Source organism: Parabacteroides provencensis (genome assembly GCF_900232875.1).
GTDB classification, from domain to species: domain Bacteria; phylum Bacteroidota; class Bacteroidia; order Bacteroidales; family Tannerellaceae; genus Parabacteroides; species Parabacteroides chinchillae.
In genome coordinates this window covers 1-115,343 of sequence record NZ_LT960492.1, presented here as the reverse complement: position 1 = coordinate 115,343, position 115,343 = coordinate 1, and the positions used below count along the sequence as shown (strand labels likewise).

Annotated in this window: 123 protein-coding genes, 1 tRNA gene, 2 pseudogenes and 1 riboswitch (1 of these 127 running past the window's edge); of the genes and pseudogenes, 60 read left to right on the top strand and 66 right to left on the bottom strand. The window is 37.4% G+C overall.

The features are described 5' to 3' along the window. Window positions 1-193, bottom strand: the beginning of a protein-coding gene (rlmB, locus tag CTY47_RS15235) for a 23S rRNA (guanosine(2251)-2'-O)-methyltransferase RlmB (RefSeq protein ID WP_099465644.1). The gene continues 548 nt to the left of window position 1, outside the view; 193 of the gene's 741 nt are visible here — the first part of the coding sequence; the start codon lies at window positions 191-193; the stop codon falls past the left edge of the window. A gap of 144 nt (window positions 194-337) precedes the next feature. On the opposite strand from rlmB, the gene CTY47_RS15230 reads away from it, so the two are divergent. From CTY47_RS15230 to thiC, 8 genes are all read left to right on the top strand, one after another. Continuing rightward, window positions 338-736 carry a hypothetical protein gene (locus CTY47_RS15230; protein WP_233202212.1) on the top strand — a complete coding sequence of 133 codons (399 nt, stop codon included), beginning with the start codon at window positions 338-340 and terminating at the stop codon, window positions 734-736. Window positions 737-951: 215 nt separating this feature from the next. After that, complete coding sequence (locus CTY47_RS15225) at window positions 952-1,389, top strand: hypothetical protein (RefSeq protein ID WP_099465643.1); 438 nt, start codon at window positions 952-954, stop codon at window positions 1,387-1,389. Between the two features lie 14 nt (window positions 1,390-1,403). After that, a complete protein-coding gene (locus CTY47_RS15220; RefSeq protein WP_099465642.1) occupies window positions 1,404-2,618 on the top strand; it encodes a sodium ion-translocating decarboxylase subunit beta in 1,215 nt (404 codons plus the stop codon). Window positions 2,619-2,743: 125 nt separating this feature from the next. After that, entirely contained in the window at window positions 2,744-4,036 is a 1,293-nt protein-coding gene (locus tag CTY47_RS15215) for a BamA/TamA family outer membrane protein (protein ID WP_099465641.1), read from the top strand. Window positions 4,037-4,099: 63 nt separating this feature from the next. Next, window positions 4,100-4,194: riboswitch (TPP riboswitch) on the top strand. Window positions 4,195-4,214: 20 nt separating this feature from the next. Next, window positions 4,215-5,060, top strand: coding sequence for a bifunctional hydroxymethylpyrimidine kinase/phosphomethylpyrimidine kinase (gene thiD / locus CTY47_RS15210; protein ID WP_099465640.1), 846 nt, complete (start codon window positions 4,215-4,217; stop codon window positions 5,058-5,060). Continuing rightward, complete coding sequence (locus CTY47_RS15205; RefSeq protein ID WP_099465639.1) at window positions 5,057-5,674, top strand: thiamine phosphate synthase; 618 nt, start codon at window positions 5,057-5,059, stop codon at window positions 5,672-5,674. The genes thiD and CTY47_RS15205 overlap by 4 nt, the downstream gene beginning before the upstream one ends. Next, window positions 5,656-6,333, top strand: a complete 678-nt coding sequence (locus CTY47_RS15200) for a thiamine phosphate synthase (protein WP_099465638.1) — start codon at window positions 5,656-5,658, stop codon at window positions 6,331-6,333. The genes CTY47_RS15205 and CTY47_RS15200 overlap by 19 nt, the downstream gene beginning before the upstream one ends. A 10-nt stretch (window positions 6,334-6,343) precedes the next feature. Continuing rightward, window positions 6,344-8,047: a phosphomethylpyrimidine synthase ThiC gene (thiC, locus tag CTY47_RS15195; RefSeq protein ID WP_099465637.1), complete on the top strand. Its 1,704-nt coding sequence runs from the start codon at window positions 6,344-6,346 to the stop codon at window positions 8,045-8,047. A gap of 63 nt (window positions 8,048-8,110) precedes the next feature. Here the strand turns inward: thiC and CTY47_RS15190 are convergent, their stop codons facing one another. The 12 genes and pseudogenes from CTY47_RS15190 to CTY47_RS15135 all read right to left on the bottom strand — a co-directional run bounded on the left by CTY47_RS15190 (window position 8,111) and on the right by CTY47_RS15135 (window position 20,673). Beyond that, window positions 8,111-8,953 carry a patatin-like phospholipase family protein gene (locus CTY47_RS15190; protein WP_099465792.1) on the bottom strand — a complete coding sequence of 281 codons (843 nt, stop codon included), beginning with the start codon at window positions 8,951-8,953 and terminating at the stop codon, window positions 8,111-8,113. A 100-nt stretch (window positions 8,954-9,053) separates the two neighbouring features. Next, window positions 9,054-10,052, bottom strand: a complete 999-nt coding sequence (locus tag CTY47_RS15185) for a 2-hydroxyacid dehydrogenase (protein ID WP_099465636.1) — start codon at window positions 10,050-10,052, stop codon at window positions 9,054-9,056. Window positions 10,053-10,320: 268 nt separating this feature from the next. Continuing rightward, window positions 10,321-10,844: pseudogene (locus tag CTY47_RS15180) on the bottom strand (TolC family protein); the annotation flags it as partial. A 99-nt stretch (window positions 10,845-10,943) separates the two neighbouring features. Continuing rightward, window positions 10,944-11,405 (bottom strand): septal ring lytic transglycosylase RlpA family protein, encoded by a 462-nt coding sequence (locus CTY47_RS15175; RefSeq protein ID WP_099465635.1) that lies wholly within the window; start codon window positions 11,403-11,405, stop codon window positions 10,944-10,946. A 21-nt stretch (window positions 11,406-11,426) separates the two neighbouring features. Continuing rightward, on the bottom strand, window positions 11,427-12,806 hold the full coding sequence (locus tag CTY47_RS15170) for a cytochrome c peroxidase (RefSeq protein WP_099465634.1): 1,380 nt from the start codon (window positions 12,804-12,806) through the stop codon (window positions 11,427-11,429). 122 nt (window positions 12,807-12,928) lie between these two features. Then, window positions 12,929-13,417, bottom strand: a complete 489-nt coding sequence (locus tag CTY47_RS15165) for an NADH-quinone oxidoreductase subunit NuoE family protein (RefSeq protein WP_099465633.1) — start codon at window positions 13,415-13,417, stop codon at window positions 12,929-12,931. Window positions 13,418-13,420: 3 nt separating this feature from the next. Then, a complete protein-coding gene (locus CTY47_RS15160; protein WP_099465632.1) occupies window positions 13,421-15,211 on the bottom strand; it encodes an NADH-dependent [FeFe] hydrogenase, group A6 in 1,791 nt (596 codons plus the stop codon). 12 nt (window positions 15,212-15,223) lie between these two features. Continuing rightward, window positions 15,224-17,017, bottom strand: coding sequence for an NADH-ubiquinone oxidoreductase-F iron-sulfur binding region domain-containing protein (locus CTY47_RS15155; protein ID WP_099465631.1), 1,794 nt, complete (start codon window positions 17,015-17,017; stop codon window positions 15,224-15,226). Between the two features lie 26 nt (window positions 17,018-17,043). After that, window positions 17,044-17,442 carry a (2Fe-2S) ferredoxin domain-containing protein gene (locus CTY47_RS15150; RefSeq protein ID WP_099465630.1) on the bottom strand — a complete coding sequence of 133 codons (399 nt, stop codon included), beginning with the start codon at window positions 17,440-17,442 and terminating at the stop codon, window positions 17,044-17,046. A 103-nt stretch (window positions 17,443-17,545) separates the two neighbouring features. Next, a complete protein-coding gene (locus tag CTY47_RS15145; protein WP_099465629.1) occupies window positions 17,546-18,838 on the bottom strand; it encodes an L-cysteine desulfidase family protein in 1,293 nt (430 codons plus the stop codon). A gap of 60 nt (window positions 18,839-18,898) precedes the next feature. After that, window positions 18,899-19,786, bottom strand: a complete 888-nt coding sequence (locus CTY47_RS15140; RefSeq protein ID WP_099465628.1) for an aldose 1-epimerase family protein — start codon at window positions 19,784-19,786, stop codon at window positions 18,899-18,901. Window positions 19,787-19,884: 98 nt separating this feature from the next. Next, a complete protein-coding gene (locus CTY47_RS15135) occupies window positions 19,885-20,673 on the bottom strand; it encodes a hypothetical protein (RefSeq protein WP_099465627.1) in 789 nt (262 codons plus the stop codon). 83 nt (window positions 20,674-20,756) lie between these two features. Between CTY47_RS15135 and CTY47_RS15130 the strand changes: the two genes are divergently transcribed. From CTY47_RS15130 to arsM, 6 genes are all read left to right on the top strand, one after another. After that, window positions 20,757-21,689: a DUF362 domain-containing protein gene (locus CTY47_RS15130; RefSeq protein ID WP_099465626.1), complete on the top strand. Its 933-nt coding sequence runs from the start codon at window positions 20,757-20,759 to the stop codon at window positions 21,687-21,689. 3 nt (window positions 21,690-21,692) lie between these two features. Further along, window positions 21,693-23,291: a 4Fe-4S dicluster domain-containing protein gene (locus CTY47_RS15125; protein WP_099465625.1), complete on the top strand. Its 1,599-nt coding sequence runs from the start codon at window positions 21,693-21,695 to the stop codon at window positions 23,289-23,291. 36 nt (window positions 23,292-23,327) lie between these two features. Next, window positions 23,328-24,458 (top strand): tRNA guanosine(34) transglycosylase Tgt, encoded by a 1,131-nt coding sequence (tgt, locus tag CTY47_RS15120; protein WP_099465624.1) that lies wholly within the window; start codon window positions 23,328-23,330, stop codon window positions 24,456-24,458. 3 nt (window positions 24,459-24,461) lie between these two features. Then, window positions 24,462-25,547, top strand: coding sequence for an LptF/LptG family permease (locus CTY47_RS15115; protein WP_099465623.1), 1,086 nt, complete (start codon window positions 24,462-24,464; stop codon window positions 25,545-25,547). 153 nt (window positions 25,548-25,700) lie between these two features. Next, window positions 25,701-26,027, top strand: coding sequence for an ArsR/SmtB family transcription factor (locus tag CTY47_RS15110; RefSeq protein WP_099465622.1), 327 nt, complete (start codon window positions 25,701-25,703; stop codon window positions 26,025-26,027). 51 nt (window positions 26,028-26,078) lie between these two features. After that, entirely contained in the window at window positions 26,079-26,891 is an 813-nt protein-coding gene (gene arsM / locus CTY47_RS15105) for an arsenite methyltransferase (protein WP_099465621.1), read from the top strand. A 206-nt stretch (window positions 26,892-27,097) separates the two neighbouring features. Here arsM and CTY47_RS15100 read toward each other — a convergent pair whose 3' ends face one another. The 11 genes from CTY47_RS15100 to CTY47_RS15050 form a co-directional block, all read right to left on the bottom strand. Then, entirely contained in the window at window positions 27,098-30,214 is a 3,117-nt protein-coding gene (locus CTY47_RS15100) for a glycoside hydrolase family 2 TIM barrel-domain containing protein (protein WP_099465620.1), read from the bottom strand. 45 nt (window positions 30,215-30,259) lie between these two features. Further along, window positions 30,260-31,147 carry a serine O-acetyltransferase gene (locus tag CTY47_RS15095; protein WP_099465619.1) on the bottom strand — a complete coding sequence of 296 codons (888 nt, stop codon included), beginning with the start codon at window positions 31,145-31,147 and terminating at the stop codon, window positions 30,260-30,262. A gap of 3 nt (window positions 31,148-31,150) precedes the next feature. After that, window positions 31,151-33,298, bottom strand: coding sequence for a Kelch repeat-containing protein (locus CTY47_RS15090; RefSeq protein WP_143813409.1), 2,148 nt, complete (start codon window positions 33,296-33,298; stop codon window positions 31,151-31,153). A gap of 10 nt (window positions 33,299-33,308) precedes the next feature. Beyond that, the gene (locus CTY47_RS15085; protein WP_099465617.1) at window positions 33,309-34,250 is read right to left on the bottom strand and encodes a hypothetical protein; all 942 of its coding nucleotides are present in this window, start codon (window positions 34,248-34,250) and stop codon (window positions 33,309-33,311) included. 13 nt (window positions 34,251-34,263) lie between these two features. Further along, on the bottom strand, window positions 34,264-36,093 hold the full coding sequence (locus tag CTY47_RS15080) for a serine/threonine-protein kinase (RefSeq protein ID WP_099465616.1): 1,830 nt from the start codon (window positions 36,091-36,093) through the stop codon (window positions 34,264-34,266). 43 nt (window positions 36,094-36,136) lie between these two features. Continuing rightward, window positions 36,137-36,940 (bottom strand): PP2C family protein-serine/threonine phosphatase, encoded by an 804-nt coding sequence (locus tag CTY47_RS15075; protein ID WP_099465615.1) that lies wholly within the window; start codon window positions 36,938-36,940, stop codon window positions 36,137-36,139. 14 nt (window positions 36,941-36,954) lie between these two features. Further along, the gene (locus tag CTY47_RS15070) at window positions 36,955-37,473 is read right to left on the bottom strand and encodes an FHA domain-containing protein (RefSeq protein WP_099465614.1); all 519 of its coding nucleotides are present in this window, start codon (window positions 37,471-37,473) and stop codon (window positions 36,955-36,957) included. Further along, window positions 37,470-37,712, bottom strand: coding sequence for a hypothetical protein (locus CTY47_RS15065; protein ID WP_099465791.1), 243 nt, complete (start codon window positions 37,710-37,712; stop codon window positions 37,470-37,472). The genes CTY47_RS15070 and CTY47_RS15065 overlap by 4 nt, the downstream gene beginning before the upstream one ends. A 133-nt stretch (window positions 37,713-37,845) precedes the next feature. Then, window positions 37,846-38,499: an FHA domain-containing protein gene (locus CTY47_RS15060; protein ID WP_099465613.1), complete on the bottom strand. Its 654-nt coding sequence runs from the start codon at window positions 38,497-38,499 to the stop codon at window positions 37,846-37,848. Window positions 38,500-38,502: 3 nt separating this feature from the next. Further along, window positions 38,503-38,886 (bottom strand): LytTR family DNA-binding domain-containing protein, encoded by a 384-nt coding sequence (locus CTY47_RS15055; protein ID WP_099465612.1) that lies wholly within the window; start codon window positions 38,884-38,886, stop codon window positions 38,503-38,505. A 116-nt stretch (window positions 38,887-39,002) separates the two neighbouring features. After that, the gene (locus CTY47_RS15050) at window positions 39,003-39,947 is read right to left on the bottom strand and encodes a fimbrillin family protein (RefSeq protein ID WP_099465611.1); all 945 of its coding nucleotides are present in this window, start codon (window positions 39,945-39,947) and stop codon (window positions 39,003-39,005) included. Between the two features lie 200 nt (window positions 39,948-40,147). On the opposite strand from CTY47_RS15050, the gene CTY47_RS17490 reads away from it, so the two are divergent. Continuing rightward, on the top strand, window positions 40,148-40,573 hold the full coding sequence (locus tag CTY47_RS17490; protein WP_233202211.1) for a transposase: 426 nt from the start codon (window positions 40,148-40,150) through the stop codon (window positions 40,571-40,573). Then, window positions 40,504-41,445 carry an IS3 family transposase gene (locus CTY47_RS17485; protein WP_317044083.1) on the top strand — a complete coding sequence of 314 codons (942 nt, stop codon included), beginning with the start codon at window positions 40,504-40,506 and terminating at the stop codon, window positions 41,443-41,445. The genes CTY47_RS17490 and CTY47_RS17485 overlap by 70 nt, the downstream gene beginning before the upstream one ends. Window positions 41,446-41,719: 274 nt before the next feature. Here the strand turns inward: CTY47_RS17485 and CTY47_RS15040 are convergent, their stop codons facing one another. From CTY47_RS15040 to CTY47_RS15000, 9 genes are all read right to left on the bottom strand, one after another. Further along, a complete protein-coding gene (locus CTY47_RS15040; RefSeq protein WP_099465610.1) occupies window positions 41,720-42,907 on the bottom strand; it encodes a PIN-like domain-containing protein in 1,188 nt (395 codons plus the stop codon). 314 nt (window positions 42,908-43,221) lie between these two features. Continuing rightward, window positions 43,222-43,635, bottom strand: coding sequence for a hypothetical protein (locus CTY47_RS15035; RefSeq protein ID WP_099465609.1), 414 nt, complete (start codon window positions 43,633-43,635; stop codon window positions 43,222-43,224). A gap of 7 nt (window positions 43,636-43,642) precedes the next feature. After that, window positions 43,643-44,296: a hypothetical protein gene (locus CTY47_RS15030; RefSeq protein ID WP_233202210.1), complete on the bottom strand. Its 654-nt coding sequence runs from the start codon at window positions 44,294-44,296 to the stop codon at window positions 43,643-43,645. A gap of 310 nt (window positions 44,297-44,606) precedes the next feature. Further along, the gene (locus tag CTY47_RS15025; RefSeq protein ID WP_099465607.1) at window positions 44,607-44,894 is read right to left on the bottom strand and encodes a hypothetical protein; all 288 of its coding nucleotides are present in this window, start codon (window positions 44,892-44,894) and stop codon (window positions 44,607-44,609) included. Window positions 44,895-44,968: 74 nt separating this feature from the next. Further along, complete coding sequence (locus CTY47_RS15020) at window positions 44,969-45,259, bottom strand: hypothetical protein (protein WP_099465606.1); 291 nt, start codon at window positions 45,257-45,259, stop codon at window positions 44,969-44,971. 94 nt (window positions 45,260-45,353) lie between these two features. After that, complete coding sequence (locus tag CTY47_RS15015) at window positions 45,354-45,680, bottom strand: hypothetical protein (RefSeq protein WP_143813408.1); 327 nt, start codon at window positions 45,678-45,680, stop codon at window positions 45,354-45,356. A gap of 22 nt (window positions 45,681-45,702) precedes the next feature. Further along, window positions 45,703-46,143: a hypothetical protein gene (locus CTY47_RS15010; protein WP_099465604.1), complete on the bottom strand. Its 441-nt coding sequence runs from the start codon at window positions 46,141-46,143 to the stop codon at window positions 45,703-45,705. Window positions 46,144-46,229: 86 nt separating this feature from the next. Continuing rightward, window positions 46,230-46,733: a hypothetical protein gene (locus CTY47_RS15005; RefSeq protein WP_099465603.1), complete on the bottom strand. Its 504-nt coding sequence runs from the start codon at window positions 46,731-46,733 to the stop codon at window positions 46,230-46,232. A 199-nt stretch (window positions 46,734-46,932) separates the two neighbouring features. Further along, entirely contained in the window at window positions 46,933-47,301 is a 369-nt protein-coding gene (locus tag CTY47_RS15000) for a hypothetical protein (RefSeq protein ID WP_099465602.1), read from the bottom strand. A 146-nt stretch (window positions 47,302-47,447) separates the two neighbouring features. Here CTY47_RS15000 and CTY47_RS14995 point away from each other — a divergent pair, with 146 nt between their 5' ends. From CTY47_RS14995 to CTY47_RS14850, 30 genes and pseudogenes are all read left to right on the top strand, one after another. Continuing rightward, window positions 47,448-47,681, top strand: a complete 234-nt coding sequence (locus CTY47_RS14995; RefSeq protein ID WP_099465601.1) for a hypothetical protein — start codon at window positions 47,448-47,450, stop codon at window positions 47,679-47,681. Between the two features lie 7 nt (window positions 47,682-47,688). Then, window positions 47,689-47,991, top strand: a complete 303-nt coding sequence (locus tag CTY47_RS14990; protein WP_099465600.1) for a hypothetical protein — start codon at window positions 47,689-47,691, stop codon at window positions 47,989-47,991. Window positions 47,992-47,996: 5 nt separating this feature from the next. Then, window positions 47,997-48,068: transfer RNA gene (locus tag CTY47_RS14985), tRNA-OTHER, on the top strand. Window positions 48,069-48,821: 753 nt separating this feature from the next. Then, on the top strand, window positions 48,822-49,649 hold the full coding sequence (locus CTY47_RS14980; protein WP_099465599.1) for a hypothetical protein: 828 nt from the start codon (window positions 48,822-48,824) through the stop codon (window positions 49,647-49,649). Further along, on the top strand, window positions 49,646-51,721 hold the full coding sequence (locus CTY47_RS14975) for a DNA translocase FtsK (RefSeq protein WP_099465598.1): 2,076 nt from the start codon (window positions 49,646-49,648) through the stop codon (window positions 51,719-51,721). Before CTY47_RS14980 ends, CTY47_RS14975 begins: the two co-directional genes overlap by 4 nt. Before the next feature lie 153 nt (window positions 51,722-51,874). Further along, window positions 51,875-52,309: pseudogene (locus tag CTY47_RS14970) on the top strand (DUF4494 domain-containing protein); the annotation flags it as partial. Between the two features lie 322 nt (window positions 52,310-52,631). Further along, on the top strand, window positions 52,632-53,051 hold the full coding sequence (locus tag CTY47_RS14965; RefSeq protein ID WP_099465597.1) for a YopX family protein: 420 nt from the start codon (window positions 52,632-52,634) through the stop codon (window positions 53,049-53,051). A 43-nt stretch (window positions 53,052-53,094) separates the two neighbouring features. Beyond that, window positions 53,095-53,475, top strand: coding sequence for a crAss001_48 related protein (locus tag CTY47_RS14960; protein WP_099465596.1), 381 nt, complete (start codon window positions 53,095-53,097; stop codon window positions 53,473-53,475). A 72-nt stretch (window positions 53,476-53,547) separates the two neighbouring features. After that, window positions 53,548-54,051 carry a DNA N-6-adenine-methyltransferase gene (locus CTY47_RS14955; RefSeq protein ID WP_099465595.1) on the top strand — a complete coding sequence of 168 codons (504 nt, stop codon included), beginning with the start codon at window positions 53,548-53,550 and terminating at the stop codon, window positions 54,049-54,051. Window positions 54,052-54,303: 252 nt separating this feature from the next. Further along, window positions 54,304-54,738, top strand: coding sequence for a DUF1064 domain-containing protein (locus CTY47_RS14950; protein WP_233202209.1), 435 nt, complete (start codon window positions 54,304-54,306; stop codon window positions 54,736-54,738). Further along, on the top strand, window positions 54,735-55,157 hold the full coding sequence (locus CTY47_RS14945) for a recombination protein NinG (protein WP_099465593.1): 423 nt from the start codon (window positions 54,735-54,737) through the stop codon (window positions 55,155-55,157). The genes CTY47_RS14950 and CTY47_RS14945 overlap by 4 nt, the downstream gene beginning before the upstream one ends. A 148-nt stretch (window positions 55,158-55,305) precedes the next feature. Beyond that, the gene (locus CTY47_RS14940) at window positions 55,306-56,052 is read left to right on the top strand and encodes a Lin1244/Lin1753 domain-containing protein (RefSeq protein WP_099465592.1); all 747 of its coding nucleotides are present in this window, start codon (window positions 55,306-55,308) and stop codon (window positions 56,050-56,052) included. Between the two features lie 237 nt (window positions 56,053-56,289). Then, window positions 56,290-56,517 (top strand): hypothetical protein, encoded by a 228-nt coding sequence (locus CTY47_RS14935; RefSeq protein WP_143813407.1) that lies wholly within the window; start codon window positions 56,290-56,292, stop codon window positions 56,515-56,517. 120 nt (window positions 56,518-56,637) lie between these two features. Next, window positions 56,638-56,781 (top strand): hypothetical protein, encoded by a 144-nt coding sequence (locus CTY47_RS16965; RefSeq protein ID WP_158228546.1) that lies wholly within the window; start codon window positions 56,638-56,640, stop codon window positions 56,779-56,781. 151 nt (window positions 56,782-56,932) lie between these two features. Next, a complete protein-coding gene (locus CTY47_RS14925) occupies window positions 56,933-57,343 on the top strand; it encodes a YopX family protein (protein ID WP_099465589.1) in 411 nt (136 codons plus the stop codon). A gap of 340 nt (window positions 57,344-57,683) precedes the next feature. Next, a complete protein-coding gene (locus CTY47_RS14920) occupies window positions 57,684-58,097 on the top strand; it encodes a hypothetical protein (RefSeq protein WP_099465588.1) in 414 nt (137 codons plus the stop codon). A gap of 18 nt (window positions 58,098-58,115) precedes the next feature. Beyond that, window positions 58,116-58,400, top strand: coding sequence for a hypothetical protein (locus tag CTY47_RS14915; RefSeq protein WP_099465587.1), 285 nt, complete (start codon window positions 58,116-58,118; stop codon window positions 58,398-58,400). Between the two features lie 20 nt (window positions 58,401-58,420). Beyond that, window positions 58,421-58,651: a DUF3310 domain-containing protein gene (locus CTY47_RS14910; protein ID WP_099465586.1), complete on the top strand. Its 231-nt coding sequence runs from the start codon at window positions 58,421-58,423 to the stop codon at window positions 58,649-58,651. Then, complete coding sequence (locus CTY47_RS17650; protein WP_099465585.1) at window positions 58,648-58,959, top strand: FAD-dependent thymidylate synthase; 312 nt, start codon at window positions 58,648-58,650, stop codon at window positions 58,957-58,959. Before CTY47_RS14910 ends, CTY47_RS17650 begins: the two co-directional genes overlap by 4 nt. Next, entirely contained in the window at window positions 58,937-59,179 is a 243-nt protein-coding gene (locus CTY47_RS14900; protein WP_233202208.1) for a hypothetical protein, read from the top strand. Before CTY47_RS17650 ends, CTY47_RS14900 begins: the two co-directional genes overlap by 23 nt. A 13-nt stretch (window positions 59,180-59,192) precedes the next feature. Further along, on the top strand, window positions 59,193-59,378 hold the full coding sequence (locus CTY47_RS14895) for a hypothetical protein (protein WP_099465583.1): 186 nt from the start codon (window positions 59,193-59,195) through the stop codon (window positions 59,376-59,378). Between the two features lie 17 nt (window positions 59,379-59,395). Continuing rightward, the gene (locus tag CTY47_RS14890; protein ID WP_099465582.1) at window positions 59,396-59,644 is read left to right on the top strand and encodes a hypothetical protein; all 249 of its coding nucleotides are present in this window, start codon (window positions 59,396-59,398) and stop codon (window positions 59,642-59,644) included. Between the two features lie 119 nt (window positions 59,645-59,763). Then, window positions 59,764-60,348: a nucleoside triphosphate pyrophosphohydrolase family protein gene (locus tag CTY47_RS14885; RefSeq protein WP_099465581.1), complete on the top strand. Its 585-nt coding sequence runs from the start codon at window positions 59,764-59,766 to the stop codon at window positions 60,346-60,348. Between the two features lie 20 nt (window positions 60,349-60,368). Further along, window positions 60,369-60,590, top strand: coding sequence for a hypothetical protein (locus CTY47_RS14880; RefSeq protein WP_099465580.1), 222 nt, complete (start codon window positions 60,369-60,371; stop codon window positions 60,588-60,590). A 5-nt stretch (window positions 60,591-60,595) separates the two neighbouring features. Next, the gene (locus CTY47_RS14875) at window positions 60,596-60,778 is read left to right on the top strand and encodes a hypothetical protein (protein ID WP_099465579.1); all 183 of its coding nucleotides are present in this window, start codon (window positions 60,596-60,598) and stop codon (window positions 60,776-60,778) included. 13 nt (window positions 60,779-60,791) lie between these two features. Beyond that, window positions 60,792-61,019 (top strand): hypothetical protein, encoded by a 228-nt coding sequence (locus CTY47_RS14870; RefSeq protein ID WP_099463372.1) that lies wholly within the window; start codon window positions 60,792-60,794, stop codon window positions 61,017-61,019. 19 nt (window positions 61,020-61,038) lie between these two features. Next, the gene (locus CTY47_RS14865; RefSeq protein ID WP_099465578.1) at window positions 61,039-61,452 is read left to right on the top strand and encodes a hypothetical protein; all 414 of its coding nucleotides are present in this window, start codon (window positions 61,039-61,041) and stop codon (window positions 61,450-61,452) included. Window positions 61,453-61,477: 25 nt separating this feature from the next. Beyond that, the gene (locus CTY47_RS14860; RefSeq protein ID WP_099465577.1) at window positions 61,478-61,717 is read left to right on the top strand and encodes a hypothetical protein; all 240 of its coding nucleotides are present in this window, start codon (window positions 61,478-61,480) and stop codon (window positions 61,715-61,717) included. After that, window positions 61,714-62,082: a xylulose kinase gene (locus CTY47_RS14855; protein WP_099465576.1), complete on the top strand. Its 369-nt coding sequence runs from the start codon at window positions 61,714-61,716 to the stop codon at window positions 62,080-62,082. Before CTY47_RS14860 ends, CTY47_RS14855 begins: the two co-directional genes overlap by 4 nt. A gap of 105 nt (window positions 62,083-62,187) precedes the next feature. After that, the gene (locus CTY47_RS14850; protein WP_199163440.1) at window positions 62,188-62,451 is read left to right on the top strand and encodes a DNA methyltransferase; all 264 of its coding nucleotides are present in this window, start codon (window positions 62,188-62,190) and stop codon (window positions 62,449-62,451) included. 108 nt (window positions 62,452-62,559) lie between these two features. Here CTY47_RS14850 and CTY47_RS14845 read toward each other — a convergent pair whose 3' ends face one another. Then, complete coding sequence (locus CTY47_RS14845) at window positions 62,560-63,366, bottom strand: AbiH family protein (RefSeq protein ID WP_099465575.1); 807 nt, start codon at window positions 63,364-63,366, stop codon at window positions 62,560-62,562. A gap of 110 nt (window positions 63,367-63,476) precedes the next feature. Here CTY47_RS14845 and CTY47_RS14840 point away from each other — a divergent pair, with 110 nt between their 5' ends. From CTY47_RS14840 to CTY47_RS14820, 5 genes are all read left to right on the top strand, one after another. Further along, a complete protein-coding gene (locus CTY47_RS14840; protein WP_099465574.1) occupies window positions 63,477-63,971 on the top strand; it encodes a hypothetical protein in 495 nt (164 codons plus the stop codon). Window positions 63,972-64,126: 155 nt separating this feature from the next. Next, window positions 64,127-65,089, top strand: a complete 963-nt coding sequence (locus CTY47_RS14835; RefSeq protein ID WP_099465573.1) for a tyrosine-type recombinase/integrase — start codon at window positions 64,127-64,129, stop codon at window positions 65,087-65,089. A 67-nt stretch (window positions 65,090-65,156) separates the two neighbouring features. Next, complete coding sequence (locus CTY47_RS14830; RefSeq protein WP_099465572.1) at window positions 65,157-65,366, top strand: hypothetical protein; 210 nt, start codon at window positions 65,157-65,159, stop codon at window positions 65,364-65,366. Between the two features lie 56 nt (window positions 65,367-65,422). Continuing rightward, window positions 65,423-67,423: a portal protein gene (locus CTY47_RS14825; protein ID WP_099465571.1), complete on the top strand. Its 2,001-nt coding sequence runs from the start codon at window positions 65,423-65,425 to the stop codon at window positions 67,421-67,423. Next, a complete protein-coding gene (locus CTY47_RS14820; protein ID WP_099465570.1) occupies window positions 67,420-70,035 on the top strand; it encodes a hypothetical protein in 2,616 nt (871 codons plus the stop codon). The genes CTY47_RS14825 and CTY47_RS14820 overlap by 4 nt, the downstream gene beginning before the upstream one ends. Here CTY47_RS14820 and CTY47_RS14815 read toward each other — a convergent pair whose 3' ends face one another. The 19 genes from CTY47_RS14815 to CTY47_RS14725 form a co-directional block, all read right to left on the bottom strand. Further along, window positions 70,036-70,476: a hypothetical protein gene (locus tag CTY47_RS14815; protein WP_099465569.1), complete on the bottom strand. Its 441-nt coding sequence runs from the start codon at window positions 70,474-70,476 to the stop codon at window positions 70,036-70,038. A 154-nt stretch (window positions 70,477-70,630) separates the two neighbouring features. Beyond that, window positions 70,631-71,296, bottom strand: a complete 666-nt coding sequence (locus CTY47_RS14810; protein WP_233202207.1) for a hypothetical protein — start codon at window positions 71,294-71,296, stop codon at window positions 70,631-70,633. A gap of 144 nt (window positions 71,297-71,440) precedes the next feature. Further along, window positions 71,441-71,794: a hypothetical protein gene (locus tag CTY47_RS14805; protein WP_233202206.1), complete on the bottom strand. Its 354-nt coding sequence runs from the start codon at window positions 71,792-71,794 to the stop codon at window positions 71,441-71,443. Window positions 71,795-71,930: 136 nt separating this feature from the next. Further along, on the bottom strand, window positions 71,931-72,332 hold the full coding sequence (locus CTY47_RS14800; RefSeq protein WP_099465566.1) for a D-Ala-D-Ala carboxypeptidase family metallohydrolase: 402 nt from the start codon (window positions 72,330-72,332) through the stop codon (window positions 71,931-71,933). Between the two features lie 18 nt (window positions 72,333-72,350). Beyond that, on the bottom strand, window positions 72,351-72,698 hold the full coding sequence (locus CTY47_RS14795; protein ID WP_099465565.1) for a hypothetical protein: 348 nt from the start codon (window positions 72,696-72,698) through the stop codon (window positions 72,351-72,353). Then, window positions 72,695-73,225 carry a hypothetical protein gene (locus CTY47_RS14790; RefSeq protein ID WP_099465564.1) on the bottom strand — a complete coding sequence of 177 codons (531 nt, stop codon included), beginning with the start codon at window positions 73,223-73,225 and terminating at the stop codon, window positions 72,695-72,697. Before CTY47_RS14790 ends, CTY47_RS14795 begins: the two co-directional genes overlap by 4 nt. Window positions 73,226-73,361: 136 nt before the next feature. Beyond that, complete coding sequence (locus CTY47_RS14785) at window positions 73,362-74,243, bottom strand: hypothetical protein (protein WP_099465563.1); 882 nt, start codon at window positions 74,241-74,243, stop codon at window positions 73,362-73,364. Window positions 74,244-74,253: 10 nt separating this feature from the next. Further along, complete coding sequence (locus CTY47_RS14780; RefSeq protein WP_099465562.1) at window positions 74,254-74,445, bottom strand: hypothetical protein; 192 nt, start codon at window positions 74,443-74,445, stop codon at window positions 74,254-74,256. Next, complete coding sequence (locus CTY47_RS14775; RefSeq protein ID WP_099465561.1) at window positions 74,414-75,094, bottom strand: hypothetical protein; 681 nt, start codon at window positions 75,092-75,094, stop codon at window positions 74,414-74,416. Before CTY47_RS14775 ends, CTY47_RS14780 begins: the two co-directional genes overlap by 32 nt. 12 nt (window positions 75,095-75,106) lie before the next feature. After that, window positions 75,107-75,781, bottom strand: coding sequence for a hypothetical protein (locus CTY47_RS14770; protein ID WP_143813405.1), 675 nt, complete (start codon window positions 75,779-75,781; stop codon window positions 75,107-75,109). A gap of 42 nt (window positions 75,782-75,823) precedes the next feature. Next, entirely contained in the window at window positions 75,824-76,648 is an 825-nt protein-coding gene (locus CTY47_RS14765; protein WP_099465559.1) for a hypothetical protein, read from the bottom strand. A gap of 3 nt (window positions 76,649-76,651) precedes the next feature. Continuing rightward, window positions 76,652-77,836, bottom strand: a complete 1,185-nt coding sequence (locus tag CTY47_RS14760; protein ID WP_099465558.1) for a hypothetical protein — start codon at window positions 77,834-77,836, stop codon at window positions 76,652-76,654. A gap of 1 nt (window position 77,837) precedes the next feature. Continuing rightward, window positions 77,838-78,119: a hypothetical protein gene (locus CTY47_RS14755; protein WP_099465557.1), complete on the bottom strand. Its 282-nt coding sequence runs from the start codon at window positions 78,117-78,119 to the stop codon at window positions 77,838-77,840. Window position 78,120: 1 nt separating this feature from the next. Further along, window positions 78,121-78,468 (bottom strand): alkylhydroperoxidase, encoded by a 348-nt coding sequence (locus tag CTY47_RS14750; RefSeq protein ID WP_099465556.1) that lies wholly within the window; start codon window positions 78,466-78,468, stop codon window positions 78,121-78,123. An 18-nt stretch (window positions 78,469-78,486) separates the two neighbouring features. Next, a complete protein-coding gene (locus tag CTY47_RS14745; protein WP_099465555.1) occupies window positions 78,487-81,171 on the bottom strand; it encodes a hypothetical protein in 2,685 nt (894 codons plus the stop codon). Between the two features lie 4 nt (window positions 81,172-81,175). After that, window positions 81,176-81,790, bottom strand: a complete 615-nt coding sequence (locus CTY47_RS14740) for a hypothetical protein (RefSeq protein ID WP_099465554.1) — start codon at window positions 81,788-81,790, stop codon at window positions 81,176-81,178. Continuing rightward, on the bottom strand, window positions 81,787-82,173 hold the full coding sequence (locus CTY47_RS14735) for a hypothetical protein (RefSeq protein ID WP_099465553.1): 387 nt from the start codon (window positions 82,171-82,173) through the stop codon (window positions 81,787-81,789). The genes CTY47_RS14740 and CTY47_RS14735 overlap by 4 nt, the downstream gene beginning before the upstream one ends. 11 nt (window positions 82,174-82,184) lie before the next feature. Continuing rightward, window positions 82,185-83,540, bottom strand: a complete 1,356-nt coding sequence (locus CTY47_RS14730; RefSeq protein WP_143813403.1) for an SU10 major capsid protein — start codon at window positions 83,538-83,540, stop codon at window positions 82,185-82,187. Between the two features lie 25 nt (window positions 83,541-83,565). Continuing rightward, on the bottom strand, window positions 83,566-84,300 hold the full coding sequence (locus CTY47_RS14725; protein WP_099465551.1) for a hypothetical protein: 735 nt from the start codon (window positions 84,298-84,300) through the stop codon (window positions 83,566-83,568). Window positions 84,301-84,825: 525 nt separating this feature from the next. Here CTY47_RS14725 and CTY47_RS14715 point away from each other — a divergent pair. The 3 genes from CTY47_RS14715 to CTY47_RS16840 are packed head-to-tail and all read left to right on the top strand — an operon-like array spanning window position 84,826 to window position 87,717. Continuing rightward, a complete protein-coding gene (locus CTY47_RS14715) occupies window positions 84,826-85,341 on the top strand; it encodes a rhomboid family intramembrane serine protease (RefSeq protein ID WP_099465549.1) in 516 nt (171 codons plus the stop codon). After that, window positions 85,316-87,343: a hypothetical protein gene (locus CTY47_RS14710; protein ID WP_099465548.1), complete on the top strand. Its 2,028-nt coding sequence runs from the start codon at window positions 85,316-85,318 to the stop codon at window positions 87,341-87,343. The genes CTY47_RS14715 and CTY47_RS14710 overlap by 26 nt, the downstream gene beginning before the upstream one ends. A gap of 11 nt (window positions 87,344-87,354) precedes the next feature. After that, window positions 87,355-87,717, top strand: coding sequence for a hypothetical protein (locus CTY47_RS16840; protein ID WP_143813402.1), 363 nt, complete (start codon window positions 87,355-87,357; stop codon window positions 87,715-87,717). Between the two features lie 12 nt (window positions 87,718-87,729). Here the strand turns inward: CTY47_RS16840 and CTY47_RS16960 are convergent, their stop codons facing one another. The 3 genes from CTY47_RS16960 to CTY47_RS14695 are packed head-to-tail and all read right to left on the bottom strand — an operon-like array spanning window position 87,730 to window position 97,990. Further along, entirely contained in the window at window positions 87,730-96,321 is an 8,592-nt protein-coding gene (locus CTY47_RS16960; protein ID WP_099465547.1) for an ADP-ribosyltransferase-containing protein, read from the bottom strand. Continuing rightward, window positions 96,321-97,379, bottom strand: coding sequence for a hypothetical protein (locus CTY47_RS14700; RefSeq protein WP_099465546.1), 1,059 nt, complete (start codon window positions 97,377-97,379; stop codon window positions 96,321-96,323). The genes CTY47_RS16960 and CTY47_RS14700 overlap by 1 nt, the downstream gene beginning before the upstream one ends. Further along, window positions 97,379-97,990, bottom strand: coding sequence for a virion core protein, T7 gp14 family (locus CTY47_RS14695; RefSeq protein WP_099465545.1), 612 nt, complete (start codon window positions 97,988-97,990; stop codon window positions 97,379-97,381). The genes CTY47_RS14700 and CTY47_RS14695 overlap by 1 nt, the downstream gene beginning before the upstream one ends. A 99-nt stretch (window positions 97,991-98,089) precedes the next feature. Here CTY47_RS14695 and CTY47_RS14690 point away from each other — a divergent pair, with 99 nt between their 5' ends. Then, complete coding sequence (locus tag CTY47_RS14690) at window positions 98,090-98,371, top strand: hypothetical protein (protein WP_099465544.1); 282 nt, start codon at window positions 98,090-98,092, stop codon at window positions 98,369-98,371. Between the two features lie 123 nt (window positions 98,372-98,494). Here the strand turns inward: CTY47_RS14690 and CTY47_RS14685 are convergent, their stop codons facing one another. The 4 genes from CTY47_RS14685 to ppdK form a co-directional block, all read right to left on the bottom strand. Continuing rightward, complete coding sequence (locus CTY47_RS14685) at window positions 98,495-99,019, bottom strand: helix-turn-helix domain-containing protein (RefSeq protein ID WP_099465543.1); 525 nt, start codon at window positions 99,017-99,019, stop codon at window positions 98,495-98,497. After that, a complete protein-coding gene (locus tag CTY47_RS14680; RefSeq protein ID WP_099465542.1) occupies window positions 99,013-99,345 on the bottom strand; it encodes a hypothetical protein in 333 nt (110 codons plus the stop codon). The genes CTY47_RS14685 and CTY47_RS14680 overlap by 7 nt, the downstream gene beginning before the upstream one ends. Window positions 99,346-99,531: 186 nt before the next feature. Next, window positions 99,532-101,013 carry a tyrosine-type recombinase/integrase gene (locus CTY47_RS14675; protein ID WP_099465541.1) on the bottom strand — a complete coding sequence of 494 codons (1,482 nt, stop codon included), beginning with the start codon at window positions 101,011-101,013 and terminating at the stop codon, window positions 99,532-99,534. A 193-nt stretch (window positions 101,014-101,206) separates the two neighbouring features. Continuing rightward, a complete protein-coding gene (gene ppdK / locus CTY47_RS14670) occupies window positions 101,207-103,927 on the bottom strand; it encodes a pyruvate, phosphate dikinase (protein ID WP_099465540.1) in 2,721 nt (906 codons plus the stop codon). A gap of 186 nt (window positions 103,928-104,113) precedes the next feature. Here ppdK and rlmD point away from each other — a divergent pair, with 186 nt between their 5' ends. Both rlmD and CTY47_RS14660 read left to right on the top strand, forming a co-directional pair. Beyond that, complete coding sequence (gene rlmD / locus CTY47_RS14665) at window positions 104,114-105,526, top strand: 23S rRNA (uracil(1939)-C(5))-methyltransferase RlmD (protein WP_099465790.1); 1,413 nt, start codon at window positions 104,114-104,116, stop codon at window positions 105,524-105,526. A gap of 11 nt (window positions 105,527-105,537) precedes the next feature. After that, window positions 105,538-106,932 carry an MltF family protein gene (locus CTY47_RS14660; protein WP_099465539.1) on the top strand — a complete coding sequence of 465 codons (1,395 nt, stop codon included), beginning with the start codon at window positions 105,538-105,540 and terminating at the stop codon, window positions 106,930-106,932. On the opposite strand, the gene CTY47_RS14655 is transcribed toward CTY47_RS14660, so the two are convergent. From CTY47_RS14655 to CTY47_RS14630, 6 genes are read right to left on the bottom strand one after another with little or no spacing between them, the layout of a single operon-like run. After that, complete coding sequence (locus CTY47_RS14655) at window positions 106,929-107,459, bottom strand: hybrid sensor histidine kinase/response regulator (RefSeq protein WP_099465538.1); 531 nt, start codon at window positions 107,457-107,459, stop codon at window positions 106,929-106,931. The two genes, CTY47_RS14660 and CTY47_RS14655, sit on opposite strands and share 4 nt — an antisense overlap. Before the next feature lie 56 nt (window positions 107,460-107,515). Next, window positions 107,516-108,277 (bottom strand): PHP domain-containing protein, encoded by a 762-nt coding sequence (locus tag CTY47_RS14650; protein ID WP_099465537.1) that lies wholly within the window; start codon window positions 108,275-108,277, stop codon window positions 107,516-107,518. Then, on the bottom strand, window positions 108,274-108,612 hold the full coding sequence (locus tag CTY47_RS14645; RefSeq protein WP_099465536.1) for a DRTGG domain-containing protein: 339 nt from the start codon (window positions 108,610-108,612) through the stop codon (window positions 108,274-108,276). The genes CTY47_RS14650 and CTY47_RS14645 overlap by 4 nt, the downstream gene beginning before the upstream one ends. After that, on the bottom strand, window positions 108,599-109,978 hold the full coding sequence (locus tag CTY47_RS14640; protein ID WP_099465535.1) for a [Fe-Fe] hydrogenase large subunit C-terminal domain-containing protein: 1,380 nt from the start codon (window positions 109,976-109,978) through the stop codon (window positions 108,599-108,601). Before CTY47_RS14640 ends, CTY47_RS14645 begins: the two co-directional genes overlap by 14 nt. 19 nt (window positions 109,979-109,997) lie before the next feature. Beyond that, entirely contained in the window at window positions 109,998-110,411 is a 414-nt protein-coding gene (locus CTY47_RS14635) for an ATP-binding protein (RefSeq protein ID WP_099465789.1), read from the bottom strand. Between the two features lie 16 nt (window positions 110,412-110,427). Beyond that, window positions 110,428-110,772, bottom strand: a complete 345-nt coding sequence (locus CTY47_RS14630) for a hypothetical protein (RefSeq protein ID WP_099465534.1) — start codon at window positions 110,770-110,772, stop codon at window positions 110,428-110,430. Between the two features lie 614 nt (window positions 110,773-111,386). On the opposite strand from CTY47_RS14630, the gene CTY47_RS14625 reads away from it, so the two are divergent. The 3 genes from CTY47_RS14625 (at window position 111,387) to CTY47_RS14615 (ending at window position 115,207) form a co-directional block, all read left to right on the top strand. Further along, on the top strand, window positions 111,387-112,844 hold the full coding sequence (locus tag CTY47_RS14625) for an MBOAT family O-acyltransferase (RefSeq protein ID WP_099465533.1): 1,458 nt from the start codon (window positions 111,387-111,389) through the stop codon (window positions 112,842-112,844). Between the two features lie 8 nt (window positions 112,845-112,852). Beyond that, window positions 112,853-113,767 (top strand): hypothetical protein, encoded by a 915-nt coding sequence (locus tag CTY47_RS14620; RefSeq protein ID WP_158228545.1) that lies wholly within the window; start codon window positions 112,853-112,855, stop codon window positions 113,765-113,767. A gap of 66 nt (window positions 113,768-113,833) precedes the next feature. Next, window positions 113,834-115,207 (top strand): aminopeptidase P family protein, encoded by a 1,374-nt coding sequence (locus CTY47_RS14615; protein ID WP_099465531.1) that lies wholly within the window; start codon window positions 113,834-113,836, stop codon window positions 115,205-115,207. Window positions 115,208-115,343 lie beyond the last annotated feature (136 nt).

Sequence of the window (115,343 nt, the reverse complement as noted above, 5' to 3'; positions counted from 1 at the left end):
TACGGGTCAAACGATCCAAACGCTCAGCCGGAACACGTTGTACTGCAATATCACGTCCTTTTAATACTCCAAACAGTTCACGGGAAAGATCGCTTTGTAATTCTCGTTTTACTAATATTTTATCAATTTCTTTGTCTGCCTGTATAGCTTCGATTACGGCACGTATGCCAAAAACCATTTCGTTCTCTTTCATGTATTATATTCTTAATTGAATATCAAATGTTTATTGGTTCAAGTTGTATAATATTTCACAACGTTGTGCAAATATACAAAGAATACACTAACTTTTATTACTCTTTGAAAGTTATATATCCGAAACTATTTCTACCTTCGCGCCATGATAAGAAAGATACTTTACATATTACCATTGTTCTTCTTACTCCTTTTTAACGGGCAGAAAGAGACAACACAAGAGAGTATCATATCGTCTGCCCGAGAGGTTATTCTGACAGAAGCGGGCAAAGCTGACTTATTAAATGTACAGTTAAACGCTGATGAAGCATTTCAATTGCAAAGTGTAGGGCTCTGTTTTACTTCCAGGGTTCAGGTATCGCCGGAAAGAGGAGAACGTACTTCAGAGATTGCTTCACGCCAACTCGAATCGTTATTACAAAAAGAACAAAGTATCCTTAATAAAATATCAGAGACATTATTAATAACCCACTCTTTAAAATTCTCTTCTCTCCGCATCCGTTCAGGCCACTGGGTTTACGTCTTGCGGAAAATCATTATTTAAACAGATTTCCATAATTAATAATTGCTATTTGTCTTTATAAAAGATAAGTAAGCACTCTAATTATGTATCAGGACTGTCGTATTATGACTTTTGTAGCTTCATAGTTATGATTTTCTAAAATTATAATTATAAATTACAAAAAACATAACTATGAATTGGTTTGAACCTAATGCGGCACCCCTGAATTATATATTAACTAAATATAAGTAATTAATATGTTAAGTCTGTTTTTATCAACATTAGAAATGATGGGACTCACCTTTATTATCGGTTTTTTTGTTGCCGGAATAATAAAGCTGATTGCCATTTGGGCCGACTCATTAGAATATCATCATTCACAGGAAGAAGAGCTCAACCAGTTTACCAAACTATTTAAACTCCGTGCCAAATTAGGCGTATTGCTGGGATTAAAAGCAAACTCCGGTTATGAATCCTCTGAAGATGAACGGGAAGAGTTCCGGAAGGGTATCAACAGCGACTTGCTGAAAAACAAGCCTGCCGGTTACTATCATGGAGTAAGCCACGGAGCATCCAGTTTAAGTCTGATGGATTATTATTATCCCAAAGATACCCGCATTATGTTTCTCAAAAAACAAGAGAAACTGAAAAATAAGCAGAAATCGAATAATAAACCTCTTTCTCCGGAAGAATAAAACAATTACAATATATGGAAAATATTGATTTTCTAAGCTTGTTTCAAGGTTTTGGAACAATGGTTGCAGGCGGGTGGTTATTAGCCGCAGCACGTATATTTCTGATATTACTAGGCGGACTATTGGTATATTTAGGTTGGAAAGGTATATTAGAACCGATGGTAATGATTCCGATGGGATTAGGTATGATTGCCATTAATTGCGGAACATTAATTATGCCGGGCGGAGTACTTGGCAATTTGTTTCTCGATCCGATGTTGTCAAATACGGATGACTTGATGAATGTCATGCAAATCGACTTTCTGCAACCTGTATATACATTATCGTTTAGTAACGGATTAATTGCCTGTTTTGTATTTATGGGAATCGGAACATTACTGGATGTCGGTTTTTTGCTTCAGAAACCTTTTGCCAGCTTATTCCTGGCTTTATGTGCTGAACTGGGTACTTTTTTAACTATACCGGTTGCTCATGCAATAGGACTGACATTACCGGAAAGCGCTTCAATTGCCATGGTTGGAGGTGCAGACGGGCCAATGGTGTTATTCACCTCGCTAATATTGGCAAAACATTTGTTTGTTCCTATTACAGTGGTTGCCTACCTTTATTTAGGCCTTACCTACGGAGGGTATCCTTATTTGGTTAAACTATTAATCCCCCAGAAACTGAGAGCCATTAAGATGACAACGACAAAAGCTCCCAAAAACTACGACGCAAAAGTAAAACTGGCCTTTTCCGTTATTCTGTGTGCTGTATTATGTTTTCTGTTCCCGGTCGCTTCTCCCCTGTTTTTTTCTCTGTTTTTAGGAGTTGCTGTTCGTGAATCAGGAATGAAACATATTTATGATTTTGTAAGCGGGCCGCTGTTATATGGCTCTACGTTTATGTTAGGTTTGTTATTAGGGGTATTATGTGACGCCAAATTATTATTGGATCCTAAAATATTAAAACTTCTTCTTTTGGGTATTACTGCACTACTATTATCCGGTATCGGCGGTATTATCGGAGGCTACATCATGTACATTATCAAACGGGGTAACTACAATCCTGTTATAGGAATTGCAGCAGTAAGCTGTGTACCAACAACTGCAAAGGTGGCACAAAAACTGGTAAGTAAGGAAAATCCGGATTCATTTATTTTAGGAGATGCGCTAGGAGCTAATATATCCGGGGTTATAACCTCTGCTATAATTACAGGTATATATGTTACAATTATTCCATATCTGTAAATTATTATATACAGGTATGGGATAATAACGAAGTTCTGTATCCCCACTTTGTTATTAAATATTTAAACTAATAAAGATATCATTCCGATTTTGTATTTTTGCAGCTCAAAATAAAAAGACAGTAAATGTTTTACAAAGGATTTCTCATTTTTGCAGGAATAATCGGGATGATATCTTTGCAATCGTTATATGCGCAACAGGGGATAAATTCGTCTCAATCTTCCGTCAGCAATATTTCAGCAACCTCACAAGACACAATCATTGCCCCTCCGTCACCTGAACCTCTTATGATAGATGGTAAGCCAATGAATGAGAAGCAACGTAACCGTTACTATAAACAGTTGCGTAAAGATTCCATACGTGCAAAGAAAAATATCTGGTGGTCTATACTTGGCGGCCCGTCATATACACCTGAAGCGTCATTAGGTGTAGGTGGAGCTGTATTGGCAAGCTTCAGATTAAATAAGAATGATACAATTTCACAACGTTCTTTTATTCCGGCCGGATTCAATATTACATTAAACGGGACAATGGTGTTTGCCGGTGCAGGTACTCTATTTTTTAATGAGAATAAGTTCCGTATTTATATTAGTTACGGATATAGAAATGAGCCGTCCCATTACTTTGGCAAAGGTTATGAAAACATAGAACACACTGAAAAAAGCGATTCTACCACCAAGTTCCATAAAAGCTATTTCCAGCTTTATCCCCGCTTTGTATGGGAAATCAAACCCCATTTATATACAGGTGCTTTATTTGATATCAATTATACGAAATCTACAGACATTAATCCGGTTATGCAGGCGGATCCTTATTTTCAGAAATTCAAACTGAAATATGTTAACATAGGTCTTGGCGGTTTAATACAATATGATACCCGGAATGATGTTGCAACCCCTAGTTCCGGCATGTTACTTAGTGGTATAGCCAGGGTATACAGCAAATATTTCGGAGGTGCATACAATTACGGAATGTTTGATTTGGAATATCGTCAATTCCAGCAGGTTTTTCGTCCCCGAAGTACTTTAGCATGGGTTGCACGCTCATTGATAAGTGTGGGTGATGTTCCGTTTACCGAGTTGCCGTCATTCGGTTCTCCTTTTGATTTACGTGGTTATTACTGGGGGAAATACCGTGATAAGACAATGGCTTATGCCATACTTGAATATCGTCACATGTTCGGTAGTATAGAAAAATACAAAAGCGGAAACTTTTGGGCAAAATGCGGTTTCGTGGGATGGATAGGAACAGGTACTATAGGAAATGCTCCTGTTGTAGATTGGAGTAAATGGAAATTTAATTACGGAGTTGGTCTTCGTATACAGATGCAACCGGGGAAGAATTTCCGGCTGGATGTAGGTAAAGATCCGAACCAAAAAGGCATGGCCGTTTATATGAATATGACAGAAGCGTTCTAAAAAGGACACTTTCTTAAATTTAACACTTCTTTTTTGTAATATTCTTTAATCTTTATACCTTTGTATTACATAAAGGGGTGCCAAACTGTATGGGCTGAGATCATACCCTCGAACCTGATACGGGTAATGCCGTCGTAGGAAAGCACAGAGGCTTTTTCCCTCCTTTTTGATAAGAAAAATGGATAGAAACAATATTTTTCGTTATCCAACAGCACTAACTATCGCAGGATCCGATAGTGGTGGTGGAGCAGGAATACAAGCAGATTTGAAAACATTTTCTGCATTGGGTGTATTTGGAATATCGGTTATCACTGCAATAACAGCACAAAATACACAAACTGTTTACGGAATACAAGCCGTTACTCCCGATTTATTGAAAAAACAGATAGATGCCGTTTTTCTGGACTTCACAATAGATGCTGTCAAAATAGGTATGCTTCATAATAAAGAAGCCATCCATATTGTTGCAGAATCAATAAAAATCTTTGCTCCCGCTTATACAATATTAGATCCTGTTATGATTTCAACAAGCGGAAAGAAGCTTTTGGAAGATAATGCAATACATGTACTTATCGATGAATTATTTCCTAACGTAGCCTTGGTTACTCCCAATGTTGATGAAGCAGCATATTTATCCGGTATCAATATTAAAGATGAAAAGGATATGGAAAAAGCTGCCCGTTGTTTACAAGAGATGGGATGTCGCTCGGTTCTTATAAAAGGCGGACATCTGGCCGGTATAACGACAAAGGATATCCTTATCATGCCGGATTTGGCTCCAATACATCTTGAAGTTCAAACAGTTCATACGAATAATACACATGGTACCGGTTGTACCTTGTCATCGGCCATAGCTGCATATTTAGCTCTTGGCAATAATTTACAGGAATCTGTACGTATGGCAAAAATATACATTACGAACGCTTTATCAGAAGGAGCTGATGTCTGTGTCGGTAATGGGCATGGTGCAATGAATCACTTCTTTTCTCCGGTGCCTTTACAGAAAATAAAATTACACGGATGAAAAAATTGATTGTTATAACAACACCATATTTCTTCCGTGGCGAAGGAGAAATCCTTTCCAATCTGTTTAGGGAAGGAATGGGATGTTTGCATCTCCGGAAACCGGATTGTAGCCGATCTGCATTAGAGAAGTTGATCTTGGAAATACCTTCTCAATATTACTCACGTATTGTTTTACACGATCAATTTGGACTGGTTGCAAACGGTAATCCTTATCATTTTAAAGGAATCCATCTAAATAGAAGAAACAATACTATTCCCAACGGATTTTCGGGAAGCATAAGTTGTTCATGCCATAGTTTGCAGGAAATATCAGAGAATGCAAAATTTGATTACCGGTTTCTCAGCCCTATTTTTCAAAGTATATCCAAGCAAGGTTACGGAAAAGGCTTTCCTTTAGACATACTATGGCAAGCATCAAAAACAGGTCTGATTAATGAGAAAGTAATTGCACTGGGAGGCATTGACATTTCCACTATACCGCAGCTCAAAGATATAGTTTTCGGAGGCGTAGCAGTATTAGGAGCATTATGGGGCCAATCTCCTTCTGAAAAAGAAGTAAATAATATTATAAAACGATTCAAATCATTAGAATTATGTCTGGCTATTCATTGATAAAAAATACAAACCGTCTGATGCTCATTACAAATTGTTCCGGCAAATATACAGAATTGGATCAGGCTAAAATGTTTTATGAAGGCGGAGGAACTTGGTTGCAACTCCGTATGAAAGATAAATTTGACATAGAAATTGCCCGGGCAATTTCCCAACTTAAAATATCGGATCCCGAATATATCTTTTGTATGAATGATAATCTGGAGATGGCTATGGAAAGTCATGCCAGGGCTATTCATTTGGGTAAACAGGATATGCCTTTATCTGAAGCCCGGCAAATTTTAGATAGCCGTCATTGGAGCCTTATTTCTCATATAGGCGCTACCGCCAATACTTTGGAAGATATATTGTATGCAGATAAAGAAGGGGCTTCATATATAGGATTGGGGCCTTATCGTTATACAGAAACGAAAAAGAAATTAAGTCCTATTTTAGGTCTGGAAGGGTATCGTAAAATAATAAATGAGTGCAGAGAATCCGGATGTATGATTCCTATTGTCGCTGTAGGCGGTATCCGTTTGGAAGATGTTGCTCCTTTATTTGATGCAGGTGTTAATGGAATTGCCGTATCAGGATCTATTGTTAATGCTCCGGATCCTATAGAATCGACCCGGAAATTCTTATCTGAGATAAAAAAATATTGCGGAGATAAATATTAAACTTAAATATATGGCAACAAAGAAAAACATGCGTGTATCTTATCCTTCTTCTGAGAAAATATATATTCCGGGAGAGATTAATAAAATTAAGGTAGGTATGCGTAAAATCAAGCTGTTAGATACCGTGACGATAGACGATAACGGCGAAAAGATATGCAAGAAGAATAATCCGGTGATTGTTTATGACACGAGCGGTCCTTATTCGGATTCCAAAATATCAATTGATATTAATGCCGGTCTTCCCCGTATTCGTGAAGACTGGTATGAACGTCGCCGTGACTTAATCCAGTTAAGTGAGCTTACCTCAGAATATGGCCGTGAAAGATTGGCAAACCAAACACTCGACTCAATCCGTTTTCCCAAGCGCCATTTGCCCTATCGAGCCAAAGAAGGGAAAAATATCACTCAGATGTATTATGCCAAACGACGCATCATAACACCGGAAATGGAATATGTTGCCATTCGCGAAAACCAACAGATTGAAGCATTGGGACTGAAATCATATATAACACCGGATTTTGTTCGTAAAGAAATAGCAGCCGGACGTGCCATTATTCCGGCCAATATTAATCACCCGGAAGCAGAACCAATGATTATTGGTAAAAAATTTCTTGTCAAAATCAATACAAATATCGGCAATTCGGCTCTTTCATCCGGTATAGATGAAGAGATAGAGAAAGCTGTCTGGAGCTGCAAATGGGGTGGCGATACTTTGATGGATCTTTCCACCGGAGACAACATCCATGAAACACGTGAATGGATTATTCGAAACTGTCCGGTACCAATGGGAACCGTGCCTATTTACCAGGCATTAGAAAAAGTAAACGGATGTGTAGAAAATCTGACCTGGGAAATTTACCGCGACACTTTAATAGAACAGGCAGAACAAGGTGTAGACTATTTTACAATTCATGCAGGCTTATTAAAAAAACACATAGAATTGACGCAGACGCGTCTGACCGGAATTGTTTCACGAGGCGGTTCTATTATGGCTAAATGGATGCAAATTCATAATGAAGAGAATTTTCTTTACACTCATTTCTCTGAGATATGCGAAATATTAAAAGCTTATGACGTTGCCGTATCTATAGGAGACGGTTTACGGCCTGGCTCTATTTACGATGCCAACGACGCTGCTCAATTTGCCGAATTGCATACAATGGGAGAATTGACACAAGTAGCCTGGGATCAATTCGTGCAAGTTATTATTGAAGGACCGGGACATGTGCCGATGAATAAAATACACGAAAATATGAAAGAGCAACAATATGCCTGTCATGGTGCACCTTTTTACACACTAGGCCCTTTAACGACCGATATCGCTCCAGGTTACGATCATATAACTTCTGCCATCGGTGGTGCACAGATTGCTTGGCACGGCACAGCTATGATTTGTTATGTTACTCCTAAAGAGCATCTGGGATTGCCAAATAAAGAAGATGTGCGCAACGGTGTTATTGCATATAAAATTGCTGCACATGCAGCTGATCTGGCAAAGGGACATCCTGGCGCACAAGTGCGTGACAATGCTTTAAGTAAAGCCCGTTTCGATTTCCGTTGGAAAGACCAGTTCAATCTGGCCCTTGATCCGGAGCGTGCATTGCAGTACTATAAAGAAAGTGCTGTAACTGATGGAGAGTATTGTACGATGTGTGGTCCTAATTTCTGTGCTATGAGGATTAGCAAGGATGTACATAGCAAATGCAAGGATTAATCTTTAGATTTGTTGTCCTTTAGAAGAGGTGACTTTTGAAATATCAAGACAAAAATATTGATTTCAAAAGTCACCTCTTTTTATCATGCGCCCGCATTCGTATCCTTCATCATATAATTCAGACAGTTTCTTAACGTCCCGTTCCGTACGTCCAACAGTGATTGGGTTTTGAGGACGAATAACAATAGCCTTATCTTCCGCTTCTAATTGATCGATATAATCTAAAACATTATTATAACTACGATAACGTAACTTCAGCTGTTCCCTTATTGCCGGATATTTACGATAAATGAATCCGGGTAAATAAAAATCTTTATTAGCTTTCCTATAGCCTTTATTGCGAGTTAGAATAATGACATTTTTTTTGTAACCGTCCTCTATAGCCCGATGAACCGGAATAGCATCACAAACACCTCCGTCTACCATAGGAATCCCGTTTACGTGAGCTACAGGACACATAACCGGCAAGGAACAAGATGCTCTTAATACATCAAGCAGTTTTTTAGGATCTTTTTTTTCTTCATAATACTCAGCTTTTCCTGTTAAACAATTACTTGTAACCACAACAAAGCGTTCGGAAGAACGAAAATATGTATCATAATCAAAAGGGTAATACTTTTCGGGATATGTATAAAACAAAAAATCAAGATCTATATAACCTTTGCCTTGCAGTAAACGGCGTAAGCCTATATAATTATATATTTTAAGTAAATCTATATTACTGAAACGGGATCGTCCCCGTTGCCAGGATGCATACGAAATACCATTACTTGCTCCGGCAGAAACACCAATTGTGTAAGAGAAACGGATATTATTATCCATAAAATAGTCTAATACACCTACGGTGAATATACCACGCATCCCTCCTCCTTCCAAGACTAAACCGGTTTGTTTATCTATTTTCATAAATCGTATTTTCATTAAAAAGCCATTGCCTGGCTCACACCGGACAATGGCCACAAAAATATAATAAATCAGCGATAAATAATAATCTCCTTATAGAATATTACTTTGTAACTTCATTGATTAGAGGAAGCCCCTTGCGAAAATCATCGATATTTTTGAATGTCGTTTCAGCAATATTATGCAAAGCCTCTTTTGTAAAAAATGCCTGATGGGAAGTAACAATCACATTATTAAATGAGAGCAATCTTGCCAAAACATCATCATCAATAATTTTATCGGACTTATCTTCATAGAAATAGTCACTTTCTTCTTCATAAACATCCAAGCCTGCAGCCGACACTTTCTTCTCTTTCAAACCTTCAATCAATGCATTTGTATTGATCAGTTGTCCACGACCTGTATTAATAATCATTACTCCGTCCTTCATCTTAGAAATAGAGTCATCATTTATGATATAACGTGTTTGTTCTGTCAACGGACAATGGAGCGATATAATATCTGCACGTTTATATAATTCATCTAATGGAACATAAGTAAATCCTTCTTCAACAGCATATTTCTCGTCAGGATATAAATCGTTGGCTAAAATGTGCATGCCCAGTCCTTTTAAAATATGGATTAATATCTTTGCAATCTTTCCGGTTCCGATAATACCGGCCGTTTTACCATGCATATCGAATCCCATTAAGCCATTCAACGAGAAATTACCGTCTCTTGTACGCCAGTAAGCCCTATGTATCTTCCTATTTAGCGATAGCATTAATGCCAACGTATATTCTGCTACAGCATAAGGTGAATAAGCAGGAACGCGTACGACGGGCAATTTATCTTTTGCCGCAGACAGGTCTACATTATTAAAACCTGCACAGCGTAAAGCCAGCAACTTTACTCCATTGGCAGCCATAGCATTTATTACCTCGGCATCAGCAGTGTCATTAACAAAAATACATACCACATCCATGCCTTGAGTCAAGACCACGTTATTCCTGTTTAAATGTCCTTTAAAGTAGCGTATGTCAAAGTTATACTGTTCGTTTATTTTATCAAACGAAGCTATATCATACGGTTTAGCACCGAAAAGCGCAATTTTATATGCCATAATATCTGTTTTTTAATAATAACTGATTTACAGATATGAATGTTCTGTAATTCCGGCACGTTTAACAGATCGCAAACTTATTAGTCAGGAAGAAGCACAAGGCGTTACACCTGAATTGGCAAAAATAGCAGGACCGGCTAAAGAACTTTTAACCAGCTCCGATTCCATTATGGAAATTCAATCCGAACAGTAGTCCCTTTTTCTTCTTCCGAAATAATATCAACTTTTGCTCCATACGTGGTCAGTATCCGCATGGAAAGACTGAGACCAATATTATAGCCCGGTTATCCACTTCATTCCGCTCTTGTTGCAAAGAAAGAAGCAAAGCCTGCAATCGGGCTTTTTCCATTATAGAGACATTTCCTTTTTCACTTTGTTCTCTATAAATTTACTTCTTACATCACTACACAGAGTTCTTAAAACTTCTTCAAACTGATAAACGGCAATTTGTCGATTCAGTTTTTCCAGGCGTATTCTTTTATTCCGTTGGCCGGCAATATAAATAAGTTGTTCTATTTCTACAGTTGCTTCTCCTTCTTTTCCAATATCAAAGTATTTGCCATTTAAACGGTTATATACATTCTGTTCTAAAGAAATAACTGGATTCTCAAATAACTTGGTTTGTAATACTTGAGCTTCTGCTATGTCTATATTATAATGCTCTGCAATCAATTCCAGGTTATGATCCGTAAATTGTTTCTCCGCATCCTGTAAAGTCCAACTTGTTTTAGAATCTTGTGCAATAATACAATAAGGCCATAATAGAAATAAGAATGTGATCCGTTTATACATTTGCATCTTGTTTTTAGGGCAAAGGTATACGTCACAGTTTTAGTATCCTTACATATCAAGTTAGAATGCTCTTAGTTGAAATTAGAATTTGATTAGACGCTATTTTGTAAATTTTACTTTATAAGGAGGATTGATTCGTAAATGACTGGTTTCCAAATAAGGTATTTTCGGATAAATCAAATCAAGGTATCTCAAATCTAATGCAGCAGGAACTACCTCTAATCTTACTTTTGTGATGCCTTTTTTTATAAAATCCAATATTTCGGCAGCAGCCGGTGAAAGGTCTATAATACGTTTTTTTCGGAATGGACCGCGATCGGTCACACAAACTATAACACTTTTCATATTAGACAAATTTGTCACTCTCAAAAAAGTGCCTAGGGGATAAGTACGATGAGCAGCTACCAACTCACCACTATCATGCAAACGTCCGCTGGCAGATTTGCGGCCATGAAAACGTTCATGATAATAAGAAGCAAGCCCCTCCTCTTGTCCCCATATCTTTTCACTGCTCTGATAGGCAGCAAGTAAAAAGATGATATAGACTAAGCGAAAGGGCATACTTGTTATTTTTGTATTATATTATTGTAACATTGTTCCGTTATATTCGCCGGTCAATGTATTCAGATATGCTATAATCTTCTTAATTTCCGGATCAGTAATATTTTTGCCTATCTGGAATTGATGCATAACACGAATGGCATCTTCCACTGTTTTAATACTACCATCATGCATATACGGGTAAGTAATCATTACATTACGTAATGTGGGAGTTTTAAATTTATGACGATCGGATTCATTCTGTGTTACAGCAAAACGTCCGTTATCACCATCTGTTAAACCTGTACCGCGATAATCAAAATAGTTCTTTTTAATACCCATATATTCAAAGGACTGTCCTCCTATATTCATACCAACGTGGCAAGTAGCACATTTATTGTCTTTGAATAGTTGGTAACCTTCCAATTCATCTGCAGTAAGAGCATCTTTATCTCCCATCAAATATTTATCAAAACGGCTCGGTGTAAGCAATGTTTTTTCAAATTCTGCAATTGCATCCGTAATTGTAGACTGGTTAAACCCTTCCGGATATATGGCTAAGAATTTTTTACTAAAATCCTTATCTTCAGCCAGCTTATCACTGATTTCATCAAAAGAGATACTACCCATTTCAACCGGATTTAACGGAGGACCGGCAGCTTGCTCTTTTAAGTCAGCGGCACGACCATCCCAGAACTGCAGGCAGTTTAAAGCTGCATTATATACAGTCGGAGCATTTACGCCTCCAAGTTGTCCTTTAATCCCTTCCGAATATTGTTTACGATCTACACCTCCGGTGTTTAATCCGTGGCAGGTAGCACACGAAATTGTATTATCTCCCGATAAACGTGTATCATGATATAAAGCAAATCCCAAAGCTACTTTTGCAGAGTCTGCCGGAATAGAAGTCATTAACGGCTGCACCGGTTCATTTGCAAACTCTTCTGCAACTGTGGGTGATAGAAAACTATTTTTACGGACATTCTTTGCCCATGATATGATAACCGCTTTCTCTTCACTATCAAGATTCGTTCCCCAATGCATGGGCATTGTATAATACTTTGCAGGAGGCATAGTTCCACTAAGAGCTGTATTCTCTACCTTGGCCATATCTACTTCCGATACTGGCAGACCGTTTTCCAAGGCATTCACCATTCCAGTAAGATCCAGATAGCGTGTACCTTCCAGCATATCAGCTTTAACTACTGATCCTATAAAAGGCAATTTCCCATAAAATGGAACTGGAGCATTTTCTGCATGACACTGCAAACATCCATTTTCGCGAATAATAGATGCTACTTGCTTAGCTTCATCACCAGCATACTTTTTGTAATCGGTAGTACTACAACTGGAAATGCTAAATGCCAGTGAAAGTAATCCGATCGGTAATGCCGTAATTTTACAAAAAATAGTGTTACGCATAATTAATTGGTTGTTTTAGATTTATTTGACGCAAAGGTAGAATATTCTATTAACAGACCTTTTATAAATATTAAAAAATCTTGATAGAATAATTCTATCGAGTCATTGTTTTTATCTATTAACTATTCACCCAGCATATAGTACTCAGAAAGTACATCCCTGACCTTTTCCGGAGTCATACGTCCATAGACTTTTCCTGCAATAGTAACGACCGGAGCTAAACCGCAAGCTCCTACACAACGTAAACAGTCTAAAGAAAAAAGCCCGTCAGATGTTGTCTCTCCTACTTTTATTTCCAACTGCCGCTGAAATTCGTCCATCACTTTTTCAGCACCACGCACATAGCATGCTGTACCTAAACATACGGATATGGGATATTTTCCTTTCGGAGTCATAGTGAAAAATGAGTAAAAAGTAACAACTCCATATACGCGGGAAACGGGCAACCGTAAGTCCGCAGCTATTATCTCCTGTACCTCTCTTGGCAAATATCCAAACAGTCCCTGAGCTGCATGTAGTATATTAATCAGTTCTCCTGCGTCATTGTTATGTTCTGCACATATAGTATGTAATTCTTCAACTTTCGTTTGTGGCAAATGTATTGTATCCATAGCTTAATCTCTTTTATCAGTTTGCGTATACAGTCCTACGATCTCTCTCCTGTCAATGTAGTGTGTATGTAATAATTTATGGGCCAATGGACCGCATGGTTCTCCCAGAAATTCTTTGTACAGTTTTTGTATATATGGATTTTCATGACTTTTACGGAGAGGTTTGTTTACGTCTTCCTGATAAAGAGCTGTTGCACGTTTACGCAACACTTCCATACGTCCTCTATGGAATGGTTGCCCTCCTCCTCCTATACAGCCACCCGGACAAGCCATAACTTCTATCGCATGATAAGGTGAAGTGCCATTTTTTACCTCTTCTATTAACTTCCGGGCATTACCCAAACCATGTGCAATTCCTATTTTAACAGGTACGCCTTCAAAATCAATGGTAGCACTTCTGATGCCTTCCATACCCCGCAATTCCTCAAAATCAACCTTATGTAATACCTTTTTTGTAAATAATTCATACGCCGTACGACAGGCTGCTTCAATAACGCCTCCCGTTGTCCCGAAAATAACACCTGCTCCCGTAGACTCTCCTAAAGGATGATCAAAATCACTATCGGGTAACTCATTAAAATCAATATTGGCATAACGAATCAGCCGGGCTAATTCACGGGTGTAAATAGAAATATCGACATCCGGATTGCCATCAACCGAAAACTCAGGTCTACTGGCTTCATATTTTTTCGCCAGACACGGCATAATAGAGACAACCACCAGATTTTTACGATCTATTCCTAATATTTTAGCAAAGTAACTTTTTGCTATTGCTCCAAACATTTGTTGCGGACTTTTTGCTGTTGAAAGGTTTTCTCTTAATTCAGGGAAATGTTGTTCTACAAAACTTACCCATCCGGGACAGCAACTTGTCATCATTGGAATCTTTACATTTTCGTCCCCATTCAGATATTTGTCCAAACGTTGTAATAGCTCAGTACCTTCCTCCATAATAGTCAGATCGGCAGCAAAATCAGTATCAAACACATAATCAAAACCCAACTGGCGAAGAGCAGAAACCATCTTTCCCGTTACAAGAGTGCCCGGCTCAAAGCCGAAATCCCGGCCTAATGCAGTACGTACAGCCGGAGCCGTTTGGGCAATTACTATTTTTGCAGGATCAGCTAATGCGTCCAACACCGGCTGCTGCGTATTTCTACCACTTAATGCATTAACAGGGCAAACGGACACGCATTGGCCGCAATAGGAACAAGTACTTCCAGCAATATCGCGTTCAAACGCTGTAGACACAGCAGCATTAAACCCTCTGTTCACTGCAGTAAGTGCCCCCACTGTTTGTATTGAATTACACATCGTTTCACAACGGCGGCACATGATACATTTATTCATATTCCGGACAATAGAAGGCGAACGGTCTATCTGGAATTTAGATTGTTCGCCTGCATACCGTATTTCTCTTATACCTAAATCGTGTGCAATAACCTGCAATTCGCAATGTCCGTTACTACTACAAGTAAGACATTCTGCCGGATGATTGGATAAAATCAACTCCATTACAGTCTTACGGGCATTCATAACGCGTGGCGTATGGGTTTTTACGACCATTCCTTCGGCACATTCTGTTTTACAGGCCGGAGCCAGATTACGACGTCCTTCTATCTCAACTACACAAATACGGCAGGCTCCCGGATTATTTTCATAATGCAAATCTTCCAGTTTCATATAACAAAGTGTAGGTATTTGTATGCCTACGCTTTTAGCCGCATCCAATATTGTAGTACCTTTTGAAACTTCAACCTGTTTCTTATCTATAATTAATTTTACAGTTTCCATGATTGTCTGAATTTAATGTACATATACCGCATCGAACTTACATTTGTCCATACAAGTTCCGCACCTGATACATACTTGCAAGTCTATAACATGTGGTACCTTCCGATCTCCGGTAATTGCATGTACGGGGCAAACGCGGGCACATAATGTACAACCTTTACATTTCTCCGGATTGATATAATACTGGGTAAGCTCTCTACATTGATGAGAAGGGCAACGATGATCATGTACATGTGCCAGATATTCGTCATAAAAATTATCCATAGTGGATAAGACCGGATTAGGAGAAGTTTGTCCCAATCCGCATAAAGCCGTATCTTTTATAACCATTGCCAGATTACGCAATCTATCCAGATCATCTTCCGTTCCGTTACCTGAAGTTATTTTTTGTAGAATCTCATGCAAACGCTTGTTTCCTATACGGCACGGGGCACATTTACCACATGATTCTTCTACCGTAAAATCAAGATAAAATTTTGCCATGGCAACCATACAGTCATCTTCATCCATAACGATCATTCCTCCTGATCCCATCATAGAACCGGCAGCCAATAGATTATCATAGTCAATCGGCAGATCCAGATGTTTTTCTGTCAAACATCCTCCGGAAGGTCCTCCGGTTTGAACAGCTTTAAACTTTTTACCATCTTTAATGCCTCCGCCAATACCGAATATTACTTCCCTCAAAGTAGTTCCCATCGGAACTTCTATCAGACCGACATTATTTACTTTTCCAGCTAAAGCAAATACTTTTGTACCTTTACTCTTTTCCGTACCGATACTACTGAACCATTTTGCCCCTTTCAGTAAAATAACCGGAATATTTGCATACGTCTCTACATTATTGACATTCGTCGGATAACCTTTATATCCTTGCTCGCTTGGAAACGGAGGCTTTACGGTAGCTTCACCGCGTAGGCCTTCCATACTATGAATTAATGCTGTTTCTTCACCGCAAACAAATGCCCCTGCACCATATCGTATCTCAATATCAAATGAAAAACCGCTACCAAATATATTATCTCCTAGCAGACCGTATTCCTTTGCCTGCTTAATAGCAATCATCAACCTCTCCACGGCTAAAGGATATTCTGCACGAATATATACGAGCCCCTTGTTAGCTCCGGTACAATATCCGTTAATAGCCATAGCTTCCACAATCGAATGAGGATCACCTTCTAATATAGACCGATCCATAAATGCTCCCGGATCACCCTCGTCGGCATTACAAACAACATATTTTTGAGAAGCCTGTACTTTTCGTGTTATCTGCCATTTCAAGCCCGTAGGAAAACCGCCACCACCACGGCCACGGAGTCCACTATCCATAATTTCTTTTATTACCACTTCCGGAGTCATTTCCGTAATTGCTTTTCCTAATGCCACATAGCCGTCCCTGGCTATATATTCATCTATATTCTCAGGATTTATAAAACCGCAATTACGTAATGCAACACGAAGTTGTTTTTTATAAAAATCAATATGTTTGGAGTCTAAAATCTGCTCATTTGTTTCCGGGTTTACATAAAGTAACCGTTCTACTTTCCGCCCCTTTACAAGGTGTTCTTTAACAAGTTCGTCGGCATCACCCGGTTGCACTTGCACATAAAATGTATTATCCGGAATCATTTTTACGACGGGGCCTTTTTCACAGAAACCAAAGCATCCGGTGCGGATTACCTGTACATTTTTCTGTAATCCGTTTTTTTCTACAGCAGCTTTCAGATTTCTTATGATCTTTTCACTTTGGGATGCGCGGCAACCGGTACCACCACACACCAAAATATAATTAGTGTATTGTGCCATTCTTTCTAGTATTTGAAATGTATTTATTATTCAGGTTTAACAGCTGTATAAGAAACAGGGATGATTCCGTCTACTAATATTCCATATCGTATATATTGGGATATAATTTCATCCACCTTTGCCTTATTTACATACCCGAATACCAGAGGTTCTTTCCCCGGAACCAATATCTCGACAGTAGGTTCGGCATAACAATACCCCATACATCCGGTTTGAGTAACCAATGCGTCTATATGTTCCCTATCGAGTACTTCAATAAAATAATTCATTATATCTTTTGCTCCGGCAGCTATTCCACACGTTGCCATCGAAATTTTTATCTGAATCATTTTTTCAGGATGGTCACTTTTTTCCCGCAAATCTAAAGATGCGCGAAAAGAGTCACGCATTTTACGAAGATCATCTAATGTCTTTACTTTATTCATAGTACATACTATTTAAGGGAAACAATCACCTACAGAAGGTGTGTAGCAAACATACGGATTTCTCCTTAAATAGTATGCATGTTTTGGATAAAAAAGGATTATATCAACAAGATTTTCCTGTCATAATATCCAATACAAGTTTATCTGTAGCCTCCATTCCATGCGAACCTATAGCTGTTAAATTGGATATGGATTTATCTACATCGTCATCTATAATGCCTTCTACGGAAGTTACGACTTTATTCTCCATAGCCATCAATGCTGAAAGCATGGCAGTAGAAACACCGCTGGAAACTTTCATAGCACAACTGGGTTTGGCTCCGTCACATATCATTCCGGTAATATTACCAATCATATTTTTAATAGCGTACGATACCTGTATTTTGCTCCCACCCATCAACCATGTTATACCACAACTGGCACCAGTGGCAGCTACTACGCATCCGCAAAGAGCAGATAAGCGCCCCAAACTCTGTTTTATATAAATCACCATTAAATGGCTTAACATTAAAGAGCGGATCAACTGCTCTTCCGTACATTTTATATCTTCGGCAAATGATAAAACAGGTAATGTCGCAGCAATACCTTGATTTCCACTACCAGAGTTACTCATAACCGGTATCATTGCACCATCCATACGTGCGTCACAGGCTGCAGCCGTTACGGCTAACATGTGGGTATAAGTAGATTCTCCCAAATATTTTTTACCATATTTCCCCGAAACAGTCTTACTCACCGTATGCCCGTAATTCCCTTGAATAGATTCTTCGGCCGCTTTTTTATTTAATTCGGCAGTTTGTAAAATGAACCGTATCTCATCCAATGGCATTTCTGTTGCAAACTCATACACTGTAGAAAAAGATAAACGCAAATCATTATCATTGCACATATCTTCATTTGATGACCCTGAAACGCGGCAATCCTGCAGCACATCTCCATTTTTTTCTACATATATAATATGAGTATGTTCATGGCAAATAATCACTTTTGACGAATCATTTCCGGCAAAGCAATTTACTTCTATATAAAGCTTATCGACATTCTCTTTAAGTGAAATATGTATACATTTACGATCCACCATCATTTTACCGGCTTTCAGACCCTCTTCATCAAGATCACGTAAAACTTCCAGGCCATAAGATGATTTACCTATTAAAGCACCGAGGGCAATTGCAATAGGCAACCCAACCATACCTGTTCCAGGAATACCAACCCCCATGGCATTTTTTAAAATATTGGCGCTCAAAAGCACTTCTATTTTCTCCGGTTCTTTCCCTAATGTTTCTGCAGCTTTGGCAGCAGCGAGAGCAACTGCAATAGGTTCTGTACAGCCAATTGCAGGTATAACTTCACGATGAATTAAACCGATAATTTGTGATTTAGTATTTTGATCCATGGTAATGACATTAATTAAATAAATTGCAGCAAAGGTAGTCAAATATTCCGGAAGCGACCTTTACAATTTATCCTTTAATCCTATCTCTATCGTATAATGTGCATCAAATGTTGCTCCGGGCAACAGGTGTTGTATCCAATCTTTATCCTTATAATCACCGTTAAAATAAACCGGGTCGCAACGCCCATACCATGGCTCGATACAGACAAACGGTGCATTTTTAACCGGAGGAGACCATAATCCTACTACAGGAGCGGTAAAATGCAATGTTATGTATGGATTTCTGTCTTTATCCAACAATGCCACTTTTTTTAACTGGCTATCCTCAAATATCAAAGCATCATTATCAAATGTGTGGATATCCAACGGTAGCAGACCCTCTTGTAAAGCCAAAGAATACTTATCCGGTGAAACACAGCCTTTCTCTGATATAAGAATATATTTCAACCCTTCTTTTTTATCAAAAGAAAGGTACCCTCTCTTTTCTTTTTCCGAATTAAAATCAGGATAATAAAATGCAGGGTGTGCCCCTATCTGAAAATACATGTCCTTATGTCCGGTATTTTTCACCTTCCACAATACATCAATTTTATTTTCATGAAGCAAATAACCTATTTCCAATATAAACGGGAATGGATATAATTCCAAAGTTTCTTCATTACTTTCCAGTCCAAACCGAATTTCTGTGGCAGATTCAGAGAGTAACGTAAAATCTTTGTCTCTGGCAAATCCGTGCTGGGAAAGCTTATACGTAATACCCTGATAACGGTATTCATTATTCCATAAGCTTCCCACTATCGGAAAAAGTACAGGAGAATGACGTTTCCAAAAAACGGGATCGGCTTGCCACAGATATTCTTTTCTCGTTTTATTTGATACGATACTGGACAACTCCGCCCCATGTTCGGCAACCTGAATTGTAAGTAGTTCATTCGTTAATGTTTTCATATGTCTGTTTTTATCAATTTACAAAAAATAAATCGTCCCGATGATATTATAAAATGATCGGGATGATTTTAAAAAAACATCGGGATCATTTTATAATATCACTCTTCTATCAATCCTTCCAGGTATAATTCGGGAGCCAAACCTTTACTTTGAAGGAAACTTGCCAAAGCACTGAATGACAAAATATCTCCGTCTTTGTTTAACAAAGAAATCCTTTTTATACAATTTACAGGAACAGGAATTGATATAAAAGGCGTCAATTTTCCTTCCACAAAACCATATTCAGCTTCTGAAGGATGGCGGAATAAAGCAACATTCCATTCCTTTTCTTCCATTTTTTCCGGCCTTTTTACTTCCATGCAGGCATTACAAAGCATAGAAAAGAAACGGGAGTCTGCCGTAAATCCCGTATGTTCTTCGTCAAAAAAGAACTTATCGTATTCTCTCTCTAATTGCTTGACAAAGGTCTGTAAAGACAGTTCTTCATCATATTTACAACGTATCAGATATAAATTTTCCAATAAACAATATTCGGCTAATGATTCATAGTCTAATGAAATTTTCAGGATAGGACTATCAGCCATTTGCAAGTATAGAGGTACCAAATCATTCTCATACATGGAAATAATATACATTTCCATCTCAGGGCCAACCAGCATTCGTCTATTTTCCCGAAAAAAAGGAATTGCTTGTTTACTATTATCCGGATGGATATTCATTTTTTGTTCATATAAACCGATTGCTCTACGAAGAAGCCCCAGACCATAATCCTCAAAAGAAAATGTATGCATCAGATTAACAGCGGAAAGAACAAGTTTTATGTCAGTCTTATTTCTACTCCATCCATTTATAAACGATTTCAAAGATATATATGTGTTTAAAATCATAGATCATTATTTTTTTGCACTCAAAGATAATCTATTATCAGATAATTACTACCTTTGTTCAAGTAATTCTAAACTATTAAGAGATGAAACGTCGCGATTTCCTAAAGACCAGTGTTATAGCAGGTGCTGCATTTTCTTTAAACTTTGAAGGTTTACATGCTGCCCTTTCCACTAATACTATAACTGTAGAACAAGTCCCTGATATGGTTGCCGTAATGGGAGGTGAACCGGAAGTGATGCTTGAAAAAGCATTAGATGTTCTGGGAGGAATCGGAAAGTATATAAAAAAAGGACAAAAGGTAGTTATAAAACCTAATATCGGTTGGGACAGGACACCCGAAATGGCAGGAAATACAAATCCTAAATTAGTAAAAGCTTTGGTAAAAAAATGCTTTGCTGCCGGAGCAGAAAAAGTGACAGTGTTTGACCATACATGCGACAACTGGCAAAAATGTTATGAAACAAGCGGTATCGCTGCTGCTGTTAAAGAAGCAGGAGGAATAATAATGCCGGGAAACGATGAAAAGTATTACAAAGAAGTAGCTATACCTAACGGGGTAAATTTAAAAAATGCTCAAATACATGAAGCACTGATTGAAGCAGATGTATGGATTAATGTTCCTGTATTAAAAAATCATGGAGGTGCAAAAATGACGTGCGCCATGAAGAACTACATGGGTATTGTATGGGACCGGCGCTTTTTCCATCAAAATGATTTACAACAATGCATAGCAGACATCTGCACATGGCAAAAGAAACCGGTATTAAATATTGTAGATGCGTACCGCATTATGCATCAAAATGGCCCTCAAGGCAAAACTGCTGCCGATGTTGCCGTTTTGAAATCATTAATTGTATCTCCTAACATAGTAGCGGTTGATACTGCCGCTCTAAAATTGTTTAATCAGGTAAAACAACTCGATATGGCTGCCGTCAGTCATCTGGAAAAAGGTGAAAAACTAAAGTTAGGAACTACCAATCTGGATAAGGTAACCATTAAACGTATCAAAATATAAAGGATGAAACGAACTAATTACTTAAAAGGATTGCGGGTACTTCTCTCAATCCTCTTTTTCGTACCTATATTTCTGTTTTTTATTGATTTTGCAGGCATACTACCCGATAAAACAGGTAAATTATTACATATTCAGTTAATACCTGCCATATTAAGCGGTATGGGAGGAATTGTTATATTACAGTTAATACTGGCCCTGATTTTCGGACGTATTTATTGTTCGACAATTTGCCCTGCCGGAATTTTACAAGATATCATCAATCGGATATATTGTATAGGCAAAAAGAAAAAAAACGGGGTTCGCAGGTTCAAATATCATAGACCGGCAAACGTTTTACGTTATACGTTACTGGCATTTACAATCGTTATGGGTGCATTGGGCATTATGGAACTTTGTTTATTGTTAGACCCATACAGTAACTTCGGACGTATAGCCACAAACTTATTCCGACCTGTTATTATGTGGAGCAACAATCTTTTGGCTGATGTATTGATGAAGATGGATAACTATTCATTATACCATGTAACAATCAGCACTGTCACCACGACCAGTTTAGTATCTTCAATCATAGTACTACTCGTATTCATAATGATGGTTGCATTCCGGGGACGATTATTCTGTAACACATTATGTCCGATAGGAGCTTCTCTTAGTTTGGTATCCCGATTCTCGTTGTTCCGCATCTCTTTTGACAAAAATGCTTGTACTCATTGTGGAAATTGCGAACACACTTGTAAAGCAGAAGCTATCAGCAGTCAGGATTTAACGGTTGATGCATCCCGCTGCGTAGATTGTTTCAACTGCGTTTCATCATGTGCCAAAGGAGGATTACAATATCGCTTCAGGCCTTTATTCAAAAAAGAAATAAACCAGACAGAAACAACACAAACTCTTAATAGTACTGAAGTTCAGACTAATAGTCGACGTACTTTTATCGCTACTGCCACTACTGTTGCTGCAAGTCTTCCTATAATATCCGTTATAGCAAATGGAGTAAGAAAACGCAAGCGAAACAGAAATGGAGCATCTTGCGGAAAGGGACAAAAATGGCCGCCAGTTACTCCCCCCGGCTCACTTAGTTTGGAACGGTTTAAAGATAAATGTACAGCTTGCCATATTTGCGTCGTGAAATGTCCCAGTCAAGTACTCCGTCCGGCAGGAACAGAATACGGTTTCGATTATATGTTGAAACCTCATTTAGCTTACATAAGCAGCTACTGTAATTATGAATGCACTGTATGTGCTGACGTATGCCCCGCACATGCAATACAACCTCTTACTAAAGAAGAAAAAGCAACAACTCAAGTAGGTATTGCTACCTTTTTTATTAACCGTTGTATTGTAAAAACGGAAGGTACAGACTGTGGTGCTTGCTCGGAGCACTGTCCGACCCAAGCAGTACACATGATTCCGTATAAAGGTACGTTGACTATACCTGATGTAAACCCTGATTTATGTATCGGTTGTGGCGGTTGTGAGTCCATCTGCCCGGTACGCCCGATGAGAGCTATTATTGTAAAGTCAAATACAGTACATAAATTTGTAGAAAAACCTAAAGAGGAGGAGGTAAAAAAGGTAGAAGTAGAAGACTTCGGATTCTGATAGAAAAACACTACCTTTGCCGACAAATTTTTCAGCATGAATTTCAAATTACAATACAACGATACAAAATCAAATGCAAGGGCCGGATTAATTACTACCGATCATGGTGTAATTGAGACACCCATTTTTATGCCTGTCGGTACACAAGGAACAGTAAAAGGCGTACACATGACAGAATTAAAAGAAGACGTTAATGCACAAATCATTTTAGGAAACACATATCATCTTTATCTGCGTCCCGGCATCCATATTCTGGAGCAAGCCGGCGGATTACATAAATTCAATAGCTGGGATCGTCCTATACTGACTGATAGCGGAGGCTTTCAGGTTTTTTCATTATCAGATAACCGTAAATTGCATGAAGAAGGTGCAGAGTTTCGTTCACATATTGACGGATCCAGACACATGTTTACTCCGGAAAAGGTAATGGATATACAACGCTCGATCGGCGCAGATATTATCATGGCTTTTGATGAATGCTGTCCGGGAGATGCCAATTACGAATATGCCAGAAAGTCTCTTGAATTAACCGAGCGCTGGCTGAATCGTTGTTTTGAACGCTTCAATAGCACAGATCCTAAATATGGTTATAGTCAATGCCTTTTCCCTATTGTACAAGGTTGTGTTTATACAGATTTACGTCGGCGTGCTGCCGAGAACATCGCCCAAAAAGGAGCTGATGGAAATGCCATTGGAGGACTAGCGGTAGGTGAACCTACAGAAAAAATGTATGAAATGATCGAAGTTGTAAACGAGATTTTACCTAAAGACAAACCCCGTTACCTAATGGGAGTCGGAACTCCGGTCAACATACTGGAAGCCATTGAACGCGGAGTGGACATGTTTGACTGCATAATGCCTACCCGTAACGGGCGAAATGGACAAATCTTCACTCGCTTTGGTACACTGAATATGCGAAATAAGAAATGGGAGAACGATTTTTCTCCTATCGATCCGGATGCAAATTCATACGTCGATACGCTTTATTCAAGGGCATATTTACATCACCTGATAAAAGTAAACGAACTTTTAGGATTACAAATTGCTTCCATCCACAACCTTGCTTTTTATATTTGGCTGGTAAAAGAAGCCCGCAAACGTATAATTTTAGGCGATTTTACGACATGGAAAAGTGGTATGGTACGTCAATTATCTAACAGACTATAAGATATGAAATATAAACTCAAGCGAATAGACTGGTATATTATCAAGCAATTCCTGGGAACATACATTTTCGCTATAGCCTTGATTATTTCAATCTCGGTAGTATTCGACATAAATGAAAAAATCGATAAATTCCTTAATCCGGACGTACCATTAAAGGCTATTATATTCGATTACTACATGAATTTCGTACCCTATTTTGCCAACTTATTCAGTCCTTTATTTACTTTTATTGCTGTAATTTTTTTCACTTCAAGGCTGGCCGACAAGTCTGAAATCATAGCTATGTTGGCTAGCGGTATGAGTTTTAGGCGCCTTATGGTCCCTTACGCCATCTCTGCAACAATCATAGCATTGGTTACATTTATCCTAAATGCATTTATTATTCCACCGGCCAATATTACCCGTATCGATTTTCAGAATAAATATATCAGAAACAAAAAAGAAGAATATGTTAGCCACGTGCAATTGGAGGTAGAACCTGGTGTAATAGCCTATTTTGATCGTTATGACGGAAAATCAAATATGGGATATCGTTTCTCATTGGAAAATTTTGATGATAAAAAATTAATATCCCGCCTAACAGCAAATTCGATTAAGTATGATTCTCTATATCAGTGGACAGTTATCGACTATATGATACGCGATTTTGACGGTATGCGCGAACATATTACACAAGGCACTCGCAAGGACACGACATTAACAATTGTTCCTTCCGATTTCCTCATATCTGTAAACGATTGCGAAACAATGACCAGCCCGGAATTAAATACTTATATTGAACGTCAAAAAAAGCGCGGTATCGGAAATATACAAACTTTCCAGATAGAGTATCATAAACGTTTTGCTACCATTATGGCAGCATTCATCCTGACAACTATTGGAGCATCTCTTTCTTCGCGAAAAATAAAAGGAGGAATGGGTATGAACATCGGTATTGGCCTTGCATTAAGTTTTTCATACATTCTATTTATGACCATTACATCCACTTTTGCTATTAATGGATATGTTAGTCCGATGGTAGCAGCTTGGATTCCTAATATCCTTTATACATTCATTGCTATTTACCTCTATCTTAAAGCACCGAGATAACCAGAATAAAAGAGTTTGGTTTTAGTCCTTACGTAGGAACCTGATATTGAAAATGAAATTCTGAAGAAGGTTTAAAAAAGAATAAACTACTATTCGTAAAATTGCGAATAAAAAAGTATTTCGTATATTCACGAACATTATTCTGTTATTTATATGTCTAACAAAGAATTTACAAGCAAACAAGAAAAATTGGCTCGTTTTGCCAAAGCATTAGGAAATCCTATTCGCATAACCATATTACAACTGTTGGCAAATCAGAAATGTTGTTACCATGGTGATATGTCTGAAGTATTGCCGATTGCCAAAAGTACCCTTTCACAGCATCTGAAAGAACTTAAAGATGCCGGATTAATACAAGGAGAAATTACACTCCCTACTGTAAAATATTGTATTAATCAAGAAAACTGGGACGAAGCTAAAAGTTTGTTTGCTTCATTCTTTATCGACATCAATAATAAAGAGAGCTGTAACAATAAATAAAAAATTTATCCATCATGTTCGTATTTGCACGAACTATTTTTAATTATACGTATGAAAACGAACGAAGAGAAAAAAGCATTGGTTAAAGAACAATATAATCAACTTGCTTTAGACAGCAATTTATTAAAATCGGGATGTTGCTGTGGTACAAAACCGATGGCTCCTTCAAAAAAAGTTTTCACTATCATGAGTGAAGATTATAGTCGGCTGAAAGGTTATGAAGCTGATGCCGATTTAGGAGTGGGTTGCGGTCTTCCTACTCAGTATGCAAACATAAAAAAGGGGGATATAGTGTTGGATTTAGGATCGGGAGCCGGCAACGACTGTTTCATAGCGAGAGCTGAAACGGGTGAAAACGGAAAAGTAATCGGAATTGATTTTTCACCACGAATGATTGAGAAAGCCCGCAAAAATTCGATGAAGCGAGGTTATACCAATGTGGAATTTATCGAAGGCGATATAGAAGACATGCCATTACCCGACAATTCAGTAGACGTAGTAGTAAGTAATTGTGTGTTGAATCTTCTACCTGAAAAAAACAGGATTTTTAAAGAAATACACCGCGTCCTTAAACCGGGAGGTCATTTTTGCATATCAGATGTAGTCTTGAATGGTATATTTCCGAAAGAGTTCACTGAAAATGCCTCTATGTATGCCGGTTGTATAGCCAGTGCCATCCAAAAAGAAGACTATCTGGCAGAGATTGAAAAGGTAAATTTTGCAGATATCGAGATTAAGCGGACAAAAACAATTTTAATACCTGATGAAGTCTTAAAAGAACATTTAGATGAATCTACTATATCCAGATACAAAAACGGAAATGTCGGGATATATTCCATAACTGTTACTGGTGGAAAAAAGTAACTCTATCAGAAAATCTACGATACCACTAAAACTAGCCGTAAAGATAAATATTCCGGAAGTATCATCCTAATTCTTATAGTATTACTATACTGATAGTTGTTTCATGACATGCAAATACTATCTTTTGGTTTTATACAATAAAAAACGGGAAGTATAAAGGTTTTATGGACCTCCTACTCCCCGTTTGTTTTACAAATTCCAATTAATTATTTTCTCGCAGGACGTATAATATAGCTGTAGCTATATTTATTATCCTGTAAACGATATTTATCCATAGGTTTAGCCCCCCAGCTATCATCACCTCCTAAACCTCGTTGTTGCATATCAATATTTACAGCAACTATATCGCGACGATCTATATCGGATATATGTTGTTGTTTTTTAGTCAGACCCGGATCAAAATCTTCATCTAAATTATGACGGACCGTAAAATTAAGTGGCTGACCTACGGCTTCAAGTTCAATACCATTTCCTTTATTATCGGTAAAAGTTACTACACGCAAACCTGTACGGTTACCATTTTCTTGCGGACGGATATATTCAAAGCCCATATCCTCTACCTTGTTATTGTAGCGCCCCACAAACATGGAACGTTGACGATCCCAATAGTTTTCTAATGGACCGCGTCCGTAATATGACACATTTTCGAACGTAACCGGTAGTTGCATCTTCATCCCAAAACGAGGAAGCTCCGGCATATCTTTTGTTCCCATATCTATAGCTCCTGTTACTTTTACTGCTCCGTCGTTCATAATAAGATAAGATACTGTGTAATCTACATCTATGTATCTTAATTTATATTTAGCTACTATTTCCACACCATTGGCATTTTGTTCCTTCACGTCGATATTTACCAAATTACGGTTATCACCGGCTGTACGCCATATATTAGTAATCAACTGCAGATTCTCTCCAAAATCGTTATCTGTCGGAGCACGCCAGAAATTAGGTACTGGAGCGGAAGTAATAAGTTCGTCATCTCCATTCTTATAACTGGATAGCAAACCATTCTTTAAATTTATAGAACCTTTGATTCCTTCGCTTTCAAAAGTTAATATATTATCAACTTTGTGAATCTTTAAATTTCCCCTAGAACTTGTTTCCTTTCCAAAATAGTTACTATTAGGAAACATCAACTGTTCAGATGCAACAACGTGGCCAGAAGGAATTAATTCTGTACCTTCACGTTGCAGGGCTTTCAAGTTCAAAAAATATTCCTCGCCGGCTTTGGGTGTATAAGAAGGTAATGCGATCATTACGGGGACTGTACTACCTGGTTTTCCTGAGACTTTAAAAGTTCCTGTCGCAACAATTTTGTCATTTATTTGAAAAGACCATACATAATCATAATAACTTAAATCGGTGAACTGATAGTAATTAACCAACTTAATTTTACCTTTCTCCACTTCTATCGGTTCAAAGTAAATACCTTGATATGCTTTTTTTACTTCATATAATCCCGGATGCACAGTACGATCCGCACTAATAAGACCGTTTGCACAGAAATTTTCCTGATTTACCCAGCGATCTCCACCGAAATCACCTCCATAATAGTAATATTTACGGCCATTTGGATCTGTAGTTTCCAAACCCTGATCAACCCAGTCCCAAATAAAACCACCTTGTAGTTTAGGAGATTTCAAAATAATATCCCAATATTCCTGGAAATTTCCAGTACTATTTCCCATTGCATGGGCATATTCACAAAGAATCCACGGGCGGTTTGTATCAGTACGATCTGCATACTGTTGAAGCTTATCGGGGGAAGTATACATCCAGGCAATAATATCTGAATAAAGTTCACTTTCCGGAGCACGTTCGCATTGAACGGTACGCGTATGGTCACGCTCCTTCATCCAGTTATATGTTTCAATATAATTGGGACCAAAATCGCTCTCATTTCCGGTAGACCATCCTATTACACATGGATGATTTTTATCACGTTCAACCATACGTTGTGTCCTGTCCATATGCTGTCCTAACCAATCTTTACTGAAAGAAGGATGACGGGAAGTATCAAAACCGTCCAAACCATGTGCTTCAATATTAGCTTCATCTATAACATAAAGACCATACTTATCGCAAAGTTTAAACATATCAGGACTTTGTGGATAATGACTCATCCGGATTGCATTCAAGTTGAACTGTTTCATAAGACGAATATCTTGTATGCGCGTTTCGTTTGTAAGAGTATGCCCTGTCTCCGGATTATGTTCATGAATATCCGTACCACGAATAATAATAGGAGTGCCATTAATATATACCTGGCTATTTTTTATCTCTATTTTGCGGAATCCCGTTTTAATAGCTGTAAGCTCTACAGTTTTTCCTGAAACATCTTTTAATGTAATGGTTACATCATACAAATTAGGAAACTCAGCACTCCATTGTTTCGGATTATTAATTACCTGGGAAATAGTAACCTTATTCTCTCCTTTTGCTGCTATCTGAGGTATTGATACATTCTTAATAAAAACATTTTTACCGGCTTCATCTGAAAGGGCAACTTCTACACTATAATTATCAGCAGGTTGTTCTGTAAAATTACGAATATTTACATCCATGCTGAAAACGCCGTTTTTATATGCTTTATCCAAATCTCCGATAACAAAAAAATCTTCGATAGAAATTTTGGGACGGGCTATCAAATAGACATCTCGCTCAATGCCTGCCAAACGCCAAAAGTCCTGATCTTCCAAATAAGAGGCATCACTCCATTTAAATACTTCCACAGCCAATTGATTCTCTCCTATTTTCAAGTATTTTGTAATATCAAATTCAGCAGCCGTTTTTGAAGCTTTGGAATAGCCTACTTTTTTACCATTTATCCATATGGTTGCAGCACCGGCAATTGATTCAAAGTGAAGAATAATTTCACGGTTATCCCAACCTTCAGGTAGTTTAAATGACGTGCGATACGATCCTATAGGTAAATCATCATTATCCAAATAAGGAGGATTTGTCGGAAATATATATGGGATATTCGTATAGACCGGAATCCCAAATCCTTGCAATTCCCAGTTTGAAGGGACTTGAATATTACTCCAGTGGTTATCATTATAATCTGTCCTATAAAAATCCATAGGACGTTCAGAAGGTTTAGCACTAAATTTAAACCGCCATATTCCATTTAAAGATTGGACAAATGGAGTACAAAATTTATCACCGGTCATAGCTTCTTTTTTCCCTTCATAAGGAACAAACGTAGCCCGGGGCCTCTCCACGCCTTCATTTACTAATTTAGGATTTTCCCAAAAATTAGTTTGCGCTTGCATTGCTATAGCTAAAAGAAGCAGGCTGGAAATAATTGAAATTTTTTTCATGAAATGTTAGTATAGGTTATTAAATAGAAAGACAAATATTGTTTTTTATTCGTCTTTAATAGCTTTTGTTTGAAGAATTTTGGAGTTAGGTGGAACGTTATAGGTTAACCAAATATTACCTCCGATAATTGACCCCTGGCCTATTCTAATCCTTCCTAAAACAGAAGTATTTGAATATATTGTTACATGATCTTCTATAATCGGATGGCGGGGTACATCCATAGGCAAACCTTCGTCATCCAACGTGAAACTTTTTGCTCCCAATGTTACACCTTGATATAACCGGACATGGTTGCCAATAATAGCAGTCTGACCTACCACCACACCTGTACCATGGTCTATACTGAAATATTCACCTATCTGTGCGCCCGGATGAATATCAATCCCTGTATCGGAATGCGCCATTTCCGTAATGATTCGGGGTAAGACCGGTACTCCTAACCTTAGTAATTCATGCGCAACCCGCTGATAAAGTATTGCATGTATGGCGGGATAACAAAAAATGATCTCACTAACGCTCTTTGCAGCCGGATCCCCATCCAGAATAGCTTTAACATCAGTAGATAGAAGATACTTTATGTGAGGGATTTTATCAATAAATGCTACCGCAATTTGTGATGCACGATCCTTAGAATCACAGCAGCGTTCAACTTCAAAACAGAGTCCGTTATATATCTGTTCCTGTAATAAATCATACACTTTTTCAAGATTCACCCCCATATAGTACTGGATAGAATCAACTTGTGCTTCCTGCTCGGTACCAAAAAAGCCGGGGAAAATAATAGTCCGTAACAAAGTCATTATTTCCCTGACGGAAGCTATGGAAGGTGAAGGTTTCTGATGTAACGGAATATATTTATATTCCGGTAAATCAAAAGCCGATAGATATTTTACATTGCTTTGTATGTGCTCTAAAGCCTCTATTCTTTTCATATATTAATTGTCCCATGAGGGGTCATAACTTATGATTGACGAACCGGAAGTACCTTGTCCCAAATAAATAAGACCATCTAATGAATACATGCAATAAATATCTCTGTTACCTGACGGCAATTGAGATTTCAGGGTCCAGCTATTAGCGGTTATATCATATTTCCAAATATAGCCAGCGTCATCTACTACGTAAATATTATTATCAAAAGCTACACCACAACGAACGTTTGCATTTATTGAATTTAACTCCTTCCATGTATTAGCCCCATCCGTTGATACATATAATTTTCTACTGTATGACGGGGTAACCCAATCTTTATTTCCCAGGCCAGCATATATTTTATCTCCTATAACAACAGTTATTCCACGACATTGTTTTTCGGGAAAAGTGCTCTTCTTTACCCATTTTTCTGCATTAGCTGGCTTAATAGACCATACTTCGTCTGTTATAGAACCGGAACGTATTCCACCAACAATAAAGACACTGTCTTTATATGCAAAGCCTGCAGACAGATATCTGGCATCGGGAGCATTCGTTTCATCATATGTTATTTGCTCCCAATAATTTGTAAATAAGGAGTACAGATATAAATCTTTTGTACTTACATTATCAGAACCTACACCACCAAAAGCAATCACTGCAGAACCTATATTAATAGCAGTTTGCCATTTTCTCTTAACAGGGAATGAATTTCGTTGTAACCATTCATTTTTATATGCCCGGTACTCCCAGAATTCATTTGTTGCTTCAGATCCAATGTCACCACCCAGAATTAATCCGCTAGAACCCATTGTTGTAACGGCCACAGCTCCTCCTATTTGGTTATTACCTTCAAAAACTTTTCTGGCAGAAAATATATCAGGAGTTGTATATGATGTTTCTTCTCCATACGTTATTACTCCATCTTTATTAATAGCATATGCTCTGATATAATATGTAGATCCTCCTTTCAAACCAGAAATTTCACCCTCATAAGAATTTCTACCTGAAGAAAGCTCCACCTTCGTATTTCCTACTTTATCATCTTTTGTTAATGAATAAGATATACCCGATTCTATAACATTCATTGCTCCTTCATCCAACACTGCTGCGGAGACTTTTAATGTTCCCCCAATATCCGTACGTGCTATTTCGACCGCTGATAAACGTGGCAGATCACTTTTTGTCCAGAAAGATATTTCATTACTGTAAGCTGTACCATAAGCATTTTTTGCATATGCCCGCATGTAATACATCTTATCTGATTTAAGTTTTGTTGCTTTACCAGTAAATTTACCTTTTCCGGCACCATTTATAGTGGTATCCCCATTCTCCAACATTGTTCCCGACACAAATCCCCAGCATAGCCCACGAACTGTTACAGCCGAATCTCCTTCATTGGAAACCTCCGCTTCAAAACTACCATCAGTAAATCCTATTGCAACCTCTTTGAGAGAAGTTACAACAGGCAACCCGTTAGTTGTCTTAAATGTCTGCGGCTCTCCTGCAAATATACCGAATTCATTCTCTACATAAGCTTTAACAATATATATAGTAGATGTATCTAATTTAGTTATTTTACATACAAAAGAATCTGCATTCATTATTATCGGTATTACAGAGTCTTTAGTCGTTGGTGTAGTTAAATAAACCCCTCTATCTTTTATAATTCCTTCTCCATGATTTACGATCTTACCTCCACAAATAACGCTTTCTGCTTTTATACTATCACTTACTACAACTGTAGCAACAACACCTAAACCTTTTGTCGTATTAACAGTAATTTCTTTACCATAATTCGTCCCTTTTGCATTAATTGCATATGGACGTATATAATATAAAGTATTAGGTTTTAATTTATGGGCTATACCTTTAAACTTTCCCAATCCTTTACCACATATAGTAGTATCATTCTTCTCTATTGTAGGTTCCGATTCCAATCCCCAGCATACACCATATTTTTCGACAGGTAAACCGTTTCCACTAATAACTTCTGCATAAAAAGAAATAGTAGTTGCCAGCTTTTCAATAGTATGCTGGTCATCAATGAGTGTATTAACTGTCGGAATCTTTGCATTCTTGACACCCGTTTCCATATCCGGATCTTCAATACAGCCTGACAATATATTAGTAATCAAAAAAAATGATATAATAGAATATAGATATTTCATCGTATTTATTTTAGAAAAAGAATCCCAAACCTGCATTCAAGTCTATATATTTAAAGTTAATCGTGTTACAACCCGCACTGATAAAAACATGATTAAATTTGATCATAAAATCTAAATCTGCTGCTATCCCTTTATAGGAAGCATCTATATTTTTAGCCCAAGCTTTTTGCTCATCGGCACCGGTAAACTCATTCTTAACCTGATACTCATAAAGAACACTTCTATCACCATATCCCAAACCGACAGTAGTATATAACCAAGGCGTACACTTAACAACCATACCCGCCGTGCCTGCATAATTATTGACTTTTTTCTTGTTTGTAAAACTATAATAATCAATAATTGAACCAATTAATCCATTATTGTTGCATTCCGATGCATGATCTTTAAAAGACATATTTGTTTTAAACCGGACATACCATCCTAAACGACGGGCAACTCCGCCAACTGTCAGTCCGTATGGAGACTCTATAGAATAAGAATATCCAAAGAAAAATTTCATACGTTCACGAGAGATATTCTTTTTTTCCAGAGTTTGTTCATTAGTAGCTGAAATAACCGGTATACGCATTGTTTCTAAACGTTCATGCCAATAAGTTGCCAATTCTTCACTCTTCGGAGTACCTATTCCATTCTCATAAAAAACAATCAATTTTGATATGGCAGTCGTATCGTTCTCTGTAGCCATCACATTAAGACAATTCAAACATTTGTTCATAAGACTACGCATGGAAGGACGCATTCGTTCATTCTTCAGCCAGATTTTGGTCAATTGATTAATACTGTATGAGTCACATTGCGATACACCTTCTTCATACCATATTTTAGCATCACTATAATTCTGACGCTTCATTGCATCATCTCCTTTCCTATTATATTCTGTTTGTTGCTGCTGAGCCAACAAACCTAAGGGGAATATAATGCATATTATTAATAGTAAAAGTCTTTTCATAACATCATTCTAACTAATAATAAGTTAATCCTTCATTGACCAATACCCCGTCTGTATTATAAATATCATACAAATTATCTATACGCTCAAAAGCCCGGCCATTATCGGATTTTCCTACACTCAAATATTTACAGGGAATACGCTCTATTGCATTTGAATCAATGGCACCATATTTACCTGTTGATTTTTTACGTACTATTTTATATTTACCAAAAGTCATCATTTCCTGATACAGAGCCTTACGTTCTGCTAGTTCTTTTTCTTCTTGTTTTGTATCACAAGCAATCAGGAGTCGAACTACATCTTCTGTAAGTTTTACATCTTTAGCCTTCAAAAACTCTTTTTTAGCGCCAATATAATCAGTAGCATCCATTTTAGCCTTACCAGCCGCTATCATAGCTAAATATTTAGCATCTATTTCAGCAGCAGATGGCTGAACAACTGTCTTTGGTACATCTTCTACATTTTTTTGCACCACCAATTGTTGATTATGATCTTCTTTGACAGGCTCTGTTACAATCGGGTTAAGAGTTTCCTCTTGTTTCACAGGATTTTCTTGTATGGAAATATCATTATGTCCTTCTTGTTTATCTTCTGTTGTTATTTCTAAAGGTAAAACATTATTTGATACGACAGGCTGTCCTTCAGATTGTTGATCTGTTGATGCAGTCAAATCTTTTACCAAAGGTTTATTCCTATATACATACCATGCAACAGCACTACCTGCTAATGCAAAAATAATAAAAAATGCAGGAATTAAAAAAATCTTCTTCTTTTTCTTTCCCTGAAGCCGATTAGATGTTAATGCCTGATCATTTACAATAGTCGCATCTTCATCTTCTTCTGATATAGTATTTGTAGAAGAGTAAAGAACAGTTGTTTCATCTCCGTTTTGTGACATTACCGGCTGAGACGAATATAATTGAGCTTTTGTCTTTTCTATTACAGGTAAGTCTAAAGATTCAAGCATCTCAGAGATAGACTGAAAACGATCGGTCGGTACAATCTGCATAGCCTTTATTATAGCAGACTCTGTTTTAGGCGTTATAGCCGGATTTATTTCTGAAGGATTCTGTAAAGGACGAGTAGCACGAAGTATGGATTCCGTAGGTATTTTTCCCGTAAGCAAATTATACATCGTTGCCCCTAAAGAATAAATATCCGGACAAGGAGAAAATAATTGGGTCCCTTCATTATCGTATTGTTCAACCGAGGCAAAACCTTTGGATAAAGTCAGCATGGTCGTACTCGTTTCTTGCTCTTCTATATCATAACGCTTACTCACTCCAAAATCAATAAGCCGTGCATTATCATCTTTGTCAATAAGTATATTACTTGGTTTAATATCCAGATGCAATATATTTTTCTCATGAACAAATTGCAGAGCTTCCCCAATTTGACGAACATACTTAAGAACAATCGGTTCAGGCAATACACCCTCTTTATCCATCATATATTTCAGAGAATTACCCGAAATATATTCCATTACAATATAAGCCGTATTGTTTTCTTCAAAAACTTCAAGCACATTTACAATATACGGATGATGTACATCCGATAATATTTTTGCTTCTTTAATAAGTTTCTCCTTGAATTTATTAAAAAGAGTTTTTCCTGTTTCCGAGTGAACTTTTACTGCTTGGGAATCATTATCCCTGTAACAGTAATCTTTGAAGAAATATTCTTTCACACATATAGGCACTTCAGTTTTAATTGCTCCTAGTGCCCCTTTTAGTTCTGTAAACCATACACCTTTGTAAGTTATACCAAAACCTCCCTGACCCACAACATGAGAAAGTTTATATTTTCCGTTTTGAAGAAGATATCCGTTAGGCAGATTCATAACTACAAATGCAATTCTTTTTAATCTGCCAAAAGTACGTTATTTATATAAAAGAATAAAGGAAACTAAGAATATTTTGCTTTACACTTTGAGATTCTTGCACATTATTAACGGGTATAATATAAAAAGAAAAGTTATCCCGGGTACGTCCATAGCAAGTGTCCATAATAGCATCTTTGATTTCTTCGGGATCATGGTATTTTGCAAAAACTGCAGCTAATAACTCATCTGTATAATGTTCCAGCACACCATCCGTACACATAAAAAAGTAATCTCCTGCTTGTACATCATCCAATACAATAACATCTGCTTCAGTTGGATGATCCGCCCCCTGTATAGCACGTAAAATAACATTTCTTTGAGGATGAGTTTTTACTTCATCTTTTAAAATTTTACCTAATTTTAAAAGAGAATTCACTAAAGAATGATCTTCTGTTTGATATACTATTACCCCTTCTCTGAACTGATAAATACGACTATCGCCCACATGCGCAATAACAACGCCTTTTGTTCCTGTATAAAGCATAGTAAGAGTAGTTGCCATACCTTTTGCTGCAGGATGCAACGCTATATAATCGTCAAAACGTGCTTCTGTATATTGCAGGGCTTTTCTAACAAGATCTTCGGTAGTATCTCCATCTTGAAATGCGGAAAGATAGGTTTGGAAAGACTCACATGCCAGATAACTGGCAATTTCCCCTTTCTCGGCACCTCCGACTCCATCACATACTAAAAATAATTTTTGACCGGAAGTTATTGTTTCTGGCAATGGATAAATAGAATCTTCATTATTAAGCCTTCCACCTTTTTCACTAACAGCATATGGTTTACCGATCGTTATATTCATAGCAATAATGAGTTTTATTCATTAAACCGGAGAACTGTACGGCCTATAATAATCTCGTCATTATTATTAAGTACGACAACTTCTCCATCTCCTAGGTAATTGCTATTATATAACGTATGGTTTTTACTATTATTGTCTGAAAGATAATGTTTATAACCACCTTTCGAATCTTTTTTCACTTCTATCCTAATATGTTCGCGGCTCATTGAGCGATCGGTAGTTATTATGCCAATCGTAGCATTCGATGCATTCGATTTTCTCCCGACAATCGTTGTACCTTCATAAAGAAGAAATTCTTGTTCCGGCGTATCCGTATCGGCAACTATGGTAAGTTTACCTGTGCTATTCTTTATTGGTTGCACAAGTATCGTTTCAGAATCATTTAAATTATTCTGAACATTTTCCTTTGAAAGAAAAGAAATAGGAATGGGTTTCTTACATTTGGGACATTTAAAAGAAGTTATTCCGAGGGGAATTTTCCCCTCGTCTACTTTTAATCCTACCTGACAATGTGGACACTTGACTGAAATCATATCATAAATGAAATATCTGTGCTATCAATATCCGTTGTATTAATATCCAACATGTCAGCATCAGATAGCATTATAGTATCATCCGATAAAGTAATAAAATCAGAACTATCTATACTATCATCAATTACTACTGCATCCAGCATTCCACCATTGTCTCCGTCTACATCCACTACAATAGCATCTGCCAATAAGGCATCATTATTATCCAAAGTAACGAATGTATATTCTTCTTCCTGCATAATCTTATCCCTTTTTAATGTTTTTACCGGAAACAAAAGTAGGAAAAGTAACGGATTAATAAATATCCAATTCTTTCTTATAATCAAAGGATTGGATTTACTGTACAAAAAGCTGGATTTAGAATACAAACGGTTAATTGCTCACCCACTTAGCCTTGCAAGTTGAAACTGGACATTGTTTCCTGTTTTTTAAAGATTCCCATGGTATTTCACCTAAAAATGTTCCGCATTTAGGGCAAACATAATCTATTTTAAATTGATTGGCGATATCTTGCAATTGCTGAGGTATCTTAGATGATTGTTTTGCACCTAAATATATTCCTATCGTAGGAGCACAAATAGTCACAAACAAACTTATCATTAATAATTCCGGATTTCCTTTACCTAAAAAACCGATTATTACTCCCACAACCCCAGTTAGAGCAAATGGCAATGATTGAAAAAGTCTTGTTTTAAATTGATTGGATGATTGAATCTTAACTTTTGCTTGAATATAATCATCATATATTTTCTTTAATTTGGCGAACTCTTCACTATAATCATTATTAAATTTCAGAATATCGGAAAGAACCACCATATAGCTATCTCCCAGCCTTATCTTATCAGTAGGTGTAATTCGTTTTTTTAGAATCTGGCAATCATTAACAAAAGTTCCATTTGTCGAATTAGCATCCTCTAACAGCCAACAACCATCTTCTTCACGTATCAAGCGCGCATGGTGCCTGCTTACATGAGGATCATTAACAACAAAATCATTATCGTCCGATTTTCCTATCTTAATTACCATTCCTTATTCTTTAACCTCTTCAGACCTGCCCATCTCCTTTTCCAGTGAATCTTTCAAAACTTTCAAAGGATCTTTGGATATAACTAACTCCCGAGGCTTACCTTCTTCCGTAAGTAATAATAATTTCTGTTTAGGTAAGTTGATTTGCAATATATGATTTTTATTAATAATATGACTTTTGCCAACGCGCATCAATATTTCATTGCACCCGGCAACCTGTTTTCCTAATATTTCTTCTATCTTACCTATATTTATTGCAAAAGTAAATTGTATTCCATTCGATAATAATAATTTCGTATAATTCCTGTCGGCTTCAAAATACAGTATTTGTCCTATTTTTATACGTAACAGTTCATCTCTTGTCTTAATAATTAAATACCGCTCCATAACGTAAATATTGTTTTTCTTTTTTCATCAAGAAACAAATATACGTCATTTTCTTCTTTCGCACGCACATTTTGAAAGAAATAAATATTATTCAAATTACTTTAAAAACGAATTCATCATTTCAACGTAGGATAAAGAGGCTTCCCCGTTTCATCCACTTCTGTCCAGTTTTTAATAGAAACCTGAGAAAAATCTACCGAATTTTCGTCTATTATTGCATTAAACAAATAAGAATCTCCTGATTGTAACTCTCCGTTAGGAACCGGAACATTTACACTATAGATCCGAGAAGTACTTTCGTTATTTACCATTACTTCCAAAGTCAATGACATTGGAGATGTAGTCTTCAGCGGAAGCATAATATACTGGGCCAACAAGCCATTTATACCCATTTTATCCGCTTTATCATATATTGATGCAGGAGGAATAATTCCGGTATACAAATTCATACGAGCTCCTGTCTCCGGCGGAGTAATCATGGCCGAAACCAATTTGTTCAAATTTATTCCGCTGCCACCCGATACTTCAAAAACAACTTGTGTAGCTGCATGTAAATACAGAATCGGTATATTTACCTGGTTACTCATGATATCTTGTTCCGGACTATGCCACCACAAATAGTCAATGCCATTAAATAAAGGCTCAGACTGACCAGACGTAAACTTAGGAGGTATTGTAGAAAAGTTGTCTGACACAGCATAAAAATCATATATGCCGGATTCCAAATACATCTTATAACCATCATTACCTGTTAACACGCCGGGGGCAGATGTAATATATAACCCTTCAGCGTATGGTATTCCTTTAGCTTCACCTCCATTTGTTGAAGTAAAAGCATATAATTGGTTCTGAATCCCCTTTTTCATAGGAGCCATTGCCCTGGTCAATAAATTACGATCTTCTACTGCTGCATTAAATGTAACCAATGCTTTTCCATCGGGGTTATTACTATTTGGATTTTCCCAACCATCCTCAAAAATAATTGTATTTTTAGAACATCCTGTAAACAGCAAAACTATATAAACAAATACTACAGAGCTTACAATCTTGTACCTTTTCATAATAAACCATTTTTAGAATTCATATTATATAATACACTTCTGATCCCTGTTTGGTTCACGATGAAAATGTTAAGCATTCAACTCTATTTCACTTTAAATAAATTTCAAACACAAAAGGCTGTCTCACAATGAGACAGCCTTTCTTTTTTTTCTTTTTATGTCTAGTCCTAAAATAGCGTTACACCAAATTAAGTAACGAAATGAAAAAGTCAGAAACCAAGTACATTAGACGTACACAAAAGGATTACAGCATGTCCTTTAAATTATCAGTAGTTCAAGAGTATGAAACAAGCCGGCTAAGTATGGAGACTATTCAGCGTAAATATGGCATACAAGGAAGCCATACATTAAAACGTTGGATTGAAAAATATGGTAACTTTGACGTGTCAAACAAATCTCATTGTCCCGTGGAAAAGAGTAAGGAACAGCAACTGCTTGAATTGGAGCAGAAAATAAAGTTGTTGGAGCGCAAGAACGCCCGCCTGGAGAAGGAACTCGAATTAAAGGATATAAAAGCCGAATTCTTTGATATGATGATAGATATCGCAGAAAAGGAATATCACATCGATATCCGAAAAAACTCCTTTCCCGAACAGTCCTCCAATACAAAGAAGATAAATCCGTAAGTATCAGCGGGATCTGCCGACTGCTCGGGATAAGCAGGCAAAAATATTACCGTCAGCATTGGAGTATAGACAGGAGTCGCCAAAAAGCTACCGAAGTTGTAGAGATAGTACAGGGTCTCCGTTTGGAGATGCCCCATATAGGTACCCGTAAACTCTATCATATGCTTCAGCCGGTATTGAAAGAGAAGAAAGTTGGCCGTGACAGGCTGTTTGACATACTACGTGCCAACCACATGCTCATAAAGCCTGTCCGTTCCTATCATGTGACGACCAACTCCCACCATCGGTTCCGCAGGCACAAGAACCTTGTGGCAAATATGGAATCTATACGTCCGGAAGAAATCTGGGTTTCGGATATAACCTATATAAGAAATAGAAACAGTCACTTGTATCTCTCATTGGTTACAGACGCTTATTCAAAGAAGGTTATGGGATATGACCTTTCCTGTTCTTTGGACACTCAGGGTACCCTTAATGCCTTAAAGATGGCCAACGGCAACCGATTGTACAGGGAGGAACCCTTAATACATCACTCAGATCGTGGTATACAATACTGCTCCGATGCATATCAGAGATTATTGAAACGGTATCATATCATACCGAGCATGACTGAGTCCTATGATCCTTATGCAAATGCCATAGCAGAAAGGATAAACGGGATACTCAAACATGAGTTTCTGCTTGAAGACCTTAATCTTCCATTGGCACAGATGAAGCGTCTGGTAAAGGATGCTGTTTATAAATATAATAATCTCAGACCACATTACTCGTGCGGATACAAAACACCGGAGTATATGCACCATCAGAGGCAGATTAAAATTAAAAGTTATAAAAACAAACAGTTCAGCAAGGCTAGCCTTGCTGAACTGTGATAAATGTTTTAGTTTTGTCCAATAACTGTAACGGTTATTTAGGACTAGTCATATTTTCAATCCTCCAACGCTGCCTGCGCCGCTGCAATAACGTTTTATATATCAAAACATTACGATTATTTATACAACAATATTTCAACTCTACGTTTCATGTCATTATATATGTGTTATTCAACATATAAATATTATTTTCAGATCAATCTCTATACATTATTATATGTAAGGTACGTTTTTAAGAAACAAACAGACGACTTCGGATTATAGTCGAATTCGACTATTTGCTTTCATTGTCATCCGTCTGTATTCTCCATGAATTTTGCACTTGAATAGGCTCCCAGGGGCTTTGTGCATACAAATTAGTAGCTATAGGCTCATATCCTTTTGTATATAAAGATGTAACGCCCTTCATACTCTCCCTCATTCCTGCTAAAGGATCAATACTTGAGAGTTGCTTTAAACTTTCGCCTATTGACACATCGGGACACTTTATACTAAAACCATCATGCGGTTCAATAAAAATGCTAGATGATGGAAACCTAGAATTTGCATATATACTAAAGCCGTCATTATTCCCTTCATAAGTAATATACTGTTGTGAACTGATCTTCTCTACTTCATTTATAGTCTCTTCCTCTACTGAGTTTTCATGCTCGACTTGGACATATCTCAGAAAGCTCATTGCGTTGTATATAACAATTCTCATACCCGTTTTGTCGTGAAACTCTTTAATAAGTTCTTTCCTGGCAGAAATAGATATGCCTTTTTCCTTTGTCCACCAATCTTCTTTATTATCATCAGTCACAAAAATAAGAGCTTTCTTTTCATGTGTAGCTTTATCTATAAGCTGCATCCATAATACAAGATCGCCATAGCAATTTGAGGTATTTTCTTCCTTTTTCTTACTATCACAATAGCCAGGAGGAACTTTTTCATCATAACGCTTCTTTCCTTCTGCATATATTTTTTCTAACTGCTCTTTAGAATAAGGTTCTCCAATCTTTTTATCAAACAAATTAACAATCCGATCTAACACATCATCATTTTCTGTATAATCTGGATGTTTGTTCGCCAATTGATCTAAATGCTCTTTTATTTGGGATAAACAGTCATCCAGTATATCATTTAGTGGAGCGGATTCAATAAGTGGGTGATTCATTCCCCCTATATATGACTTCAAATCATCTATCTTATTTGAAACAAACTTTTGTGTTTCATTATAAGATGACTTCAATGATTTGAATAAATGTCTTCTATTCTTAAAAAACTCCTCCCCTGCTTGATGTGTCAACCAAAGTCGATCCTCACACTTAGCTAAAGCAGAGAAAAACTCTTCACGTGTCTTTTCTGTATATCTATAAAAGTTAAGCAAAATATTTGCATCAACCGATATAATCCCATTTTTCCAAACTTCTTCAATCTCTTCAGCCTTAGGATCAATATACTCGTAAAATTTTTCTTTCATACTTCCTTTATCTTTTGTTACTTCTATAAATATTCACTATACTCGTATCAAAATATTTAATTATGAATCTTGATAGCTTATTCACAAACGAAACCCATCCTTCGATTCGTCCTAGATCTCTTATTGCCAGTGCCCTTTCTGAAGCCAAGGCCAAAAATCTAAACCAAGAGGAAAGCATAGATCTTTTGGAAAAGAGACTATGTCAGTTCATGGACAAGTTTGAATGCTCTATACAGTCCGATCCGGAACAATACATTTTAGATTTTTCCTATCCATAATATAAGTTCAAGTTGTTTGTTTCTTGTTTATAATGATTAAAATAACTCATCTGCCCACTCACTAACATTATCTTTAATATCTTCATGATATTTGCACATTATCAATGCAAGTTTGATTGTTGCACGTTTAGGGTTATATTTATTTACAGTCAAATATCCATAGAAATTACCACCTCTATCTACAACAACTGGAGGATAATTAGCGTATGGATTCCATGGGCTATAATCGCTATACTCACTTCCATAATCTCCATATTCATTCCAGATAGATTCCGAGTTATAACTATTCCCATACGTTGAATATTCATTCCAAACAGAATTATCTGAATATCCGTTACAATTAATGCACCCAAGAAAAATATCATGATCCATTCCACCAAACAAGAGTAAGGTTTGAGATGAAGCGACTAATGACATTAAGATAAATAATATTGTATATATGTATTTCATATTAAGACTAATTTTCCCATTTTCTGTTAACAACAATTGAATTTGCAATCAAATCACAGATAGGAATATACTTATCAATATTAACATGTTGATCTTTTAGCGTTGATACTCCCACTTGAAAATAGCCAATTTTACCACCAAACTGAAACATGTAAATCACAGATGACGTTCTTATAATGTATTGAAGTCTTTTGCTGTCAGTATTAATTTTTAAACGACATCCCTTACAACCATCAATAGTTATATCATGTTTATCCAGTATAACACTGTTCGCGCCAAATGCTTTCTTTATATAGTTGTTATTAATTAATGAAGCGGATAACCCAGTCATACCTCTGATCTCTTGGACTATCAAAACTGCTACTAAACTATGTTCGTCAAACTCAGGAACAAACTTTTGCACAACATTAGGCCTATCACCATCTTTCTTTTTCCAGCTCACCGGAATATCAAGAGTAAAATCGAAATGTTTAGCTTTTTCATTTCCTTTAGTGTTGTACTTATATGTATAGCCATTACGAAATTCTCTCGTATAGTTACCATTAAATTGAAAATAAGACAAAGTAGACAAAATAGGCTCTTTTATTTGAAAGTTAGACCTATTACCTAGATCCTCTATTAGCTTTGAAACGTCAACATAACCAATATTAAAGTCCGCCATATTTTGAGACAACGAATTGATTATGTCCTTATATTTGGGTGCATTATTCACCACAAAATCGTATATGTTATTTTTACAGTTTCCAAATTTTAAATTAAATCCATTCTCGACGCTCTCGATCTTACCCTTTAATGACGGAGATTGTTTAATGGCTTTATCAATTATATATTGTTGCCCTAAAAGAAACGCATATGCGTTGAAGGCAAGTTCCGTCTGTTTATTTGTGACGATTTCACGAGATACGCCTTGAGGAAAACAATAATTACAAAAAAGTACTAGTAATATAACTATTGCATTAAGCCTAATCATTTCACATCCCTCCTATAAACGCTAATATAAAAATAGCCAATGTAGCGTATGCTATAGTTCTACTCTTAAAAAACTTCCCTGTAACAAGTCTAAAAATCAAAGAGGCAATAAATGGAATAATCAAACTTCCTAATAAATATCCCAAAGATTCGACCAAACATAACCCGTATGCTCCTATAGCTAATGGAAAATTGTCTCTATTTATAATAAATACAAACCGCAATACAAAAACAAATAAGACCAATAGCCAAACATTTCGAGTTTTAGCGTCAGCAGTTATGAAATTCATAATATCAAATTTAAGTTATGCTTTTATGGTATTTATATTACAGTTCCATAATTCACAAAAGAAAGTGAGCGTGTTTATAAATTATTCAATGAATCTTCCATGCTCTTTCTCGATTTCAACAGTTGATATTCTCCATACCTTCTCCATTCATTCATATTGGGTATCTCATTTGTTCTATTAGGAGGTGTTATTCCATTTTTATGGCATTCCATCTGTTCATCAAATATTTTTTTATATATTCGGTAATGATTTATGCTCATCCTTAAATCAGAAGCTTCCTTAACAGCTGGATCTGACAGACTTTTTATAAAATTATAGATAAAGAACAAAACTACTACCGCAATTACAAAATATAGTCCAATCATATTATATTAATGTTTATTTTTTATTATCAAATTCCCACCCTCTCTATGCCCTAAAACATAGATTAGAATTGAGTTTTTTGACACAAAATACTATTTATATCAAAAAAGACATCCACATAAAATAAGATCCAGCTATAACCCCTACTAGGCTTAAAATATCAATTATAATATTTGGCAACAATTTAATTATCCCATTTATAAAAGGCGCAATTGTACCTACTACAAGTAAGCCAACTAAGGGATGCCACCATGTCATTTTAAAAATTGCATAAATCGTAAAAACCAAAAGGCTAATAAAACCAACCCCGGCCCCAACTGTTAAAATAGACTTGATTAAACTGGATGATCCCTTAAAATCATTAGATGAACCATTTAAACCAAAAGAAGATACTGCAACAATCAGCATATAAACATACATCATGATATTAAATTTAGGTTTAAAGTCACTTTATTTTTTTCATTAACTCCGAAATTATAACATTAAGCCGAGCAATCTCTTTATCTTTTTCATCAAGATATCTTTTCTGATATTCAATCTTGATTAGAGCCTTCTCTAATTTAACGCAACAATCTTCTTCAGTAGCTGATTCCTTTATTCTACTGTTGTTACCGTATAAATTTCCATGCCCCATTTGCACAGGATTATTGTCAATTATTTTACTTCTTGCTCCTGTCTGAATATAAACCCTCATTCCGGGATTTTTTTCAGACAAAGCGTCCACAATCTTATTTATCGATTCGTCAGATTCATTGCAAAGAACCTCCTTGTTTAGCACAGGAAGCCCATATTTCACTTGAAGTTCCTCTGCACTCGATATTACACCGTCTTTTACCATCGATTCTACGCAATCGATAATTCTATCCACATACGCTTTTGTTGTCATATACTTGATTTATTAATATTGTTAATACAATACAACAAATCCACTTTATAACAGTTTTCCCTATAATTTCCAAAACTACAAACCACTTACTTTTTATCCAAAGCCTTATCTAGCATATTCATAGCCCTATCCTTGTCAGCAATAGCCTGCCGTAATTGCATCTGTAATTCTTCTACCCTTCTTTTATTCAACGACTCCATTTCTTTGATCTTTCTTTTTAATATATCAATCTCAGCTTTTGCCCTGACGAGCTCTCTTTCGCAATCAGCAGGTACGATACCTATATTGTGCCCATTACCTGTAATATTTCCACCAATAACACTTCCTACTGTACCACTTCCGTTTGAAACTAAGGGAGATTTCCGAATATTGTTATCTTTCTCCATTTCACCACGACCGGTTATTAGCCAATCTATATTCAAATTGGGATAAGCAAATAGAATTTTTTCAATTTTCTGAGTGGTAATACCACCTTTCTTTATATTGTTTACCGTTCCATTTGAAAGTCCACAATTTTTCTCAAATTTCCCTTGGCCAATGTTTAAATAGGCAAGAAATTTTATTAATCTGTCTTTTATCGTTTCTTCCACAGTATATTTTCTGTATATTTGTAATCTAAATTCATTTTAAAATTGTCTGCCATGTTTAAGTTTATCAAAGAAGCCTTAGAAAAACATCAACAGAGAAAAGATATTGAACTCCGTAAATGGTGTGCTGATCTAGCATGTTCTAGTCGCTTATCGTATGATAAATCCGTATTGGATGATGCCAAACAACTGTACAACTTTATTACTTCACAATCTCAGATGGCAAAAGAACCGGCACAGAGAATGAAACCTCTTGAACACTAGCCATTGATTCTCCAACACTAGAACCAATAGATGCAGATATAATTTTAATTATATTACAAGACCCTGCGCCTTTTGTTTCAGCCTTTTCTTCCAGTTGTACATGAGTTTTAAACTGCACAGGAATAAGAGGCATAGAAATGCTACTGTTGGGAATCTTACTTTCCTTTAATATATAAGGCATTCCTTCTATTTTGAAGCTTCCCCTTGGATTAACAAAGCCTCCTAGTTCCTTATAGCGCCGATTCGCATCAGTTACCCCTTCGGCTATTTGCAGCAGAACATCAGATATAAATTCTTTCAATTCCATATATTGTTAATTAAAGTTTAACACAGTATTTTTTCTGTGAATATATTTGTTTTACAGAAAATACACTGTATATTTGCCTCCGTAATCAATCACAAGCCCCATTCACGGGGCACATATTGAATAGATTTTCAAAAGTAGTTAAAAAAATGGAAACAACAACAACAAAGAAGAAAATTAGTTCGGTTGCACTAAAAACAAAAACAGATGTGCAAGGAACGCTCCTCTCTCTCAAGGTCGGATTTCCTACCTCTATAAAGAACACTCAAATCAAAGCATGCTCTATACGTAGTGCCATCCGTAAGCTGAACCAAAAAGGGTATTCCTTTAAGCAATCAGAAGAAGGGAGAATAGACGATGTAATAGTAACCAGATTGAAATAAATCCGCCATGAGTGTAACAGCCGAAATAACATTTCCAACCAACTCTATCTCTTACGACAAGTTTGTGACAGATATAGCTTCTAAGCTTGCTTCTTATTTGAAAGAAGATAAGGATGATGCTGAGTACATATCTCAGAGGAAAGCAGAAAAACTTTATGGAAAGGCAAATGTACTCCGTTGGAGAAAGGCTGGTGCAATCAATCCTATATGTCGGCCAGGTAAAATAGAATACCCGACTGCCAGACTTAAAGAATTGAGTCGTACAGATGAAGTCTTTATAAGATGGCAATTAAGCAAAAAGAAGAAATAATCAACAGCCTCTTGGTTCAAATGGATAGAACGTAGGTTTCTAAACTTAAAATACGAGTTCGATTCTCGTAGGGGCTTCTTAATTAAAAGTTCTGGCACATGTTTCCACCTTAGTACCCGCAGAAATGGGGTTGAAACGAAAGGATATAAATCTAACTTATTAATGAAGGTAATAAGGTTGGCGGTATTGGGTATTACGTCGTGTCCGTGATGTCCGGTTGACTTGTCCCGGATCGGTGTTAAACGGTCTATCGAATACTGCTTTAAATATGCCTTGTCCCATGAGGCATATTTGATTATAATGGGAGGCGAATACGGCCATAGTATGACAGATTGGACAGACAATCAAATATGACGACAAAGCGGAAAGACGCTTGACGGCTCGACAGTAGATGCATTCTTTGATTTCACTCCCCTGCCCGTTTATGATTCGGGATTAAAATCGTTAGAGGTTGCAGGGGAGCATTGTAATAACCTGATAGTTGCCGATCGGATTGGCTGCTGGTGCAAATAAATCACAATAATATGATACACTTTAAATCTTTAATTCAGTTCATATTCTGTATAATATGGACTCTACTAGCATGTATATGCTTTATCTGTGGATTTTATAATCCAATGCACTTTTTTACAGCTATAGGCTCTGCTATTTTATGTTTAACCACATATAAACTATGGTAATATGGGCAAACCTATACTAATTCACCTACCCGATGGTGATCTTGACTATGACGGCGAGGAAGAAGACACTTTAGAAGACATCGAATTTCAAAACATGATGGAAGAATGGGAATTTGAAATGAGTACGTACAACTATTAAATCATAAAATCATGGAAACAGAAGATTACAATGTTACACCGATAGAGCTTGGACAGATTCAAATAGCCCAAGCTGATACTATAGAAAGAGCGAGCGTTGATTCTCAAGTGGCCACAGCCAAACAATATCCAAGAGATGTGCGGAAGTGTATAAACAACTCCATCGTAATTGTCACTATGGATATTGAGACTGCCAAATCTTGCTCTTATGCATTGTCCAAGGGCGGGAAATTAATAACCGGCCCATCCGTACATCTTGCAAAAATCTTGGCCACAAACTGGGGAAATATCAGAACAGAAGCAAAAGTTATCCAAATAACAGACAAACAGATCATCAGCAGAGGAACCGCCTGGGATCTGGAAACAAACGTCGCATCTGCATTCGAAGTTAGCCGGAGCATAGTCGACAGCAAAGGTAAGCGGTACTCTAACGATATGATTGTCGTTACCGGTAATGCCGTCAATTCAATAGCCTATCGTAATGCTGTTTTTGCCGTGATACCTAAAGCTATCACCGACAGAGTGTATCAAGCTGCTCAAAAATATATAACAGGTGATCTTTCCGATGCCGATAAGCTCCTGAAATTCCGCACAACTCTCATTAATACATTCAAAAACGAGTACGGAATAAGCGAATCTGAGGTGATAAAGCTATGCGGCAAACAAACCACCAATCAAATAAAAACAGATGAAATCACCTTCCTTGTTGGCGTTAGTCAATCCTTAAAAGATGGAGATACCACTGTTGATGATTTAATGAAACCCATCAGGAAAACAAAAGAAGACATCACCACAAAGAAAACAAGAATGAAAACTAAAAAAGTTGACAAATTGCCATGAATAAATACTCATCATACAGCGACGCTGAACTTGAAGAGTTGTTCTCCTACTACCTGATCGACTCCTGGAGTTATAGCAAAGTTGCCTCATTTTCCAGAAATGAAAAAGAGTTTGAAAAGACGTATATCTATAGAGAAAAATCAAGAATATCAGCAAGTACAGTTGCCGGGAATGCTTATCACGTTGCCCTCGAACTCTTTTTCAATCAGTTAAAAGACGGTGTGGAAACCTCTCTGGCCGAAATGGAACAAATCGCATTTACTTATATAGACAACATTCCAGTGAACGTCTGGAAAACGCAGAAGACTACCCCTACTATTGAAGAATGCAACCTGAAAGCAACAAAGGTTTGCACTTCGCTACTTAAAAACTTCTACAGTGAGAAATCTATTTATATGTCCGGCATGAGTGAAATCTTAGGCGTAGAACTGAGATGCGATGAATGGCTAGTTATAAACGGAGTCGATATTCCCCTGCCCTGTCATGCCAACATAGATCTTGTGCTAAGACTTGATAACGGGAAGGTAGTTATCGTTGACCATAAATCGAAATCAAAATTCACGGACGACGATGAACTTGTTTTAGTTTGTGGGAAACAAGCTATAACTTATATCCTGAATTTCGAATCGAAGACCGGTATTAAGGTTGATGAAGTATGGTTCATCGAAAACAAAGATTCCAAGAATAAAGACAATTCACCCCAGCTCAAAAAATTCAAGATTATCCTTGATAACGATACACGTAAACTATACGAAGCTTTATTGTACGAACCGCTCAAAAGGATGATAGAGGCCGTTTCCGATCCCGACTACATCTATATGATCAATGATAATGATAATTTCATAGACCGGGCAGAACTCTACGATTTCTGGGCTAAAACGATGATTGCAGAAGTGGACGATTTCAATATTCCGGATAAGAAAAAAGAACTGATTTCCCGAAGGCAAAAAAAGATCCGAGACGCTTCGATCGGAAACATAAGCCCTAAGACTATCACTTCATTCAGAGACAACGCGGCATCATTTATTACTTACGACTTATCAAATACAAATATGACAAACGGAGAAAAAATAGAACACGCCCTAAGAACATTTGGGGTTATCGTAAAAGTGGCACACGAGATATCGGGGTATTCTTCCAACACTTTTTTATTGGAAGTATCAGCCGGTGTTAAAATCTCAAATGTGATGAAATACCGATTGGATATTGCAAATGCCTTAGATGTTTCCTCGGTAAGAATCGGGAATGACCTAATGGTCTATAATGATAAATCATATTTGTTCATCGAAACATCAAAAAAGAGAACAGATACATTATATTGGGATAAGAAATACCTGGTAGAAGAAAAAATCCCTATCGGAGTTGATAATTTCGGTAGGACAGTCGTTTGGGATATGAATAACCATTCCACCCCTCACGTGTTAATATGCGGTGCGACAGGAAGCGGCAAGTCTGTATCTATCATCTCTACTTTGAAATACGCTAAAGCAGCCAAGATCAAAAACATCTACATCTTTGATCCTAAATACGAGTTTTGTTCATACAGCGGTTATGCTAAGGTATTCAATGAAATAGAGGATATAGAAGAGCAAATGAGGCTTTTGGTTGTAGATATGCAAAAACGGGCTAAGACAGGCAGATGCACTAAAACTCTAATAATCTTTGATGAGTTTGCCGACGCGGTTGCATCTGCTAAAAGTGGTCCCGAGCTGGACATTAAAGAAGAAGTCGTTGTTGGAGTATCTGCCAGGGGTATTCCCAAAAAAGAATTAAAGACCGTTGGTCGACTGAAATCCCTGGAAGAGAACTTAAAGATTCTACTCCAAAAAGGCAGGTCTCTCGGCTTCCGAATAGTAGCAGCTACCCAGCGTGCATCTGTTAATGTCATAACCGGAGATGCCAAAGTCAATTTTCCCGTTCAAATATGCTTCCGGGTTCCTAAAGAAATCGACTCTAAAGTCGTAATTGATGAAGCCGGAGCAGAAACCCTAAGCGGTATGGGAGACGGATTAATGAAGTCCCCCGAATATCTTAATGTTGTTAGATTTCAAGGATTCTATTACAAACAATAGAGATGGATGTATGCAAATCGGATATAAAAAACATAATCCGCCTTCTTGAAAAAGGCGCAGAATATATCGAAAGATATTCTATAAAACCTTGCGATCAAGATAAAGCGAGACAAATAAAAATCATGATTAGAAAACTCGAAAGAAAAAATCAAAATGCATAATTGGTTTGAATGCAAAGTATCTTACGAAAAGATACTTGAAAACGGAATGCAGAAACGGGTTACAGAGCCCTATTTGGTAGATGCGTTAAGTTTCACAGAGGCAGAAGCCCGAATAATAGAAGAGATAAAACCGTTTATATCCGGTGAGTTTACTGTAACAGACATTAAACGGGCTCGCCTTTCCGAACTATTTTTCAATGAAAATGGAGATCGTTTTTACAAAATAAAAGTCTATTTCATCACATTGGATGAAAAAAGCGGAGCTGAAAAGAAAACAGCAGCGCAGATGCTTGCACAGGCTTGCAATTTGAAAGAAGCTATTGCCGTATTGGAAGAAGGAATGAAAGGAACTATGGCTGATTATACGATTGCTTCTGTTACTGAAACTGAAATCATAGATATTTTTCCCTACACAGCGGAAGATATAGATCGGGTAAAAATCAAATTCAAAGCGGATAAACTGGAAAAAAAAATATGCAAACAGCCTTTATCAGAAGAAGAGTTGTTATCCGCTGCTAATGATTGGGTACTAGGCAATGTAAAATCTGATAAAGACAAACTAAACATTCTGCAAACGCAGACAATCATTAAATCTAAAGCAAATCACAATCCTGATAAATTTAAGGAGACCATATTAGATATTGCCGAAAAACAAAAGGATATATCAATAAAATGGTGGTTCTTAGGTTGTGGAGCAATACTTCTCAAAAAGTATCAAAAAGAATAACTTAAAAAGAAAAGAGGCTTAAATGCGTGAGATTAAATTCAGAGGGAAAAGAATTAAAATTGAAGACCCAATGGAAAGATGGATAGAAGGCTCTTTAATTGATTATACGAATATTAGAGATGAACGTGTAGTCAGAATCATGAGTCGGTCAGGATATATGAATGATGTGAACCCTGAAACTATAGGTCAGTTCTCCGGTCTAAAAGACAAGAACGGAAAAGAGATATACGAAGGAGATATTGTACGCTTTACATATAGTTATGAGAAGCAAGGATATCATACAATTGTGACTAATATCTATATCGGTGTAATCGCATTGAATAAGTACTTTCAGGCATGTATAATGGTAGGAGATGAAGAATATCACATTGATAATTGTACTCGGAACGGTGAAGTAATTGGCAATGTATACGATAATCCCGAATTACTATCTAACAATTAAAAATAATTGAACCTTATGGTGTAAAGGTCAACCGTAGTTTTATATGAATACGAAAAAGTACATTGGAACAAAAATTATTGAGGCGGCTCCTATGTCGGCAAATGATGCAGAAGAATGCGGTTTTAAAACAGGCGGTAAAGTCGGCGATGGCTATTGGGTACGTTATGAAGATGGATATGAAAGCTGGTCACCGAAAGACGTGTTTGAAAAAGCATATAAGATAGCCGATACCCCACTCGACAGATTGTATATCGAATACAATGAGTTAATGGATAAATACAACAAACTGGTTTTATTCCTCGGTCGTGAAGATGCAGAGTCTATTGCTGGTGAAATGCAAGTTGGATTAATGGACCTACAGAAAATTCAAATGCATGACTACCTGTTGACCTTAAGAACTCGCATAGAGCAGATGAAAAAGTAGTTACAATTTGCTCCCGACATTTGTTTCGGGAGCAATCAACTTTAGATAAGAAGTAAAACTATTTGAGATATCATGAATGTAAATTTTCAAACAGCAAACAAAGGCGGAAAAGCTGCTACGACAGAGTGGTACACTCCTCAATATATCATTGAATCCTTAGGCGGTAAATTTGATTTAGATCCATGTGCTCCTTCTACAAGCTGGCATACGGCTGAAAGATGCTTTACAAAGGATATTGACGGATTATCTCAGAATTGGAATGGACGCGTGTTTCTCAATCCTCCCTACGAAAATCCTACGGTAAAACATTTTGTTCGTCGATTGGCAGATCACGGGAACGGTATAGCGTTATTGTATGCCAGATGCGATAATAAAATGTTTTTTGAGGACATCTTTAATCGGGCAACATCGATTAAATTTCTTTGTGATCGCATTTACTTTCTTCGTCCTGATGGGACAAAAGGCGACCGTCCCGGATGTGGTTCTGTTCTCATCGCATATGGTAGCGAATGCGATCAGTTACTCCGCAACTGTACGCTACCAGGGAAATATATTTCATTAACTATAAAAGTATGAGCAAATCAAAAAACACATCTCCGCCAACATTCTTTTGTGACTATTGCGTCCACTTCAAACCAACGGACGACCCGAAAGCCCCGAACGAGGAGCTTTGTGAGTTTAAAAGAGAGTTATCCTTTTGGTTTCCCCAGGACTATAACAATGACTCAGGTTTTTACAAAAAAGACTGTAAAGACTATGAGCGAGATAATTAATTCTAATTCACTTCACGCCATAAATTAATAAATCAAATATGGAAGCATTAAACAATTGGTCACAGGTATTTTTCCTAGTGGCCTTAATTTTTGGCATTATGGCTATGATTTATATCGTTTTATATCTAATCAATCAAAAGAAAGACAGGAAATGGTAAATAAATATCGTAATAAAAAGGTATTAGGATATGACAGTAAAAAAGAAAAAAGACGAGCTGAAGAATTAAAATTACTCCAAAGAGCTGGAATGATTTCTGAGCTAAAAGAACAGGTCAAATTTGAATTGATTCCGTCCCATTATGAGAATATAAACGGGAAGAAGAAATGTATAGAACGTGCCTGTCATTATATAGCAGACTTTGTCTATGTTGAAAATTCAAAACTAATAGTGGAGGATGTAAAATCCCCTATCACTAGAAAGAACAAAGAATATATTATCAAAAAGAAACTTATGCTCTATCAGCATGGCATAAAAATAAGAGAAAAATGAATGAAGCAAAATCAAAACGTCTAACCATTCCTATTCTCCAGCAGAGGTTAGACAGAGTTTTTTCCGAATACATCCGATTACAAAATGCAAGCGAAAACGGTTTCTGCAAATGTATTACTTGCGGATCAATGTGGCGCTGGAATCTAATGCACAATGGTCATTATATAGACCGTAGGCATATTAAAACTCGGTATGATACCCGTAATTGTCATGTTCAGTGTCCTAATTGTAATATTGGTCTTCGCGGTAACCTGGACAAATATAAACGATTTATCATTGATAAATACGGAGTGAAGGTTTTAGAAGAGCTAGAATCAGCCAGACGATCTATTGAAAAATGGACTGTGGTCGATTATCTTGAAAAAATCAAATACTACAAGGAGGAAGTAAAACGTATCAGGAAGGAGAAAGGGTTATGAAGAAAGATAAAAATCCACCTAAAATCCGATGTGCTGATTGTGGTAATGCAAAGCCTCATATTGGATTAGCTGTTTGGTGTATTTGTCATAATGCAGGCAGAGTAGCTAATTCAATTAGGGTTTGCAGTCAATTTAAAAAACGGTAGATATGGCAAAAGACGCTTATTATTTTCCTCACGATAGCAATGCCCGTAATGACGAGAAGATTATATCTGTCCGAATAAAGCATCAAGCAGAAGGATATGGCGTTTATTTCATGCTTCTGGAACGTCTTAGAGAGAGTGCTGACTATACGAGTATCAAAGATTATAACATGATAGCTTTTGATCTTCGCGTAGATGCATCACTCGTAAAATCTATAGTAGAAAATTTTGGGTTATTTCAATTTACCGATGACGGTAAGCGGTTCTACTCCGAAAGTTTTACGCGACGTATGAAGCTAAAAGATGATAAATCAGAAAAGGCCAGAGAATCAGCTAATAGGCGTTGGAATAAATGCGAAGGTAGTGCGAACGCATCAAATACGAATACAAACGCATCAAAAAACGATGCTATAAAAGAAAGTAAAGTAAAAAAAGAAAAAGAAATATCCCCCTCTATCCCCCAAGGGAAGACGGAGGAAAATTCTTTTTTGAATTTTATAGAAAGATATCCGCCACCTAACGATGGCGTGGATCGAAATTACGAAGGACTCATTAACGCACTGGAATCTTTTGGTGTTAGCGTAGAGCATGCGAAACTAATCTCTATGCTATCTAATTACGGCGAGAAAAACACTAGTGTCTGGCTTGCACTCCAAGAGTGGAGAGGTGACAAAATGCCCGGGGGTAAAAACATACTCAAGCTTCCAGGAGAATTTATTCTTTCTAAATTAAGAAAATCAAATCAAAAATGATGTATTACCACCAACTTACAAAAGAACAGGCAGAGGAAGCCTTAAAGCTCTCCAACCTGATATTCCAAAAGACATTCAAAAGGCCACAAGGCTGTAATTTCTTCGGGGCACTCGATAAACAATTCGGTTGCCCTTTTTTATTTCGATCTGAAAAGGATCGTGTTAGTATTTACCAGAAATGCAAGGAGTGTACTTGCAGGAGGCAGAGGCTATAACATAAACAAAAATCAAATATCCATGCAACAAACAAAATTAGGGCTTAGAAAACTCAAGGAGTCCAAGGAAAGCCAGCAAGAGCGGTATAAATGCCATAAGGTATTAAAACAAAACCCGCTTATCAGACTTGATGTAAGAAATAAATCGGTCACATTATTGGCTAAAGAATTGGGGGGGGCAAAAATATATGTGGATATCCTGATAGGCAAAGGGTATTCTGTTGGGTATGATTTATTCTATGACAAATAGTAATTTATTAACATTATGACTTGGAGAGAATTAAGAGACGCTATCGATAAGATGGACGCGTCACAGTTAGACAAAGAAGCTAAGTGTTGGCGAGAGGATCAGCCCCTAGTTGATGTCACGTTGGAACAGTCCTCTGAAGCGCAGTATTACAATCAGGATTGGGACTATTGTCATCTTGAATCAGAAATTGACGAGGATGACCTAAACGACAAGAATACCATCAAAGTAATTGACGAGGATGATTATTATCTATGGGGAGAATAAGCTATGAAACATCAAATTAAATGCTACGGCAACACATGTCCTGATCGACATGATTGTGCGCTATACACGATCGAGGCAGAATCCAAAAAGACGAAACCGGACGAAGCGCCGGGGAAGAAGTGTGAGTTCTTTAGGAAGAAAGGAGGCTTAAATGCGTGAGATTAAATTCAGAGGAAAAAGAATTAAAATTGAAGACCCAATGGAAAGATGGATAGAAGGCTCTTTAATTAATTATACGAATATTAGGAATGAACGTGTAATCAGAATCATGAGCCGGTCAGGATATATGAATGATGTGAACCCTGAAACTATAGGTCAGTTTACAGGACTGCTTGATAAAAATGGCAAAGAAATTTATGAGGGGGATATTATACAACTTGACTACATTACAACAATTGGCAAACATCGCATAGGACTTTCATTTGAGGTTAAATGGTGTACCCGAGAAGGATGCTGGGTTGGATGGGATGGCTTTACAGAAAATAATTTTCAACAAGCACACAAAATGTTTGTAGTTAAAGGTAATATCTACGATAATCCCGAATTACTATCTAACAATTAAAAATAAGTGAGCTATGAGGATTGAGATGCAAATTTGCTCTATCGAGCAAGCTGAAAAACTAAAGAAGTTAGGTGTTGTACAGTCAAGCTGTTTCTATTATGTGAACAACTGGAGAAATCCCAGATTTGAACCAGTTGACGATGGCGAACACGTGATACATGGAAGTGAGCGGCATTTTAAAAGGACATGAAAAATATAAGAATTGTAGGACGCACAGATGGACATCCTATTTATGAAGTTTTTGGAAAAACATTTCTCATTTACATAGATAAAACATTTCCTTTTATCCATATAAATTTTGATTTACCATTTTAATTAACAAATAAAAAGAATATGAAATATGATAGATAAGGATTTTGATAAAGCAATGGATGATTTGATGGATTATCGGCATGAAGAATCTACCAAAATTGTTTCTGCATTCAAGCATGTGCTGAAGAATATTGATTACCCATCTTATAAAATCAAAGAATATCTAAGAGATGGCGAAAATCGTCATGTTGGATATTGCAGGGTCTTAGAGGATAAAAATTATAAAAACAGCTCATATCCAGGACATAAGTTTTACCGTGTAATCGAAGAAGATAATAAAAAATATCACATTCCTAATTTATTAATGCGACAAGATGATAATAAGGATGATAACTTTCATTGTCTTGTTTGGCAAACTTGTCAGTTTGAAGATGATTATACTGGATACATATTATTTCCTTTAACAGATGGAACTTACTGGGCTGTACATTTTGAGCTATAAATTAAAAATAAATGATATATGAAAGCAACGAAAATTTATTATCAAAAGTGCTTTAATCTCGGCAATTATCAGAATGAGGTGATTGGTATAGAATTGGAGATTGGAGAGGGAGAGAAAGCGGCTGACGTACTTGAAAAAGCAAAGCAATTTGTAGAGAGCAAGGATTTAGTATCAGCCAACATACAGGAGTATGATAATTGTTTGAGAATAGTTAACGATCCAGACAACTATACAGGTAGACAAGTTCGAGAAGCGAATGAGTTCCTTGCTAAATATAAGGATAAAGACGATTTACCATTCTAATTCAAAAAAGAAGTGAACCTATGGATAATGTTAATCACCCAAAACATTATACATCTCATCCATCAGGGATTGAATGTATAGACGTGACAGAACATTATGATTTCTGTATTGGAAATGCCATAAAATATTTGTGGCGTGCGGGTTTAAAGAAAAGTGCCGATAAGTCTGAATGCGAAAAGGAGATTGAAGACTTAGAAAAGGCAAAATGGTATATTGATCGTAAAATCAACAATTTAAAAATCAATAAATGAGACTAATTAGAGCATCATATCAGATAATGTCAGACCTTGATTCTGATAACATAATTGCAAATATAGAATTAGCAGGAAGAACCTGTTATAAATCAGAAGATAAAATAACATCGGATAGTTCATCGAAATTTATCCGTATGCTTATAAGCAGAGGACATGAATCAGTCTTGGAACACGAGAAGATAACCGCTAGGTTTATTTGTGATCGTGGGATATCGCACGAACTTGTAAGGCATCGTATAGCCTCTTTCTCACAAGAAAGTACACGTTATTGCAATTACTGTAATGAAAGGAACCAATATGTTTGAGCCAAAAACAAAAGCAATTACCCGATGGGGACTTTCCATTAAAGGCACCGATGTGTATTTCCCCAAAAAAGAAACGGCTATAAATATCGGAAGATTAACACTAAAGATGAACCCGGAAACCACAATGTTTGAGGAATATCGGCTTTGGGATTTAACTTCCGATGTTCCTCAATTGATAGATGAACAGAGATTTGATAGAACAATTTTAATTCAAGAATAAAAAATAACGAATCGTGGAAATAATATTAAGGGATGGAACCAAGATAGGCAGAGAATCATTCCGATTACAATTAAAAGGACAGGAATTTATGCTTAGAGAAGATGCGGACGGTTTGTATATAAGCAAAGTAGATAGCAGCACCGGAAAAGACGTTATCACCGTTCAGCCCAAAGTTGCTAATGCAATAGTAATTGATTAACAATAAAATAATTGAATATGAAAACAATAAAAGATATAACAGTTAAAATGACTTTTAGAGTAGGTCTTGGTAATGTAAAAGTGCCAGATAAAGTATATGATGCATTAGCTCAATGCTATGATGAAGGTGGGGATGTTCCTATGCCTGATGAATGCGCAATATCAGGAAGAAAGGATTTAGCTGAAGCTGCTGAATGGTTGTCTGACAATATTCAACCGAGAGATGCTATGGATTGGGAATTTGAGATTGAAGACTTTGAAGAATAATTCAACACCTAAGATAATTCAATACCTGTAATATATGCGCCACGTTTTCGATCGGAACGATACGAAGAAGCAAAGAAAATAAATGAAGTAATCAACAATGAATTGAAAAATATTGAAAAATGAATTTGAATGAATTAAGAGACAAGGCGTATAAAACCGCCTGCGATCATGGTTTCCATGATAAGGAATTGAGTAATGAACACTTTCTTTGCCTTGTTATCAGTGAACTGATGGAAGCAGTAGAAGCTGATAGAAAAGGGAAGCGATTTGACAAGGGGAAATATGAATATAACGAGATAACTGAATGTCAAGGATGGCTTACAGCAGAAGAAAAGTTTATCAATGTTTTTAATCGATGTATCAAAGACACTGTAGAAGATGAGCTTGCCGATGCTGCCATTCGTCTGTTTGATTTGGCAGGGATGCGGAATATTTCACTTGAACTCGCAACTAAAGATATAGCTGATTGCATAGATGATATGGCTGAATCATGTAAAGACGAAACATTTACAGAGTCAATATATGCTATATCAACACTTGTATCGAGATATGATGGATTATATGATTTTACCACTGCTATTAACGATATGGTGATGTCCATTTTCGGACTTGCAAAGCATCTTGATATTGACCTGCTTTGGCATATTGAACAGAAAATTAAGTATAACCAGTTCCGTGAAAAGATGCACGTAAAGAAGTATTAACCATCCATAAATAACGAGTCGTGGAAATAAAATATAAAATCAAACAACATGTTTGGTGCACAAACGAAAAGCATAAGTCGGAAGTAGGAGTTATTGCTGAAGTAGTAGAAGAAAATGCCTTAGTTGAGACTAAAGATGGAACACGTGAAGAAAACCTATATTGTGTTATGCTTCATTATCCTAACGGTAAAATGTATTTCGAGGAGTTTTTTGAATCTGAATTAGAGTTGGTACAACATTAAAAAATATGAAAGTACAAATAAATACAGAGAAGGAATATTATCGTCGCGACGGCTTGATGAAAGGCTTAATCGTCGAAGTTGAATACATGGGCCCCAATTTCGGCGGTGGAAACTTTTACAAGGCGATTGGCATAGATCATCGTTACTATCTGACAAGAGAGGATTTTGTAGTATTGGATAACAACTAAAAATAATTGAAGCATGGAAGAAAATAAAATATCAATTGAAATAACAAGTAAAGGCTGGACAACGACTGTCTGTCTTAATGGTAAAACATTTATCCAGAAACATGTCGCTACACCTACTGGAGCAAAAGGTATAGAAGGTGATTTTGAACATGAAAATGATATACCGGAAGAAGTGTATGACGCCTTAAATTCTACTTTCTCTTTTGAATGTATGCAGGCGTTACAGATTGTTGAATCATAACTTAAAAAACAAGTGAGGTATGGCAAAGAAAAGAGGCATAACAGAATCCGCCTTGAAACACAGCAAAAAGGTTTGTGATCCACTTCCCGAATTTGTAGATAGAATGAGGGTCAGGAAATTGGTAATAAATGCCTATCGCAATGGCTATGTAAAATTTCAATCTGAAATTAAAGAACGGCAGGCAATGATTAAAGTACATTGCTTGACTCGTAATCTAGGAGATCAAACGTACTTTTTTACCAAAGATGATAGACACTGTATATGTGTCGAGTACAAATCAGGACTTGATTTTGGCAACGGTTCACCGTCCGGAGCTCGATTAGCGGAAATAGAAATTCATACAAATAATGCTTTCAATTTTCAGTATATACCAAAAGTACAATTATCCGATGTTCCTGAATGTATTCTTGAATTACTAACCTATTTGAAATAACTCAACTCCTAAAAATAATTGAAGTATGAAAACAATAGAAGAATTGGAAAGCGACTTAAAGATTGCGACGGAAAAATGGGAAAACATTCTTGCGGAGCAAAGCGATATGGTAGATAATGCAATATCTGATTACCAGCTTTGTGAAATTGATTTAAGCATATTAATTTCTAAACTACAAGATGTAGAGAATATGGACGATCTGGCATGGAAAGAAAAAAATGCAATCGAGATTGAAATTAATAACCTTAAAAACAATAGAGTATGAACAACGATACATACAAATCAAGAATAGCAGATGCGGAGAAACTAACAGAAGATGTCAGCTTTATACATTCTAAAATTAATCAGTTTGAAGAAGAATATAAAAAGAGAATAGCTCCTTTTAAAGAGGAAATAGAAAGATTGGAGCAATCCTTTCTTGATAAATATCTCATTGATTCTACGGGTAAGTCTATCAAGAAGGGTATGACTATTGAGAAAGAGGGAAAGAGATATAAGGTACTTGACAGATACCAGCAATGTATCTTTCAATATTTAGGCAATGCCAGGGTTTCTGCTTTACCGGAAGGTAAAAAGCGAACTGTTGATATTTTCGCCGATGACTTATGCGAATATACTATTGTAGAATAATTCAACATCTGTAAAATGTGAACCTTATGGATGTTAATGTAATATACAACAAAGAATGCTTATCTGGATTAAAAAAATTTACCCAATAATTGTGTTAATTGCTGTATGACCTCTCCTCCATATTACGGTTTGCGTGATTATGGAAATGATGAACAGATAGGTCTTGAAGCTACACCGGAAGAATATATTGGGAAGTTGGTTGAAGTGTTCCGGGAAGTTCGGCGGGTGTTAACGAATGATGGTACTTTGTGGGTGAATATAGGCGATAGCTATGCAGGTTCCATGAAAGGAGCAGCACAGTTTCCTGACAATGCAATGAATTATAAACAAGGTACTAACCGGGGGGGACACTTGGTAAGGCAACATTAGTAAAGCAATGCACAAACTGTAAGCCTAAAGATTTGGAAAAGCCTTGAAGAATGTGGTGCCGGACGTTACTGTTGAAAAGCATTGATTGTAGAGTTGCTACTGTTGGTTTTATAAATGACCATGTTTTTCATTTACTGTATTAATGAATCTTACATTATAGCATTTCTTGAATTCATATAACTTTTGGTTGGACATAGTATCTATTTGCATCATTATATTATCGTAGCTATCGTTACCATGATAGGTTATATATACCTCTTTCTGTGAAGTATTGTTGGATTTGTTTGTATAAAAAAAGAAATCTTTAAAATAAGTATGATCAGTTTCTCCTAAAGAATGTCCAAAAAATATTATACTGTCTGATATTTTTAAATAATTAGAAATATCTATGGGCGTAAAATTTATATTATAGGATTTTTTTAAGAAAATATGTTCTTTTTTTATGTCAGCCTTATCTTCTACTCCAAATATAATATTTTTATTTTCTATGGAACCATGAACTTTTATTATCTCTTTTTCTGGATATAAAATCTTTGTTGTAGGAGTATAGTTAAAATCTATAATTACAATATCCATTTTACATAGGTCATTAATAATTTGGTATGCGATTGATTCTTTATTGATTTTATCATATGGTAAACTTGAAAGATAATCAATTAAAGAAGCACTAAGGTTTTTAAAATCTTGTTTTACTTGTTTGGGATGAGAATCTGTTTCTGTAGAATATTTTTTTAATTCATTTTCGATATCAATCCAATTATATAGTTCTTGCTGATTAAGTAAATATTTACATAATTGATTGTTGTTATTAACTTCCTTTTTAAAGTAGTCACTTTTTATAAAATCACAGTATCCTGTTTTTAGGGCTAGATTTAAATCAAATCCATTGCCAATGATAAGTAAAATTTTATTCATTGAATTTATTGCTCTATGGTTATTTATTACAAATATAAGTAATATTGGCACAAAGATGAAAGATCAGTTAAAAAAGAGTTTATACTAATAATAAAAATAAGTAAACTAAAATGAAGATAATAGCAAAACAAGGCTCAGAGCTTGAGAAGCTACTGAAACAAATGAACGAGCAGCTTCTACGTGAGCAAAAAGAAGCCAAGGATATGATCCAAGAACATTGCGGATCAAGACCGGATAGTCTTGGATATGGCTGGATATTTGGGATAACTGCCGAGTGGCGTTATACTCTGATTGGATTTGATGATAAGGGCTTAATCCCGGAGAAGTTAATACCTAATAATGATAACAAGGAACATCCTTGTTGGAAAATAAATACCCGAAAAAAAGAGGGGAAAGAGTTTATCGAGAAATGGTGTAATCAGTTTAAAGGAATAGATGGTGAGCCTCTTAGCAAATTCGGAATACCTGTAATGCATGAAGGTACAGGCAGGTATTTTCATTGGTTGCCGTTAGAAAAAGATGGCATCTATTACGTTTCTGTATCTTCATCTTTTCTTGATCTCATGCCATCTGGAAAGAGCGATCAATTTGAGATAGAAGTTTAACTCAACTCAGATAAATACTGAAACAATATGAATAGAAAAGCAAGGCCGGATAGTTGGAGCTATCCGGCCTTTGTAATCTCTTACACTAAAAAGTATCAATCTTTAAAGCACTACAAATATAGTGCTTATTAGTTACAATTCAAAACGTTATTGTCATGACAGCACTAAAAATTGATTTTTCAGATTATTCCGGGATTTCATTACAAAGTGACTATTTTCGCAATCTCCCGGCTTGTAACTTTGTTCAGTTTGCAGCAATTTTTCTCCATAAGTTTAAAAGAGCTAAATGTTATAGTTCTATAGCATTATCTATCAAGCACTTTATAAACTTTCAAGAACAATGCAATGAAGTCTATAATACAGACGAAATCGGAAAGGAGGTGCTTGATGATTTTGCCGATTTCATGCATATAGGAGAAAAGTTGAAAATTGGTACCGTAAAAGGGTTGATACAGCGAATGAAATATCTTCTTAAAAAAGCTCAGGCAAACGGATGGAAAGTTGATAATTCTTATACGGATGCTAAAGTAAGAAAAGAAGATTTATTCTTTATCTATCTCTCAGAAAGAGATATCTCCCGTATCTATTACTATGATGGATTGACCAAAAGACAAAAAGAACTCCGAGACCTATTTATTCTAGGGTGTATGACCGGACTTCGATATTCTGACTATTCACGCCTTACAAAAGATAACATTAAAGGTGATAATATCCAGATGCTAACACAAAAGACTAAAACAAAGGTTTGCATTCCGATCACAAGGTATGTAAAAGAAATATTTGAAAAATACAATTACCAACTTCCTAAGTCATGTTGTATTCAATACTTTAACAAGGCCATAAAAGAAATCCTTCGAAAAGTTGGAATGACTGAGGATGTGACTTATGAAAGAGAGATAGCCGGACAAATAGTGACAATTACAATACCAAAAAATAAACTTGCAACATCTCATACAGCAAGAAGAACATTTATTACAAACAATATCAAAGATGGAGTTACAGAAAGTAGACTTAAAAATATGACAGGACATAAGTCCAGTGAATGCTTATCTTCTTACAATAAAATGACGCTTGAAGAAAATGCAAGGGCATTGGCAGGAAATGGATTTTTAGAATAAAATTAACTTGTTTATGGGAAGTGGTTAAACTACTTCCCATGATTTTTAATATATAACAAATAAAAATATGGGACATAAAAGTTATCATGAACATCTAATAGAAGAAAAAGAAAATGCTTTATATGCACTTAATAAAGTAAAAACATTAGAAAATAATAAAGTTTCGATCTATCTGAAAGATAATTGTCACACCATTATATTAGTTGAACGCTCTAAGCTAAAAGACAAAATACGTAAACTTGAAAAACAAGGGAAGATCATCAAGCGTATTTTATAATTTACAGCATTATATTTTGAATTACAGCTATTTCTTTTGTATATAAAATTATTGATATGGGTAATTCTGTAAATTTAAAAATGTACAATCATCTCTTTAAAAAAAAGGGGAAAATTGATTCTGTTTTAGAAGAAGATATTTTTTTTTCAAAAAACAATTCAATTTTATTAGAGGCTTACAATGCATGGGAAAGTTTAAGAAACTTTCGTAAAGAGGCTGAACGATGTTCTATGTACGTGTATGGNGCTGAACGATGTTCTATGAACGTGTATGGAGATCAGTGGGGTGATAAAATTGATACAAAAGAAGGAACAATAAAGGAGTCCACTTATATAAAAAAACAAGGAAAAGTTCCTCTTAAAAACAACCGTGTCAGACCTCTTGTGAGAACAGTCTTAGGTCAATTTTCATCATCTCAAACGGAGCCTGTATGTGTCGCTAGAGATAGAGATGAACAAAAAATCGGAGAAATGATGAGTGCCACAATTCAATATGGTTATCAAAAAAATAAATTATGGGAGCTAGATCGCCGTAACCTAGAAACTTTTTTAATTGCAGGAGCTGCATTTTTCCGTACATATTACGGATGGAACGATGAATATGGAATGATGGATGTTTGGACTGATTCTGTCAACTATAATAGAATCTTCCTAGATACACATATGGAAGATTATCGACATTGGGATTGCTCTCTTATAGGAGAAATACACGATATATCTTTAAATGAAATTCTTTCTAAATTTGCTGATGGGTCTAAAGACAAAGCTCTATACCTCAAAAATATTTACCGTTCTCATTCCAGAGAAGATATATCAAATATTGTTGAAAATTTACAAGCCAGACATTTTACAGAAATGGACTTTTTCATTCCCGACGATATTGCCCGTTGCCGTGTAATTGAGATATGGAGAAAAGAATCCAAAGAAAGAATTAGAGTACACGATAGACTTACAGGTGAATGGTATAAAGTGGAAATCGAAGAAGAAGAAAATCTCAAAAAAATTAACCAACAGAGAATACAAGAACAAATAGAAATGGGCATTTTAGAAGAAGATATGAAGCTTCTAGAATATCAATGGTTTGTTGACAGATATTGGTATTTTCGTTTTCTTTCTCCGTATGGTGATATTTTAAAAGAAGGCGAAACACCTTATTGGCACAAGTCACATCCCTATTCATTCAAATTATACCCTTTTTTTAATGGAGAAGTACACTCTTTTGTATCTGAATTTATCGACCAACAAAGATATATTAATCGTTTAATTACTGTGCAAGACTTTATAATGAGTGCAGCCGCAAAAGGTGTACTTATGTTCCCGGAAGATTGTATGCCAGATAATATGACTATTGAAGAAATTGCCGAAGAATGGGTGTCTTATAATGGAGTTATTCTCTATAAAGCCAAACAAGGAGTTCCTGCACCTAATCAAATTATTGCGAACACTTCACAAACCGGAATATATGATATGTTACGTATCCAATTGCAATTACTAGAAGATGTATCTGGAGTTTCAGGAGCACTGCAGGGACAAAAGCCAAATTCTGGGACTCCAGCATCTTTATATGCACAGCAATCGCAAAATTCCTCTATTAATCTCATAGATATCATGGAATCATATCGTCAATTAAGAGAGGATCGAGATACAAAAATGATGAAATTACAGCAACAATATTACACAGACATAAGGTATTTAAATATTGTTGGTGGTAACTACAGTGAAGAAGCAAAAATCTTTGATCCAGAGAAGGTTAGAAACATAGAATTTGACCTTTCTTTAACGGAAAGCACTTCTACCCCATCTTATCGCATGTTACAAAATGATATATTATTACAATTATATCAGACAGGAGCTGTTACAGTGGAAGAAATGCTTGAAAATGGAGCTTTCCCATTTGCAGACAAACTACTTCAAAGCATTAAATCAAGAAACCAGCAAATGCAAGAAAGACAAAATCAATTAGCACAGTTACAAGAAGCAACACAAACACAAGGAGAAATCATACCTGAAGATATCATGACACAGGTTCGATCTCAATCTAATCCAATGTTAAAATGAAAAAATTATCAATTCAAATATCTGGTATTAGCAGGAATACTGATGATTCAATATCCAAAGACGGTGAATGCATAGAACTAATTAATGCACGAGTGAAAAATGGCTCCATAAGTCCAACAGGTAAACCCATTCAAGAAATTGCTTTTCCATCTAACCACAAACCAGTTTACATTCATGTGAACTCTGGATATGAACATTATATTAGTTATGATAGTATAAACGAAAAATTATATTTTGACTATAAAAAAGAGAACGGAAAATATATTTCGATCATGTGTCCGATATGCTCTATAGCATCATTACAAAAAATAGAATCAATAGGAAACACTTTAATCGCAGTTACAGAAAATGATATTGTGTATCTATTATTTAAGAAAGACACATATATCGAATTAGGGACTAAGCCACCATTTCCTATTATTAATTTTTCATTATGGAACAGCAATTTTGAATCTGAAAAAATCTGGTGTGATATTGTTAATCCTTTTACTTGGAAAGATGGAACATATTATAAGTTTGATGATACAAATGCAGCCATGGCAACAAATGTTATCAATGGTTCAATTTCCAGAATCATCAGTAAATTAAAAGATAAAGGGTATATTTCTTTCCCTATAATTGTAAGATACGCTTTAAGGCTATATGATGGTTCATATATATGTCACAGTGCTCCTATTCTATTATTGCCATCTAGAAAAAAAAGTCCGTTTATAACAATTAATCCTAATGATGTTCACATCAAAGATGGGAAACTGGAAGACTTCTATTTTAATGCAATCGTAGATAAATACACTCTAAATTATAATGGATTTGACACAGATGAATTAAAAAAATGGAAAGATATTGTTTCTGGAATTGATATCTTCGTGTCCAATCCAGTCTACACAGTAGACCTTAATAAACCAATAGAAGGTTTTAGGGCATCTGCCGGTACTCAGATGGATTTGAATCTGAATTTTTATGGACAAGATAGAATTATAGAAGATATCGTAGCAACTTCTACATTTTATAAAATACACACTTTTGAAATCTCGGATTCTATAAGTGGTGGTTCTATTATCAAAGAAGGTATGTTGGATAATTTAGAACAAAAAGAATCACTTCCAGACGATGCTTTCTCACATAACACAATAATTGGAAAAAGTTATGTATATAACTCAAGACTACATATTGGAAACATAAAAAACATTCTCTTTAGTGGTTATCCAATCAACCTTTTTAAAAATCTTAATCGTTATATATGGGATGATGAAAAACAAATTTTATCAGGATTTGGAACAGCGGAAGTACACATAAATACTTCTTCAGGAGAAAAAGTTGTATCTGCAAATTTTTCACTTTCCTCACTTTCTAGTTATGGCATAATTCCATATTTATCATATCCAGATAGCCGAGCATATAAAATGATCATAAGGTTAGCAGGAGGCAAACAAAGTACCTTTCTTCTTAAACCACATCCTTTCCTCAATCTAGCATATAATCTTGATTCATTAACGATCATTGATGATTCATATTTTTCAACAATAATCACTCCAGGAGAAATAGATAATATAGAGATAAACAGCAATAAAGTAAAAGTTTCGGAAGTAAATAACCCATTCTTTTTCCCTGCAAAAAACACATATACCCCATCTTCAGGATCAATAGTTGCAATGTGTTCTAATACTGCTGCAATTTCACAAGGACAGTTTGGTCAATATCCACTTTATTGTTTTTGTTCTGACGGTATTTACGCATTAATGGTTGGCTCTAGCGAAGTTGTATACACATCGTCTGCTCCAGTATCTAGAGATGTATGTTTAAATACAAAAAGTGTTACCCCTATAGACAACGCTGTTATATTTGCGACAGAATCAGGTATAATGAGCATATCTGGTTCTGTCGTTTCAAAATTATCTGACAAATTAGACGGATTTCTTCCAACGTCTATAGAAAGTTCTCCGACTATTTCTAATATACTGAATATTCCAAAGCTAAAAGTTTCAACTACTGAGTTTAGAAATTATATTGAAAAAGCTTCAATAGGATATATATACGAAGAAAAAGAAATTATTGTATCTAATTCCCTGTATTCATACAGTTACGTATATAGTCAAAAAAGTAATGAATGGTATAAAATCTCTACTTCTGTATTAGAGTTTTTAGACTCGTACCCCCGTTGTTTCGCCGTATTTAATTCAACAAATGGGTATGCAATATATAATATGTACAATCCATATCGAACTATCAATGACGTTGCAATTATTTCACGTCCTATAAAACTAGGTTCTGTTACTCACAAAAGAATACTCCAATCGGCATTAAGAGGAATTGTCAAGCCTTCACTTTCTGATGTGTATTTTCGCGGAGAGCCTATATTATTTCGAGAAGAAAATGTTGAAATTTTCTCTGAAGCAGGATTTTATATTTTAGGTTCAAACGACGCAGAACATTTCACATTGCTTTCTGGAACAGAAAAAATTTCTGATATAAGAGACTTGATAACAAAAATGAATAAGACAAAAGCTTATAAATATTTCATGTTCTGTCTAGTCGGTGGTGTCAGAACAGATGTAGCTATTAATTACATTGAAATAATAGCAGATGAAACATATACAAATAGGCTAAGATGACTAAAATCCTGTTGATCTTACCGGACGTTTTACCAATTTTACCCGCATATTAAACAATGATTTCAAGCCATTTAATATGCGAATTAACTGTATTTGACAATACTCTACTTCATCCGGTTTTGTTATTTTGAACCATCGCTCACAAATAGCGTTTATCAAATATTTATTCAAATAGTCTTCTATTGTTTTTTTTACTTTCAATTCAAAAGTTTCAGGAATATCAAAAACAATAACGTCATCTTTAATAGTTGGTCTATACGCAGACAATGAAGTCAAGATTTCTAATATAGATTCATTATATAAGCTATTCATTATATTTGATTCATCTTCTGTTGATGCAATCTTATCAAAACCACCCTCTATCTGTTTCCCTGTATATCCTGTGATTTCATTTACCTTTTGTAAAACATTTTCTCTTACTAAGACACAATATAGTTCCATAATTTTTTTATTGTAAACATAGTTCTTTATTCTATTAGAAATTTGCTGTAAAATAATAAAATGATAAAAACTTCATAGTCATTTTTGATCTGTTTTACTTAGAAACTCAATGCAGCAAAACTCCCGGCGTAAGTAGCACCATTCTTAACTATAGCTAAATAGCTCCAAATAATTTTTTATCAATTTCATAATTATATAGAACTTCTTTGTCTGACAATTGTCGATTGTAAATACGAGCGCAATAAATTGCGGCTCTTAAATTCCAACCTGCTGAATCACGAAAAAGATAGTTACCGGCTCTACCACCAGATGAAGATGCGTTCACATTACTAAATAAACCGTTTGCAAAACTTCTACATGTAGCCCCTCCGTTTCTTGAACCGGATAATGACATAATTGTATTAAGCTGTACAGGGAATCTGGTAGCATGCACATTGCCATTATTATACGTATAATATTCAATGTAACCCACAATAGGCCAAATACCAAATTGGGTATCAGCATTTTGATTATTATGAATACCTATATAAGCGCCATTCCGATTATTAGTATAGTCCTTTCCAACGACTTGAACTGTAAAAACCTGAGTATTCAGTAACAATTCATTTGGTAAAGTTATGAACTGCTGAATCCCGTCCGAGTCGTTATTGTTAATTGTAGAATAACATTTTTGATCTTGCAGATATTCTATCGGGCCTGTAATCCCACATGCTGTTTTATTTACCCTGTCAACCCACGCATTATTAACCGGTGCATCTCTACCGTCAAGCCAAAGCAATAGGCCATCCTGTATATATTCAGCTTTCTTTTTTCCCATCATCGCCCTTACCATAGCCCACCTCCTTTCGTCGGCAAGCTAACTACTTTATTTATAGAGGATTTACCCCCCCCCCCCGTTAGGGTTTATTAACATTATGTTTAACATATCACTGTCTCCTATTTTTAATTAAACTACCCAAAAACATTATTTATTTTTTCTCGCCAACCATCTAACCACATATCCAATCCCAAGTAATAATAATCCAGAGAGCAGGCCTATTGCCCAGCCTCCGACCTCAATCTTAAACGCATCCCATCCGGATAACTTCTTCTCAACAGGGTAAGGTACTTCAACTTTCCTATCTACATAAATTTCTTTTGACGGGAGATATAACGTATCCTGGGGAACCTTCATATCTGCTATTACGTTACCTAAGCTATCAATAGTAAACATCAACTGTACATTCTTACTATTAGCTATATCAAGCCAACGGAGCACAACCTTTCCATTTTCATCGCACTCCATTAGAGCACGAATAGAAGCACTGTCCGCTGGCATAGGGTAAGGGATCAACTTATCAATGTAGATTGAATCTGTTTTACTCTCAATAGGAACATATGGCATACGCGTCCGGCAGCTAATGAAAAGCCATGCAAGTAAAAAACATGTTATATAAATAGTTAACTTTTTCATATCAATACCTCCCTTTCAGATATTGTTTCCGATTCTGGCCGGATAATTTTAGCGATAGATGAACGAATGTACTGTACTGAATACACTGATCGAAATCTAGCCCCGATTTACGCAGGCACTCGACTAAGTATGCCGGATGCTCACAAGCGACATCAGCCGCCTCCCCTTTTGTATGCTGACTGGTAAGGACACCACCGACAGCTTTGTTCAGTTCCAGACAACGATAGCCACTATTAATTACCATACGTTTACCGTAAATCCTTCGAAGTGGCTGCAGTAGATTTATTACCAGGTTCTCGATTGCTTTAACAGCTTCCGGTGTCGGATTATTAGCTATCCTTTTACGAGTTGCAGTATCGCTTTTAGTAAACTCACTTAATTCAAAATTCTCACTTAATTTCATTTTATTGCCTCCTAATTCTTAATATCCATTTTGCGGTTCACGATCACCACACTTCTTTTTTTCACATCTTTTCAAAGCAAGTTCCAGCTTTACATCCGAATAGCTCTCTTTCAAAGTAAAAAGCTCATCTTGCACCTGTCGAAGTCTTCCTGTCTGCTCAACGAACCGTTCTTCTTTATCTGATAATTGTTTTTGCAAAAACTCATTATATTCCCTTAAAGCCTTAAACTCTTCCACATCTGCACGAGCATCTTCTATACGTGCGTTAGTCTTACGATTGCGCCAAAAGGTTACGCCCCACTTAAAGGCTTCAAATCCTCCCAATGTTCCAATAATGGCAAGTATGTCAGCTAGTTCAACATTCACATCACACCTCCCTCTTTTATAAATACTGTCGTAAAAAACGATGTTGAAGCCGCTATCTCCGTCCAAAACATCGGACGCGAGCGAATAAAATCACTAATTATACTATCCGTCACATGCTTTGCCATATACCAAACAGTATAGACAATGTATAATATCCATACTGGGATAAGTACCCACCAAATAGGAGTAAGTGCAACCCAAAGCTGCGAACATATCAGAGTTATTGCCGCTGACGTGCAGTGCACTTTGTTTATCCAACTGTCTTTAAAGTCGGGAGCTAGACCAACGCCAATCAAACCGGCACATGAGGCAATAGCCAATAGTTGCATCGTAATAGATGTACTCAAATCCCATACAACCGGGAAAAGAAACATAGCGGTCAGTGTCATACATCCGCCAAAGATCAATTTATGATCCAGTGTGTAATAGGTAGCACTGATCGAATACGGAATACCTTTTGTTTTAATACACACGGCCGTGGTATAACCGGCGATAATAAGCAGAGAAATAATTACTAATGTTACCATGGTTTACGTTTTATGATTTATATTTGTGCATTCCAAGTATTGCTACAGCAATACCCAAATAATTTTTTTTTCATATTCCGCCTCTGGTCTGTGATAGTTCGGGGGCGGTTTTATTTCACTTATGGGCAGATGTGAACTATACTACGTGTACTTTTAAAGGGCATCCTGTAGCCCTACCTCCGCCATCTTGCATTGATGTTATCGCCATATAGGAACTATCCGAATTGGGATAAGAGGAACTTATTTTTGATGTCCAATAGCGGTTATCTCCTAATCTTATTGATCCATCCGTATATATTTTAGTTCCAATTTTAGGAAACCATAAATCACCATATATACCTCCTAAATTAGTGTTTGATATTTCTTCTATTATTGCATTAAATTCATTATATCTACTGACCCTAAATCCTTCTGGAGAAGGGTCATAAATCGTTTTGGCACTATCCCATAGTTGTTCAGACGATGCGTTATACCATGATCCTCCTTGATAAGAGGTTATAAATTTATCTGGATTTTTAACTCCATACTCCACAGCACCATTTGTAGAAATAGTGTTTCCATTTGAATATAATATAGGGTCTTTACGCCCCCACTGGAACAATAAACCTCCCTCTAGTCCGCTATTATTTTGAGCATCACTTAACGCGCCAATATTGCGAGATAAAAAGCCATTAATTACAGTTGGCTCCCAGTTGACAATCCATAGATGATAACTCCACTTAATTACGCCCGATCCATCAAATACGGCAACTATAGCATTCCCTTCTTGCCCTTTTATGGTGCAATCTATATAATCGTCATTTCCGGCAGGGTTGTTGATCTTAACCAGGATTCCATCTGTTACCCGGTCAAATATCCCATTGACATTATCAGTCGTTTGTAGTACGATCTTAACTGTCCTATTTATAACATTTGCCCTTGATATGGGGAATATTATACGATCACCCGGATGTACGATGTGGCAGTTGTTTTCCGGCATAATAGACTTTCGGCCAGTCATCACTATTCTTTTTGGCATAATTTATCTCCTATCTTTTATCCGGGATAATTACCGTTGTCACACTATCGTTACGCTGCACTACCGTGCCTTCCTCAATCTTAGAGGCAGGCATGTAATGCGGCGCTGCAGCTTGCCGATAACCGGCAAAAGCGATTGTTGTCACTGCTAACAGGATCATCAACTCCTGCTTAACTGTTTGTCTCTGTAGTGTTGTTTCCATTGTCTTGTGTATTTAAGTCTAGGTTTAATTCAAAAGTCAAAAAATGAGGATAGTTCGCTTTTACGTCAATTTGAGTCAATTGCTCTAATGACGTAGCGGCATAAGCGGCGGCCTCGTTACTTGCTTTGAGGTCGTAAGTACGTTTAGCGTATATCTCCAATAATGGCAACTTATCTAAAGCCCATACAATAGGCACATCTATAGACTGAGGAGGCGTGCCGGTTGTCCATAACTTAGTAGTTGTTTGACCGTCTGCCTGCAATGCCGGCAGGGTAATACTATATAAGGAGTTGCGCAAATCCTTATCAATCCACAACTCTTGGTTCGCTACTTCCACACCACCGGATAGGACAGATATAAAAAACTTGTTGCTAAACTCGTCCTGTGCTTTTATCTCCTGCAATTTTGCTTGTCTGGCCGTCTCTAACGGATCAGGATCAGGCATTGGCTCCGGCGCAGGGGTAAGCTCCATGTGCCAAACTTCAAGCGGTGTAGCATTAGGATGCGCGGCGTGAAAAGCTGCCTGTTCGTCACTAAGGGCTAGATAAGCCCCATTGTCGTAGTCTTCTAGCGTTGTGCCGACCTTATAGGAGGCTGGGAGTATATCTGTATGCTCCCAAAAGCCGTTGTTTTTGTTAATGTATATCATATCGTTATTTATTTAAAGTTCAATGGATGCCATCGGGTAAACTACCATACCGAATAGACCATACGTGCCTTCATTCGTGTATGAATAATATTTTTTCATATCATGATCTCCAGGGTCGTAACCCTGTCCAGTAGGGTATCTTAATGAATGTGACCTTGTAGCCTCGCATTGCGTTGATGTCCATATACAAGTGTATAGCTCAGAACCTATCTTTTTAAAAAGGTTGCCATAACCCAAAGCTGATCGTACAGAATCAATGACTGAAAGATTATTGTTGACATACTTAAATTCACCAATGCCACCTAGATACCAATCCAGATTAGCGACATTATAGCTTGCACAATACCCTGCAGCAAATGATGCTGATAGACCATAATAAGATACAAGTGCATCGGTATTGGCTTTGCCGGCCATATCATCAACCTGAGCGTTTATGTCCCAACCTGCCCATGGTGCAACAGCAACATTTGGGACTAATACGCTAGTTGCTGAATAGGGTATCTTTTCGCCTCTATTTAGTGATAATAAAAGCAATCTATCCAATAGTTTACCAACGACTATTGCGATTACATAAGATTTAAGCGATTGATCTATATTATCTTTAGGCATGATACCAATCTTGCCATCTTTATAATAGACAATATCACCTACTATCGCTTTTCCCCATTTTGCACTTTCGTTTGTCATTATTATCCTCTTTGGCATAGCTCAGTTATTTTCCGTTTTGAATTAGACTCTGAAAACATATTTACCATGTATGTAACGCACAGAGATAGCAGTTACCTTACCCGCAGGGCAAGTGACAGACGTCTCGTTACTCTGGCAATTAGCTGCGTTTGGTAAAGGCTGATCAAAGTCTGCTGACCCGCTGTTAAGGATGTCTATCATGTATTCCTCGCCTTCGGTAGGAGTACTGACAAATGAGATAGGACTGGCAGCCGAAAGAGTGGCCTTGATGGAGTAATTTGTAACTGGCAGATCGGTAAGTGTTGTTACTTCTGTAACATCCTTAAACCGTAAGGAGTCTGCAACTTTCTGTTTTTCTTCCTCACTATAATTGTTATCCGTGTGTACATAAGCTGCATCCTTAACTACATTATCATCGTTTTGTAATTGTGAGGTTTTAGTAGGGACTTCCGCCCACCCTTCATTCTTCCGTCCGTACGTCTTACCGTCTGCCGGAGCATCTTCTGAGATAACGCCGTCTTGACCCTTAAGGTTCGGAGTCGTCGTTGTCCCATCTTTATCTGTAATATCAAGCCGATATATATCATTCGTGTTATCGGCATTCTCTACTATTGTGGGAGAAAAGCCGGGTTCTCCAGTTTCTCCGGTAGGACCAATTATGCTTTCTCCTTGATCACCAGTATTGCCTTTCTGAGCGACAAGCGACCAATTTGCGCCTTCCGCGGGTGTATTACCTATATTATTGTTTATAAGGCTTACCCAGCTACTGCCAAGATAACCAACGACATCAAGCCTGTTGTATGTTACCCCGGCATCATATACCCCTTTGGGGACATAAGCCACTCTACCTAAATCTACTCCTGCCATATATTATTGTATTTGTGGGTTAAATATTAAATGTCCTGATTCGTTGACCTCGAAAGTTGCCGGATCAGTAATGTTGTTTACGATAAGATGAGCATCATCGTTAATCTCAAATGTCGGATAAATAATACCGTCACCTGTTGACTGGATTTCTGACCAAGCGCCGTCCTGCCGAGCGTATTGTTTGCCATCTTGTGGAGCTTCCGGAAAATTATTGGGTTCAATATACTTTACCCAGACACCCGTAGATTCGTCATTCACTGATGGTACAAACAAATACTTTTCATCCTTTACCAATCCTGTACCGACTGCCGTAACATTACCTGTGCCCGGCATACCCTGAGGGACAGTTACATTTACTTTATACTTCTGTACACCTTCCGGTGTTTCTCCGTCAGGGACAAACTCTAATGATGCGTCTGTACCTGGTAGCCCTGTTGTTGTTTCTCCCTTGCTTATAACCGGTACGGCTCCGGTATCACCTTTTTGCATGACAAGGTTCAGTTTCTTTTTGGGATTGCCGGCTTCGTCTGTTCCATCATCAGTCAATGTCGCGGATGGAGTTGTCCCAGATTCGACAGTGCCGATTCCAAATTGCGTAGTCTTCCCGTCTTGGACTGTCAACATTTTATTGTCAACCTCAGTTAACTTCTGTTGTACTGATTCCGCCAATGATATACGCGCCTGATCTGCGTTGCCGGCAGCTGTATTCGCATCAACAGTGGCATCAGAAACGTTAACAAGTGCCTGGCTCACCTCTTGCGAAATGCGAGTCATTTCCACTCGGACCTCGGCAGCGGCATCGGTGGCGGGTTTCTGGAGTAAAGCAATGTCTTCGGGGGTGAGCTCGGCAAGTTTAATCTTTAAAATATTAATCTGCTCAGGAGTCAGCTTGTCAAAGGTCAAAGCAAGCGCTGCGAGTTGATCCGGAGTAAACATATCGAAAGTAAATGGATCGCCCTTATCACCTTTAAACAAGGACACCATAATACGAACCAACTTAAATGTATTACCCGATTCTTTAAAGACAGGCAATGATGTAATAGTATCGTCCAAAACATCCACAATATCATATTGCCCCGGATCCTTCGCCGTTGACTGTATTTTTTCAACTAGAGTGGAGACAAATAACTCCACGTCTGCAGGGGTAAAGATGTAACCCTTACTGGTTATTAAGTCTCCTGCAGCCATATTACTCTATTGTTTCATTAAACACTACGTCAGCATCCGTCAGTACAGTGTTTACCACTTGTTTCTTAATATCCGCCGTTATATTGTTTGCATAATCAAAGGAAATATAAAGACGTCCGTCACGTTCAACGGTTATTGTTCCGAAGGTTTTCTTTGCCACAACAATATCCCCCCTTACCTTTGTTACGGGTTTGCCTGTCGCTTGGACAATAGCATAATCAATATGCACCTCTCCCACATCATTAAAGGCTATCCGGTTTCTGGAATCATCAAGTATCTGCATATTACTTTCCTCCCTCTATTAAATTTACAATCTGAGCGTAACCACCAGCGTTAAGACCAGAGACAGCTTGCTTTATAAGAGTTGCTTCCTCAGTTGTCAGCTCTACTGCTCCTTTTGCAGCTATTATACGCATACAAAGGCTATGAGCCTTCAACTTGTTGGCATTGTCCTTTTCCGCATCACCTATCCGCTCTATCGTTTCGCCTGAAAACAAGCACCGACAAACCATGTCTGAGATCATTTGCGGGCGTTGTTCAATAACTTTTTTGCCTTCTTTAATAACCTCTGTGTCAACCAGGACGTCCTCTCCTTTGTAATTCTTAAATGACTTGTTAAAATTTACTTTCATAACTATTTTATTTATTGATTAAGCGAGTACTACTAATTTCCGGCCATCTACATAGGCTATCCCCAAGCGACCAGAAAATTTATTGGATATATTATTATCTTGCGGAACATTCTTTAAATAAATGGAACTACCTGATGTCGTTAAATCAAACTCAACTGTAGCCCCGCTGGGATTGAAATAACAACCTCCAGTAGAATACAAAGCCCTCGTACCTGATATCCCATGAAGGGACAATGCACTCCCGTTACTTCCATAGGCACACGATATAGCTGCACCTATGGCTCGTTGGTTACAAGTAATGTTTAAAGCTGCAGTATAACCAGAGTTTGAGCCGGACAAACGAATTTCATCATTACTTGAGCCATTATTTATAGATAAAAAGGCTTTTCCATCTGTATTTGTCAAAGATTGCTGGGATACAGTAAAACCGCCAATTGTACCTCGTACAGCAGCCAAACTCGTTGCGTAGAGTTTATCTACATCGATAAGGCTTGTTTTAATATACCCACCTATTATATACGTTTCCTTCTGCATCGCCCCGTTAATTTCAGACTGCAGGGATGAGATCAGATCGCCTTTGGTTATACTGCCTTTTTGAGCATAATTATCTAAATCTCCCGGATCAACTTTATTTGCAATTGTCTGTGCCAGATAAAATGATAAATCATTATCAGAGACACTGCTTTTATAGGCCAGACTACCCAGCGAAGAACTATTAGCCTTGCCGTTAATGGTATTTTGTAACGAGCTGTTGAAGGCTGAAAAAGTAACAGCACCTACCAGATTTATCCGGTTACCTTCGATAAGAATACCATCCGTTCCGACATTAATCGCATTGACGATACTTTTACCATTCTCCATTTCTTTTTTGGCAAACAAGGTTGTACCCTCCGCCCTTGTAATCCATCCGGATGATTCGGTAATCAAACCTTCAACCTTTGTTGATATACCGGACATCTGTTCGGCTGTTATCTCCAGCTGGCTATCGTAATGGATATAGATAGCTCCAGTCTCACCGTCTACATAATCCTTCGTAGCCAACAATTTTATATACTCGGCCTGCTGATCTATTTGGGTTTGGAGTTTTATCTGAGCGTCTGCCAACCGGTCATTAAACAGTGACACGCCATATATCAATATCTCACCTGTAAATCCAATCTTAAAGTCACCAAGGCCGTCCCAATTGCCATACTTGGCAAACTTCTGGTAACTGTCCGTGGGTGTAAGTTGGGATGATGAATATAAGTCCTTACCCTCAAAACCGACAGACAATGTACCTGAGCGGAGAACTTTATAATAAAAAGCAATCGAATAAACACCTTCTGTTCTTTCGCCGGTAAGCAAGCTGTTCATTTGAGATATGGAGGCATTTCGGATACGGAGTACATTCTTCGATCCATCCCGGTAGATATCGGCAACATTGGATTTTTCTGCGTAAAAAGAGCCATCCATCCAAAGATAATCACCGCCAACATTTATAAAATGTACGGTATTTGAAGTTGACCAGTAATTTGTATCGCGACCGAAAGATGAGTTACGAAGAATATTGCCGGTTTCCAATGACATATCATTTCGGATTCCTTCGATAGCACTGGTAAAATTCCCATTCATTATGATGAACTGCTGTTCTACAGTTGTACCGTCTTGCAAGTAGATATCCGTATCTTCAAACACGGCGCCACATCCATAGATACCGTATTTATCCAACTGGATGCCTTTTTTCGTCCGGATTCCACGAAGGTTGCCCACTCGAACCTTTACCTTTTCAAACATGGAGGCATCGGTTATACCATCCAAAACATCAATATAAGGAGCGTGGTCATCGTTGGATGTGAGATATATTACGCCCTGACGCTTTGCATCCGTTTTGTTACCCATGCGGAAAACGACATCCCCCAGCTGGGGATAATCTTCACCATCTATTATTTTCAAATCAAAATAATCGGAAGTAACTTTCAGTATTTCCCCATAAAAATATCGAACATTAATGCCCTGGCTACGCTGCATGCGAACTATGTCATCCTTACGCAAGTTCATACGCATTGTACCGTCCATGCTATCCATGTGGCAACGGTAGAACCCTTGACAAGTCTCTACGTATAATATCTTATTGAGGTCTGAAATCAGGACGGAACCGCCCAAACCATATATCTGTGAGTAAACCAATTCATAAACCTTCATAGACTTACGGACAGTGAGAAAATCGAATGTGGCCGATGATGTTGGTATATCTATCTCCGTTCCCCAACCATCCCATCCAGATGCAAAGGATACAGAACCAAACTTGCCACCAAGAAATATATCACTTCTAACACGAGCTGAATCCAGCAAAGCAGCACCCGTCGCTTTAATCTCCCAACCCTTACCATCCATTCCATCCAAAAAGATGGAACTGCCAATTTTTTTGTCGAATGTAATTATGTCGTGGGCGATATCAGGAATGTCTTTACGAAGGAACATTTGATTAAAGTCAACAATAAGATCATCTGTGGCTTCATTTATTTCCTGCAAAGTTCTTAATGATGAAAAAACATTTTTATCGGTCGGCTGAATTAAATCTGTGGTTTTTATTATATCAATATTTAAAGAACTTCCACCTGTACCACTATCAGGAAAAACATCAGGTTTTACTTTTAAGATAAGCTTATTACCTTTTACCTCATAACGAATATCCCCTTCTATTTCGTCTAATAGGTACGACATAAGACTACTCTTTTGGTATTAATTCAATTGCTATTGATTTCATTTTGTCCCCTGTTTGAGACATCTCGAAAATATTGTACACTAAAAAAGCGCACATATAACACACTGAAAAAAATAATTTATCTTTAATTATATCAAGACCTTTATTGATAGAATTAGTTGCAGATTTGATATAATAAAAATACTCCATTGTGCCAAAAGGTATACATTCTATTATCTGTCCTATAGAATTAAAAGCAAACACACAAGTAGGTTTATTTATCCCAGAATGTGTTATCGAATTATGTTGGATTTTATATTCTTCGCTATTAAAAGGATATACAAAAGAAACTGCTCTTTTCCATTCCTTTAGTTTAACTGCAATAAGTTTCAAAAAATCTGTAGGTAAAGCAATTTCTCCAATACCTTCACCATTATCTATAATCTCAGAAGAAAAAGATGATGTATTTATACAATTTACTGGAGCATTCAACAAAACAAGATTAACGGCATCTGGTATCACCGATTCAATATATTCATCTAGTTTAACAGTGTCCTCACTAAGCAGGTGAAGGTTTTCATCTTCACCTGCTTCATTCATAATTTCTCTAACCTTATTTATTATTTCCGAAGGTGTCATTCTTTATTTTCTCCGATTTTGAGGTTTGGAAAAGATACACCAAATTCAGATGCTTTTTTCAAAATGTTCTCTGGTGTATTCAGAGATTGATGGGGAACTCCATAATCTTTACGGAGAAGGTCTTTTGCATCTTGCCAGTCTGTGATTTCAGGAAGCTCCTTCAACTCAACTATAGGATCTTTCTTGATTTCGGATTCACCAACACTTTCAGACAATTTAAACAGCTTGCCAAAACAGGGCAACCCTTCTAAGGCTTTTTGGTAAATTTCATCGCTTGTACGAAATGTATGATTCTCGTCTTTAAATTCTACGTAAACGACAATCTTTCCGTCCACGACGATCGGGACAGAAAGAATATTATGCGCTTTATATACTTTGACCATGACAAACTATTTTAAGCAGTTACAGGAACAACTTTAACATGAGCATCCGGATTCTGTAATACCAAACCGGATATTTCAGAGACAGTACGAGCATCGACATCTTTTGTTCCAGCCTTGCGAAGATCAAGATCCTTTGTTTTAAGCTCATACACCGAAATTTTTCTCAAATAATTGGCATCAAAAATTAAACCTTTATCAGAGAAGCCCATTTCATCAAGAGATTCATCATGTACACACCAAAGTGTTCCAAAATTGGTTGTAATTTCCTTAAACTTAATACCATATTTAGTCACGACTTTATCATCATTAACAACTCTATCACGCTTGATCTTACTAAGATTTGCCATTAAATCTGATCCCATAATAAAAACTTTTGTCTTATTTCCAGCATTACCTGTAAACGCTTTTTTCATCAAGTCAACCAGCATAGACTCTGTAAATTGCAAATCCGAAGAAGATGCTCCATAGGCGAATGTTTTACCAGCCTGCCACCAAATACCACCTGTTAGGTAAACCTCTTTGTTCGCTTTGTCATAAACAATTCGCCTCGCCCCTAACCAAAACGATTTGTTCATACCTCGCTTCATATCGAATATTGCCTCTTCCTCAAGATCACTAAATGTCCAATCAGCTTCTTTATCAGATATTTTCTGTAAAGTTGATTCTTCTATCTGTGCTCTAAATATCTGCAAATACTGCGTTTTCTTCGTTGGCACACAAGCATATGTTGTTGTCTGCATATCAATTTCATTGTGTGCACGGCCAGAACGAATAAGGATAGTGTCCACATCCAAAGTAGGTATACAATTTTCATTATCTCCGATCTTTTTGCCGTTAACAGGAGTAACGATCAATTTACCATCCTCTGCTTTATCTAAAATATATAAAACCAAAAACTCTTCACTTTTGACGCCAGCTTCGGTATATCCATTTACAGATGGGACAATTATAGTCTCATATTTTGAGTAAATACCATTATTGGTTGTATCTATTGTAGCCTGGCTAAATCCTGTTGACTCATCAAACTTCGTTTTAATTTTAGAAGAAACTGGAAGTGTATCAGTACTGTAATACTGATGTCTTTGGCTTTTTGAATTTCGTCTTGTAGCATATCTGGATAATTGCTCAAGTGGATTTCCCATAGGGCGAATTTTCACAACTCGCCTTTCAATATCATTCAAAAGTAAATCTTCCGAATTTTCATGAGTGAATTGCGTTGTTACTACCTGGTTGGTCTCTACAATTCCACCAGTCGGGCCTGCTACAGCTTCTGCGCCAATAGCCCCGGCATCTACTACTCCCAAGAAGGAGCAAAGAATCATGATTAACATCATGGCAAAACTTCCATTTTTAAATAAGTCTTTCATCTCTAAAATGTTTTTATTGTTAATATTATGAATAGAAATCTCTTTTAAAAGGAACAGCAGGTTTCTTGGTTCCCCCTTTTCCGCCAGAGTTTAAAGCAGGTATACCATCTCCAGTTGTCGTTTTTAGCTGCTCGTCTATCTTTTGATTTCGTCCTTCCACTACTCCGGCTGCTGCTGCATCCTGAATATCTTTTTCGTAGTTCAGGCCTTTATACATCGTTTCTAAGAAAGATTTATCAATACGTCCCATCAAAGCCCCTTCAACAACAGAATAACATTCGCCAATGAATTTTTCAAATTCTTCATCCGACATTTCTTTCTCTGCTTTGAAATCCGACATATCCTGCGCAGAGGCCTCCATGTTCTTGTCTTGGTCTTCCCGCAGTTTATTGCTTTCTGCCACCCGATTCAAATATTCCTGATTAGCCTCATTCAACTTTGCCATCTGTTCTTCGTCACCGGACATATCCAATACATCCTTTCCAAAATATTTCACAAATGAGCTTGATGGCGAATCTCCCCCTACGATATCAGACATAAATGATGCAAATCTGGGATCTTTTTTAAACAGATCCTTCAATTTGCTATCATTGTCCTTAAACTGGCTCAACTGACTATGAATATCATCGTCATATTTCTCAAAGGCGCCATATCTGACTTCCGGATCTTCACTATCAAAATCTACGTCGGGCATACGTTCTTTCATTCGAGATAGATAATTGTCTCTCCTGCTCTTCTTTTCTTCGTTTACATCTGCCATACAAATTTGTTTTTAATGTTCTATAGCGAAGAAAACAGGAGTGATGAAATTTTTTATGTTGTAAATTAACAAAGTTGTTGTTTTCAACTATTTTTTTTATTATCCTCGTAATAGGTTGTTTAGGTTATCTATAATGTGGCTAGAATTTAAAGAAGAACGCGACAAGGATTTCTTGGCTTCTTATGATTTCGTTATAAAGAAACATGGGGAAAAAGCCCCATATTTAAAAAGAGACGAATTGCTTTTGGAGGCTATAATGCGACCAGCCAAAAGATTCTACGTCTCAGAAGAACAGTCATTCCGGATCATCTCTAAAATGTTAAAAGGACAAAGCATTGGAATAAGAAACCCTCTTAAATTACAGATGTACGAAGAAATATTCTTACGGGTAAAACAAGAATTAGAAAAATCAAACCTGTCGACAATTGAAATCATCGAAAAAGTCATTAACCAAAGCGCACCAAGGTTCTACATAGATATTAAATCGGCCAGAATACTACATTACAAACTGCTAAATAGAAGAAGATGGAATATATAGTTATTATACTATTCGTAATCGTACACATTTGTGCGGGTAATGAATTAGGATACTCTTCTTCAAGTCCGATCTGGACTCATGCAACCTACCAATTCCAGCATTTGAACTGGATTCATCTCTTGTTAAATAGTTTCACTTTTTTATCTCTTTGCAAAATATTACGGAAAGCGTTACCCCTATCATTAATCTTGGTGTATGCTTATTTTACATCAGTAATTATTTCTTTCTTCTCAGAGCTTGATCTGCCAACAGTAGGGGCTTCTGGAATGATTTACGCGATGTCTGGAATGTTTATTTCCATCAGTCTGATAGGAGAAAAACTTAGAATCGTAGACTATAGTAAATTTTCGCTTTTTCTTTTTGGAATTACAATAGCTCTGGTTCTATCCGCGATTAAGCCCCATATTAATTTTTTTTGTCACTTGTTAGGGCTTTGTTTAGGAAGCAGCATAGGAATATTAGACAATTGGCTTAATCATGAGAAACATTCAAGACGCAATTAAAGAAAATAATTGTAGGCTTGAATACATAAACCAAGTCTACAATCCGGAAACCGGAGAAGGTTGCGATACATTTACACGAATCAAAGTCTGTATCAAAGATTGCCCCATACCCGTACAATACGTTCCTGAAAAAATGTACCAAAATGAACCAATTTGCGAAGAAGTCCATAAGGCAGGATCAATCAAAGAGTACTTAAAAAAGAAGAAAATACCTTATACCAAACTCCGTCACCAAGAGTTCTTAATCTGTTTTTTCAAACTTAGAATAAAATACGATTTCGAGTACTTTGCTTATACCTGTCTTACTATCGAAGACGGTCGTAATGGATTAGGTGATATTCCATTTAAGCTCAATAGAGGACAAAGAAGACTTTTAAAAAAACTTGAAGAGCAACGTCTTGCAGGAAAGCCTATCCGAATTATACTACTCAAATCCAGACAGTGGGGAGGTTCCACTTTGATACAGTTGTATATGCTATGGATTCAGTTAGTGCATAAAGAAAAATGGCATAGCATCATTTGTGCTCATCTTGATCAGGCGGCCAAACATATTAGAGGCATGTTCCAAAGAGCTCTCAAAATGTACCCTGACCTCTCTAACGAAAAATACGAATTAACACCTTATCAAAACACACAAAACATCAAAGAGGTAAAAGCTCGGGGATGTCGTATCACTGTAGGATCAGCAGAATCCCCCGATTCAGTTCGTTCTCAAACCGCATTCATGATACATTATTCCGAAGTCGGTTTATTCCCTGCCACCGAAGGAAAAAAGCCGGAAGATCTTATCGGAGCAACCAGTAGTGTAGTGAAAAGAATCCCATATTCTATGATTGTATATGAAAGCACAGCTAAAGGTATAGGAAATTTCTTCCACACGCAATGGCTCAAAGCTACGGATCCCGATAAAAAATCAGCATTCGAGCCGATATTTGTCGAATGGTTTCTCATTGATATGTATTCCGAAGCAATTAAAATACCATACGAAGATTTTATAAATAGCATGACTGACTATGAATGGATGCTATTTGACAAAGGTGCAACACTGGAAGCTATTAATTGGTATAGAGGAAAAAGTGGCGAGTCGGCATCGGAATCCAGTATGAAAGAAGAATTTCCATCTGACGACATAGAGGCATTCCAGAACTCCGGACAACCCGTATTTAACGTTACGCATGTTGAGAAATTGCGAAAAGATTGTATTTCTCCAATTGCAATCGGAGAAGTCTATGGGCGAGCTTCTGCTGCATCGGCCAAATTGAAACCCGATCTAAGAAAAAGAGTTTTGCAGGGTGTCTCCTTCTCAGAAAACAATAAAGGTTGCTTAAAAATCTGGGATATGCCGGATAGCTCCATAAAAGTTAGCAACCGGTATGTCATATTTGTGGACACCGGAGGCAGGAGCAACAAAGCGGATTATTCCGTCGCTACAGTCTTTGATCGCTATTGGATGATGTTTGGCGGCAAACCGTCAGTCGTAGCCCAATGGCGAGGGCACATAGACCACGATATCCTTGTCTGGAAATGTGCTCAATTAGGTGTATTCTACCAGAATGCCTTGCTTGTATTTGAAAGCAACACCCATGATACAGAAAAAGACAACGATACAGATGGCGATCACACTGAATTTATATTCGATACGATATCCAAATACTATACAAACCTATATTCCCGTACACCCGCAGATAAAATAGTTGAAGGATTGCCACCGAAATGGGGCTTTCACATGAACAAAGCTACAAAAGCAATGATCATAGACACCTATATCAGTATCCTACGTGAACAAGGTTATAAAGAAAGAGACAGCGACGCTCTTAATGAGGCTCGGTGGTATGAGAAAAAAGCGAATGGATCTTTTGGTAATATAGACGGTAAACATGATGACATACTTATTACGCGAATGGGAGGATTACATGTGTGCTATGATCTTCCTTTACCCAAAGTTATCACAGATAATAAATTAATAAAAAATCGAGAAATCATCAGCGAATCAACAATTTAAACATTACACTTATGAAAACAGAAATCTCAATTATTCAGTTCTTAAAACAATGGTTTTATTTAAAAAGAAAATCTATTCAGTTATCACTTGCTATCCAGCTGTGCGACTTAAAGCAACAAGCTTTTAATCGGAGGTATTTTGTTATACTTGATCATAACGACAAGCTAATATCCCTATCAAAAGAAGACATCAACCGCATGAAACGACTGCGTGTGATTCAAAAAAATGTAACACACCTGGACCTAATGGAAAAAAGTTTTTATTATACCCCATTATCAAGAAATGATTCCAGTTCGCTATCACCCGAAGATCGAAAAAAGCGCAGAGACACCTACATGAAATACATTCGGTCAAGAAAACATATCACCATCTAAAGAAGATCCCGGTTATTCCGGGACTCTTCCATTTTTAAGCGAATCAACCATTTCTTTTTTCTTGACAGCCACTTCTTCCTTCAAACGTTTTAAGTACTCTTCGTCTGTTGTTTCCCTTATTTCGTCATTCAGATCACTTATTTCATCATAAAACGACTTTATAAACTCAGCCTTTTTCCATTCGTCGCTATTCTCAAACTCTTCGAGCTTTTGAATATACTTTGCACTCTGGAGAGAAGGAGAATTATCAATAAGTCTCTTATATTTACGATAAGCGTGTTCAGCTTCTTTCATCTCATCCAAATACTTGTAAAACTTCTCGTTCACCTTCATCATTGTCCCGTCGACTTCTCCCGTGTCATAAAATCGGTTCAGAACCGGAACATTACGCCAAGAGAAATCATTTATTCCGGTAGGTATCCCAATAACTGTTTTAAAAGATTGATTCATAAAAGTAAACATTCCTCCTAAATAAGCCTCAAATAAATGTTCAACAGCTGCGGGGTTAGATAGATTAACCGCTGTTGGTGAAGATCCAAGCAGTTTATCATACCATCCTCTTTTTGCTTCATCGCCTCCAGTAAGTATATTCAAATATTCAGAAATCTTTATGGGAATAACACTCGTACTTTTATATATTCTTTGATACTCTGGATCATATTCATTAAATGGCGTGATCTTAGCGATAGGCTTGCCTGTAAAATCTTTGTTTGTAATATAAGATTCCACAACAGGCTGCAATGCACTTGGCACATACACACTTGATCCACCCACTGGGTTTAACGGAAGAAGATCTAATAATCCTAATACAACATCGCCAGTCGCTTCTGTTCCTTCGTCGTATCCGCACGCATATCGTAAGGCTGCATCTCCGATGCCATAGAAAGCTCTCAACTCTATAGGAAGTGGAATTTTAAGAAATCCATCCATTCCTATAAAACCAAGAGGAATACAAAGGTTGTTTTTCCTCACATAATCCGGAAGTCCCATATATTTCTCCCGATCATCATCATCACCCAAAAGAGATAAAATAGATGGAATAACCATTCCTGCGACAGCAAAACCACCAAGCAGCTTAGCTGTTCCTGCTTTATTCCTCATACACATGTTAAAAGCATTATTCAATGATTGAACAGCGGCATTAAAGAATAGAAAGAAACTCTTGAAAGTTGAATTTCCCATCGCCCCACTACCCTTTCGGTTGAAATTTATCGTTACTTCTTTCGCATTGGAAACAGACTGAAGTATGCTTCTTCCTTCCTGCCGGCTAGTCATATATGTAGCAAAACGTGACAAATCTTCTGCCCATTCATTTGGAAGTTGCATAAAATCAAGAACAGCATTATAGCCTCGCTTTGTTTTAGCCCATTTCCCTGTTGCAAGGCTATTTTCTATTTGTTCTTTATATTTGTCAATACTATAAAGGGCTGTATAACCTGTGCGTCCACCATTTTTAAGAAATTCATCCAACATGACAGAGATTGGATCATTCTGATCAACTTGCCAATTTTCTCCTGCCTTAATCCTGCCAAATAAAGCCTTACTAGCCTTCGATACATTGCGAAGGAAACGACGCTGATACTTTCCGCCTTCTTTCACACCTAATGTAGTTGTAGACCAAATCAAGTCCCTTGATAAATTAGAGAAAACAAACGCCGGGTTGCGTGTCGTAAAATTAGCCGCCATCTGCCGATTTGCCCACTCCATTCCCTTCACAAACTTACTCAGGTTTCTTTCTGGTGAATTTAACCCGTTTATTGCTTGTGCTACCTTGGGATTCCCATGAACATATACAATATGCTCTTCTCCATTAAGTTTTACTTTTACCAGATGCTCTTCTTGCTCTTTTTGTGAAGTCTTTAAGTCAATCTTTAATTTACCTTTACGAGGTTTTGCTTTGCCTTCGGATTGAAGACGGATCATATCAGCTTCATGATTCTCTATGTTTTTACGATATTGTTCAGGATCGTCATCAAAATCAGGATATGACGGCTCCCATATTTCAACACCATCCTTATCAATCCCCATATAGGCATACCATTGCTTACTCACGCTTAAACCCTCTATATCACCACTTTGAGCAAGGCGGTATAAATGAAGTTTCATTTGATTTTTATTTCCACCAACTATTACACTATTTCCCATTGACATCATGTAAGCCAGCGGATCATCTGCTCTAGAAGTTCTACCTTTTGCCGTTTTAATAGGATCATTGTAGGGTATCTCCGAATCCGAGTAATAATCATATACATCATGTGCCACCGCCTCATCAAATCCTCTAAGAGGAATATAATATTCATACATTCCCTTGATCTTATCATACGTTTCTCTATTAATCATTCCACTATCAAATGATTTTTTCAATGAGAAATCATTTACCGCATGAATTTTATTCCAAAGATTTTTAATCTCCGTCTTGTACTTTGATTCCGTATCAGTAATAAAATCACCTATACTAACCTCGCCTAATTCCTTCTGAATAGCAGTCAAACCGGAGAAATCTTTGCCTGAAAGAGACTGTTTCATATCCTCGAATTTTTCATCTGACAACACAGAAAGTTCTGAAAACTTTTTACTATCTATTTCCGATTTCAACCTATCTCTCAGTTCATCATCTTTAATAGCATCTATAGCATCTGCTAATTCATCATACCGCATCTTTTCATTACGTTCTAACCCATGTTTAGCCATAACGTAATTCTCAATATCCCGTTGCGTTATTCCTTTTTTAGTTAATCGCTCAACAGCTTCAACCATTGGATCCACCAACTTTGCTTTGAACTGTTCCTGTTCGTACGTGTTACGGGGAGACAATGTGTTTTCATACAGATACACATTCATATAGTCAGGAATCGGCTTCCCTGTTTTTTTCTCAAATATATCTTGTAGCTTTTTTACAGCTATCATCCGGTCAACATAAGCCTCATGGAGCAGTTCGATTCGAGATTGGATATTTCCCTTTAGCTCGGCTTTTTTTTCTGGAGACATACGCAACTCATCAAAAGGCTTCTTGCTCCTGAATAACGTATCATATTCTTTAATGTTTTCACGCACAGCATTGTCTGCTTTTGTCTTCTTCATCACATCAAATGCCGTATCGCTTTCTTTCAGGCGATTCTTGCTTTTCCAAAGCATATACATTATATCGCCATCGGACATTTTAAGATCTACGCCCATACTACGGAATACATCTTTGATTATGGAACTGATTTTTTGTATAATACCTGGATCAGACATCGTTTCGGCCATGTGTGCACAATATTCTTCGCCAGAAACTGTTTTATCACCAAATTCATTCATCAAAGAATCTTGTACCTCTTTAGGGAGAGATTCATATACGGAATCCATTGTAGATGTAAAGTTATCACCCAGCATGCTACGAAGTCCTTTATGAGCTACAACTTCATGTAAAGTCGTAGATTGTGCATCTGCTACACTTTCAGCATTCGGTAACACTAAATAGACTTCATTAGTCACTGGATCATACCAACCTTTTGAACCACGTTTCTGACGTTGTTGTTTAAGATCGTCATCTGCAATCTCGTTTACATCTTTAATAATATGAACAGGCGTATTCAGGGTTTCGGATAATTTTTCCACGGACGATGTAATTTTCCCTTCGTCCAAGGTTGGATTTACGAAAGAACCAACTATATTTGTAGCAACATTAAGTTCTCGAGTTGAAATTGCCAGGTCAGTAGCATGGGGCATCTGTTGAGCAATCCAACTCGAGAATTTATTTTTCTCAGCATATTTCAACCGATCTCCCCTGTTTACCCAACCTATTATGCCTTTTACGTCATCTTTAGGATAGACACTTGTAATTGAGTTTACACTAATTCTATTAAAACCTCTCGGCACGTTCGTGCTTAAAGAGACAATAAAACTGTTACCCTTATTATCTTTCAGTTCTGTTAGTATAACCTTGCTCCCATAAGACGAATTGCTATTGAACACCGCTATTGGATTCGCTATTGCTTGTGGAAGATTTACCACACTTCCGAACTCAAAAGGATGATTACTTTTATATTTTTCTGACGCTTTTATTGCTAATTTGTCAGATCTTAACTCAATCGGCAAATCCGGTATTCCCGCCGCTTGCAAAACAGCAGACGGTTTACCCAGCTGATAAATGTGCCCTTTGGGTAAAGTTCCATCTAATTGTTGCTGCAATTCATTGTTGAACTTCTGGTTTACATCATCTATACCGGTATTCGTACCACTCCCTTCTGTTGTACGGAAACGGATATCATCATCGAAGAGAGAATAGTTACCATTATTATCTGTAGCACTCTTGATTTGGTTGGGCTCAAATGCAACTGTCATAGTATATTTTCCATCAGAAACTATTACTCCATCCTTATTCTCAGATTCCTCTATCATCAATGATTGGTAATTGTCCCAAAACTCAATGACGTCATTATCTTCAAACACTCGACCGCCAAGTCCATTCTTCTTACACCATTTTACATCAGCCACAAGTGGATTTCTTAGGTTGATGAAAACAGAAACAACTTCCCCCTTTCGGGTACTGTCGTATTCAGATACAGCATAGTCCCGAGCTATCTTCTCACTGTTAATGAAAAAGAAGCCTTTCTCATCATACGAATAGCGACTACCAACAAATTCTTTTTTAAATTTCGTCAGTCCATTGGTTAGCGTTCCATGATAAACAACTAAAGGCTCACCATTCTTATCTAATACTTTAGATGATTTTTGGGGATCGTTCTCCCAATCTCCAAACCACTTCTTAAACGCTTTACTCCTTACTTGTACCCATTGTTTTTCATTCAAGTTAGTAGGCTTCCCGTTTGGAGCTTTCATGTACATGCCATCAGCTTTGGATCGTTCAATGATACTTTCTTCCTCGGATACTGTGGTCGACTTACGGAAACGGATTTCAGTATCTTCTTTCTTAGTCTTGTTGGCGATCTTGTAGTCAGCAAAAGGCTTTGTTTTACGTGTAGATGAATCAATCCATTCCTTGAATTTACCCTTGCTAACCTCTGTTATATTCCCTAGCCCTTTCCATCCAGGAGAATAATTTGAAAGATAAGCGGCTTTTGCGTCTTCCGTTGAGTTAAAGCCATACATGACTTTGTGTTCATCAAAAGACTCATCTGCATTTACTTGATCTACTACATATATGTTACCAGAAGCTGGAGAATCAGAAAGAAATATATCAATATGATCACCATCAACACCTTCGGTGCCACGAATATAGCCGTAGGTATTATTCATGATCACACTCCATTCTTTACCGTCTGCATCCTTACCAGAACGAATAGATCCGGTCGGTTGTTCTATGGTTATATCAAAACCATCAATCTTTACATGCCCCTTTTTATAGTTCCCAGCCTCTTTCTGAGCATCTGTTGGATTAGTATCAACTTGCTGCTCCGCCTCTAATATAGCCTCTTGAATAGAACTGGTATTATCATCATCAGAAAATTCTTCTCCTTCTATTAACTTGGATTTTTCAACTGGGCTTTCTTGTACAACTCCATCCGAGAGATTGATACTGTCATCAGTTCCCGTGTGTTTTGTTTCAGGTTCTCCAATTCGCCCGGTCTGTACAGATTGTTCGCCTTGCAATAACTGATCGCTTCCTTCACGTAAACCGCCAGTTCCTCCTTCGTCATTTCGTTTATTTTTTTCATTTGTTCTATTGTTATTTTGTGCTAAGATAGCATCTATTTCCTCTTGTTCTTCTTTTATATCCCGTATTTCATCTGCAATTTCTCCACTTACATATTCAATAGTTTCATCGGTAACAAATTCTATTTGTTTACGCATATCCTCTTCGTAAGCCCCATAATCCTCCGGGGACATATGATAATTTTCCTCACACCAAGCCACATATTCATTATATACTGCTTGCCGTTCACGTTCGGCCATCACTTCTCGATTAGTTTTGATATAATTAATAAGATCACCACGTGTACGTGAAGAAGACAATACTTCAATGATAGCGTTGCGCCCAGCATTAGGATCGTTCTGATCAAATAAATTTGTCCCAGCTTCTAAGTCGGCAAGCATAACTAATTCTCCCGCACGCTCTATATTCACCCCTCCTTTTTCAGGAGAAGCGAATAATCCGAACATTTTACTTGTTTCTGTATTTCCTGCGCCTGTTTCTTTTTTGTAACTCTCACGTGTTAACCGTATAGATCCATTAGCAAGCATCTTAGCCGCCAATTCTTCACCATTCACGGGTTCTCCTATAGCTTCAATTTCTTTTGCTATTACATCACCTGATTTTTCATTAGCCTCTTTAATTGTTTTATCAAGGTTTATCCAGAAATCCGCCTCCTGTTTAAGAGTATCATGTGTCTGTTGAGCTTGAAGCAATGCAGACTCAGCTTTATCTTCTTTTCCTATCGGAGAATTATCATAATTCTGTTGCGCCTTGTCTAATTTAGCCGAAGCCTTTTTTAGATCGCTTTCTAATGCATTCTTAGTAACTTCGACTTTATAAGGTAATTTGTCTTTATATTTTTCAAAAAGAAAGTCTAATGTGTTTTCTTCACCGGAAGCAATAAAGTCGGGAGTGCCATCTTCGCGCATAACGATAGGCGATTTTTCAGTAACAGGCAACACTGGTTCCGCCTCTTGTTCCTGAACTTCGACCACATCAGCAGGAACTGGCTCAGAATTTGCAATTTCTGACATTTTGCTTTCTTTATCTGGTGAAACAACCTCATTTACGGGTGATTTTTCTGACGTTTTGTCAATCATTTCACTTTCCACTCCCCCCTCTGCTGATTCTGTTTGGATAGCAGATTTAACAACAATGCTCTTAGGAACCGTTGAAAGGATGCCATCCCCTATATCTATAGACACATCTTCAGACCCCGGCTTAAGATCGCCGACTTTTCCCTTAATCTGTTTCCCTGTATCAGGATCAATATAAGTCACATCGTCCCCATTACTTATTTCCTGAGCCTCTTCCTGTCGCCTCTGTTGTTCTGCCATTTGATCCTGCATATCAAATTCTGTACGCAAATTAGCTTCGTACTGTGCCCGTGAATCAGCGGCACTCATTACACTAGCTATGCCAGAAACTTGGTTTGGAGTAATGACTTGCATTTTACCTTCTGTATCTCTATAATATAAGGATTGATCGCTATTATCAGCATTAAAAAGGATTTCCCCACTTTCATTTTGGCTAACTGCTATATTCCCCTTCGTTATATATACAGGATTATCTTTATCACCATTTATATACACCTGCTGAATCATTCCATTTTCAGCAGTTATAGGAGCAATAGCATTATCATAATTCATCATCTCTGTTTGGATGGAAAGCTCTCGACGTTCATTCTTTTCTTCATTGATCGCCTCAGGCGTACGAAGGGATTTATATGCAATATCAGACTGAACGAGATTGAACAATGCGTCTTTTTGCTCTTGAGAGAATTGATTGCTCGAATCTAAGGCTTCCAAAAATGCCGACTTCTCCTCCGGTGTAGCCGCTTCAAGTTCATTTCCAATACCAAGCATCTTATTGTCACCTTTAAACTCTGAATAAAACACTTCTTTGGCGTTATTGTAGTCTCTACGTGTCTTTATCTTATCATACTGTCTTTTAGCAAAACCAGGAGCACCTGCAGCAGAGAAATACGCACCTCCCCCCATTCCGTACACGAATGAGTCTTTCAATCCATCCGTAATGTCTCTATTCGGATCGGCACCTGTAACCTTGTCTGTAATGTTCTCGGCCAACTGTGAAGCAACTTCTTCAATACCTTCTTCGACGGGTTCATAGAACATGCCAAACTCTTTATAATGCCTTTGCAATTGGCCCATGAGCCCCTTCTTTACAGCCTGTTCAGCTTTATCTCTACCTAAAGATTTATAGAGTGTTTTCATCCATGCCTTCGAGACACCTGCACCTAACATTTCAGACAAACCTTCTGCAGTTCCAGTAATAATGGCGTTAGAAGCTTTTGCGAACTCGCCCATATTAGGATTCTCTGCATCTAACTGATCATATTTATCACTCGCAGTTATAGCACCAATCCCAGCCAGTCCTGCAACAGGAGCCCCTGCAATTGTAGCGGCTGCGGCAGAAATAGACACAGGTAATGATTCTATACCCTGTAAAGCAATGTCACCAATCGCACCGGCATAATCTCCTTCTTTCCATAAATGAGAATAAGACTTGCCATTATACCTATCCGAATTGACCCTCGATGTTTCTGCTACCCCTTTAAAATAGCCAGATGCATCCTTAAACATACCGCCTCTTGTACCAAGTCCTAACTTTTCAATACCACTTGTCGCTTTGTCTAAAGCACCGAATAGCCCGGCGCCTAATTGAGCTCCACCCGCATTCAACTTCTCTATTGCATCCCCAAGATAAGTGTTCCAAAACCCCTTTCTACTTCCTTGATCAGTTGTATCAATATCAGAGTATCCAAGTTTGGCATTGAAATCAGATAGAGAACCGATATCCTCAAACCCATCTTCCTTTAACTTACCATACAGAATTTCTCGTTTACCAGAATCTTTCAGCTTACCTTCAAAATCTTTATAATTTCCAATATCTTCATAGCCGTTTAAAGATAGAGTTTCATATAATTTTTTAGTATTATCTTCCATTACCAACCTATTTTTTTAGACACCTGATTTTCATTCTTTTTATCTCCTTCATCCACAGAAATAGCCAATTCTTTCATCAGGCGAACGGCAGAAGGGCTATCCGGCCAATGCGCCAGGACGTAGTTCATCCTTTCCGAAGGACTAAGGTCTTTATACTTTCTCTTCTCACTCGGATCACCTTTAAAGACATCATTTTCCATCTCTTTAAAAATGCGAGGGTAAATCGTTTTAAACACGTTCTTTTTTAGCTGATATGTTGTCCCTGTATTCGGGTCATAGTATGGTTCTGTTTGATTATCGTTTCCTACAGAAGATTTAGTTGCACGCTGAACATTAGCGTCAGCATTCCTTTCTGAAATACCTTCCATCACCTTGTTATGTCTTATTTGTTCCTTATGTTGGGTATTAAGTCTCTCCTGCTGCTGTCTGAATTTATCTGCCTCCATGGTATTCTTTGCATTTGCTACATCTCTCTGGTTTTTTAATCCTTTCGCATTTTGTATTACACCAAGCAATCCTGAACGATCACGAGTATACCCTTGTCTTGCCGCTTCTATATCTGTCAAAACACTATTATAAAGTCCTGTATCATATCTATCCCGGTCTACTTTATAAATATCACGAAGACGCTGAATATAAGCATCATTATCCTTCTGCGCAGATGAATCGTCTTTTGGTATATATGCCCCTTTAGCCCCGGCTATTCCTTGAACAATCAGCTTTAAACCATCAGCCGCGGATGCGATATTGTTAGCAGCCTTAACACGTTTTTCTTCCGGTAACTGCGGAAAGTGACGAGTTGACTTGTACAATGTCTGATAAAATGGTTCCACTGAGTTTGGATCAAAATTTTTATACAATTGATTGATCCTTTCAGGAGAATAGTATTGAGTTGCTGCTTTCCAATCATCTTCATTCATCCAATATGGCCGTGATGAAGCGGTGGTAGGGGGCACTGTTTCCACACCTTCGTTCTTAACAGCATTATTTTGCTGATTTTTCATTTTCGCCATTGCATCGGCATGAATCGCCTCTCCTAAATAATCCATTAATGCCATCACTCACCAAATTTTGTAGGATAACTAATTTTAGGTACAGATACACCAGGGATTACAGGCTCTTTTAAAAGAATAGAACCGGGCGTTCTACTATCTACCCCTGAATTTAGTATTGATTTACCCATAGATCCCGCACTGTTTAATGCAGTACTAAGCCCATTTTGCATCATATTCGTCCAACTCTCAGTATTTTGACCATTAATCCGTTGTTGCTGATTATACAAATTCTGACGTTGGTTAAGATAACGGTTCATAACATTGTCCTTATACTGTGTATTCATGGCTGAAATATTACTCACAGTATCGGTGATGGATTTATTTGCTACCTCCTTTTCTGCAACCATAGCTTCTGGGGTTGCGCCAGTAATAGCTGCAGTAGAAGCAGAACTTTTAGTTCTATCTTTTAACCCTTCTCTAAGATTCCTTAATAGAGCGGCATTATCCGATCTTTGAAGTGGATCACTGTAATACTCTTTATTAAAAAGACTATCATTATACTCTCTTTCCTCATTAAGTGCTTTTTGAGCCTTTTTTCTTTGTTTTGCAGCCTTTATTCCTCCAAATAATCCACCCAGAAGACCAAGACCGCCTGCTATTGCTGCTCCAATCATGTTTTTATAATTTACAGTTATGATTATGAAGAAAGTAGATATACTTTTGCTTACAATGTTGTAAATTATAATTTTTGAAACTAATTGATATTATCAATCATGGGACAACCAAAAGGCAAAACAGGTAATCCATTAGGGAAACCGAAAGGAACAAAGAATAAAACCACCATACAGATGAAAGAGATTATCACAGGATTTGTCGAAAACAAATTAAGTGATGTTATGGATGCTTTCGACAGCTTAGAGCCAAAAGATAAGGTTTCGGCTTTTACATCTTTGTTGAAATATGTTATTCCTCCTGCCAGAGACACAGAAAGCGACAGAGAAAATAAAGAGGCAATATCTACTTTGGTAGAAAGACTGTTTAACAGGAAAAGCTAAAAATTGCCCTAACTAGAACCACCCGGACACAAAAAAAGGCGATAAATTCAAAACTTACCGCCTTAAAACAGACTGTTATACCAACAATTGTTTCTATCCACGCGCCTCATTCGAGGCACGACATTATTTTGTATTTACCAATTCTTGCATATCGCAATCTAAAGCACTTGATATACGGAAAAGGATGTCTATACCTACAGAGTATCTCCCATTCTCAATATTATTAATATTAGCTTGGGTTATATTCGCCTTTTCTGCCAATTCGCGCTGAGACATCCCTTTTAAACCTCTAAGAGCAGCAATCTTGTTACCGAGTTGTAATCGATAAGTTTTCAACTCGCCTTTTTGCATTGTATAGGCAATCATAAAATCACCTTGCTCTTTTATGTTAAGATGCTTAGGGAGGACATCTCCATCAGTTGATAGTTTACCCACTAATTCTAGCAACAACGGTTCAAACTCTGGATTCTTTTTGTAGCAATGTACAACTGCTACAAATTGTTGCATCATCGCAAAAGGATGTTGGCAGACTAATGCGACGTTGCTCACACGGCCATACTCGTTTTTACACGCTTCATGCAGGTATTCTACCAGAGCGCATAAGCGCCCTGATACATAACCGATATCTGTTCTTTGTTGATCTACCATACTCTTTCTGACAAATCATCAGGATCAATTAAGTTTATATATTTTTTTGTCCATTCAAAGCACCTTTTTGCTATTTCTACAGGGTTATAATGTTTACTTTTAACATCATTGATAATATCTTTGTCTTCAATTTCAACAACACACCGCATAGGCATTGCGTTTATGGTATATTTTACATTATTATGTTTAGGATAATAAAACCAGTCACATTGCATTTTATATGTTGAAAAGCAACCTGATCCATCGTTCATTAAACGTGCAATAAAGTAACCTTCATTATTAAGATAATCAACACTTGTCTCTGTTTCTCTAACTGTATATTCCATAATTATAGTGCTGAATTACTGTTGCCACCAGTTTTATTGTTTGTGTTACAAATATAAACATAATTCTTTAATGATATCGTATTTGATGTCAAATATTTTTATGTTATAAAACACAGGCAGTAAATCCAATATATAAAAGATCGTTTGATTATCTATACGAGAGGTTAACTTCTGGGCAATACTAGACTAAAATCCTTTTCCTTTCTGTCTTTCATAAATTCTAAAATCCCCTTTATCCAAATTATCTACTCGAAATATAGCCTTACAACCTACTGGCATATCTTCTGGGAGATGTTTGGCTAATTCTGTAATAACATCATCAATATTGTTATATCCAAGATCCTTGAATGAATAAATCTTTTTCTCATTAAAGAAAACAGTGCCCATAATCATATTCTTGAATGAGATTTTAAAATGAGATTCATTTTCTTGGTCATCATCCACATTATTGTTTTCGGTACGTTTCCCAAAGAATATATAATCTATCACTTTCTGATTAAGATCTGAAACAATTGAATAATCAGGTTTAACGTAGGTCTCTGTTACTTTATGGGCGCTGGAATGGTTCATAGAAAATGCAACATCATACATAGATGCCTTTATGTCATTTCTTGCAATCGTCCCCCAACTATGACGAAAGGTATAAATACAGTAAGATATCGGCAATTCATTGAAAGAGCATATTTTTCTCAAACCTCCATTCACGTTTGAACTTATTGCATCTTCCGAAGAGTATCGTTCATGAAAGCTAAACAAATATTCATCTTCGCTGCCTGCCTTATATTTTTCAAACAGCCCCTTTAGTATCTCTGGTACTCGAATTTCCAAATGTGCTTTATCCGCACGAAATTTAGCTGTCTTTCTTCGATTATAACTTAATATGCCGTTGTTATAATTCGACTTTTTTAAATAATAGAGATCAACTGTGTTAATACCGGCCAAGCACATTACCATCATTGCCACATCGCGAGCGATCTCAGGCACAGAACTTATCATCTTTGTTGGAGGCAAAGGCAACTCAAAAAATCTCTTTATTTCCTCTGCCGATATAGCTTTATGATCTGGTTTATCCGAAGTTGGAATCTTAACTTTAGGCCAAGGATTTGTTTTTATTCGGATAACTCCACGGTCATAGTCATTAAATTCATTGATAGCAGCCTTAAATATCTGACGAATACATACCGGATACATCTCCTTTGCCCTGGCAGTATTTGATAAAGATGCAAACCAATCATTCATAAATTTAGTCGTAAACCGGGAAAACATTAATTTGTTCGTACCGGCAAACCTCTCTAAATGCTGATATGACAACTCATAATTTCTCGCATTCCTTTCTTGCCCTCTCTTGGCCATTTCTAACTTATACTTTCTAGCGTAATCCGAAAAACAAACATCTGTATCCCCCTTTTCAAGAAAGCTCACAACATCTTTAATTGTCCATTCGGATATATCTTCTTTGTTCAATCGTTCTATATAATTATTAATTCGATCAGAACAATATGATAGTATAATAGTATCCTTAATATCACCAGAACGGTTCAATCCTTTTTTATCAACCATCTTATCCGTTTTCATAAATGCTGTTTGCCTTCTATGTATTATCCGAATATAGACAGGGTAAAATCCATCATTTCTCTGTTTCCTTACACAAATTTTGAAAGTAGCCATAGATCAATATTTTACAAGGTGTAAACATGGTATAAACACTATGACACAAATATACACAACATAGTGTAAACATTTACTATTATTCGGCTCATTTTTTGCTCAAAGCACATACAAAATAAAAGGCTGACAACCAGTACAAAATCCAGTTATCAGCCTAATATATTGACTATTAGAAATCTACAATTTCATTTTTTCAATCCTCCAACGCTGCCTGCGCCGCAGCAACACGCGCAATTGGCACCCGGAAAGGAGAACACGACACATAATTTAATCCTACCCTATGGCAGAACTTAACGGAAGAAGGTTCGCCTCCATGTTCACCACAAATTCCGCATTTTAAATCAGGACGGATAGTACGACCTTTCTCTGTAGCCATACGGACTAATTGTCCTACACCATTCTGGTCTAACACCTGGAACGGATCGACTTTCAAAATCTTCTTTTCCAAATATACCGGCAAGAAAGAAGCTATATCATCACGAGAATAACCAAATGTCATCTGTGTCAAGTCATTTGTACCGAACGAGAAGAACTCGGCAGATGAAGCAATACGATCAGCCGTTAGCGCCGCACGCGGAATCTCAATCATTGTACCAACTTTGTAATCAATACTGTCATCCATTTCCTTAAACAGGTCGGCTGCAGCTTTACGAATTACATTTTCCTGTTCTTTAAATTCATATAGAATACCCGTCAGAGGAACCATAATTTCCGGCTTAGTATCAATGCCTTCTTTCTTTAACTCCAGTGCAGCGCCTAAAATAGCACGAGTCTGCATTTCCGTAATTTCGGGATATGTATTACCTAAACGGCAACCACGATGGCCTAACATCGGGTTATGTTCACAAAGAGATTCCACACGCTTCTGGATTTCCTTAACAGAAACACCCATTGTTTTTGCCATCTCTTCTTGTCCCTTCAAATCATGAGGCACAAATTCATGTAATGGAGGATCTAACAGACGAACTGTCACCGGACATCCGGCCATAGCTTTGAAAATACCTTTAAAGTCTTCTTTCTGGTATGGCAGTATCTTCTCCAGCGCTTTCTTTCGCCCTTCCGCATCATCGGCCAAAATCATTTCACGCATAGCTTTAATCTTTTCGCCTTCAAAGAACATGTGCTCCGTACGACAAAGACCAATACCTACAGCACCAAAGTTACGGGCTATAGAAGCATCATGCGGAGTATCTGCGTTCGTACGCACCTGCAATCTGGTGTATTTATTTGCCAGATCCATTAATGCTGCAAAGTCACCCGACAATTCGGCTGCTATTGTTTCTACCTCGCCCAGATATACTTCGCCGGTGGTTCCGTTGATTGAGATGTAATCTCCCTCCTTCAGCGTTACACCACCCACTTCCATTGTTTTATTTTTATAGTCTATGTTTAATCCACCTGCACCCGAAACACAGCATTTACCCATACCGCGTGCAACAACCGCAGCATGTGAAGTCATACCACCACGGGCTGTAAGAATTCCTTCAGCCACAGCCATGCCTGCAAGGTCTTCAGGAGAAGTCTCAATACGAACCATGACTATTTTTTTACCATCAGCATACCATTTTGCAGCATCATCAGCAAAAAATACGATTTGCCCGGTAGCAGCTCCCGGAGATGCGGGTAAACCTTTTACTAAAACTTTAGCTTTCTTCTCTGCTTTCTTATCAAACACAGGATGAAGCAATTCATCAAGTTTATTAGGCTCTATACGTAAAAGGGCTGTTTTTTCATCAATCATTCCCTGACGTAACAAATCCATGGCTATCTTAACCATAGCAGATCCGGTACGTTTACCGTTACGGGTTTGTAAGAACCATAGTTTTCCCTCTTGTACGGTAAATTCCATATCCTGCATATCACGATAGTGATCTTCCAATTTTGTCTGAAGTATATCCAGTTCCTTATAAATAGAAGGCATTGCCTCTTCCATAGAAGGATATTTAGCTACCCGTTCTGCTTCAGAAATACCAGCACGTTCAGCCCAACGCTGCGAACCGATTTTTGTAATCTGCTGTGGAGTGCGTATACCGGCTACCACATCTTCACCCTGCGCATTAATCAGATATTCACCATTGAATAAATCTTCTCCATTACCTGCATCACGAGAAAAACATACGCCTGTTGCCGATGTTTCACCCATATTACCAAATACCATAGCCTGGACATTAACAGCCGTACCCCACTCTGCCGGAATACCTTCCATTTTACGATACAGAATAGCACGTTCATTCATCCAACTGTCAAATACAGCACAAATAGCTCCCCAAAGCTGCTCATAAGATGAAGTCGGAAAATCTTGTCCGGTCTGTGCTTTAACTGCAGCCTTGAACTTGGCCACCAATGTCTTTAAGTCTTCAACATCCAGTTCATTATCTAATTTAACGCCCTTTGCTTTCTTCACTTCCTCGATTATCGCTTCAAACGGATCGATGTCTTCCTTGCTGGTCGGTTTCATGCCCAATACCACATCACCATACATTTGGACAAAACGACGATACGAATCCCATGCAAAACGGGCATTACCAGTCTTGCGGGTTAACCCTTCTACAACATCATCGTTTAAGCCCAAGTTCAGGATTGTGTCCATCATACCCGGCATAGAAGCACGTGCACCGGAACGAACAGAAACCAATAACGGATTCTCTACATCCCCAAACTTAGAATTCATCAAAGTTTCAATATTAGCAATAGATTTCTCTACGTCTTTCTTCAGTAGTTCTACAACTTTATCTTTTCCTAATTCATAGTATTCAGAACAAACATCAGTAGTAATCGTAAATCCGGGAGGAACCGGAACGCCAATCAGATTCATTTCGGCAAGGTTTGCCCCTTTACCACCAAGCAGATTTTTCATATCTGCTTTACCTTCGGCTTTTCCATTCCCGAACGTATAAACTCTTTTTCTTTCCATATTCGACAGTATTATTTTAGATTTCAGTTTTGCTATCTCAACATTGCAATACCACAAATATATGTTATTTAATAGTAGCTTATACTTATAAAGTTAAATAAATTTATATGTTTTATAACCACTCATTAGCATTCGTATCAGGTAAATATGTACATTTGTGTGGCGAAAATTTTAAACTTAACAACATTGGCAAGAAATAAGAAACAGTTACCCTTGCTGGAAAAGGTAACAATAACGGATGTAGCCGCAGAAGGAAAGGCTATTGCAAAGGTAAACGACATGGTAGTATTCATTCCTTTTGTTGCTCCTGGAGACGTTGTAGATATTCAACTTACCCGTAAAAAACACAGTTATGCAGAAGGGAAAGCTGTATATTTCCATGAATATTCTCCTAACCGGACAGAACCTTTCTGTGAACATTTCGGTGTATGTGGCGGCTGTAAATGGCAACATCTTCCTTATAAAGAACAACTTAAATATAAGCATAAACAAGTTATAGACAATTTAACACGTATCGGAAAAATAGAAATGGAAGAAATCCTTCCTATCCTGGGTTCCGAAAACACCACTTTCTACCGCAACAAATTGGAGTTTACTTTTTCCAATAAGAAATGGTTAACTGAAGAAGAAGTAAAGTCTGGTGCTACATTTGAATGTATGAACGGTGTCGGATTCCATATTCCGGGAATGTTCGATAAGGTGCTGGATATTCATAAATGCTGGTTGCAGGACGATATATCCAACCGTATACGCCTCTGTATTAAAGAATATTGTCTCTTACATGAAGGTTACCCGTTTTTTGACTTACGCAACCAGGATGGTTTTGTACGAACTCTCATGATCCGTACTGCCTCTACCGGAGATTTGATGGTCGTTCTTTGCTTTTATCACGAAGATGTAGAACATCGCGAAGCATTAATGTCGCATATTGCAGAACAATTTCCGGAAATAACTTCGTTATTATATGTAATCAATGAAAAATGTAATGACACCATAACCGACCAGGAAGTACTTGTATTCCGCGGTAAGGATCATATTATTGAAGAAATGGAAGGCCTGAAATTTAAAGTTGGCCCGAAGTCGTTCTATCAAACGAACAGCGCTCAGGCTTATAATCTATATAAGATAACCCGCGAGTTTGCCGGCCTTACCGGTAATGAAATGGTATACGATCTTTATACCGGCACTGGAACCATCGCAAACTTCATCTCTCGTCAGGCAAAAAAGGTGATCGGTATAGAATACGTACCTGAAGCTATAGAAGATGCAAAAGTAAATTCGGCTCTGAATAAGATTGAAAACACATTATTCTACGCCGGCGACATGAAAAATATCCTTACGCAAGACTTTATAAACCAACACGGACGTCCTGATGTTATTATAACAGACCCGCCCCGCGCCGGAATGCATGATGATGTGATCAACACCATTTTGTTTGCCGAACCGGAGCGAATCGTTTATGTTAGTTGTAATCCGGCAACACAGGCGCGCGACCTAAGTCTGCTTAGCGTAAAATACGCAGTCAAAAAGGTGCAGCCCGTAGATATGTTCCCTCACACGCACCATGTGGAAAACGTAGTGTTGCTTCAAAAGAAATAAACATATATATAATGTATAAGAAATGTATCCCCTTCTTGCTCTTTTTGTTTCTCTTGGGCAGTTGCTACAGTAACAAACAAGGGAAAGAAGAGGATATTGATACACATCCTGTAGATCTGACACAATTAAAAGAAAAAGGCGAAATCACTGCTGTTACTCTGTATAGTTCTACTTCCTATTTCCAATACAAGATGCAACCTATGGGTTACGAATATGATCTTATCAATGATTTCGCCAAATCCGAAGGTTTAAAACTCAATATCAAAGTTGCTGAAAATGCTACCCGGTTAATAGAAATGCTTGAGGCCGGCGAAGCTGATATTGTAGCCTATCCCATCCAAATAACCAACAAACTAAAACAAGAAGTACTTTTCTGCGGACGCGAAGAACAATCCAGCCAGGTCCTGGTGCAACGAGCCAATAAAGGCGATACCATACTTACTGATGTCACTCAATTGATCGGTAAAGACATTTACGTCAAACCCAATACAAAATATTCCGAACGTCTACATAATCTGGACGTAGAACTTGGTGGCGGAGTAAACATTAAGGATATTGAAAAAGATACAGTCACGACAGAAGACCTTATAGAGATGGTTTCAAAGGGGCAAATCCCCTACACTATCAGTGATGACAACACTGCCCGGCTAAACAAAACTTATTATTGGAATATCAATATAAACCTGAAAGTCAGTTTTATGCAGCGCTCCGCATGGGCTGTGCGCAAGAGTAGTCCGGAGTTAGCCAAAGCCATCGATGAATGGGCGTCCGACAAATCCGGTTCTTTTACCTTTAAAGCCGTGACCAAACGCTATTTTGAATTAAGCAAAGAACCATTCAGGGCAGAACTGCCGGAAGTAAAAAACGGACATATCTCTCCATACGACCAATTATTCCGAAAGCATGCCGCCAATATCGGATGGGATTGGCAATTGCTTGCTTCCATTGCTTATCAGGAATCACGTTTCAATCCATCTGTAGTTTCATGGGCAGGAGCAGAAGGACTTATGGGCATCATGCCAAACACTGCAAAGGCTTTAGGCGTAACTCCGCACGAATTAAAGAATCCGGAAATAGGCATACGAACCGGGGTAGATTGTTTACGACGGTTCAGACAAGGCTTTTCTAGCATAAAAGATCCACAAGAAAAGCTGAAATTCACATTGGCTTCATATAATGCCGGCATCGGTCATGTTTATGATGCCCAACGTTTGGCTGAAAAATATGGCAAAGACCCTAATAAATGGGACGGTAATGTTGCCGAATATGTCCGGCTGAAAAGCGATCCGCAATATTACAATGATCCGGTTTGCAAACACGGCTATCTTCGTGGTTCGGAAACCTATAATTACGTACAGGAAGTAATGCAACGATATAAATACTACAAAGAGAAAACAAATAGCTAGTTACCGCCTATATTTTCACGTATCATATCCTTTATGAACAGCATCACTTTTGGATGGCTGACAGGCATACCATCCAAAGCTTCTTTTATATCATTCGTACTTAAATCGAAAAACTCTTTTCCTGACTGGTAACTAAAACAAATATTCACATCCGGATTTCCGGTAATCAACATAGCCATAGTTGCCGGCAAATCTCCCCACGGAGGACAATCTATATTAGTAGAAATAAAACGGGCCGTAACAGTTGTCCCTTTCCCCAATTCGGATATTATTGAAACACTTCCGCCCGTTTGTTCTGCATTTTGTATCAGAAAAGGAAGCCCCAGACCTACCTTTCGGGTAGTTCGTGTGGTATAAAACGGATTAGTCACTCGCGCCAATGTTTCTGCATCCATTCCGCAACCATTATCTTTTATACATATTTCTATGGCGTCTTTGCTATCAGAAATCAAAAGACCTATTTCGGTTGCACCGGCACGGATGCTATTGACCGTTATATCGGTTATATGAAAAGAAAGATTATTCATTCTGTTTTAATTATTTTAATCCTCTGCAGAGCAAATGTGTTACCGAAAGAAACAGGCTATGCAATCCCATCGGTTTGTCCTGATGCAGACAAACTATAGTCTTTATCTCCGGCGTAAGTTTTCCGTAAATCATTGAAAGTTAAATACTCTGTTTGCCACAAAGAGGGCTTGGTTCCTATTTGTCCGGGATAATGTGCATCCGAAGCAGAATAGCAAACATATTTATGTAAGTATGAATGCTGATTTAACAAAACCTTAAAACGCAATTTATCATTATATTCGACTGCATTTAAAGAAATGGCCGGATCAATGAATCCAAGTTGGCTAATCAAGCTAAATGAAGGACGTTCTATATGGGCTGCAACAACAAGGCACCCTAAAGCCCTTGCCTTTGCTGTTATCTGGTTTATGCTCTGATCAAGTGCGGAAAGAAGAAGATAAGGCATTTCTCCGACGATTTCATCCCGGCGATTTACCCACACCTGATCGCCGAAGCGTTCCGTATCATTCGGAATTGGCGGCAAATGTAAATCCAGATAATGTTGAAATGCGGCTCTAGCATCCTCCGATGGAAAGAGTATAAGGCAATGTGCTTCTTCGCGGGTGGTAACTTCCACTCCGGAAAAAACCTTTAAACCCAATTCTTTCCCCAGAGCTTGTACTTCGGGACATTGCAACGTGCTATTATGATCCGTCACGGCTATAGCATCCAAACCTCGCGAAAGCGCGGTTTCCACAATAACCTGAGGGCTCATATCCAGGCTTCCGCAAGGCGAAAGACAAGTATGAATATGCAAATCTACTTTATACCGGTTCATTCGTTAAGCAATAATTGATATATTTTTCCGGTTACTTCGAAAGCGGAAAGCGACGTCCCAAGTACGGGGACATCTTCTTCCCTACCCTTTTGCAACGTTTCTTCATCAGGAGAAGCTCCGTTTACTATTAAAACAGCCGATATATCTTTCAAGGTAGCAACAGCAAGAATATTCTGGTGTGTCTGCATGGTTATCCAGATCATGCCTTCGTCTACATGCCCCATCACATCACTAAGCAAGTCGCTGGTATAACCTCCTGTTATTTCTTCTTCGAGGCCTTTTTCGCCACAAAACACAGTCAGGCTTAATTCTTTTACTAACTCATTGACCTTCATATTTAGCTCCTTTCTTATAACAATCTTTGTTTAAACGATCTTTACCCCATGTTTTCTCTACCAGGCGAAAAGCATGCTCCTGATCCAGTTTACCATGCTTCTCCATATTACGTTGCATAAAGATACAGTCGCTAAACTGTGCTTCGTGACGAACAATATCTTCGGCCAAACTCTGGCAATTGGGACTTCCGCAAGCTCCGCAATCTATCCCCGGCAAAAAACACATTAGCTTACGTACTTGCTCCATCTTACTCAATATTTCCTCTATCGAACCATTATAAAGCAATTTAGGATTGGGTTTAAGAGGTGGAATGGTAATATGTTGCTTCAGATAAGCCAGCGCTTCTTTCTGCTCGGCTGCATATATAAGTGGTGCTTTGTCACGCTTCATAGAGCGTTTCATAATACGTTCGGCCGTAAGGAAACGATTAGCAAATGTAAGAACCCCACCGGCACAGCTACGATCGCAAGCCCTCAGTTCCAGAAAGTCCACGTTGCGCACTTCTGTGGTTGTCTCCATCCGTTCCAGAAAATCAATTACATTATGTATTTCATCTATAGCAAGGCAGCGGCCGGAGAAGTGTTTTGCTTCACCCCCGGTCTGGCTCCAACGCATTTCTTTTTTAGTAAGCGTCGGAGGAAGCTGGCATTCGGGTTTATAATCACGCGGACGGTTTTTTAGTATATGATATACCTTATTATATAAGGTGTCCATATTAATTACTCCCTTGATAGTAGATGAATAACCGTCAGCTCCTTTTAGTGCTGCGATCTTGGCGGCACAAGGGGTAATATAAAACATGCCAATCTCATTGGATGGTATGCCCTGTTCCTCTAAAACTTTATGATAATAAGTGGCTGTAGCATTTACCGGAGACTTTACAAGAAGCACGTTATCCACCAAAGCCGGAAACCTAACTTGTATCAAACGTATTATGGCCGGACAAAAAGAACTGATAACCGGCTTTTCATCAGCATTTTCCATCTGTTGAAGCATCTCACGATAAATCATATCGGCTGTAAACTCTACCTGAAAAACATGGGTAAAGCCTAATTCATACAAAGCACTGAATATCTCCTTTTCTGTTTTGTATTTAGAGAATTGCCCTATAAAGACAGACGGAACCAATACAACACGGTTCTTATAATCAAAGATACGTTGAAAATCATCCTGCTCTACATAAATTGCGTCGGTTGGGCAAGCCTTGAGGCATTCGCCACAATCCACACACCAGTTTTTACGTATAATTGCTTTTCCGTCACGAATACGGACAGCACCTGTCGGACACTTCGTCATGCAATGCGTACAACCAATGCATCGGTCATTATCTATTTTAAGTGCATGATAAAACTTTTCTTCTTCCATTTGGGTAAACCTCCTCTCTTCAGCCAAAATGTGTAACCATACGTACGGTCGTTCCCCGACCGACTTTACTATCTATTATCAACTCATCTACATTCTTCTTCATATTAGGTAATCCCATACCTGCACCAAAGCCCATTTCCCGAACAGCAGGAGATGCAGTAGAATATCCTTCCTTCATAGCCAACTCTATATCCGGTATTCCGGGACCTTCATCCTCCAGGGTCAATGTAATCTTATCTGCATCCAGATCAGCCACAACCGTACCCCGCCATGCGTGGGCAACAATATTCACTTCGGCTTCATACAAAGCTACCACCACACGCTTGATAATTTTTGGATCGATAGACAATTGTTTAAGTACTTTCTTTATATTACTCGAAGCATATCCCGCTTTGGAAAAATTACCTCCTTCCAGTTCAAACCTGATTTGCATACGGCTTTCCTCCTTATCAATAAATAGGCGGAAGCCCACCTGCATATAACTCTCCTACCGTATGATACATAGAGTGTCCGGTTTCAAGCAAAACCATATTGTTTTCTTCAGCAAGTTCTTTCATTTCCGGAGTAACTTTCTTGCCGCGCACAAATAAAATATAGGTTATCTCGGCAACTTCCGCCGTGCGAATCGTTTGCAAATTACAAAGGCCCGTCACCAAAAGAACATCACAACAGTCGAGTGTGAGCACATCGCTCATTAAGTCGCTTGCAAAGGCACAATCTATCTCGCAAGCCGGTTTATCTGAGCCACACACAATAATCGCTTCGGTAAGTTCCTGTATCCGTTGAATTTTCATAATGCTTATCAAAGGTTATATTCATAGTGGCAATGTAAGAAATATTTCGATTAGTTGGGATTGGTACGGTGAAAATCTTATTAATCTTTTACCTGATGGCGCTCAATAACTACCGTAAACCTGTCCAACCAACCTAAATTATCAATCAACATATAATAAGAAAAGTCTGACATATACTGGTTTTCTTTTAGAGTACAAAAATATAAATTCTTACCCATTAGGAATCAAATGCTACAACAGACATCATATACAAACCATAAATAATGCTTATCTTTGCATTAATTCTGTAGACTTATAGAGATAAGCCGCTACAGAAGGACATAAATCTGAACGAAGAGCGTTTCTAAAGATATTATTCTTGTCATAGAAAATCCCCAATTTTCGAAGCCGTACGGGAATAATAACAACAGAAATAGCTCACGCCTGTGGTATATGAACATCTCAGAGATGAGAGGGTTATATCATATCGGCGTGGGACTGTTGTTTATTATTTGTACGGTGGGTATGGGGATACCTCTATGACAAATAAGACATAAAGACAGTTCCCACGCTCTTTATTTATAATACTCTATTAGCTTATCGTCAGGGAATTGAGATAAGACACAACTCTGCTTATGTTATTCAATTCATTTGAATTCTTTATTTTCCTGCCGCTGGTATTCCTGGGGTATTGGTTTGTGTTCAAACCGTTAAAATGGCAAAACCTGTTTGTTATCTTTATTAGTTACTTATTCTATGGTTGGTGGGACTGGAGGTTCCTGGTGCTTATTGCCTTCACGTCGTTATGCAGCTACTTAAGTGGTATTTACCTTGAACGAAACAAAGGTAATCGCAATAAACAGAAATGGATTAGTGCGAGCAATATTACTCTGAACCTCATTATCCTGTGCTTGTTTAAGTACTTCAACTTCTTCTCTGAGAATCTGGGGACTCTATTCAAAGCATTCGGAATACAACTGGACTTTGTTACGCTAGATATTCTTCTACCTGTTGGCATCAGTTTCTATACCTTCCAAGCCTTAAGCTATACAATCGACGTTTATCAACACAAAATAAAAGCGACACATGATCCGATTGCCTTCTTTGCCTACATCTGCTTTTTCCCCCAATTGGTGGCCGGGCCTATCGAGAGAGCAACGAATCTGCTGCCGCAATTCAATCGTCCCCGTACCTTCGACTACGACAATGCAGTAGATGGTATGCGCCAGATGCTTTGGGGATTCTTTAAGAAAATGGTAGTTGCGGATAATTGTGCCTTATTTGCCAATGGTATTTTCGAGAATTACCAGACGATGAGTGGAAGTGCCTTATTCATGGGAGCATTCTTCTTTACAATACAAATTTACGGTGACTTCTCTGGTTATTCGGATATAGCAATCGGTTGTGCCCGTTTGTTCGGAATCAATTTGATGCAAAATTTCAATTATCCCTACTTTTCAAGAGATATCGCCGAATTCTGGCGCAGGTGGCATATCTCACTTACAACCTGGTTCCGCGATTATATCTATATTCCTTTAGGAGGAAGCCGTGCAGGTAAATGGAAAGGATTTCGCAACACAATGATTATCTTTCTAGTTAGCGGCTTCTGGCATGGCGCAAACTGGACGTTCATTGTCTGGGGAGCTTATCATGCGTTGCTATTCTTACCCCTGCTCCTTTTGGGTAAAAACAGAAAATATAAAGATGTAGTTGCAGAAGGCAAACTATTTCCTTCATTCAAAGAGATAATTCAAATGGCAACAACCTTCCTGTTGGTAGTTATTGGTTGGGTTATATTCAGAGCAGAAACAATTACGCAAGCCTTTGAGTATTTGAAGGGGATGTGTGATTGGTCATTATTTACAGTACCCCAAATGCAAGGAATCGGGATAACCCAAACACAAGCTGCAATTACATTATTATCAATCTTTATCTTATTTATTTTAGAATGGACTTATAGGAATAGACCTTATGGTATAGCGATACTCTTTCCTAACAAAACATACCAAAAATGTATTTATATACTAATAGGTATTATACTTCTTTTATTTAGACAACTTGATCAATCTGCTTTTATTTATTTTCAATTCTAATTTAGCTTATGAAAAAGTTCTTTTTATTCTTGGTTAGATGTAGCTGTATCTTTATGCTATGTTACGTTTTATTTATCATTTTATTAGTAATATTCTATACTAATAAAAATATTACGGACTCCTATATAGCGTCAGACTTTGATAAACATAATCGTTTAATTCAAATTTCTTCTCCTAAAATAGTATTTATAGGAGGTTCTAACATTGCGTTCGGATTACATTCTGAACTAATAAAAGATTCTCTACATATAGAACCTGTTAATATGGGTATAAGTGCCGGCATAGGACTGAAATATATGCTTAAAGAAGTTATTCCTCATTTAAAAACAAAAGACATATTAGTCATAATACCCGAATATGAACAGTTTTCACCTAAATGTTATTGCGGAGAGGAAACTTTGTCTGAATTACTAATGATTAAAAAAGAGTGGAAAGAGTTAGTGTTTCAAACTGACTGGGTTGTATTTCCAAGTTCTTTAATTTCGAGAGTCATAACAGATATAATTTACCACTTTACAAATAAAGCAACTCCTGAACGTTATAGTCGAATAAAATTTAATGAATATGGAGATTACATAGGACACTGGCAGTTTAAGCATCATTTAATATCAGCACCGCCAATCACAAGCTCTTTCAGTCCTAAAGTAATTGAAGATATTAAAGGTATTACTTTGCAACTAGAGCATAAAGGAGTAAAAATATATTTAATGCCGCCATGTTATCATGCAAATAACTACAGCTTAGATTCTCAACGGATTCTGTCCATTCAAAAAGAACTGCAAAAACAAGGAATTCCTTTTCTATCAAGCCCGGAACGTTATGTATTTAATGATTCTTTATTTTATGACACTCAATACCATCTTACAAAAGAAGGTGGTCTAATCAGAACCCAACGTTTGATTGAAGACTTAAAGCGCAAATGATTACTAAAGCATAATTATTCAAAAGATTATTTCTATCTTTGAAAGCAACATATAAAACGTAATACTATGTTTAACAAAGAAATCTATATGGCCCGCAGGGCAAAATTAAAACAGACGCTGGGTTCCGGTCTGTTATTATTTCTGGGTAATGACGAGTGTGGAATGAATTATGCAGATAACACATATCACTTTCGTCAGGATTCTACTTTCCTTTATTTCTTCGGACTTCCGTATGCCGGACTAGCTGCAATTATTGATATCGACAATGATCGTGAAATTATCTTCGGAGACGAATTGACAATTGATGCTATTGTCTGGATGGGTACGCAGCCAACCTTAAAAGAAAAAAGCGAAAGTGCCGGAATTAAAGATGTCAGACCATTTAATGATATAGAAACTTACCTGAATAATGCACAACAAAAAGGCCAGGCAATTCATTACTTGCCTCCTTATCGTGCAGAGCATCAGATCAAATTACTGGCCTGGTTAGGCATTCGTCCGGGAGCAGAAAAACCATCCGTACCATTTATATATGGAGTTGTCAATCAGCGTAACTATAAGAGTAAAGAAGAAATTGCAGAAATAGAAAAAGCTTGTATCGTTACGGCAGATATGCATTTAACGGCAATGCGCACCGTACGTCCCGGAATACGCGAAAGTGACGTAGCTGCAGCTGTAGGCGAAGTTGCCTATGCTAACAATTACGAACTCTCCTTCCCTATTATCGCGACAATAAACGGACAGACGTTACATAATCATGACCACAGCCACATGATTAAGAGCGGCGATATGCTATTGCTCGATGCCGGTGCCGAAACAGAAATGGGCTATGCAGGTGATATGTCATCAACTATTCCTGCCGATTCTCAATTTACGCCACGTCAGAAAGAAATATACGACATTCAGGTAGCTGCCCACGAAGCAGCCGTTGCAGCCCTTCGCCCCGGTATTCCTTTTGTAGATGTATACGAACTATCCTGTAAAGTAATTATGGAGCGGCTGAAAGATCTCGGTTTCGTGAAAGGCGACCCGATGGAAGCCGTAAAAGCAGGTGCCCACGCACTATTTATGCCTTGCGGCCTTGGCCACATGATGGGATTGGATGTACACGATATGGAGAATCTTGGAGAAGTATATGTAGGCTACAACGGACAGCCTAAAAGTACAGAATTCGGACGCAAGTCCTTACGCCTGGGGCGTAAGCTTGAACCGGGTTTTGTCCTTACGATCGAACCGGGCGTTTACTTCATACCTGAATTGATTGACTTATGGAGAGGCCAGAATAAGTTTACCGAATTTATCAACTACGAAAAAGTAGCAACTTATAAAGACTTCAGCGGTATCCGCAACGAAGAAGACTATCTGATTACCGAAAACGGCGCACGCCTGCTAGGTAAAAAAATACCTTTGCACACCGAAGAAGTAGAAGCTATTCGATAATAGCTAGCATGACTAGTCCTAAATAACCGTTACAGTTATTGGACAAAACTAAAACATTTATCACAGTTCAGCAAGGCTAGCCTTGCTGAACTGTTTGTTTTTATAACTTTTAATTTTAATCTGCCTCTGATGGTGC

Excerpts from the sequence above, each read along its gene's own strand:
- CTY47_RS15040 (WP_099465610.1), bottom strand. The coding sequence starts at position 42,907 with ATGAAAGAAAAATTTTACGAGTATATTGATCCTAAGGCTGAAGAGATT.
- CTY47_RS15135 (WP_099465627.1), bottom strand. The coding sequence starts at position 20,673 with ATGATTTTAAACACATATATATCTTTGAAATCGTTTATAAATGGATGG.
- CTY47_RS14900 (WP_233202208.1), top strand. The coding sequence starts at position 58,937 with ATGAAAGGAACCAATATGTTTGAGCCAAAAACAAAAGCAATTACCCGA.
- CTY47_RS17490 (WP_233202211.1), top strand. The coding sequence starts at position 40,148 with ATGAAAAAGTCAGAAACCAAGTACATTAGACGTACACAAAAGGATTAC.
- CTY47_RS14995 (WP_099465601.1), top strand. The coding sequence starts at position 47,448 with ATGGAAACAACAACAACAAAGAAGAAAATTAGTTCGGTTGCACTAAAA.
- CTY47_RS15025 (WP_099465607.1), bottom strand. The coding sequence starts at position 44,894 with ATGAATTTCATAACTGCTGACGCTAAAACTCGAAATGTTTGGCTATTG.
- CTY47_RS15090 (WP_143813409.1), bottom strand. The coding sequence starts at position 33,298 with ATGAAATATCTATATTCTATTATATCATTTTTTTTGATTACTAATATA.
- CTY47_RS15160 (WP_099465632.1), bottom strand. The coding sequence starts at position 15,211 with ATGGAAACTGTAAAATTAATTATAGATAAGAAACAGGTTGAAGTTTCA.
- CTY47_RS14620 (WP_158228545.1), top strand. The coding sequence starts at position 112,853 with ATGAAAAAGTTCTTTTTATTCTTGGTTAGATGTAGCTGTATCTTTATG.
- CTY47_RS14680 (WP_099465542.1), bottom strand. The coding sequence starts at position 99,345 with ATGGAATATACAGTTAGAGAAACAGAGACAAGTGTTGATTATCTTAAT.
- CTY47_RS17650 (WP_099465585.1), top strand. The coding sequence starts at position 58,648 with ATGAGACTAATTAGAGCATCATATCAGATAATGTCAGACCTTGATTCT.
- CTY47_RS14990 (WP_099465600.1), top strand. The coding sequence starts at position 47,689 with ATGAGTGTAACAGCCGAAATAACATTTCCAACCAACTCTATCTCTTAC.
- CTY47_RS14775 (WP_099465561.1), bottom strand. The coding sequence starts at position 75,094 with ATGATATACATTAACAAAAACAACGGCTTTTGGGAGCATACAGATATA.
- arsM (WP_099465621.1), top strand. The coding sequence starts at position 26,079 with ATGAAAACGAACGAAGAGAAAAAAGCATTGGTTAAAGAACAATATAAT.
- CTY47_RS14785 (WP_099465563.1), bottom strand. The coding sequence starts at position 74,243 with ATGCCAAAAAGAATAGTGATGACTGGCCGAAAGTCTATTATGCCGGAA.
- CTY47_RS15190 (WP_099465792.1), bottom strand. The coding sequence starts at position 8,953 with ATGAAAATAGATAAACAAACCGGTTTAGTCTTGGAAGGAGGAGGGATG.
- CTY47_RS14810 (WP_233202207.1), bottom strand. The coding sequence starts at position 71,296 with ATGATGGGAAAAAAGAAAGCTGAATATATACAGGATGGCCTATTGCTT.
- CTY47_RS14750 (WP_099465556.1), bottom strand. The coding sequence starts at position 78,468 with ATGAAAGTAAATTTTAACAAGTCATTTAAGAATTACAAAGGAGAGGAC.
- CTY47_RS14755 (WP_099465557.1), bottom strand. The coding sequence starts at position 78,119 with ATGCAGATACTTGATGATTCCAGAAACCGGATAGCCTTTAATGATGTG.
- CTY47_RS14840 (WP_099465574.1), top strand. The coding sequence starts at position 63,477 with ATGAAGATAATAGCAAAACAAGGCTCAGAGCTTGAGAAGCTACTGAAA.
- CTY47_RS15030 (WP_233202210.1), bottom strand. The coding sequence starts at position 44,296 with ATGGCGGACTTTAATATTGGTTATGTTGACGTTTCAAAGCTAATAGAG.
- CTY47_RS14830 (WP_099465572.1), top strand. The coding sequence starts at position 65,157 with ATGGGACATAAAAGTTATCATGAACATCTAATAGAAGAAAAAGAAAAT.
- ppdK (WP_099465540.1), bottom strand. The coding sequence starts at position 103,927 with ATGGAAAGAAAAAGAGTTTATACGTTCGGGAATGGAAAAGCCGAAGGT.
- CTY47_RS14800 (WP_099465566.1), bottom strand. The coding sequence starts at position 72,332 with ATGAAATTAAGTGAGAATTTTGAATTAAGTGAGTTTACTAAAAGCGAT.
- CTY47_RS15205 (WP_099465639.1), top strand. The coding sequence starts at position 5,057 with ATGAAAAAATTGATTGTTATAACAACACCATATTTCTTCCGTGGCGAA.
- CTY47_RS15020 (WP_099465606.1), bottom strand. The coding sequence starts at position 45,259 with ATGATTGGACTATATTTTGTAATTGCGGTAGTAGTTTTGTTCTTTATC.
- CTY47_RS15080 (WP_099465616.1), bottom strand. The coding sequence starts at position 36,093 with ATGAATCTGCCTAACGGATATCTTCTTCAAAACGGAAAATATAAACTT.
- CTY47_RS14725 (WP_099465551.1), bottom strand. The coding sequence starts at position 84,300 with ATGGCAGATGTAAACGAAGAAAAGAAGAGCAGGAGAGACAATTATCTA.
- CTY47_RS14835 (WP_099465573.1), top strand. The coding sequence starts at position 64,127 with ATGACAGCACTAAAAATTGATTTTTCAGATTATTCCGGGATTTCATTA.
- CTY47_RS14920 (WP_099465588.1), top strand. The coding sequence starts at position 57,684 with ATGATAGATAAGGATTTTGATAAAGCAATGGATGATTTGATGGATTAT.
- CTY47_RS14615 (WP_099465531.1), top strand. The coding sequence starts at position 113,834 with ATGTTTAACAAAGAAATCTATATGGCCCGCAGGGCAAAATTAAAACAG.
- CTY47_RS15185 (WP_099465636.1), bottom strand. The coding sequence starts at position 10,052 with ATGGCATATAAAATTGCGCTTTTCGGTGCTAAACCGTATGATATAGCT.
- CTY47_RS14660 (WP_099465539.1), top strand. The coding sequence starts at position 105,538 with ATGTATAAGAAATGTATCCCCTTCTTGCTCTTTTTGTTTCTCTTGGGC.
- CTY47_RS14650 (WP_099465537.1), bottom strand. The coding sequence starts at position 108,277 with ATGAACCGGTATAAAGTAGATTTGCATATTCATACTTGTCTTTCGCCT.
- CTY47_RS14865 (WP_099465578.1), top strand. The coding sequence starts at position 61,039 with ATGGCAAAGAAAAGAGGCATAACAGAATCCGCCTTGAAACACAGCAAA.
- CTY47_RS14760 (WP_099465558.1), bottom strand. The coding sequence starts at position 77,836 with ATGGCTGCAGGAGACTTAATAACCAGTAAGGGTTACATCTTTACCCCT.
- CTY47_RS14975 (WP_099465598.1), top strand. The coding sequence starts at position 49,646 with ATGAATAAATACTCATCATACAGCGACGCTGAACTTGAAGAGTTGTTC.
- CTY47_RS14790 (WP_099465564.1), bottom strand. The coding sequence starts at position 73,225 with ATGGTAACATTAGTAATTATTTCTCTGCTTATTATCGCCGGTTATACC.
- CTY47_RS14820 (WP_099465570.1), top strand. The coding sequence starts at position 67,420 with ATGAAAAAATTATCAATTCAAATATCTGGTATTAGCAGGAATACTGAT.
- CTY47_RS15050 (WP_099465611.1), bottom strand. The coding sequence starts at position 39,947 with ATGAAAAGGTACAAGATTGTAAGCTCTGTAGTATTTGTTTATATAGTT.
- CTY47_RS14740 (WP_099465554.1), bottom strand. The coding sequence starts at position 81,790 with ATGACACCTTCGGAAATAATAAATAAGGTTAGAGAAATTATGAATGAA.
- CTY47_RS14860 (WP_099465577.1), top strand. The coding sequence starts at position 61,478 with ATGAAAACAATAGAAGAATTGGAAAGCGACTTAAAGATTGCGACGGAA.
- CTY47_RS14780 (WP_099465562.1), bottom strand. The coding sequence starts at position 74,445 with ATGGAAACAACACTACAGAGACAAACAGTTAAGCAGGAGTTGATGATC.
- CTY47_RS14745 (WP_099465555.1), bottom strand. The coding sequence starts at position 81,171 with ATGTCGTACCTATTAGACGAAATAGAAGGGGATATTCGTTATGAGGTA.
- CTY47_RS14935 (WP_143813407.1), top strand. The coding sequence starts at position 56,290 with ATGCAACAAACAAAATTAGGGCTTAGAAAACTCAAGGAGTCCAAGGAA.
- CTY47_RS14870 (WP_099463372.1), top strand. The coding sequence starts at position 60,792 with ATGGAAGAAAATAAAATATCAATTGAAATAACAAGTAAAGGCTGGACA.
- CTY47_RS15150 (WP_099465630.1), bottom strand. The coding sequence starts at position 17,442 with ATGAATAAAGTAAAGACATTAGATGATCTTCGTAAAATGCGTGACTCT.
- CTY47_RS15015 (WP_143813408.1), bottom strand. The coding sequence starts at position 45,680 with ATGATGTATGTTTATATGCTGATTGTTGCAGTATCTTCTTTTGGTTTA.
- CTY47_RS14685 (WP_099465543.1), bottom strand. The coding sequence starts at position 99,019 with ATGGTAGATCAACAAAGAACAGATATCGGTTATGTATCAGGGCGCTTA.
- CTY47_RS14850 (WP_199163440.1), top strand. The coding sequence starts at position 62,188 with ATGACCTCTCCTCCATATTACGGTTTGCGTGATTATGGAAATGATGAA.
- CTY47_RS14945 (WP_099465593.1), top strand. The coding sequence starts at position 54,735 with ATGAATGAAGCAAAATCAAAACGTCTAACCATTCCTATTCTCCAGCAG.
- CTY47_RS15095 (WP_099465619.1), bottom strand. The coding sequence starts at position 31,147 with ATGAAAAGAATAGAGGCTTTAGAGCACATACAAAGCAATGTAAAATAT.
- CTY47_RS14635 (WP_099465789.1), bottom strand. The coding sequence starts at position 110,411 with ATGCAAATCAGGTTTGAACTGGAAGGAGGTAATTTTTCCAAAGCGGGA.
- CTY47_RS14890 (WP_099465582.1), top strand. The coding sequence starts at position 59,396 with ATGAAAACAATAAAAGATATAACAGTTAAAATGACTTTTAGAGTAGGT.
- CTY47_RS15200 (WP_099465638.1), top strand. The coding sequence starts at position 5,656 with ATGTCTGGCTATTCATTGATAAAAAATACAAACCGTCTGATGCTCATT.
- CTY47_RS14730 (WP_143813403.1), bottom strand. The coding sequence starts at position 83,540 with ATGAAAGACTTATTTAAAAATGGAAGTTTTGCCATGATGTTAATCATG.
- CTY47_RS14640 (WP_099465535.1), bottom strand. The coding sequence starts at position 109,978 with ATGGAAGAAGAAAAGTTTTATCATGCACTTAAAATAGATAATGACCGA.
- CTY47_RS14710 (WP_099465548.1), top strand. The coding sequence starts at position 85,316 with ATGAGAAACATTCAAGACGCAATTAAAGAAAATAATTGTAGGCTTGAA.
- CTY47_RS15170 (WP_099465634.1), bottom strand. The coding sequence starts at position 12,806 with ATGCGTAACACTATTTTTTGTAAAATTACGGCATTACCGATCGGATTA.
- CTY47_RS14940 (WP_099465592.1), top strand. The coding sequence starts at position 55,306 with ATGGCAAAAGACGCTTATTATTTTCCTCACGATAGCAATGCCCGTAAT.
- CTY47_RS14625 (WP_099465533.1), top strand. The coding sequence starts at position 111,387 with ATGTTATTCAATTCATTTGAATTCTTTATTTTCCTGCCGCTGGTATTC.
- CTY47_RS14815 (WP_099465569.1), bottom strand. The coding sequence starts at position 70,476 with ATGGAACTATATTGTGTCTTAGTAAGAGAAAATGTTTTACAAAAGGTA.
- CTY47_RS15125 (WP_099465625.1), top strand. The coding sequence starts at position 21,693 with ATGAAACGAACTAATTACTTAAAAGGATTGCGGGTACTTCTCTCAATC.
- CTY47_RS14735 (WP_099465553.1), bottom strand. The coding sequence starts at position 82,173 with ATGGTCAAAGTATATAAAGCGCATAATATTCTTTCTGTCCCGATCGTC.
- CTY47_RS15130 (WP_099465626.1), top strand. The coding sequence starts at position 20,757 with ATGAAACGTCGCGATTTCCTAAAGACCAGTGTTATAGCAGGTGCTGCA.
- CTY47_RS15055 (WP_099465612.1), bottom strand. The coding sequence starts at position 38,886 with ATGGAGCGGTATTTAATTATTAAGACAAGAGATGAACTGTTACGTATA.
- CTY47_RS14960 (WP_099465596.1), top strand. The coding sequence starts at position 53,095 with ATGAATACGAAAAAGTACATTGGAACAAAAATTATTGAGGCGGCTCCT.
- CTY47_RS14805 (WP_233202206.1), bottom strand. The coding sequence starts at position 71,794 with ATGCCAGCGGACAGTGCTTCTATTCGTGCTCTAATGGAGTGCGATGAA.
- CTY47_RS14700 (WP_099465546.1), bottom strand. The coding sequence starts at position 97,379 with ATGGCATTAATGGATTATTTAGGAGAGGCGATTCATGCCGATGCAATG.
- CTY47_RS14690 (WP_099465544.1), top strand. The coding sequence starts at position 98,090 with ATGGGACAACCAAAAGGCAAAACAGGTAATCCATTAGGGAAACCGAAA.
- CTY47_RS15225 (WP_099465643.1), top strand. The coding sequence starts at position 952 with ATGTTAAGTCTGTTTTTATCAACATTAGAAATGATGGGACTCACCTTT.
- CTY47_RS14715 (WP_099465549.1), top strand. The coding sequence starts at position 84,826 with ATGGAATATATAGTTATTATACTATTCGTAATCGTACACATTTGTGCG.
- CTY47_RS14695 (WP_099465545.1), bottom strand. The coding sequence starts at position 97,990 with ATGATTGGAGCAGCAATAGCAGGCGGTCTTGGTCTTCTGGGTGGATTA.
- CTY47_RS15100 (WP_099465620.1), bottom strand. The coding sequence starts at position 30,214 with ATGAAAAAAATTTCAATTATTTCCAGCCTGCTTCTTTTAGCTATAGCA.
- CTY47_RS15085 (WP_099465617.1), bottom strand. The coding sequence starts at position 34,250 with ATGAAAAGACTTTTACTATTAATAATATGCATTATATTCCCCTTAGGT.
- CTY47_RS15220 (WP_099465642.1), top strand. The coding sequence starts at position 1,404 with ATGGAAAATATTGATTTTCTAAGCTTGTTTCAAGGTTTTGGAACAATG.
- CTY47_RS15060 (WP_099465613.1), bottom strand. The coding sequence starts at position 38,499 with ATGGTAATTAAGATAGGAAAATCGGACGATAATGATTTTGTTGTTAAT.
- CTY47_RS15075 (WP_099465615.1), bottom strand. The coding sequence starts at position 36,940 with ATGAATATAACGATCGGTAAACCATATGCTGTTAGTGAAAAAGGTGGA.
- CTY47_RS15110 (WP_099465622.1), top strand. The coding sequence starts at position 25,701 with ATGTCTAACAAAGAATTTACAAGCAAACAAGAAAAATTGGCTCGTTTT.
- CTY47_RS14885 (WP_099465581.1), top strand. The coding sequence starts at position 59,764 with ATGAATTTGAATGAATTAAGAGACAAGGCGTATAAAACCGCCTGCGAT.
- CTY47_RS15165 (WP_099465633.1), bottom strand. The coding sequence starts at position 13,417 with ATGGATACAATACATTTGCCACAAACGAAAGTTGAAGAATTACATACT.
- CTY47_RS14675 (WP_099465541.1), bottom strand. The coding sequence starts at position 101,013 with ATGGCTACTTTCAAAATTTGTGTAAGGAAACAGAGAAATGATGGATTT.
- CTY47_RS15065 (WP_099465791.1), bottom strand. The coding sequence starts at position 37,712 with ATGCAGGAAGAAGAATATACATTCGTTACTTTGGATAATAATGATGCC.
- CTY47_RS14915 (WP_099465587.1), top strand. The coding sequence starts at position 58,116 with ATGAAAGCAACGAAAATTTATTATCAAAAGTGCTTTAATCTCGGCAAT.
- CTY47_RS15070 (WP_099465614.1), bottom strand. The coding sequence starts at position 37,473 with ATGATTTCAGTCAAGTGTCCACATTGTCAGGTAGGATTAAAAGTAGAC.
- CTY47_RS16840 (WP_143813402.1), top strand. The coding sequence starts at position 87,355 with ATGAAAACAGAAATCTCAATTATTCAGTTCTTAAAACAATGGTTTTAT.
- CTY47_RS14845 (WP_099465575.1), bottom strand. The coding sequence starts at position 63,366 with ATGAATAAAATTTTACTTATCATTGGCAATGGATTTGATTTAAATCTA.
- CTY47_RS15175 (WP_099465635.1), bottom strand. The coding sequence starts at position 11,405 with ATGCCCTTTCGCTTAGTCTATATCATCTTTTTACTTGCTGCCTATCAG.
- CTY47_RS14855 (WP_099465576.1), top strand. The coding sequence starts at position 61,714 with ATGAACAACGATACATACAAATCAAGAATAGCAGATGCGGAGAAACTA.
- CTY47_RS15155 (WP_099465631.1), bottom strand. The coding sequence starts at position 17,017 with ATGGCACAATACACTAATTATATTTTGGTGTGTGGTGGTACCGGTTGC.
- CTY47_RS15145 (WP_099465629.1), bottom strand. The coding sequence starts at position 18,838 with ATGGATCAAAATACTAAATCACAAATTATCGGTTTAATTCATCGTGAA.
- CTY47_RS15230 (WP_233202212.1), top strand. The coding sequence starts at position 338 with ATGATAAGAAAGATACTTTACATATTACCATTGTTCTTCTTACTCCTT.
- CTY47_RS15140 (WP_099465628.1), bottom strand. The coding sequence starts at position 19,786 with ATGAAAACATTAACGAATGAACTACTTACAATTCAGGTTGCCGAACAT.
- CTY47_RS15010 (WP_099465604.1), bottom strand. The coding sequence starts at position 46,143 with ATGACAACAAAAGCGTATGTGGATAGAATTATCGATTGCGTAGAATCG.
- CTY47_RS14770 (WP_143813405.1), bottom strand. The coding sequence starts at position 75,781 with ATGACAAACGAAAGTGCAAAATGGGGAAAAGCGATAGTAGGTGATATT.
- CTY47_RS14925 (WP_099465589.1), top strand. The coding sequence starts at position 56,933 with ATGCGTGAGATTAAATTCAGAGGAAAAAGAATTAAAATTGAAGACCCA.
- thiC (WP_099465637.1), top strand. The coding sequence starts at position 6,344 with ATGGCAACAAAGAAAAACATGCGTGTATCTTATCCTTCTTCTGAGAAA.
- CTY47_RS15215 (WP_099465641.1), top strand. The coding sequence starts at position 2,744 with ATGTTTTACAAAGGATTTCTCATTTTTGCAGGAATAATCGGGATGATA.
- tgt (WP_099465624.1), top strand. The coding sequence starts at position 23,328 with ATGAATTTCAAATTACAATACAACGATACAAAATCAAATGCAAGGGCC.
- CTY47_RS14965 (WP_099465597.1), top strand. The coding sequence starts at position 52,632 with ATGCGTGAGATTAAATTCAGAGGGAAAAGAATTAAAATTGAAGACCCA.
- CTY47_RS15000 (WP_099465602.1), bottom strand. The coding sequence starts at position 47,301 with ATGGAATTGAAAGAATTTATATCTGATGTTCTGCTGCAAATAGCCGAA.
- CTY47_RS16960 (WP_099465547.1), bottom strand. The coding sequence starts at position 96,321 with ATGGAAGATAATACTAAAAAATTATATGAAACTCTATCTTTAAACGGC.
- CTY47_RS15035 (WP_099465609.1), bottom strand. The coding sequence starts at position 43,635 with ATGAAATACATATATACAATATTATTTATCTTAATGTCATTAGTCGCT.
- CTY47_RS14655 (WP_099465538.1), bottom strand. The coding sequence starts at position 107,459 with ATGAATAATCTTTCTTTTCATATAACCGATATAACGGTCAATAGCATC.
- thiD (WP_099465640.1), top strand. The coding sequence starts at position 4,215 with ATGGATAGAAACAATATTTTTCGTTATCCAACAGCACTAACTATCGCA.
- CTY47_RS14765 (WP_099465559.1), bottom strand. The coding sequence starts at position 76,648 with ATGGCAGGAGTAGATTTAGGTAGAGTGGCTTATGTCCCCAAAGGGGTA.
- CTY47_RS14645 (WP_099465536.1), bottom strand. The coding sequence starts at position 108,612 with ATGAAGGTCAATGAGTTAGTAAAAGAATTAAGCCTGACTGTGTTTTGT.
- CTY47_RS15115 (WP_099465623.1), top strand. The coding sequence starts at position 24,462 with ATGAAATATAAACTCAAGCGAATAGACTGGTATATTATCAAGCAATTC.
- CTY47_RS14980 (WP_099465599.1), top strand. The coding sequence starts at position 48,822 with ATGGAAACAGAAGATTACAATGTTACACCGATAGAGCTTGGACAGATT.
- CTY47_RS14875 (WP_099465579.1), top strand. The coding sequence starts at position 60,596 with ATGAAAGTACAAATAAATACAGAGAAGGAATATTATCGTCGCGACGGC.
- CTY47_RS14630 (WP_099465534.1), bottom strand. The coding sequence starts at position 110,772 with ATGAAAATTCAACGGATACAGGAACTTACCGAAGCGATTATTGTGTGT.
- CTY47_RS14910 (WP_099465586.1), top strand. The coding sequence starts at position 58,421 with ATGGATAATGTTAATCACCCAAAACATTATACATCTCATCCATCAGGG.
- CTY47_RS14955 (WP_099465595.1), top strand. The coding sequence starts at position 53,548 with ATGAATGTAAATTTTCAAACAGCAAACAAAGGCGGAAAAGCTGCTACG.